The organism is Leclercia sp. J807, from assembly GCF_009734465.1.
In the GTDB taxonomy this organism is placed as follows: Bacteria; Pseudomonadota; Gammaproteobacteria; order Enterobacterales; family Enterobacteriaceae; genus Enterobacter.
In genome coordinates, this window is the sequence record NZ_CP046446.1 from 3,492,742 (window position 1) to 3,608,084 (window position 115,343).

At 57.4% G+C, this 115,343-nt stretch carries 87 protein-coding genes, 1 tRNA gene, 3 rRNA genes, 1 other RNA gene and 1 other annotated feature (1 of these 93 running past the window's edge); of the genes, 36 read left to right on the plus strand and 56 right to left on the minus strand.

The window, feature by feature from the left end; all coding sequences use genetic code 11:
- Positions 1 to 717, plus strand: partial view of a stationary phase inducible protein CsiE gene (csiE, locus tag GNG26_RS16605; RefSeq protein WP_156239582.1) — the 3' portion only. Its footprint begins 561 nt before the window's first position; 717 of the gene's 1,278 nt are visible here — the last part of the coding sequence; its start codon lies off the left edge, out of view; its stop codon occupies positions 715 to 717.
- Here the strand turns inward: csiE and GNG26_RS16610 are convergent.
- From GNG26_RS16610 to GNG26_RS16625, 4 genes are all read right to left on the minus strand, one after another.
- Positions 714 to 1,850, minus strand: coding sequence for a 3-phenylpropionate MFS transporter (locus GNG26_RS16610; RefSeq protein ID WP_156239584.1), 1,137 nt, complete (start codon positions 1,848 to 1,850; stop codon positions 714 to 716). The two genes, csiE and GNG26_RS16610, sit on opposite strands and share 4 nt — an antisense overlap.
- An 81-nt stretch (positions 1,851 to 1,931) precedes the next feature.
- Positions 1,932 to 2,765, minus strand: coding sequence for an aldose 1-epimerase (locus tag GNG26_RS16615; RefSeq protein WP_156239586.1), 834 nt, complete (start codon positions 2,763 to 2,765; stop codon positions 1,932 to 1,934).
- Positions 2,765 to 4,207: a sugar porter family MFS transporter gene (locus tag GNG26_RS16620; RefSeq protein WP_156239588.1), complete on the minus strand. Its 1,443-nt coding sequence runs from the start codon at positions 4,205 to 4,207 to the stop codon at positions 2,765 to 2,767. Before GNG26_RS16620 ends, GNG26_RS16615 begins: the two co-directional genes overlap by 1 nt.
- 70 nt (positions 4,208 to 4,277) lie before the next feature.
- Positions 4,278 to 7,553, minus strand: a complete 3,276-nt coding sequence (locus tag GNG26_RS16625) for a DUF5107 domain-containing protein (RefSeq protein WP_156239590.1) — start codon at positions 7,551 to 7,553, stop codon at positions 4,278 to 4,280.
- A gap of 114 nt (positions 7,554 to 7,667) precedes the next feature.
- On the opposite strand from GNG26_RS16625, the gene GNG26_RS16630 reads away from it, so the two are divergent.
- Entirely contained in the window at positions 7,668 to 8,864 is a 1,197-nt protein-coding gene (locus GNG26_RS16630; RefSeq protein ID WP_156239592.1) for an ROK family protein, read from the plus strand.
- 127 nt (positions 8,865 to 8,991) lie between these two features.
- Positions 8,992 to 9,414: a DoxX family protein gene (locus GNG26_RS16635; RefSeq protein WP_103180736.1), complete on the plus strand. Its 423-nt coding sequence runs from the start codon at positions 8,992 to 8,994 to the stop codon at positions 9,412 to 9,414.
- A gap of 48 nt (positions 9,415 to 9,462) precedes the next feature.
- On the opposite strand, the gene glyA is transcribed toward GNG26_RS16635, so the two are convergent.
- The gene (gene glyA / locus GNG26_RS16640) at positions 9,463 to 10,716 is read right to left on the minus strand and encodes a serine hydroxymethyltransferase (RefSeq protein ID WP_103180737.1); all 1,254 of its coding nucleotides are present in this window, start codon (positions 10,714 to 10,716) and stop codon (positions 9,463 to 9,465) included.
- Between the two features lie 304 nt (positions 10,717 to 11,020).
- Here glyA and hmpA point away from each other — a divergent pair, with 304 nt between their 5' ends.
- On the plus strand, positions 11,021 to 12,211 hold the full coding sequence (gene hmpA, locus GNG26_RS16645) for an NO-inducible flavohemoprotein (protein ID WP_156239594.1): 1,191 nt from the start codon (positions 11,021 to 11,023) through the stop codon (positions 12,209 to 12,211).
- Between the two features lie 85 nt (positions 12,212 to 12,296).
- On the opposite strand, the gene glnB is transcribed toward hmpA, so the two are convergent.
- From glnB to purL, 5 genes are all read right to left on the minus strand, one after another.
- On the minus strand, positions 12,297 to 12,635 hold the full coding sequence (gene glnB, locus GNG26_RS16650) for a nitrogen regulatory protein P-II (protein WP_039029746.1): 339 nt from the start codon (positions 12,633 to 12,635) through the stop codon (positions 12,297 to 12,299).
- Between the two features lie 79 nt (positions 12,636 to 12,714).
- Positions 12,715 to 14,052 carry a two-component system response regulator GlrR gene (gene glrR, locus GNG26_RS16655; RefSeq protein WP_156239596.1) on the minus strand — a complete coding sequence of 446 codons (1,338 nt, stop codon included), beginning with the start codon at positions 14,050 to 14,052 and terminating at the stop codon, positions 12,715 to 12,717.
- On the minus strand, positions 14,049 to 14,825 hold the full coding sequence (gene qseG / locus GNG26_RS16660) for a two-component system QseEF-associated lipoprotein QseG (RefSeq protein ID WP_103180740.1): 777 nt from the start codon (positions 14,823 to 14,825) through the stop codon (positions 14,049 to 14,051). Before qseG ends, glrR begins: the two co-directional genes overlap by 4 nt.
- Complete coding sequence (gene qseE / locus GNG26_RS16665; RefSeq protein WP_197080106.1) at positions 14,822 to 16,255, minus strand: two component system sensor histidine kinase QseE/GlrK; 1,434 nt, start codon at positions 16,253 to 16,255, stop codon at positions 14,822 to 14,824. The genes qseG and qseE overlap by 4 nt, the downstream gene beginning before the upstream one ends.
- A gap of 577 nt (positions 16,256 to 16,832) precedes the next feature.
- Positions 16,833 to 20,720: a phosphoribosylformylglycinamidine synthase gene (gene purL, locus GNG26_RS16670; protein ID WP_156239600.1), complete on the minus strand. Its 3,888-nt coding sequence runs from the start codon at positions 20,718 to 20,720 to the stop codon at positions 16,833 to 16,835.
- A 268-nt stretch (positions 20,721 to 20,988) separates the two neighbouring features.
- On the opposite strand from purL, the gene mltF reads away from it, so the two are divergent.
- Positions 20,989 to 22,539 carry a membrane-bound lytic murein transglycosylase MltF gene (gene mltF / locus GNG26_RS16675; RefSeq protein ID WP_103824602.1) on the plus strand — a complete coding sequence of 517 codons (1,551 nt, stop codon included), beginning with the start codon at positions 20,989 to 20,991 and terminating at the stop codon, positions 22,537 to 22,539.
- On the opposite strand, the gene tadA is transcribed toward mltF, so the two are convergent.
- Genes tadA through murQ form a run of 4 tightly spaced genes read right to left on the minus strand, consistent with a single transcriptional unit; the run spans position 22,427 to position 25,892 of the window.
- Positions 22,427 to 22,966: a tRNA adenosine(34) deaminase TadA gene (gene tadA / locus GNG26_RS16680; RefSeq protein ID WP_114314212.1), complete on the minus strand. Its 540-nt coding sequence runs from the start codon at positions 22,964 to 22,966 to the stop codon at positions 22,427 to 22,429. The two genes, mltF and tadA, sit on opposite strands and share 113 nt — an antisense overlap.
- Positions 22,967 to 22,996: 30 nt before the next feature.
- Positions 22,997 to 23,632: a phosphatidylglycerophosphatase C gene (gene yfhb / locus GNG26_RS16685; protein WP_156239602.1), complete on the minus strand. Its 636-nt coding sequence runs from the start codon at positions 23,630 to 23,632 to the stop codon at positions 22,997 to 22,999.
- 3 nt (positions 23,633 to 23,635) lie between these two features.
- Positions 23,636 to 24,988 (minus strand): PTS transporter subunit EIIC, encoded by a 1,353-nt coding sequence (locus GNG26_RS16690; protein WP_114385948.1) that lies wholly within the window; start codon positions 24,986 to 24,988, stop codon positions 23,636 to 23,638.
- A 10-nt stretch (positions 24,989 to 24,998) separates the two neighbouring features.
- Positions 24,999 to 25,892 (minus strand): N-acetylmuramic acid 6-phosphate etherase, encoded by an 894-nt coding sequence (gene murQ / locus GNG26_RS16695; protein ID WP_114314209.1) that lies wholly within the window; start codon positions 25,890 to 25,892, stop codon positions 24,999 to 25,001.
- Positions 25,893 to 26,010: 118 nt separating this feature from the next.
- Between murQ and GNG26_RS16700 the strand changes: the two genes are divergently transcribed.
- Positions 26,011 to 26,859 carry a MurR/RpiR family transcriptional regulator gene (locus tag GNG26_RS16700; RefSeq protein ID WP_156239604.1) on the plus strand — a complete coding sequence of 283 codons (849 nt, stop codon included), beginning with the start codon at positions 26,011 to 26,013 and terminating at the stop codon, positions 26,857 to 26,859.
- Between the two features lie 56 nt (positions 26,860 to 26,915).
- The gene (locus GNG26_RS16705; RefSeq protein WP_156239606.1) at positions 26,916 to 27,176 is read left to right on the plus strand and encodes a YfhL family 4Fe-4S dicluster ferredoxin; all 261 of its coding nucleotides are present in this window, start codon (positions 26,916 to 26,918) and stop codon (positions 27,174 to 27,176) included.
- On the opposite strand, the gene acpS is transcribed toward GNG26_RS16705, so the two are convergent.
- The 12 genes from acpS to rseD all read right to left on the minus strand — a co-directional run bounded on the left by acpS (position 27,173) and on the right by rseD (position 36,559).
- On the minus strand, positions 27,173 to 27,553 hold the full coding sequence (gene acpS / locus GNG26_RS16710; RefSeq protein WP_103824595.1) for a holo-ACP synthase: 381 nt from the start codon (positions 27,551 to 27,553) through the stop codon (positions 27,173 to 27,175). The genes GNG26_RS16705 and acpS overlap by 4 nt on opposite strands.
- Positions 27,553 to 28,284: a pyridoxine 5'-phosphate synthase gene (gene pdxJ / locus GNG26_RS16715; protein ID WP_103181123.1), complete on the minus strand. Its 732-nt coding sequence runs from the start codon at positions 28,282 to 28,284 to the stop codon at positions 27,553 to 27,555. Before pdxJ ends, acpS begins: the two co-directional genes overlap by 1 nt.
- Positions 28,285 to 28,307: 23 nt before the next feature.
- Positions 28,308 to 29,018 (minus strand): DNA repair protein RecO, encoded by a 711-nt coding sequence (gene recO, locus GNG26_RS16720; RefSeq protein ID WP_114314206.1) that lies wholly within the window; start codon positions 29,016 to 29,018, stop codon positions 28,308 to 28,310.
- A gap of 11 nt (positions 29,019 to 29,029) precedes the next feature.
- Entirely contained in the window at positions 29,030 to 29,935 is a 906-nt protein-coding gene (gene era, locus GNG26_RS16725; RefSeq protein WP_103180752.1) for a GTPase Era, read from the minus strand.
- Positions 29,932 to 30,612 carry a ribonuclease III gene (gene rnc / locus GNG26_RS16730; protein ID WP_103180753.1) on the minus strand — a complete coding sequence of 227 codons (681 nt, stop codon included), beginning with the start codon at positions 30,610 to 30,612 and terminating at the stop codon, positions 29,932 to 29,934. Before rnc ends, era begins: the two co-directional genes overlap by 4 nt.
- A gap of 223 nt (positions 30,613 to 30,835) precedes the next feature.
- Positions 30,836 to 31,810, minus strand: coding sequence for a signal peptidase I (gene lepB / locus GNG26_RS16735; protein ID WP_103824593.1), 975 nt, complete (start codon positions 31,808 to 31,810; stop codon positions 30,836 to 30,838).
- A gap of 16 nt (positions 31,811 to 31,826) precedes the next feature.
- Entirely contained in the window at positions 31,827 to 33,626 is a 1,800-nt protein-coding gene (gene lepA, locus GNG26_RS16740; RefSeq protein ID WP_103180755.1) for a translation elongation factor 4, read from the minus strand.
- A gap of 184 nt (positions 33,627 to 33,810) precedes the next feature.
- Positions 33,811 to 34,287: a SoxR-reducing system protein RseC gene (gene rseC, locus GNG26_RS16745; protein WP_156239608.1), complete on the minus strand. Its 477-nt coding sequence runs from the start codon at positions 34,285 to 34,287 to the stop codon at positions 33,811 to 33,813.
- Entirely contained in the window at positions 34,284 to 35,237 is a 954-nt protein-coding gene (gene rseB / locus GNG26_RS16750; protein WP_103180757.1) for a sigma-E factor regulatory protein RseB, read from the minus strand. The genes rseC and rseB overlap by 4 nt, the downstream gene beginning before the upstream one ends.
- Positions 35,237 to 35,887 carry an anti-sigma-E factor RseA gene (rseA, locus tag GNG26_RS16755; protein WP_039029767.1) on the minus strand — a complete coding sequence of 217 codons (651 nt, stop codon included), beginning with the start codon at positions 35,885 to 35,887 and terminating at the stop codon, positions 35,237 to 35,239. Before rseA ends, rseB begins: the two co-directional genes overlap by 1 nt.
- A gap of 31 nt (positions 35,888 to 35,918) precedes the next feature.
- A complete protein-coding gene (gene rpoE, locus GNG26_RS16760) occupies positions 35,919 to 36,494 on the minus strand; it encodes an RNA polymerase sigma factor RpoE (RefSeq protein ID WP_103824590.1) in 576 nt (191 codons plus the stop codon).
- Entirely contained in the window at positions 36,491 to 36,559 is a 69-nt protein-coding gene (gene rseD, locus GNG26_RS22760; protein ID WP_233212310.1) for a rpoE leader peptide RseD, read from the minus strand. Before rseD ends, rpoE begins: the two co-directional genes overlap by 4 nt.
- 357 nt (positions 36,560 to 36,916) lie before the next feature.
- Here rseD and nadB point away from each other — a divergent pair, with 357 nt between their 5' ends.
- On the plus strand, positions 36,917 to 38,536 hold the full coding sequence (nadB, locus tag GNG26_RS16770; protein ID WP_103824588.1) for an L-aspartate oxidase: 1,620 nt from the start codon (positions 36,917 to 36,919) through the stop codon (positions 38,534 to 38,536).
- On the opposite strand, the gene GNG26_RS16775 is transcribed toward nadB, so the two are convergent.
- Positions 38,521 to 39,258 carry a tRNA1(Val) (adenine(37)-N6)-methyltransferase gene (locus GNG26_RS16775; protein ID WP_156239609.1) on the minus strand — a complete coding sequence of 246 codons (738 nt, stop codon included), beginning with the start codon at positions 39,256 to 39,258 and terminating at the stop codon, positions 38,521 to 38,523. The two genes, nadB and GNG26_RS16775, sit on opposite strands and share 16 nt — an antisense overlap.
- 132 nt (positions 39,259 to 39,390) lie before the next feature.
- Between GNG26_RS16775 and srmB the strand changes: the two genes are divergently transcribed.
- Positions 39,391 to 40,719 (plus strand): ATP-dependent RNA helicase SrmB, encoded by a 1,329-nt coding sequence (srmB, locus tag GNG26_RS16780; RefSeq protein WP_103824586.1) that lies wholly within the window; start codon positions 39,391 to 39,393, stop codon positions 40,717 to 40,719.
- Between the two features lie 51 nt (positions 40,720 to 40,770).
- Here srmB and grcA read toward each other — a convergent pair whose 3' ends face one another.
- A complete protein-coding gene (gene grcA / locus GNG26_RS16785; protein ID WP_103824585.1) occupies positions 40,771 to 41,154 on the minus strand; it encodes an autonomous glycyl radical cofactor GrcA in 384 nt (127 codons plus the stop codon).
- A 313-nt stretch (positions 41,155 to 41,467) separates the two neighbouring features.
- Between grcA and ung the strand changes: the two genes are divergently transcribed.
- A complete protein-coding gene (gene ung / locus GNG26_RS16790; RefSeq protein WP_103180764.1) occupies positions 41,468 to 42,157 on the plus strand; it encodes a uracil-DNA glycosylase in 690 nt (229 codons plus the stop codon).
- A gap of 93 nt (positions 42,158 to 42,250) precedes the next feature.
- Here the strand turns inward: ung and GNG26_RS16795 are convergent, their stop codons facing one another.
- Positions 42,251 to 43,336, minus strand: a complete 1,086-nt coding sequence (locus tag GNG26_RS16795) for a tRNA/rRNA methyltransferase (protein ID WP_103824583.1) — start codon at positions 43,334 to 43,336, stop codon at positions 42,251 to 42,253.
- 206 nt (positions 43,337 to 43,542) lie between these two features.
- Here GNG26_RS16795 and trxC point away from each other — a divergent pair, with 206 nt between their 5' ends.
- From trxC to GNG26_RS16820, 5 genes are all read left to right on the plus strand, one after another.
- Positions 43,543 to 43,962, plus strand: coding sequence for a thioredoxin TrxC (trxC, locus tag GNG26_RS16800; RefSeq protein WP_103180766.1), 420 nt, complete (start codon positions 43,543 to 43,545; stop codon positions 43,960 to 43,962).
- A gap of 71 nt (positions 43,963 to 44,033) precedes the next feature.
- Positions 44,034 to 44,732, plus strand: coding sequence for a tRNA-uridine aminocarboxypropyltransferase (tapT, locus tag GNG26_RS16805; protein WP_156239610.1), 699 nt, complete (start codon positions 44,034 to 44,036; stop codon positions 44,730 to 44,732).
- A 35-nt stretch (positions 44,733 to 44,767) separates the two neighbouring features.
- Positions 44,768 to 47,431, plus strand: a complete 2,664-nt coding sequence (pat, locus tag GNG26_RS16810) for a protein lysine acetyltransferase (protein WP_114385941.1) — start codon at positions 44,768 to 44,770, stop codon at positions 47,429 to 47,431.
- A gap of 110 nt (positions 47,432 to 47,541) precedes the next feature.
- Positions 47,542 to 48,897 (plus strand): CDP-diacylglycerol--serine O-phosphatidyltransferase, encoded by a 1,356-nt coding sequence (gene pssA, locus GNG26_RS16815; RefSeq protein WP_103824580.1) that lies wholly within the window; start codon positions 47,542 to 47,544, stop codon positions 48,895 to 48,897.
- Between the two features lie 31 nt (positions 48,898 to 48,928).
- A complete protein-coding gene (locus tag GNG26_RS16820; RefSeq protein ID WP_370463871.1) occupies positions 48,929 to 49,264 on the plus strand; it encodes a YfiM family lipoprotein in 336 nt (111 codons plus the stop codon).
- On the opposite strand, the gene GNG26_RS16825 is transcribed toward GNG26_RS16820, so the two are convergent.
- From GNG26_RS16825 to rluD, 9 genes are all read right to left on the minus strand, one after another.
- Positions 49,261 to 50,568, minus strand: a complete 1,308-nt coding sequence (locus GNG26_RS16825) for an MFS transporter (RefSeq protein WP_156239612.1) — start codon at positions 50,566 to 50,568, stop codon at positions 49,261 to 49,263. The genes GNG26_RS16820 and GNG26_RS16825 overlap by 4 nt on opposite strands.
- A gap of 151 nt (positions 50,569 to 50,719) precedes the next feature.
- Positions 50,720 to 51,175, minus strand: a complete 456-nt coding sequence (locus GNG26_RS16830) for a DUF4385 domain-containing protein (RefSeq protein WP_156239613.1) — start codon at positions 51,173 to 51,175, stop codon at positions 50,720 to 50,722.
- Positions 51,176 to 51,292: 117 nt separating this feature from the next.
- Positions 51,293 to 51,408 (minus strand): 5S ribosomal RNA (gene rrf / locus GNG26_RS16835).
- 195 nt (positions 51,409 to 51,603) lie between these two features.
- Positions 51,604 to 54,506: ribosomal RNA gene (locus GNG26_RS16840) — 23S ribosomal RNA — on the minus strand.
- Between the two features lie 209 nt (positions 54,507 to 54,715).
- Positions 54,716 to 54,790: transfer RNA gene (locus GNG26_RS16845), tRNA-Glu, on the minus strand.
- 87 nt (positions 54,791 to 54,877) lie between these two features.
- Positions 54,878 to 56,417, minus strand: a 16S ribosomal RNA gene (locus tag GNG26_RS16850).
- The 16S, 23S and 5S rRNA genes sit together here with 1 tRNA gene alongside, the layout of an rRNA operon.
- A gap of 449 nt (positions 56,418 to 56,866) precedes the next feature.
- Complete coding sequence (gene clpB / locus GNG26_RS16855) at positions 56,867 to 59,440, minus strand: ATP-dependent chaperone ClpB (protein ID WP_103822521.1); 2,574 nt, start codon at positions 59,438 to 59,440, stop codon at positions 56,867 to 56,869.
- Between the two features lie 129 nt (positions 59,441 to 59,569).
- Entirely contained in the window at positions 59,570 to 60,301 is a 732-nt protein-coding gene (yfiH, locus tag GNG26_RS16860) for a purine nucleoside phosphorylase YfiH (RefSeq protein ID WP_156239614.1), read from the minus strand.
- Entirely contained in the window at positions 60,298 to 61,278 is a 981-nt protein-coding gene (gene rluD / locus GNG26_RS16865) for a 23S rRNA pseudouridine(1911/1915/1917) synthase RluD (protein WP_103822523.1), read from the minus strand. Before rluD ends, yfiH begins: the two co-directional genes overlap by 4 nt.
- 130 nt (positions 61,279 to 61,408) lie before the next feature.
- On the opposite strand from rluD, the gene bamD reads away from it, so the two are divergent.
- From bamD to pheA, 4 genes are all read left to right on the plus strand, one after another.
- Entirely contained in the window at positions 61,409 to 62,146 is a 738-nt protein-coding gene (bamD, locus tag GNG26_RS16870) for an outer membrane protein assembly factor BamD (protein WP_103822524.1), read from the plus strand.
- A 271-nt stretch (positions 62,147 to 62,417) separates the two neighbouring features.
- A complete protein-coding gene (raiA, locus tag GNG26_RS16875) occupies positions 62,418 to 62,759 on the plus strand; it encodes a ribosome-associated translation inhibitor RaiA (protein WP_032613238.1) in 342 nt (113 codons plus the stop codon).
- Positions 62,760 to 62,862: 103 nt separating this feature from the next.
- Positions 62,863 to 62,988, plus strand: a sequence feature (Phe leader region).
- Positions 62,864 to 62,911 (plus strand): hypothetical protein, encoded by a 48-nt coding sequence (locus GNG26_RS22545; protein ID WP_193767862.1) that lies wholly within the window; start codon positions 62,864 to 62,866, stop codon positions 62,909 to 62,911. It overlaps the preceding feature by 48 nt.
- Before the next feature lie 29 nt (positions 62,989 to 63,017).
- A complete protein-coding gene (gene pheA, locus GNG26_RS16880) occupies positions 63,018 to 64,178 on the plus strand; it encodes a bifunctional chorismate mutase/prephenate dehydratase (protein ID WP_103180776.1) in 1,161 nt (386 codons plus the stop codon).
- On the opposite strand, the gene GNG26_RS16885 is transcribed toward pheA, so the two are convergent.
- Genes GNG26_RS16885 through aroF form a run of 3 tightly spaced genes read right to left on the minus strand, consistent with a single transcriptional unit; the run spans position 64,175 to position 67,310 of the window.
- Positions 64,175 to 65,047, minus strand: a complete 873-nt coding sequence (locus GNG26_RS16885; protein WP_156239615.1) for an SMP-30/gluconolactonase/LRE family protein — start codon at positions 65,045 to 65,047, stop codon at positions 64,175 to 64,177. The two genes, pheA and GNG26_RS16885, sit on opposite strands and share 4 nt — an antisense overlap.
- 60 nt (positions 65,048 to 65,107) lie before the next feature.
- The gene (tyrA, locus tag GNG26_RS16890; protein WP_156239616.1) at positions 65,108 to 66,229 is read right to left on the minus strand and encodes a bifunctional chorismate mutase/prephenate dehydrogenase; all 1,122 of its coding nucleotides are present in this window, start codon (positions 66,227 to 66,229) and stop codon (positions 65,108 to 65,110) included.
- A gap of 10 nt (positions 66,230 to 66,239) precedes the next feature.
- Positions 66,240 to 67,310: a 3-deoxy-7-phosphoheptulonate synthase AroF gene (gene aroF, locus GNG26_RS16895; RefSeq protein WP_156239617.1), complete on the minus strand. Its 1,071-nt coding sequence runs from the start codon at positions 67,308 to 67,310 to the stop codon at positions 66,240 to 66,242.
- Positions 67,311 to 67,524: 214 nt separating this feature from the next.
- On the opposite strand from aroF, the gene GNG26_RS16900 reads away from it, so the two are divergent.
- The 3 genes from GNG26_RS16900 to dgcN all read left to right on the plus strand — a co-directional run bounded on the left by GNG26_RS16900 (position 67,525) and on the right by dgcN (position 69,797).
- Entirely contained in the window at positions 67,525 to 67,899 is a 375-nt protein-coding gene (locus GNG26_RS16900; RefSeq protein ID WP_156239618.1) for a DUF2799 domain-containing protein, read from the plus strand.
- A 199-nt stretch (positions 67,900 to 68,098) separates the two neighbouring features.
- The gene (locus GNG26_RS16905) at positions 68,099 to 68,584 is read left to right on the plus strand and encodes a YfiR family protein (protein WP_114314189.1); all 486 of its coding nucleotides are present in this window, start codon (positions 68,099 to 68,101) and stop codon (positions 68,582 to 68,584) included.
- Positions 68,577 to 69,797, plus strand: a complete 1,221-nt coding sequence (gene dgcN, locus GNG26_RS16910; RefSeq protein WP_103822528.1) for a diguanylate cyclase DgcN — start codon at positions 68,577 to 68,579, stop codon at positions 69,795 to 69,797. Before GNG26_RS16905 ends, dgcN begins: the two co-directional genes overlap by 8 nt.
- Here the strand turns inward: dgcN and GNG26_RS16915 are convergent.
- The 7 genes from GNG26_RS16915 to ffh form a co-directional block, all read right to left on the minus strand.
- Positions 69,781 to 71,148: a PepSY domain-containing protein gene (locus GNG26_RS16915; RefSeq protein ID WP_156239619.1), complete on the minus strand. Its 1,368-nt coding sequence runs from the start codon at positions 71,146 to 71,148 to the stop codon at positions 69,781 to 69,783. The genes dgcN and GNG26_RS16915 overlap by 17 nt on opposite strands.
- Before the next feature lie 52 nt (positions 71,149 to 71,200).
- A complete protein-coding gene (locus tag GNG26_RS16920; RefSeq protein WP_255410157.1) occupies positions 71,201 to 71,596 on the minus strand; it encodes a DUF2946 domain-containing protein in 396 nt (131 codons plus the stop codon).
- Between the two features lie 130 nt (positions 71,597 to 71,726).
- Positions 71,727 to 72,074, minus strand: coding sequence for a 50S ribosomal protein L19 (gene rplS, locus GNG26_RS16925; protein WP_002914145.1), 348 nt, complete (start codon positions 72,072 to 72,074; stop codon positions 71,727 to 71,729).
- Positions 72,075 to 72,115: 41 nt separating this feature from the next.
- The gene (gene trmD, locus GNG26_RS16930) at positions 72,116 to 72,883 is read right to left on the minus strand and encodes a tRNA (guanosine(37)-N1)-methyltransferase TrmD (protein ID WP_103822530.1); all 768 of its coding nucleotides are present in this window, start codon (positions 72,881 to 72,883) and stop codon (positions 72,116 to 72,118) included.
- A gap of 30 nt (positions 72,884 to 72,913) precedes the next feature.
- Positions 72,914 to 73,453 carry a ribosome maturation factor RimM gene (gene rimM, locus GNG26_RS16935; protein ID WP_301564410.1) on the minus strand — a complete coding sequence of 180 codons (540 nt, stop codon included), beginning with the start codon at positions 73,451 to 73,453 and terminating at the stop codon, positions 72,914 to 72,916.
- Positions 73,454 to 73,468: 15 nt separating this feature from the next.
- Positions 73,469 to 73,717: a 30S ribosomal protein S16 gene (gene rpsP / locus GNG26_RS16940; protein ID WP_003863133.1), complete on the minus strand. Its 249-nt coding sequence runs from the start codon at positions 73,715 to 73,717 to the stop codon at positions 73,469 to 73,471.
- Positions 73,718 to 73,963: 246 nt separating this feature from the next.
- Positions 73,964 to 75,325: a signal recognition particle protein gene (ffh, locus tag GNG26_RS16945; RefSeq protein WP_103180786.1), complete on the minus strand. Its 1,362-nt coding sequence runs from the start codon at positions 75,323 to 75,325 to the stop codon at positions 73,964 to 73,966.
- A gap of 166 nt (positions 75,326 to 75,491) precedes the next feature.
- Between ffh and GNG26_RS16950 the strand changes: the two genes are divergently transcribed.
- Both GNG26_RS16950 and GNG26_RS16955 read left to right on the plus strand, forming a co-directional pair.
- Complete coding sequence (locus tag GNG26_RS16950) at positions 75,492 to 76,283, plus strand: inner membrane protein YpjD (RefSeq protein ID WP_103180787.1); 792 nt, start codon at positions 75,492 to 75,494, stop codon at positions 76,281 to 76,283.
- A gap of 18 nt (positions 76,284 to 76,301) precedes the next feature.
- Positions 76,302 to 77,588 (plus strand): HlyC/CorC family transporter, encoded by a 1,287-nt coding sequence (locus GNG26_RS16955; protein ID WP_103822532.1) that lies wholly within the window; start codon positions 76,302 to 76,304, stop codon positions 77,586 to 77,588.
- 53 nt (positions 77,589 to 77,641) lie between these two features.
- Here GNG26_RS16955 and grpE read toward each other — a convergent pair whose 3' ends face one another.
- A complete protein-coding gene (gene grpE, locus GNG26_RS16960) occupies positions 77,642 to 78,235 on the minus strand; it encodes a nucleotide exchange factor GrpE (protein WP_156239620.1) in 594 nt (197 codons plus the stop codon).
- 121 nt (positions 78,236 to 78,356) lie between these two features.
- Between grpE and nadK the strand changes: the two genes are divergently transcribed.
- From nadK to bamE, 3 genes are all read left to right on the plus strand, one after another.
- Complete coding sequence (gene nadK / locus GNG26_RS16965; RefSeq protein ID WP_103822534.1) at positions 78,357 to 79,235, plus strand: NAD(+) kinase; 879 nt, start codon at positions 78,357 to 78,359, stop codon at positions 79,233 to 79,235.
- 85 nt (positions 79,236 to 79,320) lie between these two features.
- Positions 79,321 to 80,982: a DNA repair protein RecN gene (gene recN / locus GNG26_RS16970; protein WP_156239621.1), complete on the plus strand. Its 1,662-nt coding sequence runs from the start codon at positions 79,321 to 79,323 to the stop codon at positions 80,980 to 80,982.
- 151 nt (positions 80,983 to 81,133) lie between these two features.
- Positions 81,134 to 81,475, plus strand: coding sequence for an outer membrane protein assembly factor BamE (bamE, locus tag GNG26_RS16975; RefSeq protein WP_103822536.1), 342 nt, complete (start codon positions 81,134 to 81,136; stop codon positions 81,473 to 81,475).
- A gap of 95 nt (positions 81,476 to 81,570) precedes the next feature.
- Here the strand turns inward: bamE and GNG26_RS16980 are convergent, their stop codons facing one another.
- Together GNG26_RS16980 and GNG26_RS16985 are read right to left on the minus strand one after the other, a co-directional pair.
- Positions 81,571 to 81,858 carry an RnfH family protein gene (locus GNG26_RS16980; RefSeq protein WP_168194457.1) on the minus strand — a complete coding sequence of 96 codons (288 nt, stop codon included), beginning with the start codon at positions 81,856 to 81,858 and terminating at the stop codon, positions 81,571 to 81,573.
- On the minus strand, positions 81,848 to 82,285 hold the full coding sequence (locus tag GNG26_RS16985) for a type II toxin-antitoxin system RatA family toxin (protein WP_197080107.1): 438 nt from the start codon (positions 82,283 to 82,285) through the stop codon (positions 81,848 to 81,850). Before GNG26_RS16985 ends, GNG26_RS16980 begins: the two co-directional genes overlap by 11 nt.
- Positions 82,286 to 82,441: 156 nt before the next feature.
- Here GNG26_RS16985 and smpB point away from each other — a divergent pair, with 156 nt between their 5' ends.
- Together smpB and ssrA are read left to right on the plus strand one after the other, a co-directional pair.
- Positions 82,442 to 82,924, plus strand: coding sequence for an SsrA-binding protein SmpB (smpB, locus tag GNG26_RS16990; protein ID WP_103180795.1), 483 nt, complete (start codon positions 82,442 to 82,444; stop codon positions 82,922 to 82,924).
- Between the two features lie 90 nt (positions 82,925 to 83,014).
- Positions 83,015 to 83,378: a transfer-messenger RNA gene (ssrA, locus tag GNG26_RS16995) on the plus strand.
- Between the two features lie 126 nt (positions 83,379 to 83,504).
- Here the strand turns inward: ssrA and GNG26_RS17000 are convergent.
- The 3 genes from GNG26_RS17000 to GNG26_RS17010 all read right to left on the minus strand — a co-directional run bounded on the left by GNG26_RS17000 (position 83,505) and on the right by GNG26_RS17010 (position 85,718).
- Positions 83,505 to 83,795 carry a putative quinol monooxygenase gene (locus tag GNG26_RS17000; RefSeq protein WP_168194696.1) on the minus strand — a complete coding sequence of 97 codons (291 nt, stop codon included), beginning with the start codon at positions 83,793 to 83,795 and terminating at the stop codon, positions 83,505 to 83,507.
- Between the two features lie 16 nt (positions 83,796 to 83,811).
- Positions 83,812 to 84,813 carry a zinc-binding alcohol dehydrogenase family protein gene (locus GNG26_RS17005; protein ID WP_103822590.1) on the minus strand — a complete coding sequence of 334 codons (1,002 nt, stop codon included), beginning with the start codon at positions 84,811 to 84,813 and terminating at the stop codon, positions 83,812 to 83,814.
- Between the two features lie 215 nt (positions 84,814 to 85,028).
- The gene (locus GNG26_RS17010) at positions 85,029 to 85,718 is read right to left on the minus strand and encodes an N-acetylmannosamine-6-phosphate 2-epimerase (protein WP_156239622.1); all 690 of its coding nucleotides are present in this window, start codon (positions 85,716 to 85,718) and stop codon (positions 85,029 to 85,031) included.
- A gap of 210 nt (positions 85,719 to 85,928) precedes the next feature.
- On the opposite strand from GNG26_RS17010, the gene GNG26_RS17015 reads away from it, so the two are divergent.
- From GNG26_RS17015 to GNG26_RS17040, 6 genes are all read left to right on the plus strand, one after another.
- The gene (locus tag GNG26_RS17015) at positions 85,929 to 86,483 is read left to right on the plus strand and encodes a YceI family protein (protein WP_156239623.1); all 555 of its coding nucleotides are present in this window, start codon (positions 85,929 to 85,931) and stop codon (positions 86,481 to 86,483) included.
- Between the two features lie 688 nt (positions 86,484 to 87,171).
- Positions 87,172 to 89,976 carry an Ig-like domain-containing protein gene (locus tag GNG26_RS17020; RefSeq protein ID WP_156239624.1) on the plus strand — a complete coding sequence of 935 codons (2,805 nt, stop codon included), beginning with the start codon at positions 87,172 to 87,174 and terminating at the stop codon, positions 89,974 to 89,976.
- Between the two features lie 951 nt (positions 89,977 to 90,927).
- Positions 90,928 to 107,115, plus strand: a complete 16,188-nt coding sequence (locus tag GNG26_RS17025; RefSeq protein WP_156239625.1) for a BapA/Bap/LapF family large adhesin — start codon at positions 90,928 to 90,930, stop codon at positions 107,113 to 107,115.
- Between the two features lie 77 nt (positions 107,116 to 107,192).
- Positions 107,193 to 108,593, plus strand: a complete 1,401-nt coding sequence (locus tag GNG26_RS17030; RefSeq protein WP_156239626.1) for a TolC family outer membrane protein — start codon at positions 107,193 to 107,195, stop codon at positions 108,591 to 108,593.
- On the plus strand, positions 108,590 to 110,782 hold the full coding sequence (locus tag GNG26_RS17035) for a type I secretion system permease/ATPase (RefSeq protein WP_114316974.1): 2,193 nt from the start codon (positions 108,590 to 108,592) through the stop codon (positions 110,780 to 110,782). Before GNG26_RS17030 ends, GNG26_RS17035 begins: the two co-directional genes overlap by 4 nt.
- Before the next feature lie 10 nt (positions 110,783 to 110,792).
- On the plus strand, positions 110,793 to 111,962 hold the full coding sequence (locus tag GNG26_RS17040) for an HlyD family efflux transporter periplasmic adaptor subunit (protein ID WP_114317191.1): 1,170 nt from the start codon (positions 110,793 to 110,795) through the stop codon (positions 111,960 to 111,962).
- A gap of 88 nt (positions 111,963 to 112,050) precedes the next feature.
- On the opposite strand, the gene GNG26_RS17045 is transcribed toward GNG26_RS17040, so the two are convergent.
- Together GNG26_RS17045 and GNG26_RS17050 are read right to left on the minus strand one after the other, a co-directional pair.
- Positions 112,051 to 112,839 (minus strand): class II aldolase/adducin family protein, encoded by a 789-nt coding sequence (locus GNG26_RS17045; protein WP_156239627.1) that lies wholly within the window; start codon positions 112,837 to 112,839, stop codon positions 112,051 to 112,053.
- 13 nt (positions 112,840 to 112,852) lie between these two features.
- Complete coding sequence (locus tag GNG26_RS17050) at positions 112,853 to 114,154, minus strand: MFS transporter (protein ID WP_114317190.1); 1,302 nt, start codon at positions 114,152 to 114,154, stop codon at positions 112,853 to 112,855.
- Between the two features lie 213 nt (positions 114,155 to 114,367).
- Between GNG26_RS17050 and GNG26_RS17055 the strand changes: the two genes are divergently transcribed.
- Entirely contained in the window at positions 114,368 to 115,276 is a 909-nt protein-coding gene (locus GNG26_RS17055) for a LysR family transcriptional regulator (RefSeq protein ID WP_114316972.1), read from the plus strand.
- Positions 115,277 to 115,343: the final 67 nt, after the last annotated feature.

Below are 115,343 nucleotides of genomic sequence, written 5' to 3' on the forward strand. Positions count from 1 at the left end.
GCGCAGGAGATTGTACGCCACTGGCAGCGCCGCGTGGTGCAGGTTCCCCACGCGGATGAACAGCTGTTTCTGGCTCTGCTGTTTATGATGTTGCGTACCCCCGATCCGCTGCGCGATGCGCACCAGGAAGATGAGCGCCTGCGCCGCGCCATTACCCGGATGATCGACCGCTTCCGCGGGCAAACGGGAATGCATTTCAGTGACGAGCAGGGACTGACCGCTCAGCTCTATATCCACCTTGCCCAGGCGCTGGACCGCTCACTGTTTGGCATTGGCATCGACAACAGCCTGCCGGAGGAGATCCACCGCCTCTATCCGCGCCTGATGCGTACCACCCGGGAGGTGCTGTTTGAGCTGGAGTCCGAATTCGGCCTGCGTTTCTCCGAGGAGGAGGCGAGCCTGGTGGCGGTGATCTTTGGCGCCTGGCTGATGCAGGAGACCGATCTGCATGAAAAGCAGGTGGTGTTACTGACCGGTGAGGATAAAGCGTGCGAGGAGCTGATTGAACAGCAGCTCCGGGAACTGACCCTGCTGCCACTGAACATTCGCTATGTGACGTTACAGTCTTTTCAAAAGGATGGTGCCCCGCGCGAAGCGGCCCTGGTGGTCACACCTTACACCACCGCCCTGCCGCTGTTCTCGCCGCCGCTCATCCATGCCGTCGAGGCGTTGAATGCGCAGCAGCAGGAACATATTCGCGCCATGCTGGAAACTTAGTGCGCTGCCACGCGCGGACGCAGGAGAACCGCGGGCAGCGCCACCAGCGCCATCACCCAGAAGACCCCGTGACCCAGATGCTGGTAAAGGAAACCGGCAAACACGGTCATGATGGCAATACTGCCCCCCATCGCCACGGCGGAGTAGACCGCCTGCAGGCGGATCACGTCGCTGCCTTCTCGCGCCGCGATATAGCGCATCGCCGCCAGGTGGCACACCGTAAAGGTGCCGCAGTGCAGGATCTGCGCCACAATCAGCCACGGCAGCGCCGTGGTCCAGCCCATCAGACCCCAGCGTACAATCCCGCAGACAGCCGATAACAGCAGCAGGTCCCGGGCGCTAAAGCGGCGAAACAGTTTGTTGCTGAGGGCGAAGATGATCACTTCCGCCACCACGCCCAGCGACCAGAGATAGCCGACAGCGGAGGCCGAATACCCAGCTCCCTGCCAGTAGATAGCGCTGAAGCCATAGTAGGCGGCGTGCGCCCCCTGCAGCAGACAGACGCAGGCCAGAAAACGCCAGCTCTGGGCGACAAGCGATCGCCAGGCGGGCCAGCCTGCGCTCTCCTGCTGACGGCTCTCCCCCTGCGGCATCACCGACGGGCGTAACAGCATGCCGAGCAGCATCGACAGGATCCCCACGCTCAGCAGCGCCAGAATCGCGCGATAGTCGTAAAGGCTCACCAGTTTGCCCACCAGCGCCGAGCCAATCACAAAGGCAATCGAGCCCCACAGCCGCACCCGGCCATAGTCCATAGTGATCTGCTTTTGCCAGGTATTGGCGAGAGCGTCGGTCAGCGGAACCAGCGGCGAGAAGAAGAGGTTAAAGCCCACCATCACCACCATCAGCCAGGCAAACTGCTGGCTGACCCAGAAGCCGGCCATAAACACCAGGGTGAGCAGCGCCAGCACGCGTACGGCTTTGATTAACAGGGAGGGATCGCTGACGCGCGGCGCAATAAGCAGGCTACCGAGAAAACGGGCCACCAGGCCCGAGCCCAGCAGAAGGCCAATCATCTCCGGCGTAAGGCCAATCCCCTTGAGCCAGACGCTCCAGAAAGGCAGAAAAATACCGTAGCTAAAAAAGTAGGTGAAGTAGCTGAGCGCCAGCCAGCGTGTGGAATGCAAAACCATGAATCCCTCCCGTTTTGGAGGCGATAGTCTGGCGGCAAAAACGGGCTGGCGCAAGGGAGTATTAACCGCGGTTTAACAGTTTCAGAGCGCCTTTTCGACGGCAATTTCCATCGCAAAATGGCTGCTTTCTCCCCGGCCTAACGCCACCAGGCCAGGCTGCCCGGCCATATGGTGGGCATTGACCGGATGGCTCTGGGGCTCAAGGCATAAGAACGATTGCCCCGACATTCTGAACAGCATCAGCCACGGAGTTTGCGCTGTAATTGTGATATTCATCACATCATGTTCCAGCGTCGCCACCCCGTTCCAGCCGGAATAGCCGACGTTCAGCCAGCGATCGCCGCCATGGCGCGGCGTGCAGAAATCGATATCCGCCGGGATATCGCTCTGCCAGGCTTGCGGTAAATGGTGTTCACCTTCTGGCCAGTAGCCGCTGGCGGAGAAGCGCAGGCGGCTTTGCGCATCAAAACAGAACCACGGGTGAAAGCCCAGGCCGTACAGCATTGGCGCCTGACCAAGATGGGTGAGCGTCAGCTCCGCCCGCAGAACGTTCCCGCGCAACTGGTAGCGCAACCCGGCCTGATAATCAAAACCGCACTGATGCTGGCTGCGCAAGGTGAGGACGCACGCCGTGTCGGAATGCGAAGCTATCTGCCAGCGCGACTGCCAGCCATCACCGTGCAGGAAGAAGCGCTCATCAACCGGACTTTGCGGCAGCACCACCTCCCGCCCCTGAAACCGGAAGCGATTCCCCGCCACCCGGTTTGCCAGCGGCACCATCGGAAACAGCGCGCTGTCGCCGCCGTCCCATAATACCGGCTGCCCGCAGGTCAGGGAAAAGAGTTCCTGTAACCCGCCGCCCTGCGGGTTGACGCGCATCCGTAGATGCGCATTTTCAATCAACAGCGTTTCCATTAGTGCACGCGCTCAGCATGATTTGCGGAGGCAACCTTGCCGTGCTGTTTTTCCAGCTGTGCCTCCAGCGCCTCCAGCGTCACGCCTTTGGTCTCCGGCACTTTACGCAGAATGTAGAGATAGCCCGCCGCGCAAATCACCCCGTAGAGCAGGAAGCTCCCCGCCGCACCCAGCCCGGCATTGAGCAGTGGGAAGGTGTAGGTTAACAGGAAGCAGGCGATCCACAGCGCCAGCGTGCCCACGGACATCGCCAGGCCGCGCACGCGGTTGGGGAAGATCTCCGACAGCAGCACCCAGGTGACCGGCGCCAGCGTCACGGCGTAGATGGCAATCGCCGCCAGCACCAGCAGCAGCACCGGCCAGCCCATGATGTTCATGGCGTAGGCGCTGGCAATCAGCACGTAGATAATGGTTAAGCCTGAGGCGCCGAGCAGCATCAGCTTGCGGCGGCCAATCTTATCCACCAGCGGCAGCGCGGCGAGGGTAAAGACCAGATTAATGATGCCGGTCGCCACGATCGATTTCAGGGTGTCGTTGATATCAAACCCGGCGGAGGCGAAGATCTCCTGGGCATAGTTGAAGATCACGTTGATCCCGCACCACTGCTGGAACATCGCCAGCACGATGCCGATGATAACAATCGGTTTGACCTGCGGTTGCAGAAGCGTGGAGAACGCTACCTTCTGGGTGTCTTTCTCCAGGGTGTGGGCGATCTCTTTTAAGGTCTGACTGGCGTACGCCGGGGTGCCAATACGCTCCAGCATGGCGCGGGCACGCTCTGGCTTGCCCGCCTTCATTAGCCAGCGCGGCGATTCCGGGACAAAGAACATCAGCACCAGAAATGCCAGGGCCGGCACCAGCTCAGCGCCAAACATCCAGCGCCAGCCGGTCTGCCCGTTCCAGGTCTGAACGATGGCCTCCTGGGTGGCGCCTGGCGCTACCGGCTCGGCAATCATCAGGTTGATCAGCTGCGCCGCCAGCACCCCCACCACAATGGTCAGCTGGTTAATGGCCACGAAGCGACCGCGCTTTTCCGCCGGGCTGACTTCAGCGATATAGAGCGGGCTAAGGGCGGAGGCCAGGCCAATCCCGACCCCGCCGACGATGCGATAGACTACGAACATGTCAAAGCTGCTCGCCACCGCCGTGCCCCACGCCGAGGCGCTGAACAGCACCGCCGAGAGGATAAGCGGACGCTTGCGGCCAAATTTATCGGCACACCAGCCGGAGATCAACGCCCCGAAGATACAGCCCACCAGGGCGGAACTCATCGCCCAGCCGGACTGCGCCGGGTCGGTAATCGAGAACCAGGCTTCATAGAAGGGCTTGGCCCCGCCAATCACCACCCAGTCGTAGCCAAACAGTAATCCACCGCAGGCGGCGACCAGACAGATTGTCCAGACGTAGCCCATTTTCAGTTGTGTCTGCGCACTGTTATTCATGTTGATTCCTCTTTAAGGGAAACGCAGGGTACAGAGGGTTAACAGGTGGGTTTCCCCACCTGCGGGTCAGTTAATGGAAAATACCCGTGGCCTGCGCATGCTGAATCAGATGCGCTTTGTCATGGGCTGGGTTCAGCGCCAGTAAGTTCCCCAACAGGCGTTTGCAGGCCGCGAGATCGCCCAGCCCTGCATAGCCCAGCGCCTCAATGAACAGGCAATGCTGCTGGTGCTGATGACCCGCTGGCGTATCCAGTACCACCAGATCCGGGAGCGAAACCGCAAAGAAATCCGCTTCGGGCAGGTCGTCGCGATGGGCCTGCACCCACGCCAGGAATCCCTGGAAGTGGCGCTCCGCCGCGGCGGGATCGCCCAACTGGCGTAGCGCTATCCCCTGCCAGAACAGATAGTCCGCCGGCTGATCGTTGTAGTAGCGTCCGGCATCGAGAGTGGAGCCGCCCTGTGCCGCCCGGGCAAAACAGCGTTGTGCGTCGGCATGTGCGCCGCTTTGCGCATGGCAGTACCCCAGCAGATACCAGATATCGTTATCGGTTTGCCCCGGCAGACGCCCCTCCCCCAGGTTGTGCGGATAGTGCAATGCCGCCTGCAGCAGAGCCATCGCCTCCTGGAATTCCCCGCGGCTTATGTGCTGCAGGGCACGATGCTGCTGGTTCAGCAGATACTGCCCGGTCACTTTGCCTTCACCCCCTTCCCACGGATGGAACTGCCGCTCCTGAAGTACCTGCGCCGCAGCATCGTAGCGCCCGGAACCGTTCCACAGACTCAGGAGCTCTGCGGTGAGGTCATCGCGCTTCAGCGCCACGCGCTCCCGCTCGGTGAGCATGGCGAGGCGTTTCGCCACCGGCTGCCCGGTGAGCTTATTGAGATAATCAAGCTCAAACAGGAAACGCGGATTTTCCGGCTCCAGGGCCACGGCGCGCTGCAGACACTGCTCCGCCAGCGCCAGGTTGTGCTGTTTATTCCAGGCGTAAATCCCAAGCAGGCGGTGGGCAGGGGCAAACTCCGGCTCTTGTGCCAGCGTGGTCTGCCAGCATTTCACCGCATCGTCATAGCGGCGTTTGCTGTACCAAAAGCACCCCAGCAGATAGCAGGCATACGGGTCGTCGTGCAGGGTTTGCAGCATCTGCACTTCATCAAGAGCATTCGGGAAACGCACCCGGTTGGCCTCGCAGCGCCGCGCCGCGGCAATATAGCGGGCACGGGTAGCAGGATCGTCGCTTAAGGCGGCCCGCCACAGCTGAGGCAACGTCTCCTGGCTATCGAGCAGATCCAGCATCTCCCGGGCGGCGTCGTGCATGCCCATCGAGATCAACCAGCCCGCCAGCAGGCAGGCATTGGCCCCGCGACGACCGGTTACCTGCAGCAGCTGGTCACGGGCAGCATCGTCCCGGCTGATTGCCCAGCGGGCATAGTGCAGGGCATAGCTCAGAGGATGGGTTTGCAGACAGCGCTGAATGTAGTCCAGCGCTGCGCCTTCGCCCTGAACCTCTGCCAGCGCGAGGGCTTTCAGCCCCATCGCCAGGTTGTTGCTGGCGTTGACGCTAAGGCTGATATCAACTTTTTCCAGCGCGTCGGCACAGTTGCCGCGTTTCATCGCCAGCCGCGCCAGGGATAAGAAAGCCGCATCACGGCAGTTTCCGCTCCACGAGGCTTTGTAGTAGTGATCCCATGCGGCGTCGTCCTGCCCCTGCCGCTCCAGCGCCGTCGCCAGCAGCTGGCTGGCTTCGCCGTCGCGGGGGTTTTTATTCAGACGATGGGCGCGAACCAGCGCGGCTTCGGCGCAGCGTTGCGCCAGCGTCCAGTCGGCACGGTTGAGCGCCAGCGTGCCCAGCGCCACGTTATTACGATAGTCGTTAGCATCCAGCGTCAGCGCCCGGCGATAGTAATCTTCCGCATAGCGGCTGGCATGGTTGTACTGCTCCAGATGCTGCCCGATAAAATAGAGCTCGTCGCTGTTGCTGATCTCTTCCGGCATGGCGGGCGCGGTGGCCGGATCCGGCAGCGGCGTCTCTTGCGGGATATGCTCCAGATAGTGGAGCAGCGTGCGGCCCGAGGCCTCTTTCACCCTCAGCGTTAAGCGCTGCGGCCAGGTATCCGGCAGCGCCTGCTGCCAGCTTTCGCCCGGCATCAGGGTCAGCTGCGTCTCCCAGACCGGTTTTTCGTCGGCGGTCAGCTCGAGCCGCACATCATGCAGCGGTGCGATGGCGTAGAGGCCGAGGTGAAGCTGCTGCTCACACCGTTCCAGCTTAAGCGCCAGCTGCGTGTTGGCGTTCTGCACCTGTCCCAGTTCGCTATAGGGCAGGAAGTTCTGCACGAAGATTTTCTCTTCATAGGGTGCAAGCCAGGTGAAATCGGGCTGGTTATCGGTAAACACCCCGGTCATCAGCTCGATATAGGGGCCGTTTTCATCGGTCAGATTGCGATCCCAGGCACGGCCAAAATCGTCATGACCCCAGGTCCACTGCTTTTTCCCCGGCGACACATGGTGGTCGGCCACGTGCAGCAAGCCGCCGCGCTCGCCGTGATGGTATGCCCCGACGAAATCGTAGTCCGATTTTTCCGCCATGTAGGAGGTTGGCACCGGCACGTTTTTGTAGCGGGAGATATCCACGCCCGCCGAGTAATCGACTTTATAGTAGGTGCCGGTGGCAATCGGGAAGGCAGAGACGGCGCGCTTGCCATGGTCAAATACCGCCGTGACGTCCGGCGGGAAGACGCTCTGGTGATCGTCCCCGCCCTTCACCGCCGGATTTGCCCACCACAGGAAGTGGCGCGGCGTGGCGTTGCCGTTGAAGACTTTACCGGTGATCTCAATCAATGCCCGGTGAGGGTAAAGGGTAAACCCGGTCATCACCTGCAGGCCGCGCATCGGCTCGGCCTCGCCCAGCCAGACGGTTTGCGCCCCGTTATCCTGCTCCTGAATGGTGACGTCGACAGGCATAAAGGTGGTTGGGCGATGGTGCTGCGGCCAGTTAAATTCGATGCCACCAGAGATCCACGGCCCCAGCAGCCCCACCAGCGCCGGTTTCACCACTTCGTTGTAGTAGACGAAATCACGCTGCTGGACTTTGTCATACGCGCGATGAATACGTCCCCCCAGCTCCGGCAGCAGCATAATGCGGATGAAGTCGTTTTCCATCCAGACGGCCTGGTAATCGCGGTTTTCGCGAACGCCGGTCAGGGTGTCGGTCACGCCGTAGGGATAGACCGCGCCAGAGGAGCCCTGATAGACGCGCTTTTCCAGGAACATCGGGTTGGTATCTTCTGCGCCGGTGGTCCACGTCGGTAATGCTACGGTCTCCCGCCAGACCTTCACTGCTCCAGACATATTCACTCTCCAGTAAACAAATAACAGTAAAAAGCGATAAGATGGCAGTGTAGAGAGGAATTCAGCGCGCTGATTGCGTAATGCTCACGCAATATAATTAACGGAGTTTAGTGAATGCAGCTATCCGGTCTGAACAATCACAGGGTAAGACAGCATAACCGTCGCACGATCATGTCCCTGGTCTGGCGCTACAAGCGCCTGAGCAAATCCCAACTGGCCCAACACACCGGGCTCTCTATTCCGGCAGTAAGCAAGATCCTGGATGAGCTGGTGGCGGACAAAAAGCTGGGGCATTCCAGTGAAAACCTCAGCACCCGGGGAATGAACAGCGGCCATTATCAGATCCCCGATGAGGGGCCATTAATACTCTGCATGAATGTCAGCCCCACCAGCATTGAGAGCCAGCTGATCGACGCCCGCATGTCGCCGTTAGGCGAGTTTCGCTGGACTGACGTGAACGCACAGACGCCCGAAGCGTTGTTACAGGCCATTGAGAACCTGTGGCAGCAGCAGCGCAAACAGTGGCCGGGGCAGCACATCAATCTGGCGCTGGGGATCCACGGCCAGGTCGATAGGGCCACTGGGGTGTCGCAGATGATGCCCCAGGCGCCGTGGAAAAAACCGGTTGAGATTAAGTATCTGCTGGAAGAAAAACTGGGCATTACGGTGAAGGTGGATAACGACTGCGTGATGCTGGCGCTGGCGGAGAAGTGGCAAAACCCGGCCAACCGCGACGATTTTTGCGTGATTAATGTCGATTACGGTATCGGCTCCTCGTTCGTGATTAACGGCCAGGTCTATCGCGGGACGCTTAACGGCAGCGGGCAGATCGGCCACACCATTTTCGATCGCGACGGCGTGGCCTGCGCCTGCGGACGTTACGGCTGCCTGGAGACGGTCGCCTCCCTGTCGGCCCTGAAAAAACAGGCGCGTTTATGGCTGAAATCCCAGCCCGGCACCCTCGGGCTTGATCCGGACAGCCTCACCAGCCTGCAACTGATTGAGGCCTGGCGTCAGGGGAACGCGCCAATTCAGCGCTGGGCTGACGAGGCCGCCAACGCCATCGGGCTGACGCTCTACAACCTGCTCAACATCCTCAACATCAACCAAATCTGGTTCTATGGCCGCAGCTGCGCCTTTGGCGAACGCTGGCTGCAGACCATCAATCGCCAGATTGGATACACCCCCTTCGATCACGGCGATGCGGTGCGTAACCGGCAAACGGAAATCGCCTTTGGCGGCTTAACCCGGCAGCAGCAGATTATCGGCATTGGCTTTCTGTTCGTTGAGGACGCGCTGGCGGAAGGCTAGTGGAGAACATGCTGAAATGGGGGGAATTTAAATCATCCTGATGGCTGATTTATGGCGAAAAGCGGAATGGCGGGGCGGCAATTTGTGTATTAGCTTTAAGATAAATCCCACCCCAAACGAGCCTGCCATGAACACACTACGGTATTTCGATTTTGGTCAGTCCCGGGCGCTGATCCTGTTGATTGCCCGTCTCGCCCTTATCCTTCTGTTCATTATTTTCGGCGTGCCTAAAATGTTCGGTTTTGACGGCACGGTGCAGTATATGGTGAAGCTGGGCGCCCCGATGCCAATGCTGGCGGCCATTGTGGCGGTGATCATGGAAGTGCCCGCCGCCATTCTTATCGTGCTCGGCTTTTTTACCCGTCCACTGGCGGTGCTGTTTGTCTTTTATACGCTGGGAACGGCGTTGATTGGGCACCACTACTGGGATATGAGTGGCGATGCGGTGATGCCGAACATGATTAACTTCTTCAAGAACATCAGCATCGCTGGCGGATTCCTGCTGCTGGCGGTGGCAGGGCCGGGCGCTATCTCCATCGACCGGCGTTAGCCATAAAAAAAGGCCGCTTGCGCGGCCTTTTTGTTCTGCGAGGTAGACTTATGCGTAAACCGGGAAGCGAGCGCAGATTTCCAGCACTTTCGCTTTCACGCGTTCGATAACCGCTTCGTCGTTGATGTTGTCCAGCACGTCGCACATCCAGCCCGCCAGCTCTTTCACTTCCGCTTCTTTAAAGCCGCGGCGAGTGACAGCCGGAGAACCGATACGGATACCGGAGGTCACAAACGGGCTCTTCGGATCGTTTGGTACGCTGTTTTTGTTCACGGTGATGTTGGCGCGGCCCAGGGCAGCGTCAGCTTCTTTACCGGTCAGGTTTTTATCAACCAGATCCAGCAGGAACAGGTGGTTTTCAGTCCCGCCGGAAACCACTTTGTAACCGCGGTTCAGGAAGACTTCCACCATCGCTTTGGCGTTCTTAGCAACCTGCTGCTGGTAAACCTTGAACTCTGGCTCCATCGCCTCTTTCAGCGCCACGGCTTTTGCCGCGATAACGTGCATCAGCGGGCCGCCCTGCGCGCTTGGGAAGACGGCAGAGTTCAGTTTTTTATACAGCTCTTCGTCGCCACCTTTCGCCAGGATCAGGCCGCCACGTGGACCCGCCAGGGTTTTGTGGGTGGTGGTGGTGACAACGTGAGCGTGTGGAACCGGGTTCGGGTAGACGCCTGCGGCGATCAGACCGGCAACGTGTGCCATATCGACAAACAGGTATGCGCCGATGCTGTCTGCGATTTCACGCATTTTTGCCCAGTCAACGACACCGGAGTAGGCAGAGAAGCCACCGATGATCATCTTCGGTTTGTGCTCTTTGGCCTGCTTCTCCATGTCGGCGTAGTCAATTTTACCGGACTCATCGATACCGTAAGGGATGATGTTGTACAGTTTGCCGGAGAAGTTAACCGGGGAGCCGTGAGTCAGGTGGCCGCCCTGCGCCAGGTTCATACCCAGAACGGTATCGCCCGGCTGCAGCAGTGCGGTATAGACCGCGAAGTTAGCCTGAGAGCCAGAGTGCGGCTGCACGTTAGCGTAATCAGCGCCAAACAGCTCTTTTGCGCGATCGATTGCCAGCTGTTCAACCACATCGACATATTCGCAACCGCCGTAGTAGCGCTTGCCCGGGTAACCTTCAGCGTATTTGTTGGTCAGCTGAGAGCCCTGCGCCTGCATCACGCGCGGGCTGGTGTAGTTTTCGGAGGCGATCAGTTCGATGTGCTCTTCCTGACGTACTTTTTCCTGCTCCATAGCCTGCCACAGTTCGGCATCATAATCGGCAATGTTCATTTCACGCTTTAACATCCGCATCTCCTGACTCAGCTAACAAGTAAATTTTGGCCTGAAAAGGCAGTCCTGATGGACGACGGGCAACAGTATAACTGATTAGCAGAGTGATAACAGGTCTTGACAAAGGATTTTACGCAAACGTTTACCTACCCGCCACGCAAGGGTTTGAGGAATAGCGTCCTCGCCCTGCAAAAGGGAATTCTTTTCAGGTTTGTGATGCAGTTAATTCATGTTGCAAAGAACCATTTACAAAGCAGGGTTATTTTTTATAAGATGCATTCAAAATACACCATTAAAGTAACATTTGAAGGAAGCTGCTATGTTAGATGCCCAAACCATCGCTACCGTAAAAGCCACGATTCCCCTGCTGGTCGAAACGGGTCCTAAACTTACCGCCCATTTTTACGATCGTATGTTCGCGCACAACCCGGAGCTCAAAGAGATTTTTAACATGAGCAACCAGCGTAACGGCGATCAGCGCGAAGCGTTATTCAACGCCATTGCCGCCTACGCCAGCAACATCGAGAACCTGCCGGCCCTGCTGCCAGCAGTGGAAAAAATCGCTCAGAAACATACCAGCTTCCAGATCAAACCTGAGCAGTACAATATTGTTGGCACCCACCTGCTGGCGACCCTGGACGAAATGTTCAGCCCGGGCCAGGAAGTGCTGGACGCCTGGGGCAAAGCCTACGGCGTGCTGGCGAATGTGTTCATCAACCGTGAAGCGCAGATCTACAGCGAAAACGCCAGTAAGACCGGCGGCTGGGAAGGTACCCGCGCCTTCCGTATCGTGGAAAAAACCCCGCGCAGCCAGCTTATCACCAGCTTTGAATTTGAACCCGTCGACGGCCAGCCGGTTGCCGATTACCAGCCGGGCCAGTACCTGGGCGTGTGGCTGAAGCCTGAAGGCTTCCCGCATCAGGAGATCCGCCAGTACTCCCTGACCCGCAAGCCAAACGGCAAAAGCTATCGCATTGCGGTGAAACGCGAGGAAGGCGGTCAGGTTTCGACATGGCTGCATAACGAAGCCCGTGTGGGTGATGTGGTGCATCTGGCCGCGCCTGCGGGCGATTTCTTTATGGCTGTTGAGAGCAATACCCCGGTGACGCTGATCTCCGCCGGTGTCGGCCAGACCCCGATGCTGGCTATGCTGGACACCCTGGCGAAATCGCAGCATCAGGCGCAGGTAAACTGGTTCCACGCCGCAGAGAATGGCGAAGTACATGCGTTTTCTGATGAAGTGAAAAGCCTGGCTGCCGGCCTGCCTCACTTTACTGCCCATACCTGGTATCGCCTGCCGTCGGATGACGACCGTGCCGCTGCCCGCTTCGACAGCGAAGGCCTGATGGCGTTAAGCGAGCATAAAGAGCAGTTCCACGCCCCGGAGATGCAGTTCTACGTCTGTGGCCCGGTCGCCTTTATGCAGTATGCCGCCGCGCAACTCCTGGAGCTGGGGGTGAATAAAGAGAACATTCACTACGAATGCTTCGGCCCGCATAAGGTGCTGTAATGCAAAAAGCCCCTCAGTAGAGGGGCTTTTTTTGCCCGGCGGCGCTCCGCTTGCACGGGCCTACGGGATGTCAAACAACGGGTAATTAAATCGCCGCGTCGTCTTCTTCGCCGGTACGAATACGGATCACGCGCGACACGTCAAAGACGAAGATCTTGCCGTCACCGATTTTGCCGGTCTGGGCGGTACGGATAATGGTATCCACGCAGGTTTCCACGATGTCATCCGACACCACGATTTCAATCTTCACTTTCGGCAGGAAATCGACCATGTATTCCGCGCCACGGTAAAGTTCAGTGTGGCCCTTCTGACGACCAAAGCCTTTCACCTCTGTCACCGTCATGCCGGTAATGCCGACTTCTGCCAGCGCTTCGCGCACATCATCCAGTTTGAAAGGTTTAATAATCGCATCAATCTTTTTCATGGTGGTCCTTAAACTTATGCCTGTCAGCTGCCTCGTAATCGGTTGCTCACAGTATCATATTCAGGCGGAATTTAGCGCATCACTCTTTAAAATCGTTTGCTTCCAGCTCATGGCGCGAGAGCAGCTTATAAAACTCGGTGCGGTTACGCCCCGCCATGCGCGCCGCATGGGTGACGTTGCCTTTGGTGATCTGCAATAACTTACGCAGATAGTTAAGTTCAAACTGGTTGCGGGCTTCAACGAAGGTCGGCAGGGCGGTGTTTTCGCCCTCCAGCGCCTGCTCCACCAGCGCATCGCTGATCACCGGCGAGGAGGTGAGCGCCACACACTGCTCAATCACGTTCACCAGCTGACGCACGTTACCGGGCCAGCTGGCGGTCATCAGCCGCTTCATGGCGTCGGTGGAAAATGCACGGACAAACGGCTTGTGCCGCTCGGCGGCCTGGCGCAGCAGCTGGGTGGCGAGCAGCGGAATATCTTCTGCCCGCTCCGCCAGCGCCGGGATCTTCAGGTTAACGACGTTGAGGCGATAGAAGAGATCTTCACGAAACTCGTTGCGCGCCATCGCCTTGGGCAGATCCCGGTGGGTGGCGGAGATGATGCGCACGTTAATGTCGATATCGCGGTTGCTGCCGAGCGGTCTCACTTTGCGCTCCTGCAATACGCGCAGCAATTTGACCTGCAAAGGCGCAGGCATATCGCCAATTTCATCGAGGAACAGCGTGCCGCCTTCCGCGGCCTGGAAGAGCCCTTCCCGGCTGCTGACCGCGCCGGTGAAGGCGCCGCGCGCATGTCCAAAGAGCTCGGACTCCAGCAGCTGTTCGGGCAGCGCCCCGCAGTTAATGGCGATAAAAGCGTTTTTGCCCCGCGGGCTGGCGTTGTGAATGGCCTGGGCGAGGATCTCTTTCCCGGTGCCGCTCTGGCCGTTAATCAGCACGCTGACATCGGACTGCGCTACCATCCGCGCCTGCTCCAGCAGACGCAGCATAATTGGGCTGCGGGTGACAATCGCCTCCCGCCAGGTGTCGTCGCCCGAAGGGGCGGCGTGCTCAAGCGCATCATCGATGGCTTTGTAGAGCGCGTCTTTGTCCACCGGCTTGGTGAGGAAGCTAAAGACCCCCTGCTGGGTGGCGGCTACCGCATCGGGGATGGAGCCGTGGGCAGTAAGAATAATCACCGGCATGCCGGGCTGGAGCTTCTGGATCTCGGTGAAGAGCTGCATGCCGTCCATTTCGTCCATCCGCAGATCGCTTATCACCAGATCGATCTTCTCGCGGCCCAACACTTTCAGCCCCTCCTGACCACTTTCGGCGGTCACGACGCTGTAACCCTCGCTCACCAGACGCATCCCCAGCAGCTTCAGCAAACCGGGATCGTCATCCACCAGCAAAAGATGCGCAGGTTTTCGGCTTGTCATGGCTTTACGTCCTCCTGTTTCGGGGCATCGCTTTTCGGCTCTGTCGCATCACCCTCGGTGCCGGCGGGCGACGCGGCACTCTTCGGCGCGTCCGGCAGATAGTTACTGACCGGCTTACGGGTGGAGAGCTGCCGTTCAATATCGGTCAGGTTTTCCAGCTTGCGGGTTGTGGTGTCCAACTGCGCGCGCAGGTATTGCTGCTGCTGGCGCAGGGTATCCAGTTCACCGTCGGTCGTCTGCTGCAGCTTACCGTAGCGGAAACGCTCCTCCGCCAGCTGCAGTTGCAGCACCTGACCGTGTCGCCACAGCTGATAGAGCGGGCGTACCTGGGCCGGGATTTGCGGGCTCAGCGCATCCAGACGGGTAGTCAACTGGCGCCGCTCTACCGGGTTAATTTTGGCATTGGCCAGCAGGATCCCGCGTTTAAAACTCTCCTGCCAGGTATCATCGTCCCATCCCCTCGCCTCTGCACGCGCGGCGGCGGGTGAGAGACGATCTGCACAGTCCATGCCGCGCAGCCAGTAAAGCGGGTTGCTGTCGGTCTCCTGACCGTGCAGCTGCCAGATATTATTGCAGTCGGTAGACAGGAAGTCCGCCAGCTGATGCTCAGGCAATTTTTCACCCTGCTTGTCGCTGATGGCACTGGTCGGCGTACTGGTAACGCACCCGGCCAGCAGCAGGCAGGGAAGACTCAGAAAGAGAGAGTGACCGGAAAATACCGCGTTAATGGCGCGGGAAAAGACGTGTGACATACTCACCAGATTTAGATTCATTTTAGTGGTTTTTCCGACTCAAGCGGCAGTTCGATGCGAAAGCACACATCGGTATGGTCGTCAGTGACAAGGTTAAGCTCTCCCTGCATACGACGAATACAGTCGCGGGCGATACTCAGCCCCAGGCCGCTTCCCTTCACCGCCCCTTTTCGTTGATGACTCCCCTGATAAAAGGGTTCAAAGATCATCGCTTTTTCATCGTCGGGGATCGGGCTTCCGGTGTTGGCGACATCGATACAGACTCGCGAGCCGCGCGTAAAACTGCGAACATAAATGGTACCGGATTCAATACCATAGTGCACCGCATTGGAATAAAGATTATCCAGCACGCTCATCAGCAGCATCGGCTCGGCTAAACAGGCGGGTGTCGCCAGCGCCAGTTCAGTATGCATCATTTTAGCGCGTGCAGGCAGGCTGTGAGCAGACAGCACCATATCCACCAGCGGCGCGAGCTCTACGCGCTCAAGCTCCGGGACGCCGTCGGCCAGTTTACGGTTGTAGTCGAGCAGCTGTTCAATCAGCTTTTGCAGGTTGCGGCTGCTGGCATCGAGGATCTCAACAATCTCTCTTTGCTCCGGGGTCAGCGGCCCGGCAACCTCATCGGCCAACAGTTCGGTACCCTCACGCATGCTGGCGAGGGGCGTTTTCAGTTCGTGGGAAATATGGCGTAAAAACTGGTGGCGTTGGGATTCGAGCCACGACAGCCGCTCCGACAGCCAGATGATACGTTGCCCGACCGAACGCAGCTCGCGCGGGCCGGTAAAGGCCACGGTATTGCCCAGCGAGCGCCCCTCCCCCAGCCGGTTGATCATCCGCTCAATGCCCTTAACCGGGCCGATGATCATCCGGGTGAAGAGCAGCACTAACAGCAGGCTGAGCAGAAAAAGGACCAGCGCCTGCCAGCCAAAGAACTGGCCGCGCTCGGCAATCTCCTGCTGGAGCTGTTGCCCGCGGGAGAAGATCACCGACCGGGTCGCCTGAACCATCTCGGTATTGGCATTCGCAAAGGCCTCCAGCCGCATAGCGGCCTGGGCATCAGGCCCGCTGTTAATGCACTGCAGCTGGGACAGAGCGTTAAGATCCTGGCGCAACGTCTGATAGAGCTTATCGTCGGGCAGTACACCGGCATGGGCGTCGAGCATATCGCTGTAGCGCTTACGCTGATCCTGGTATACCCGCGCCAGCGTTCTGTCGTCGAGCACACAATACTGCCGGTAGCTGCGCTCCATCTCCAGGGCAGCATTGGTCATCGCCTCGCTGCGGCGGGCATCAATCAGGGTGGTTCTGTTGGTGAGCGCCGCCTGCGCGCTAAGCGCGTTCAGGCTCTGCCACGCCTGCCAAGCCAGCACCAGCAAAGGCAGCAGGATCAGCAGGAAGGCCATCATGACTAACTGTCGTAAGGAGCGAGGGAAAACGGGCCAGCGTTTCAACGCATTACTCTCTGTCGCGAGGGGGTAAGGGGATGCTAGCCGGACAAGCGTTCAGATACAACAAAGCCGGGTTAAAAACCCGGCTTTGTTGTGGAATGAGGCGGTGCCTAACTCGACGTTTCGCCCTGGGTCTGATAAAGCAACGCTATGATCAGTAGTTGGACGGCAGGCACCTTTTTGTGCGTCATTCGAAGTTTATGTAGCACGTCCCGAAGGGGCTGACATAAGAAGGTGAATGAGCCACTGGTTACTATTATGCAACAGATGTGCCAAAATGCAAATAAAAATATTAATATGTTGAAAAGTATGAACTTATAGGGTTTCAGGGATTCATTTAGCCCGTGATGATTTTCAGGCTATCTGTCGCTAATCGGCAACACCCTGACAGGATTCTTGTTACCCCTATAAAAATCAAAAACTTAAGTGTCGCTTTTTAGCGACACCGCAGAATGTGAGTTGTCGCACATTTGCGACACTGGGGAATTGCCGGGCGGCACTGCGTTTGCCCGGCCTACAAAATTTATCCGGCCTTTGGAGGCCCGGTAAGCGAAGCGCCACCGGGCACAACAACGATCTCTTAACCTAACTGCTTACGCGCGTTGCGGAAGATACGCATCCACGGGCTGTCCTCGCCCCAGTTTTCCGGGTGCCAGGAGTTGCTGACGGTGCGGAACACGCGCTCAGGGTGCGGCATCATCACCGTGACGCGACCGCTTTCGCTGGTCACCGCGGTGATCCCGTTGGCAGAGCCGTTCGGGTTTGCCGGATAGTTTTGCGTTACCTTGCCGAAGTTATCGACAAAGCGCAGCGCCACCAGACCTTTGCTCTCCAGCTCCGCCAGATGCGCGGCATCACGCAGTTCAACCTGCCCTTCACCGTGGGAGACAGCGATCGGCATCTGCGACCCCACCATTCCCTGCAGCAGCAGAGACGGGCTCTGGGTCACTTCCACCAGGCTGAAACGCGCTTCGAAGCGATCGGACTGGTTACGCACAAAGCGCGGCCAGGCTTCGCTGCCCGGAATCAGCTCACGCAGGTTCGACATCATCTGGCAGCCGTTACAGACGCCCAACGCCAGGGTCTGTGGACGATGGAAGAAGGTTTCGAACTCATCGCGGACGCGTTCGTTGAAGAGGATGGATTTTGCCCAGCCCTCGCCCGCGCCCAGCACGTCACCGTAGGAGAAGCCGCCGCAAGCCACCAGCGCCTGGAAATCAGCCAGACCGGTGCGCCCTGCCAGCAGGTCGCTCATGTGAACGTCGATGGCATCGAAGCCTGCACGGTGGAAGGCGGCCGCCATCTCAACGTGGGAGTTGACGCCCTGCTCACGCAGGACAGCCACTTTTGGACGCGCACCCTTCGCAATGTACGGCGCGGCAATATCTTCATTGATGTCGAACGACAGCTTCACGTTCAGGCCCGGATCGTTGTCGTTGGCTTTCGCCTCGTGCTCCTGATCGGCGCACGCCGGGTTATCGCGCAGACGCTGCATCTGCCAGGTGGTTTCCGCCCACCACATACGCAGCGTGGAGCGGCTTTCGGCAAAGACCGTCTGGCCATTCGCGTCGATAACAAAACGATCGCCGCTCACCGCTTTACCCAGATAATGTACGCAGTCGCCGAGACCGTACTGTGCCAGCAGCGCTTCCACTGCCTCGCGATCGGCCGCACGCACCTGAATCACGGCGCCCAGCTCTTCGTTGAACAGCGCAGCCAGATTATCGTTACCCAGAGAGGCAATATTCACTTCCACGCCGCAGTGGCCGGTGAAGGCCATTTCCGCCAGGGTGACCAGCAGGCCGCCGTCGGAACGGTCGTGGTAGGCCAGCAGTTTACGCTGCGCCACCAGCGCCTGAATGGCATCGTAGAAGCCTTTTAGCTGCGCCACATCGCGCACGTCTGCCGCTTTGTCGCCCAACTGGCGATAAACCTGCGCCAGTGCGGTGGCCCCCAGTGCGTTGTGACCTTTACCCAGGTCAATCAGCAGCAGGGCGTTGTCTTCGGTAGAGAGCTGCGGGGTAATGGTGTGACGCACATCTTCCACGCGGGCAAAGGCGGTGATCACCAGCGACAGCGGCGAAGTCATCTCGCGCTGTTCGTTGCCTTCCTGCCAGCGGGTTTTCATCGACATGGAGTCTTTACCCACCGGAATGGTCAGGCCCAGCGCCGGGCAGAGCTCTTCACCCACCGCTTTCACCGCTTCGTACAGCCCGGCGTCTTCACCCGGGTGACCGGCTGCGGCCATCCAGTTGGCGGAGAGCTTGATGCGTTTGATGTCGCCAATCTGGGTGGCGGCGATGTTAGTCAGCGCTTCACCCACCGCCAGGCGGGCAGAAGCGGCAAAGTCCAGCAGCGCCACCGGAGAGCGTTCGCCCAGCGCCATCGCTTCACCGTAGTAGCTGTCGAGGCTGGCGGTGGTGACCGCGCAGTTCGCCACCGGCACCTGCCACGGGCCCACCATCTGATCGCGGGCGACCATGCCGGTCACGGTACGGTCACCGATGGTGACAAGGAAGGTTTTCTCCGCCACCGCCGGCAGATGCAGAACGCGGTTAACCGCCTCGGCAACGGTCACACCCTGCAGGTCGAGGGCTTTACCGCTCGCTTTGCGGGATTCAACGTCGCGGGTCATCTTCGGCGTTTTACCCAGCAGCACGTCCAGCGGCAGATCGATCGGCTGGTTGTCGAAGTGAGTATCGCTTAAGGAGAGGTGCATCTCTTCGGTGGCCTCACCGATCACCGCATACGGGGCGCGCTCGCGGCGGCAGAGCTCGTCAAACAGCGGCAGCTGATCCGGGGCAACGGCCAGCACGTAGCGCTCCTGGGATTCGTTACACCAGATCTCCAGCGGGCTCATGCCGGGTTCATCACTCAGGATGTCGCGCAGGTTGAAGCGGCCCCCGCGGTTGCCGTCGCTCACCAGCTCCGGCATGGCGTTGGAGAGACCACCCGCGCCCACGTCGTGAATAAAGAGGATCGGGTTGGCGTCGCCCAGCTGCCAGCAGCGGTCGATCACCTCCTGGCAACGGCGCTCCATCTCCGGGTTGTCGCGCTGTACGGAAGCGAAGTCGAGATCCGCATCAGACTGGCCGGATGCCATAGAGGAGGCTGCCCCGCCGCCCAGACCGATATTCATCGCCGGGCCGCCCAGCACGATCAGCTTGGCACCCACGACGATCTCGCCCTTCTGCACGTGATCGGCGCGAATGTTGCCGATCCCGCCTGCCAGCATGATCGGCTTATGGTAGCCGCGCAGCTCTTCGCCGTTGTGGCTGTCCACCTTCTCTTCGTAGGTACGGAAGTAACCGTTCAGTGCCGGACGACCAAATTCGTTGTTAAACGCCGCGCCGCCCAGTGGGCCGTCGGTCATGATATCCAGCGCGGTAACAATACGCTCTGGTTTGCCAAAATCGTCTTCCCACGGCTGTTCAAAGCCCGGGATACGCAGGTTGGAGACGGAGAAACCGACCAGACCCGCTTTTGGTTTTGCCCCACGGCCGGTTGCGCCTTCGTCGCGGATTTCACCGCCGGAGCCGGTTGCAGCACCCGGCCACGGCGAGATCGCCGTCGGGTGGTTGTGGGTTTCAACCTTCATCAGGATATGCGCCGGCTCCTGATGGAAGTCATAGCGCCCCGCTTCGCGATCGGCGAAGAAGCGGCCCACCTCGGAACCTTCCATGACTGCGGCGTTGTCTTTATAGGCCGACAGCACGTGATCAGGGGTTTGCTCGAAGGTGTTTTTGATCATTTTGAACAGCGACTTTGGCTGTTGCTCGCCGTCGATAATCCAGTCGGCGTTGAAAATCTTGTGGCGGCAGTGTTCTGAGTTGGCCTGCGCGAACATATAGAGTTCGATGTCGTTCGGGTTGCGGTTCAGCTTAATGAACGCGTCCTGCAGGTAGTCAATCTCATCTTCGGCCAGCGCCAGACCCAGACGCAGGTTGGCGTCGATCAGCGCCTGACGGCCTTCACCCAGCAGGTCCACGCTCTGCACGGGCGCAGGCTGATGGTGAGAGAAAAGCTGCTGCGCGTCGTCGAGAGAGGCGAAGACGCTCTCCATCATGCGGTCGTGCAGTTCTGTTGCCACGCCTGACCACTGTTCGTGAGTCAGGCTTGCGGCTTCAACGTAATAGGCCACGCCCCGCTCCAGACGGTTAATCTGGCTCAGACCACAGTTATGGGCGATGTCGGTTGCTTTAGAAGACCAGGGGGAGATGGTGCCAGGGCGAGGCGTGACCAGCAGAAGTTTACCGTTCGGGGTATGGCTGCTCAGGCTTGGCCCGTACTTCAGCAGGCGTTCCAGTCGGCTCCGTTCGTCTGCCGATAAGGGCGCATTCAGGTCAGCAAAATGGACATACTCAGCGTAAATATTGCTTACCGGAAGGTCGGCCGCCTGAAAACGTGCCAGCAATTTATTGATACGGAAGGCAGACAGTGCAGGCGAACCACGCAGAATTTCCATCATAAGTCTCTCGTCTTCGAAGCGCCGGAGGCGCTTACAGTGTGCGCAAGGGGGGAAAACGGGCGCCATTATAGTGGATCCTGCGCGCCGACGAAACCGTTTGCGTCGTAATAAAATCGTCGTCGTCATTTAACCATTGGTGTTGCCTTTCCCGCTAATAAGTTGCCAAGTGGCGTAACTTTACGCAAAATGCCGCGAAATCTTTGGTAATACTTGTTTTTACTGTGACGACTACAAACCAAAATAATACACAGCTCATAGAATCAACTTATTGAAAAAATTAAAGATTAATTATCTGTTCATCGGCATCGTGACCCTGCTGCTGGCAGCGGCCCTTTGGCCTTCAATCCCCTGGTTCGGTAAAGCCGAAAATCGCATCGCCGCCATTCAGGCGCGGGGGGAGCTGCGCGTCAGTACTGTGGCCTCTCCCCTCACCTACAGTGCGATCAACGATAAAGTCATTGGGCTGGATTACGAGCTGGCGCAGCATTTTGCTGACTATCTGGGCGTAAAGCTCAAGATTACGGTACGCCAGAACATCAGCCAGCTGTTTGACGACCTGGACAATGACAAGGCTGACATGCTGGCTGCTGGCCTGGTCTATAACAGCGAGCGCAGCAAAAACTATCAGCCAGGCCCAACCTACTACTCTGTCTCGCAGCAGCTGGTCTATCGCGTGGGCAGCCTGCGCCCACGCACGCTTGCCGGGCTCACCGCCGAGCAGCTCACCGTTGCCCCGGGCCATGTCGTCATTGACGACCTTCGGGCGCTGAAAGAAAAAAAGTACCCTGAACTTAGCTGGAAGGTTGATAAGAAGCTCGGCACCACGGCGCTGCTGGAGCAAGTGACGGACGGGAAATTGCCCTACACCATCGCCGACTCGGTTGCCATCAGCCTGTTCCAGCGCGTTCACCCGGAGCTGGCCGTGGCGCTGGACGTCACTGACGAGCAGCCTGTCACCTGGTTTAGCCCTCTCGACGCCGACCAGACGCTCTCCGCCGCCATGCTCGATTTCTTTAACAGGATGAATGAAGACGGCACGCTGGCGCGTCTGGAGGAGAAGTACCTCGGTCACGGGGATGGCTTCGACTATGTCGATACCCGCAGCTTCCTGCGGGCGGTGGATAATGTCCTGCCGACGCTGAAGCCGCTGTTTGTGAAGTATGCCCAGGAGATTGACTGGCGACTGCTGGCCGCCATCTCGTACCAGGAGTCTCACTGGGACGCGCTGGCCACCTCGCCAACGGGGGTACGCGGCCTGATGATGCTGACCAAAAACACCGCCCAGAGCCTGGGCCTGACCGACCGTACCGATGCTGAGCAGAGCATCAGCGGCGGCGCGCGCTACCTGCAGGCGATGATGGACAGAGTGCCGGAGAGCGTCCCGGAAGAGGAGCGGATCTGGTTTGCGCTGGCGGCCTATAACATGGGCTATGCCCACATGATCGATGCCCGCGCCCTGACCGCGAAAACCAAAGGCAACCCCGACAGCTGGTCAGACGTAAAACAGCGTCTGCCGCTGCTGAGTCAGAAGCCGTATTACAGCAAGTTGACCTATGGCTACGCGCGCGGCCACGAGGCGTACGCCTACGTGGAAAATATCCGCAAATACCAGATAAGCCTGGTGGGGTATCTGATGGAGAAAGAGAAAGAGGCGCAGGCAGCCCAGCAGCTGGCCCAGGCCTATCCGGTGGTGGCACCGGATGAGCTTACTCACCCGATAACTTCGATTCTGCCTTTTGCTGCTTTTTCTGCTGACGCCGCATTCGAAAGAAGTCACTTAGCATCGCCGAACACGCTGGTGCCAGCACCTCTCCAATAACCTTGACCTGATGGTTCATGCCGGGGTGACTGAGCACGTCCAGCAGCGAACCTGCCGCACCGGTTTTTTCATCCCGCGCGCCATACACCACCGTACCGATCCGGCTGTGGATCATGGCGCCGGAGCACATGACGCAAGGTTCGAGAGTGACATACAGGGTGGTGTCCAGCAGGCGGTAGTTTTGCAGCACCAGCCCGCCCTGGCGCAGGGCCATAATTTCGGCATGGGCGGTGGGGTCGTGGCGACCAATCGGGCGATTCCAGCCTTCGCCGATCACCTGATTATTGTGTACCAGCACGGCACCGACCGGGACTTCGCCTTCATCCCAGGCACGTTGGGCAAGCTGGAGCGCATGGCGCATCCAGTATTCATGATTAAGTTCAGGGTCGGACAACGCAGCATACTCCAGTCTGAAAAGCGGGCGCATTATACACACCCGCTATGCATAATCACAAAATCATTCCAGTTGCTGAAGTTCGCCCAGCGGCGTGACGCGCCAGCGGTGCTGGCAGAAGTAGAGCAGCGGGTTATCCTGTTTGCTGTCGCTGTAGCCGCTGTAGAGCCGCAGCGGGGTGCCAATTTTCTTCTCCAGCTGTGCCACCTTCTCATGCCCAAGACAGCGCATGGTCAGCACCCAGCCGCCGTAGGCGCGGCCAATCTGGGTGGCGATCAGGTTAACGCGCGGCAGCCAGGGGGTATCAAAATAGACCTGTTCCACCAGCGGCTGCGGCGAGCCGGTGATGAGCCAGATGTCGGCATCGTTGGCGTCCAGGTAGTTTGTCAGCCGATCCTGCACCACCGGAAACGCGGTGACATGCGCGCGAAACCAGCTGACAAACTCTTTCTCCAGCTGTTTAAGCCGGGCTTCGCTGTGGCCGAAGGTACACCCCCACAGCAGCAGGCTCATCGGCCAGCGAGCGGCGCGCCCCTTCACCAGCAACACGCCGCCAATGATCGGCAGCAGAGGCAATACGAGCAGGGCATTCAGGGGCTGTCGGCGCAGTAAATAGCGCATAAACGTGCCGAACATATCCTGCTGATGCAGCGTTCCGTCCAGATCAAAAAAGACTACGCGACGCTCGTTATTTGCCAAACCTTACTCCTCTGGATCGTTAAACCCTAACAGCCAGGTAAACAGGAACCCGGCGATCACCGCTACCAAATAGCCTAACAGATAGAGCATGACTTTTCCGGTCACGATGGTTAATGCCAGCGGTAATCCGGAAATACCAAAGGTGATGACGGTCGCCACTTTCCAGTAACCGATCAGCGCCCCACCGACCGCGCCGCCCAGACAGGCCCCGATAAACGGCTTGCCGAGCGGGAGAGTGACACCAAAAATCAGCGGCTCGCCGATGCCCAGCAGCCCGACCGGCAGCGCCCCTTTGATCACCTTTTTCAGGCGTGCATTGCGGGTTTTCATCAGCACCGCGATGGCCGCGCCGATCTGTCCGACCCCGGCCATTGCCAGGATAGGCAGCAGGGCGTTGTAGCCGTGCGCCTGCACCAGCTCAACGTGGATCGGCACCAGCCCCTGATGTAAACCGGTCAGCACCAGCGGCAGGAAGGTGCCCGATAGCACCGCCCCCACCAGGAATCCACCGCGATCGATAGCCCAGGAGGCACCGTGGGCGATGGACTCCGAGATCCAGCCTCCCAGCGGCTGCAGGGCGATGATGGCGATACTGCCGGTGATAAGCGTGGTCAGCAGCGGGTTGAGGATCAGCTCCAGGGAGCCTGGCAGGATATTACGCAGCTTTTTCTCAAGCCAGCACATCAACACCACCACCAGCAGCACGGCGATCACCCCGCCGCGCCCCGGCTGCAGCGCTTCGCCGAACAGGGTGATTTGCGCCAGCTGCGGGCTGGAGAGAATGCCGGCCATCACCCCGCCTAAGGCCTGCGAGCCGCCAAACACTTTGGCGGTATTCACCCCCACCAGAATGTGCATGATGGCAAAGACCGCGCTGCCGAAAATGCCGAGGATCCCGAGCAGGTTTGGATATTGGGTCGCAAAATCCCCGACAATGTCCGGGCGTTTCAGGATATTGATAATGCCGGTGATGAGCCCTGAAGCAATAAAGGCTGGAATGAGCGGAATAAAGACATTTGCCAGCATGCGTAGCGCATCGCTCATCGGGGCTTTATATTTGGCTTTTGCCTGCGCTTTGGTACGCTCGGCATCATCAATCACCGCCCCGCCCATCAGGGAGCGCATGGCATCCACCACCTGTGCGGCCTTACCGGGGCCGACGATGAGCTGGTGCTGCTCCCCCTGCTTCACGTACCCGCTGACGCCGGGCAGTTTTTTCAGGGTGGCCGGATCGAGCTTGTCGTCATCCTGAACTTCCACCCTCACCCGCGTCATACAGTTTTCCAGACGCCGTATATTTTTTTCCCCGCCGATCCCCGCAAGAATACCGCTGGCGAGCGCTACTGTTTTTTCCATTTACGCCTCTTTAGTTTTCTAATGCCGCACGTAAGAATCCCTGATGCGCATCAAGCCTGGCGCGCGCCGCAGCGGCATCCAGCCCGCTTAAAATCATCAGAATGGCCGGTTTGACGTCATACCCGGTCTGCTGCAGTACCTTTTCCGCCTCTTCGCGGGAGGCGCCGGTGGCTTCGACCACCATGCGGCATGCCCGGTCAATGAGCTTCACGTTGGTCGCTTTCATGTCCACCATCAGGTTCTGGTAGACCTTACCGAACTTCACCATTGCCCCGGTGGAGATCATATTCAGCACCAGCTTTTGCGCCGTGCCGGATTTCAGGCGGGTGGAGCCGGTCAGCGCTTCCGGGCCGACAACCGGCGAGATGGCGATCGTCGCCACCTGGGCAATGGGTGAGCCTGGATTGCAGGAGATGGCCACGGTAGTGCAGCCGGTCTGGTTCGCATACTCCAGCCCGCCAATCACGTATGGCGTGCGCCCAGAGGCCGCCAGCCCGACCACCAGATCCTGCGCGGTCAGATTAAGTGCTTTGAGATCGTCTTCACCGAGCTGCTTGCTGTCCTCTGCCCCTTCCACCGCTTTCAGCAGTGCCCCCGGCCCACCGGCGATGAGGCCGATGACCAGGCCATGTGGTACGCCAAAGGTGGGTGGGCACTCTGAAGCATCCAGCACCCCCAGCCGTCCGCTGGTGCCTGCCCCCATATAGATAATGCGTCCCCCCGCTTTCAGCGCGTCTGCCGCGGCATCCACCGCTTTTGCCACCTCGGGCAATGTTTCTTTCACTGCCTGCGCGACCAGCGTATCCTGTTGGTTGAAGCGATGAACAAGGTCAAGCGTGGAGAGTGCATCCAGGTCGAGGGTTTGTGGGTTGCGTGATTCTGATACCAGTGAGCCGAGATTCATTTTTTTGTGCCTCAAGAATTTTTAATTCATAATAAGCGCATTATCATGGAATATAAAATTCATTCAGGCGAGCAGAATTCGCAATTGCTGCAGTCATCACATTTCGCCAGGAGTCCCTATGAACTGTCTAATTCGCATCCGCCAGCGATACGCGGGTTTTGCCCAGAGCGATAAAAAGCTGGCGGATTTTTTACTCTCGCAGCCCGATCGTGCCCGCCATTTAAGCTCCCAGCAGCTTGCCAGTGAGGCGGGCGTGAGCCAGTCAAGCGTGGTGAAATTCGCGCAAAAGATTGGTTTCAAAGGTTTTCCCGCCCTGAAACTGGCGCTCAGCGAGGCGCTGGCCAGCAACCCGAATCCGCAATCCATGCCGGTGCACAATCAGATCCGCGGCGACGATCCGATGCGCCTGGTGGGTGAAAAGCTGATCAAAGAGAACATCGCTGCGATGCACGCCACGCTGGACGTCAATAGCGAAGAGAAGCTGCTGGAGAGCGTGGCCATGCTGCGGGCGGCGCGGCGGGTGATCCTCACCGGGATCGGCGCGTCAGGGCTGGTGGCGCGTAATTTTGGCTGGAAGCTGAATAAGATTGGCCTGATCGCCATTGTTGAGCAGGATATGCACGCCCTGCTCGCTACCGTGCAGGCGATGGCACCAGACGATCTGCTGCTGGCTATCTCCTATACCGGTGAGCGCCGCGAGATTAATCTGGCCGCCGATGAAGTGCTGCGCGTGGGGGGCAAAATTCTGGCGATCACCGGCTTTACCCCCAATGCCCTGCAGCAGCGGGCCACGCGCTGTCTGTATACCATTGCTGAAGAGCAGGCCACCCGCAGCGCGGCGATCTCGTCCACCAGTGCGCAGATGATGCTGACCGATCTGCTGTTTATGGCGCTGGTTCAGCAGGATCTGGAGCATGCCCCGGAACGTATTCGCCATAGCGAGGCATTGGTAAAAAAACTGGTTTGAACAGACAATGAGCGTATAATGCCCGCCCTGTTTGTGTTGTTTCTGAGAATTTCCTGATGGCGCTGTTAATCACCAAAAAATGCATCAATTGCGATATGTGCGAACCCGAATGCCCTAACCAGGCAATTTCAATGGGAAAGAGCATTTACGAGATTAACAGCGACCGCTGCACCGAGTGCGTGGGTCATTATGAGACGCCAACCTGCCAGAAGGTGTGCCCGATCCCCAATACTATCCTGAAAGATCCGGCACATCCTGAATCGGAAGAGCAGCTGTGGGACAAGTTCGTTCTGATGCACCACGCCGATAAGATTTAACTTTCGATAATCACCGTGGCGCAGGCGTAATGGCGCTCATCCGCCAGCGTCACGTGCATGTGCGCCACGCCCAGCTTTTCGGCCAGATTTAGCGCCTCGCCCCACAGCCTGAGGCGCGGTTTGCCCAGCTCATCGTTAAAGACTTCGAACTGATTGAACGCCAGACCGTTGCGGATCCCGGTGCCGAAGGCTTTTGCCGCCGCCTCCTTCACCGCAAAACGTTTGGCAAGAAAACGCACCGGTTGCTGGTGCGCTTCCCAGATGGCCCACTCGTTATCGCTGAGCACCCGGCGGGCAAGGCGATCGCCGCTGCGGGCAATCACCGCCTCGATACGGGCGATCTCAACGATATCCGTGCCTAAGCCGAGGATAGCCATTACTTGCGGGCTTCCAGCATCAGGCGCTTCATCTCTGACACCGCCTCTTTCAGACCGCTCATCACCGCGCGCCCGATAATCGCATGGCCGATGTTCAGCTCGTGCATCTCCGGGATCGCCGCAATGGCCTTAACGTTATGGTAGGTCAGACCGTGACCGGCATTGACCTTCAGGCCCAGACCCGCCGCGTAGGTTGCCGCTTTGGCGATGCGATCGAGCTCTTTCGCCTGGGTCGCTTCGTCTTCGGCATCGGCGTAGCAGCCGGTGTGGATCTCAATGAACGGCGCGCCAACGTCGGCGGCGGCTTTGATCTGCGCTTCATCGGCATCGATAAACAGGGATACTAAAATCCCGGCATCGGCCAGACGTTTGCAGGCGTCACGCATCTTATCCAACTGACCGGCCACATCCAGCCCCCCTTCGGTGGTCACTTCCTGGCGCTTCTCCGGCACCAGGCAGCAGAAGTGCGGTTTGGTCTCAACGGCAATTGCCAGCATCTCTTCGGTGACGGCCATCTCCAGATTCATGCGGGTGTCCAGGGTCTGGCGCAGGATACGCACATCGCGGTCGGTAATATGGCGACGGTCCTCGCGCAGATGTACGGTAATACCGTCGGCACCCGCCTGCTCGGCGATAAAGGCCGCCTGGACCGGGTCAGGATAGGCGGTTCCGCGCGCATTGCGCAGCGTGGCAATATGGTCAATGTTGACGCCTAACAGTAATTCAGCCATGACAATCCTCGGTTTCTCGTTGTTCATTTACGCTTTGGCATAAACTGCCTGAATAATTCGCGGCTCTTTAAGGGCTTGCCACCAAGATACGGCTTGAGCGCAATACGGGTAAAGCGTTTTGCCGCCCGCAGAGTGCTGGCGTCCGGAAATTCGCGTTCCGCCAGCGCCCGCAGATCCCGCCCGGTAAAGGTACTGTTGTCGATGACCACGCTGGCGATAAAGCCCTTCTCCTCACGATAGCGGTAGGTCATGGTGTCCTCTACCGGCTCGCCGCTGCCCGCGCAGTGCAGAAAATCGACCCCATACCCCAGGTGCCCAAGCAACGCCAGCTCAAAGCGGCGCAGCGTCGGTTCCGGCGAACCGGTGGTACCCGCCAGGGCCTGAAGACAGTGCAGATAATCGAAAAAGAGTTCAGAGAAGCGGGTCTCATGTTCAAGCACGCGCGTAATAAGCTCGTTCACATACAGACCGCTGTAGAGCGTAATACCAGAGAGAGGGAGCGCCAGAGAGACGGCTTCAGCACTGCGCAGGGTTTTCACTTCCCCGCGTCCGCCAAAGCGCACCAGCAGCGGTGTGAAGGGCTGCAGAGCGCCTTTCAGGTTAGAACGTTTGGAACGTGCGCCTTTGGCAACAAGGCGCACGCGGCCTGACTCTTCCGTGAAGACGTCCAGCATCAGGCTGGTTTCGCTCCAGGGACGACTATGCAGTACAAAAGCGCGCTGCCAGCCTTCCACGTTTTAGTGGCTTATACGTCGTCGCCGTAACCAAGACTGCGCAGCGCGCGCTCGTCATCGGCCCAGCCAGATTTCACTTTCACCCACAGCTCCAGGTGAACCGGCGCTTCGAACATCTCCTGCATGTCCTTACGGGCTTCAATACCGATGGTTTTAATTTTGGCGCCTTTGTTGCCAATCACCATCTTCTTCTGCCCTTCGCGTTCAACGAGGATCAGCCCGTTGATGTCGTATCCGCCGCGCTCGTTAGTCTGGAAACGTTCGATTTCAACGGTGACAGAGTACGGCAGTTCCGCGCCGAGGAAACGCATCAGCTTCTCACGGATGATTTCAGACGCCATAAAACGCTGAGAACGGTCAGTGATGTACTCTTCCGGGAAGTGGTGAATCGCTTCCGGCAGGTGCTTACGCACGATGCCCGCGATGGTGTCGACGTTCAGACCGGTCTCGGCAGAGAGCGGGACAATATCGAGGAAGTTCATCTGGCTACCCAGCCACTGCAGATGCGGCAGCAGATCGGCTTTTTCCTGCACGTTGTCCACTTTGTTGACCGCGAGGATCACCGGCGTTTTACCGTCACGCAGTTTGTTCAGCACCATCTCGTCGTCCGGCGTCCAGCGGGTGCCTTCAACAACGAAAATCACCAGCTCAACGTCGCCGATAGAGCTGCTCGCCGCCTTGTTCATCAGACGGTTAATGGCACGCTTCTCTTCCATATGCAGACCGGGGGTATCGACATAAATCGCCTGATACGCCCCTTCGGTATGGATACCGACAATGCGGTGACGGGTGGTCTGCGCCTTGCGGGAGGTAATAGAGATCTTTTGCCCCAGCAGATTATTCAGCAGGGTTGATTTGCCTACGTTCGGACGTCCAACGATGGCAATAAATCCACAATAACTTTTTTCTTCGCTCATTCCAGCTCCAGCATTTTCAGCGCCTGTTCGGCGGCAGCCTGTTCCGCCTTACGACGGCTTGAACCTGTGCCAACCACCGGTTCACTCAGGCCACTGACTTGGCAATGGATGGTAAACTCCTGATCGTGTGCTTCGCCACGAACCTGCACCACCAGATAAGATGGCAGCGGCAGATGGCGACCCTGCAAATACTCCTGCAAACGGGTTTTTGGATCTTTCTGTTTATCACCCGGGCTGATCTCATCCAGACGCGTCTGATACCAGTTCAGGATCAGCTGCTCCACCGTCTGGATATCGCTGTCGAGGAAAACACCACCGATTAACGCTTCGACCGTATCCGCGAGAATAGATTCACGACGGAAGCCGCCGCTTTTCAGTTCGCCAGGCCCGAGTCGCAGGCATTCACCCAGTTCAAATTCACGGGCAATTTCGGCAAGCGTATTGCCACGTACCAGCGTTGCACGCATGCGGCTCATATCCCCTTCATCCACACGCGGGAAACGGTGATAAAGCGCATTCGCAATAACAAAACTTAAAATGGAGTCGCCCAGAAATTCGAGTCGCTCATTGTGTTTGCTGCTGGCACTGCGATGGGTTAATGCCTGTTGCAACAACTCCTGATGCTGAAAAGTGTAGCCCAGCTTCCGTTGAAGCCGATTAATTACGATGGGGTTCATGCGATACCAATAGAATAAATGCGTCAAAAATGCAGCACACGAAACCGTCCTGAGAAAGCCAACGCGGTTTCGTGTGCCGTGGCACTGAATCAGCGCCAACCTTAAACTTCGGGGGAATATTCTATACGCAACGACAGGGGTTGTCGTTAGTCAGAAGAGATTTATCAGTGAAATAATTCACGTAGCCTCTGGTTAAAGAGGCTACGCACTCATTTATCAGGAATTAATGGATACCGCCAATACGATTTAACCGTACGCCGGTTGGCCATTCCCCTTCCTGTTTCTCGAAGCTCATCCAGATGGTAGTGGCTTTACCCACCAGGTTCGCTTCCGGCACAAAGCCCCAGTAACGGCTGTCCGCGCTGTTGTCGCGGTTATCACCCATCATGAAGTAGTGTCCCGGTGGCACGATCCAGGTCGCCAGCTGCTGCCCCTTCTGCTGATAGTACATGCCCAGCTGATCCTGCGCGATGGAGACGGTCAGGATACGGTGCGTCACATCTCCCAGGGTCTCTTTACGCTCGTTCAGACGAATACCGTTCTCTTTGGTCTCGCCTTTCGGTAGCTGGAAGAAACCGCTGGTCGCTTCACCGCCGTTGCGACGGGCAAACGTCTGCACAAAGTCGCTTGGCTCAACGCCGGAATAGGTCACCGGTAATGCGCTACCGCAAGCGGTGCCGGAACTGCAGCCAGGCTGAACCGTCACCTCTTTGGAAACCGGATTATAGGTCACCTTATCACCCGGTACGCCAACGGTACGTTTGATGTAATCCAGACGCGGATCGTCCGGATATTTGAACACCACGATATCGCCGCGTTTTGGATGGCCGGTTTCGATCAGCGTCTTCTGGTAGATCGGATCTTTAATGCCATAAGCAAACTTCTCGACCAGAATAAAATCACCGATCAGCAGCGTTGGCATCATCGAACCGGATGGGATCTGGAAAGGTTCATAGATAAACGAACGTACCACCAGCACAATGGCCAGCACCGGAAAGACCGAAGCGCCTGTTTCCAGCCAGCCCGGCTTAGGGCTGACTTTCTTCAGGGTATTCGGATCCAACTGGTCGCCCGTGGCAGCCTGCGCGGCGGCCTGACGTTCGCGACGTTTCGGAGCAAAGATAAACTTATCCAGACACCACAACAGCCCCGTCACCAGTGTGGCAATCACCAGGATCAGGGCAAACATGTTCGCCATGCCAACTCCTTAAGGGTTATTTTCCGTCTTTACCAACGTGCAGAATGGCGAGGAACGCTTCCTGCGGCAGCTCAACGTTACCGACCTGCTTCATACGCTTCTTACCTTCTTTCTGCTTCTGGAGCAGCTTCTTCTTACGGCTGACGTCACCGCCATAGCATTTTGCCAGAACGTTTTTACGCAGCTGTTTCACCGTAGAACGGGCGATAATGTGGTTGCCAATGGCCGCCTGAATCGCAATGTCGAACTGCTGGCGTGGGATGAGATCTTTCATCTTCTCGACCAGTTCGCGACCGCGATACGGGGCGTTGTCGTTGTGGGTGATCAGCGCCAGCGCATCGACGCGCTCGCCGTTGATCAGCACGTCCACACGCACCATGTTGGAAGCCTGGAAGCGTTTGAAGTTGTAATCCAGCGACGCATAACCGCGTGAAGTTGACTTCAGACGATCGAAGAAGTCGAGCACCACTTCCGCCATCGGGATTTCATAGGTCAGCGCCACCTGGTTACCGTGGTAAACCATGTTGGTCTGCACACCACGTTTTTCGATACACAGCGTGATGACGTTACCGAGGAACTCCTGCGGCAGCAGCATGTGACACTCGGCGATCGGCTCGCGCAATTCATGAATATTATTTAGCGGCGGCAGCTTGGATGGACTGTCGACGTAGATAACCTCTTTCGAGGTGGTCTCGACTTCGTATACTACCGTTGGTGCGGTGGTGATCAGATCCAGATCGTATTCACGCTCCAGACGCTCCTGAATGATCTCCATGTGCAGCAGGCCGAGGAAGCCGCAGCGGAAGCCGAAGCCCAGCGCCGTCGAGCTTTCTGGCTCATAGAACAAGGAAGCATCGTTCAGGCTCAGCTTGCCGAGCGCGTCACGGAAGTTCTCATAATCGTCAGAGCTGACCGGGAACAGACCCGCATAAACCTGCGGCTTCACCTTTTTAAAGCCTGGCAGCGCTTTTTCTGCCGGGTTACGGGCGCCCGTCAGGGTATCGCCCACTGGCGCGCCGAGGATGTCTTTGATCGCACAAACCAGCCAGCCTACTTCGCCGCACTTCAGCTCGGTACGGTCGACCTGTTTTGGCGTGAAGATACCCAGACGGTCAGCGTTGTAAACCTGTCCGGTGCTCATCACTTTGATCTTGTCGCCTTTACGCATGGTGCCGTTTTTAATACGCACCAGCGAGACAACGCCGAGATAGTTATCGAACCAGGAGTCGATGATCAGCGCCTGCAGTGGCCCCTCCGGATCGCCTTCCGGCGCCGGGATGTCACGCACCAGACGTTCCAGCACGTCGGTGACACCCACGCCGGTTTTCGCCGAGCAGCGCACGGCGTCGGTCGCGTCGATGCCGACGATATCTTCGATCTCTTCCGCCACGCGCTCAGGGTCAGCGGCTGGCAGGTCGATTTTGTTCAGAACCGGCACCACTTCGAGATCCATTTCCATCGCGGTGTAGCAGTTAGCCAGGGTCTGGGCTTCTACGCCCTGCCCGGCATCAACTACCAGCAGCGCGCCTTCACAGGCCGCCAGCGAACGGGAAACTTCATAAGAGAAGTCAACGTGGCCTGGGGTGTCGATAAAGTTAAGTTGGTAGGTTTCACCGTCAGACGCTTTATAGTCGAGCGTAACGCTCTGCGCTTTAATGGTAATACCGCGTTCGCGTTCCAGGTCCATGGAGTCCAGTACCTGGGCTGCCATTTCACGATCAGACAGGCCACCGCAAATCTGGATAATACGGTCAGACAGCGTCGACTTACCGTGGTCAATGTGAGCAATGATCGAAAAGTTACGTATGTTCTTCATATAGTTAAATAATTATGCCTTACGAATTCCTGGAGGCCGCTGTTCTTAGCCTGACGTTTTTCAGTGCGAAAACGCAGCATTCTACACTACATCTCCGTCACCAGGAAATGCTCTTCCAGCAAGCTTAGCGCGAAGATCTGGCGTTTTCTTTTATGAGATGTAAATAAAACAAAGCCCGGTAACATCACCGGGCTTCTGAAGAGAGCGTGTCGACACGCAGCTGATCGGGTGGCAATCCGACGCTGAGAATAACGGGCTGCAACGCTTCACGCTCCGCAAGACGGGAGGAAAAGCCGCGTGCCAGTAAAAAGCCGCCCACGCCGCCCAGCGCTGCACCGCACATCGCGGCGAGATCGGTCCCAAACAGCACCTGGAACAGCCCGCCAAGGGCAAACAGCCCCACCAGCGGGGAGAGATAGACCAGCATCGCCGAGCCAAGCAGGCTACCTTCAGCGATCCCTAACTCGACTTTTTGACCTTCCACCAGCGGCTCTGCGCTGGGCACGCTGATCGTGTGTGAGGTCTGCGGTCCAAGTTTGTTCAGCACCCGGCTGCCGCAACCGGCGCGGGAGGCGCAGCTGTTGCAGGATGCTTTGACGTCGCAGCTGACCAGCGCGACGCCCTTATGCCATGAAACGACCGTTGCCCACTCTTTGATCATTGTGCAGCCCTGAATTTAATGCTGTCGGCGATACGTTTAGCGGTTTGCGGCGGCAGTTCACCGACAACGGTGATCTCTGCGTTATCCCGTATTGTGGTGCTGACGGTGCGACGCCCGGTACGCAGCATCTGATCGGCACTGACCGGTGTTGCCCGGTTAATGTTCACCGAGAAGCTGAACAAGCCGTCGGAGTAAAGACGGGATTCAACCGGGGTATCGATGGTGGGCAGCTGGCGTCGACTGCTGGAGACTTCACTGAAGCCCTGCGGGATCCAGTTGGGCGCCCAGTTAAAGTTAACGTTATCCCCCGCCGGGACGGAGAGCAGCGGCGGCAGGTTCGCTTTTGCCAGATTCTGCATGCTGTTACCGACCTGATCGTCGATAGTAAAGGAGATCACCCGGAACTGCTCCAGCGTCTCACCATCCCGATCCAGCAGATCGACCCGCATTGGCAGCTTGGTCTCTGCATCCATCCAGACGATATAGCTGTAACGTGTTCCGTCTCTGGCGACCACCCGCAGCACCTCGCAGAGCCGATCGGCGATACGGGTACGTCCTACGGAAATGAAGTCGTAGTAAGGGGACAACCGTTTAAAATCGGTATAGATAAGCGAAGGCAGCGAATCAACAATGTAGTCGCCATTCAGCGTAAAGGGTTCGAGACCCGGCTCGAAATAGCTGATTTCATTGCCACGCTGCACAACTTCACGGCGCGGACCATCCATCTGCAAAAGCTGGGCAAGAGGCTGTTTATCAAGACGGGCATGGCGATAGCGTAACGACTCTACACCTTGCTTATTGATACTGATAAAAGACAGCTCGTAGTTGAGTGACTGGCTGGCCTGGTTCATTTGCTGCAACAACGCCCCGGACGATACATCAGCCGAGGCGTTGACAGTGAACAACAGGCTACCCGCCATCAGAGACATGGCGCACCAAAGTTGCTTCATTACTGCGATTGCGTTCCTAAAGTTTGGTTTCCTGGCACTTGCACAGCAGCCTGCTGCGTTTGCGCCTGTTCAAACTGAAGCTGTTCAGAATGCAGACGACGCTGCAATTCATAATCCTGCAACATCGCATTGATACGACGGCGCTGCTCTTGAACCTGCTGCTGCTGACCGGCACCGGCCGAGGCATCAGAAGGAATGCCCAGGCTTACCGGGCTGGCTTTGCCCATCATCGGCAGCGTATTGAACACTGGCGCTTCTGGTTGCTGGCTCACTTCAGATTGAGTGTTATAGTGCTGGACGCCCACAATAACTGCAAGCGATACGCAAGCAGCCACACCCATTTGAGTCAGTTGACTCGCCCAGGGGCGCACTTTGTTCCAGAAAGGCATCTTCTGCCACAGGTGCGGTGCAGGTTGAGCTTCGGGGATGAGCGGGGTGGCCTGAGAAACAGGTTCGTTCTCTATGGCCGCCATTACGCGAGCTGAGATATCAAAATGGAGGACATCGCTGGTATCGCCGCGCAGAGTATCGCGAATGAGATGATAACTCTCCCAGGTTTTTTGCATCTCAGGAGAGCGAGAGAGCTCGTTGAGCATCTCACTGTCCAGCGTTTCACCATCCATCAAAGCGGAAAGTTGTTCTTTCTGCATGCCTAATACCTTTTCCAGTATCCCGCTATCGTCAACGCCTGATTAGCGGTTGAACTTTATTATCAATAGCTTCTCGCGCACGAAAGATCCGTGAGCGAACCGTACCGACCGGGCAATCCATGATAGCGGCTATCTCTTCATAGCTCAGGCCATCTAACTCCCGCAACGTAATTGCCATGCGTAAATCTTCCGGGAGCGACTCGATGGTGCGAAAAACTATTTGTCTCAGTTCTTCTGACAACATTAAGTTCTCAGGGTTCGAAATTTCTTTCAACGCACCGCCGCTTTCATAATTTTCAGCGTCGATAGCATCGACATCGCTTGAAGGCGGACGTCGGCCCTGAGCGACGAGGTAGTTCTTAGCCGTATTGACGGCAATACGATACAGCCAGGTATAAAAAGCACTATCTCCCCGGAAAGATTCCAGCGCACGATAGGCCTTAATGAAAGACTCTTGTACCACATCAGGAACATCCCCTGACGGTACATAGCGGGACACCAGACTCGCCACCTTATGCTGGTAGCGCACCACCAGTAGGTTAAAGGCTTTCTGATCTCCCTTCTGGACCCGTTCAACCAGAATCTGGTCCGTTAACTGCTCGCTCATCCGAGGTAAAGTCTCCCCAAACCTAAATTCCACGCGTTATCGAAACGCCACTCCAAACACTGCACTGTGAGCAAGCAGTTGCTTTGAGGGTCTTTATTTCAATTAGTTCCGTCACGCCTTTGTTTTTGTTAATCACGTCGCAGACTGTTCATTTTCTATCATTATAAGTCTGATACCGATACGTACCCAGTTTCTGCTAAGAAATGGTCTTTTACCGTTTGCAGGGTAACGCAAGACGGGCTTTATTTCACCACAAAATCTGTAGCTAACAATCTGCTACGCAAAATAATTTCGCCCTTTTTGTTCCTTATCGCTGTCCAGCCTCTGTTTAGTCATTGCAACTATTCTTAAAAAAAACGTGCGATTCATCGCATTCAGGTGCTATGCTGGCCAAACACTGTTTAGTAAATTAAACACACATCATGAACGCAATTTCCGAACTCACCTGTGACGTACTGATTATCGGCAGCGGCGCCGCCGGCCTTTCACTGGCGCTGCGACTCGCCCCACACCAGAAAGTGATTGTCCTCAGCAAAGGTCCTGTTAGCGAAGGTTCTACCTTCTATGCCCAGGGCGGAATTGCCGCGGTGTTTGATGAAACTGACAGTATCGACTCCCATGTCGAAGATACCTTGATTGCCGGTGGCGGCATCGTGGACCGACACGCGGCTGAATTTGTCGCCAGTAATGCCCGCCACTGCGTGCAATGGCTGATCGATCAGGGCGTGCTGTTTGATACCCAGGTGCAGGCCAACGGAGAAGAGAGTTACCACCTGACGCGTGAAGGAGGACACAGCCATCGCCGGATCCTGCATGCCGCAGATGCCACCGGTAAAGCAGTCGAAACGACGCTGGTCAGCCAGGCGTTAAGCCATCCCAACATCCGGGTGCTGGAACGCAGCAACGCGGTGGATTTGATCATCTCCGATAAAATTGGTCTGCCGGGCACGCGGCGCGTTGTGGGAGCCTGGGTCTGGAACCGTAATAAAGAGAAGGTGGAAACCTGTCGGGCAAAATCGGTTGTACTGGCAACCGGCGGTGCCTCTAAGGTGTATCAGTACACCACCAACCCGGATATTTCCTCAGGGGACGGTATTGCCATGGCCTGGCGAGCGGGTTGTCGCGTGGCCAATCTGGAATTTAACCAGTTCCACCCCACTGCGCTATTCCATCCGCAGGCACGCAACTTCCTGCTGACAGAAGCGCTACGCGGTGAAGGCGCGCATTTAAAACGCCCGGATGGCACTCGCTTTATGCAGGACTTTGACGAGCGGGGCGAGCTGGCGCCGCGTGATGTTGTGGCCCGCGCAATCGATCATGAGATGAAACGCCTGGGCGTGGACTGCATGTATCTGGATATCAGCCACAAACCCGAAGCCTTTATTCGCCAGCACTTCCCGACCATCTATGAAAAACTGTTGGGGCTCGGCATCGACATCACCAAAGAGCCAATGCCGGTGGTGCCCGCGGCGCACTATACCTGCGGCGGCGTGATGGTTGACGATCATGGCCGTACCGACGTTGACGGTTTGTACGCTATCGGCGAGGTGAGCTACACCGGCCTGCATGGCGCGAACCGAATGGCATCAAACTCGCTTCTGGAGTGCCTTGTGTACGGCTGGTCAGCGGCGGAAGATATCACGAAGCGCATGCCTTACGCCCGCCAGGTGGAAAACCTGCCGGACTGGGACGAAAGCCGCGTCGAGAACCCGGACGAACTGGTTGTGATCCAGCATAACTGGCACGAGCTGCGCCTCTTTATGTGGGATTACGTCGGCATTGTGCGCACCACCAAACGTCTGGAACGCGCCCTGCGCCGTATTACCATGTTGCAGCAGGAAATTGATGAGTATTACGCCCACTTCCGCGTATCCAATAATTTGCTGGAACTGCGTAATCTGGTTCAGGTGGCGGAGCTGATTGTGCGCTGCGCTATGATGCGCAAAGAGAGCCGCGGTTTGCACTACACGCTCGACTATCCGGAGCAGCTTGAGCATTCCGGCCCGTCGGTGCTCTCACCGCTGGCTCACATAAATAAATAGAAGGGGTGGGTCAGCGCCGTGTAGTCATCGGAATAACGCTGATCTGGCCCACGTATCACCAGCCTGTCGCTGAAGCACTCTCCCTCTTTCGGCGACAGCGCCAGCAGCACCCGGTGCGGCAGCCTGCCGTCGGTTTCCGCGATATCAGTGCGCAGGCGTAAAAACCAGCCCATCTCCAGCGCGCTGGCAATAAATGCACTGCCTGCGCTCTCCGGTAACACCACGCAGAAAAATCCCTCTTCGGAGATCAACCCGGCGGCGCAGGCTAACAGCGCGCTATGATCGAGCGTGTCGGTATACCGGGCCTGCTCTCGCTGGGGTGTAGCACAGGCTACGCCCGGTTCAAAATAGGGAGGGTTGCTGACAATCAGGTCATAGCGAGCCGTTTGCTCTGGCGCCCAGGCAAGAACATCCGCACAATGGAGAGATACGCGCGAAGCCCAGGGGGATTCCGCTACGTTTTCCGCTGCCTGCTCAGCCGCCTGGGGATCCAGTTCAACCGCGTCAAGCGTGACGGAGTGTTCGGTACGCTGCGCCAGCATCAGGGCTAATAATCCGCTGCCGCTGCCAATGTCGAGGATACGTTTAACGCCTGCTACCGGTGCCCATGCCCCCAGTAAAATGCCATCAGTGCCGACTTTCATTGCACAGCGATCGTGGGCGACAAAGAACTGCTTAAAAGTAAAACCATCGCGGCGCAGCTGCGCTTTGAGTTGAGACATGTCAGAGCAACCTTCAAAGTGAAACGGGAGTAGCATAGGTGAAAGCGTAACGACGGAAAAGGGATATCCACACAAACAGATGAAGATTGCAGCCGTAACGTCTATAATCAGCGCCCCACACAGAGGTAGAACATGACTGTAACGACTTTTTCCGAACTTGAACTCGATGAAAGCCTTCTGGACGCGCTCCAGGAAAAAGGCTTCACACGCCCGACCGCTATTCAGGAAGCGGCAATTCCGCCTGCACTGGAGGGCCGTGACGTGCTCGGTTCTGCGCCAACCGGCACGGGTAAAACGGCAGCCTATTTGCTGCCTGCGTTGCAGCATCTGCTGGATTTTCCGCGTAAGAAATCAGGTCCGCCGCGTATTCTGATCCTCACCCCGACCCGTGAACTGGCGATGCAGGTTGCCGATCATGCCCGTGAGCTGGCGAAGAATACCCACCTGGATATCGCAACCATTACCGGCGGTGTGGCCTATATGAACCACGCCGAAGTATTCAGTGAGAACCAGGATATCGTCGTTGCGACGACCGGGCGTCTGCTGCAATACATCAAAGAAGAGAACTTCGACTGCCGTGCGGTTGAAACCTTAATTCTTGACGAAGCTGACCGTATGCTGGATATGGGCTTTGCGCAGGATATCGAACACATTGCCGGTGAGACCCGCTGGCGTAAGCAGACCATGCTCTTCTCCGCGACGCTGGAAGGCGATGCGATTAAAGATTTTGCCGAGCGTCTGCTGGAAGATCCGGTCGAGGTGTCAGCCAATCCATCCACGCGTGAACGCAAGAAGATCCATCAGTGGTACTACCGCGCCGATGATATTCAGCATAAAACCGCGCTGCTGATCCACCTGCTGAAACAGCCTGAAGCCACCCGCTCTATCGTCTTTGTACGGAAACGTGAGCGTGTACACGAGCTGGCGACCTGGCTGCGTGAAGCGGGTATCAATAACTGCTATCTCGAAGGCGAGATGGTGCAGATTAAACGTAACGAAGCGATCAAACGTCTGACCGATGGCCGCGTGAACGTGCTGGTGGCGACCGACGTTGCAGCGCGCGGTATTGATATTCCTGATGTCAGCCACGTGTTTAACTTCGATCTGCCGCGCACTGCGGATACCTATCTGCACCGCATTGGCCGTACCGGCCGTGCCGGGCGTAAAGGGACAGCCATTTCGCTGGTCGAAGCGCATGACCATCTGCTGCTGCAAAAAATTGGTCGTTACGTTGAAGAGCCGCTGAAGGCCCGCGTGATCGACGAACTGCGTCCGAGCACCCGTGCGCCGAGCGAAAAAATGACGGGCAAACCGTCCAAGAAAGTGCTCGCTAAACGTGCCGAGAAAAAGGCGAAAGAGAAAGAGAAACCGCGCGTGAAGCAACGCCACCGTGATACCAAAAACGTGGGCAAGCGTCGTAAGCCTAGCGGCAGCGCGCCGGTGACACAGAAAGAAGAGTAATAAAAAAGCCGGGTTAAAACCCGGCTTTTTTTATCTGTACGCGGGTAACGATTACAGGCTGGCAGTAAAGGTACGGGCAATAACGTCGCGCTGCTGTTCTGCAGTCAGTGAGTTAAAACGTACCGCGTAGCCAGAAACACGGATGGTCAGCTGCGGATATTTTTCCGGATGCTTAACGGCATCTTCCAGCGTTTCACGACGCAGCACGTTAACGTTCAGATGCTGACCGCCTTCAACACGGACTTCAGGTTTGATTTCCATTGGGATTTCGCGGTATTCGAACTCGCCCAGCGCATTAACCTGAACAACTTCATCTTCAGCAAAGCCTGCTTTAGCGCATACGCAGCGCGCTTCGCCTTTCTCGTTGTCCAGCAGCCAGAAAGAGTTCAGCAGGTCGTCGTTTGCAGCTTTAGTAATCTGGATACCAGTAATCATGTGATGTCTCCCTTACACTACAATATTGGGTGTCGCCCGTTCGTTCGGGCAATTGGTAAAACCATTGTTGCTTGAGTGTATATATATCAGTCAAACCCTCGTCATTCCTTGACTTAAATCAACAAAAACCACACCAGCAAAAGGGTGATAACTGAAGATTATTGTTTTATATCAATTTTACCCTCGCACCACCTTCAAAATTCTGTGTAAATTTTCAATATTTTTCAATGTAATGACATTTTTGGCTCACCAGTTTTGTTCCCTCGTCATATGCAGTTAAGCTAAAGACAGTGAAAATTCGCAGGAGAGCGAGATGACAGCACCTTTGACCTGGCACGACGTACTGGCCGATGAAAAAAAACAGCCTTACTTCGTTAATACTCTGAATACCGTTGCCGCGGAACGTCAGGACGGCATCACCATCTATCCGCCCCAGAAAGATGTGTTCAACGCCTTTCGTTTTACCGAGCTGGCAGATGTCAAAGTGGTGATCCTGGGACAGGATCCCTACCACGGACCGGGTCAGGCGCACGGCCTGGCGTTTTCTGTGCGTCCGGGCGTTGCCATCCCCCCTTCCCTGCTGAATATGTACAAGGAGCTGGAAGCCTCGGTGCCGGGGTTTACCCGCCCTTCACATGGCTACCTGGAAAGCTGGGCGCGTCAGGGTGTTCTGTTGCTCAACACTGTGCTGACGGTTCGTGCCGGGCAGGCCCATTCTCATGCCAGCCTCGGGTGGGAGACATTTACCGACAAGGTCATCAGCCTGATTAACCAGCATCGGGAAGGGGTGGTCTTTTTGCTCTGGGGATCGCATGCGCAGAAGAAAGGGTCGATCATTGATACTCAGCGCCATCATGTGCTGAAAGCGCCGCACCCGTCACCGCTGTCAGCCCATCGCGGCTTTTTTGGCTGCAATCATTTTGTGCTGGCGAATGAGTGGCTGGAGAAACAGGGCGAAACGCCAATTGACTGGATGCCGGAGTTACCGGCTGAAAGCGAGTAAGTTGTTGTAGGCCGGGTAAGGCGAAGCCGCCACCCGGCACATTGCCCGGCGGCGCTACGCTTGCCGGGCCTACGAACGACGAACAAAGCGGAATTACGCTTTGTTCTGACGCCACCACTCCGCCAGCAGAACGCCAGTCGCAACGGATACGTTGAGGCTTTCTACATTGCCGGTGCCATCGATAGAGACGCTCAGATCGGCGCTGGAGAGTGCCGCATCGGAGAGACCATCGCGCTCCTGACCCAACACCAGCACCATCTTACGTGGCAATGTCGCTTTAAACAGCGGCGTGGTGCCTTTGTGGCTGGAGGTGGTCACGATGGCATAGCCCGCCTGACGGAACTGCTCAATCGCTTCCAGCACGCTGTCGCCGGTGATCGGCTGAACGTGCTCCGCGCCACCTTCCGCCGTACGGATTGCTGCGCCGGATTCCAGCAGTGCCGCATCCTGTAACAGAACGCCTTTTACGCCGAAGTGGGCGCAGCTGCGCATCATCGCGCCGAGGTTGTGCGGGTTACCCACGTCTTCCAGGGCCAGCACGCAGTCATCTTCGCCAGCCTGGCTAACCCACTGCTTAACGGTGGTACCGTTACGTTTCTTAATCAGGAAGCAGACGCCACCATGGTGTTCGGTGCCAGACGCTTTGGTGATCTCAGCATCGTCTACCACATGGTAGGCTTTGCGGTTGGCCGCCATCCAGCGCAGCGCTTCTTTGAAACGCGGCGTGACGCTCTGGATGAACCAGGCGCGCACGATGCAATCAGGACGGCTCTGGAACAGAGCCTGACAAGCGTTTTCGCCATAGACGCGCGTCTCTTCCGCACGCTGACGGCGGATCACTTCCGGATCGATAACCGTTTTACCGGCCATGCTGCCGTGATCGACGGGCGCAGTGGACTCGTCGCCCGGCGCGCGGGAGACGGTACGCCACGGTGAGGCGTCGCGGCTAAAGTCGTCGCGTTTGAAATCATCACGCTTACGGTCGTCACGTTTGCGGTCATCACCGCGGCTATTTCTCTCATCGCGGGCGGGGCGACGGCCACCGTCTGCACGAGATGGCCCTGGACGCCCGCCACCTTTTCCGGTACGCGGATTTTGGGTGCGTTTATCAGAGTCATCGTCACTGCGGACATACATCACTTTGACCTTGCCGCTTTTGTTTTTCAGTTCGTCGTTCATGCTTTTCTCCACCAGCGCTGCGCGAAGCGCGCAGATTACCCGATGTCCCGGCGCATAGCCATTACTTCGTATAAAAGCCTGTGACTATTGTTCTCATTGAACAAAACGCATTGTTGTTTCAAACAGGGTCGTTGATAATATGTAACATATTGGAAACATAACCGGCATGTTGCCGATTTGTCCCCCTGCTCTACCTGAGGTTAGTTATGAATACCGTATGTGCCAACTGCCAGGCTCTTAACCGCATTCCGGAAGATCGCATTGATGACGGAGCAAAATGCGGACGCTGCGGTCATGAATTGTTCGATGGTGACGTGATTAATGCTACCGGCGAAACTCTGGATAAACTGCTGAAGGATGATCTGCCGGTTGTTGTCGACTTCTGGGCACCGTGGTGCGGCCCGTGCCGTAACTTTGCGCCGATCTTTGAAGATGTCGCCGAAGAGCGTAGCGGTAAAATGCGTTTTGTGAAAGTGAACACCGAAGCTGAGCGCGAACTGAGCTCCCGCTTCCGCATTCGTAGTATCCCGACCATTATGATTTTCAAAAATGGTGAAGTCGTCGATATGCTCAATGGTGCCGTTCCGAAAGCACCTTTTGATAGCTGGCTGAACGAATCCCTCTGACATTCCGGGGCACGTAACTTGTGCCCCGCCCTCGCCTCTGCGAGAATGGCGTTTTTTCTGCGCTCCTTCCCATGACTGATAACGCCGTACTGCAACTGCGCGCCGAACGCCTGGCGCGTGCGACTCGCCCTTTTCTTGCCCGTGGTAACCGCATTCGTCGCTGTCAGCGCTGCCTGCTGCCGCTCAGGCAGTGTCTCTGCGCGACGCTGGCGCCCAGCCATGCTCAAAGCCGTTTCTGTCTGGTGATGTTCGATACCGAACCGATGAAGCCCAGCAATACCGGACGGCTGATCGCCGATATTCTACCGGATACCGCGGCCTTCCAGTGGTCACGCACTGAGCCACCTCAGGCGCTGCTCGATCTGGTCGCCAGCCCCAACTATCAACCGATGGTAGTGTTTCCGGCCTCCTACGCCGGTGAAACGCGTCAGGTGATTACCGCGCCCCCCGCCGGTAAACCGCCGCTGTTTATCATGCTGGATGGCACCTGGACTGAAGCGCGTAAAATGTTTCGCAAAAGCCCCTATCTGGATACGCTGCCGGTGATCTCCGTCGATTTGTCGCGCGTCTCGGCTTACCGGCTGCGTGAAGCCCACGCAGAAGGCCAGTATTGTACTGCCGAAGTGGCCATTGCCCTGCTGGATCTGGCGGGGGATGTTCAGGCGGCAGGCGCCCTGGGCGACCATTTCACGCGTTTTCGCGAACGTTATCTGGCCGGAAAAACCATTCATAAGGGAAGCATCACAGCGGCGGAGCCGGAAAGCGTTTAAAATCATCAGGTCACTCGCCTTTTCAGGAGATCTGTATGAGCCAGCGCGGGCTAGAAGCCTTACTCCGCCCTAAATCCATTGCCGTGATTGGCGCGTCGATGAAGCCCGAACGCGCTGGTTATCTGATGATGCGTAACCTGCTTGCTGGCGGCTTTAATGGCCCGATACTGCCGGTCACCCCTGCGTATAAAGCGGTGCTGGGCGTTCTGGCCTGGCCAGAGGTGGAGAGCCTGCCCTTCATTCCCGATCTCGCGGTGCTCTGTACCCACGCCCGACGTAACATCGCCCTGCTCGACGCGCTGGGGAAGAAGGGCTGCAAAACCTGCATTATTCTCTCTTCGCCCCCTGAACAGCAGGCGGAGCTGCTGGCCTGTGCGACGCGCTACCAGATGCGACTGCTGGGGCCAAACAGCCTGGGTCTTCTGGCACCGTGGCAGGGGCTGAATGCCAGCTTTTCTCCCGTTCCGATACGTAAAGGCAAGCTGGCCTTTATCTCCCAGTCGGCGGCGGTATCCAACACGATCCTCGACTGGGCCCAGCAGCGCGAAATGGGCTTTTCCTATTTCATCGCGCTGGGCGACGGTCTGGACATTGACGTTGACGAGCTGCTGGATTTTCTGGCGCGCGATAGCAAAACCAGCGCCATCCTGCTCTATCTTGAGCATCTCAGCGACGCGCGTCGCTTCGTCTCGGCAGCCCGTAGCGCTTCACGCAACAAACCAATTCTGGTGATCAAAAGCGGGCGTAGCCCGGCCGCCCAGCGTCTTTTGCATTCACATTCAGGCATGGATCCGGCATGGGATGCCGCTATCCAGCGTGCCGGCTTGCTGCGTGTTCAGGACACCCACGAACTCTTTTCCGCTGTCGAAACGCTCAGCCATATGCGCCCGCTAAGGGGGGAACGGCTGATGATCATCAGTAACGGCGCCGCACCGGCCGCGCTGGCGCTGGACGAACTCTGGCTGCGTAACGGTAAGCTGGCCACCCTCAGCGAAGAGACAATACAGCGCCTGCGTGAAGCGTTACCGCCCGGCGTGGAGCCGGGTAACCCCCTCGACTTACGCGACGATGCCAGCAGCGAGCACTATCTCAGCGCACTCAATATCCTGCTGGACAGCCAGGACTTTGATGCCCTGATGGTCATTCACTCCCCTAGTGCCGTAGCCCCGGGCAGCGAAAGCGCTCGTGCGCTGATTGATATTGTGAAGAAGCATCCGCGTGGAAAGTATGTGTCGCTTCTGACTAACTGGTGCGGTGAATTTTCATCTCAGGAGGCGCGACGTCTCTTCAGCGAGGCTGGCCTCCCCACTTACCGTACCCCGGAAGGCACCATCACCGCTTTTATGCATATGGTGGAGTATCGGCGCAATCAGAAACAGCTGCGGGAGACGCCTGCCCTGCCGGGAAACCTGACCGCCAATACGGGTCATGCTCACGACCTGTTGCAGCGTGCCATTGATGACGGCGCGCGTTCGCTGGATACGCACGAGGTACAGCCGATCCTCACCGCTTATGGCCTGCATACGCTGCCCACCTGGATCGCCAGCGACAGCGCGGAAGCGGTGCATATCGCCGAGCAGATCGGTTATCCGGTGGCACTGAAACTGCGTTCGCCAGATATCCCGCATAAATCTGAAGTTCAGGGGGTGATGTTGTATCTGCGTACCGCGGCGGAAGTCCAGCAGGCGGCGGATGCTATTATCGATCGCGTTAAAATGGCCTGGCCCCAGGCGCGGATCCACGGCCTGCTGGTGCAGAGCATGGCTAATCGTGCCGGCGCGCAGGAGCTACGGGTGGTGGTGGAACACGATCCGGTCTTCGGTCCGCTAATTATGTTGGGCGAAGGGGGCGTGGAGTGGCGCCCTGAAGAGCAGGCGGTGGTGGCCCTGCCGCCTCTGAACATGAACCTGGCGCGTTATCTGGTGATCCAGGCGATCAAGAGCAAAAAGATCCGCGGACGCAGTGCCTTAAGACCGCTGGATATCGCCGCCCTGAGCCAGTTCCTGGTGCAGGTATCGAACTTGATTGTTGATAGCCCGGAAATCCAGCGTCTGGATATTCATCCTTTACTGGTATCCGGCAGCGAACTGACGGCGCTGGATGTGACGATGGATGTGGCGGCCTATACCGGCGATCGCGAAAGCCGGCTTGCTATCCGCCCTTACCCCCATCAGCTTGAAGAGTGGGTGGAGATGAAAAATGGCGAACTCTCGCTGTTCCGCCCTATCCTTCCTGAAGATGAACCCCAGCTTCAGCGCTTTATCGCTCAGGTCACAAAAGAAGATTTGTACTACCGCTACTTTAGCGAAATCAACGAATTTACCCACGAAGATTTAGCCAATATGACGCAGATCGACTACGATCGGGAAATGGCTTTTGTTGCCGTCCGACGCACTGAAGAGGGCGATGAAATCCTTGGCGTCACACGTGCCATCTCCGATCCTGATAACGTCGATGCGGAGTTTGCGGTGCTTGTCCGCTCCGATCTGAAAGGTCTGGGGCTGGGAAGACGATTACTCGAAAAGCTAATCAGTTATACGCGCGATCACGGACTGATCCGCCTCAATGGCATTACTATGCCTAACAACCGTGGCATGGTCGCCCTGGCGCGAAAGCTAGGCTTTACCGTTGATATCCAGCTTGAAGATGGGATCGTCGGATTGACTCTGCAGCTGATGCCATCAGGTAAACAAGAGTAAGGTACTGGAAATGTTGACCACTTTAAACGGCACTGGTGGTATGATTGCCCGCTTCTGTTGGCTGCATAGTCCATATAATCCTTCAATGAACAGAGAAGAAACGCACTGTGATGTTGTCCAAATTTAAGCGTAATAAACATCAACAACACCTTGCTCAACTACCGAAGCTTTCTCAGTCAGTTGATGATGTAGAGTTTTTTTATGCTCCCGCCGATTTTCGGGAGACGCTACTGGAAAAAATTGCCAGCGCAACGCATCGTATCTGCATTATCGCGCTTTATCTTGAACAGGATGAAGGCGGCAGCGCCATTTTACGCGCCGTGTACGAAGCCAAACGCCAGCGCCCTGAGCTGGATGTCCGTATCCTGGTCGACTGGCATCGCGCCCAGCGCGGTCGTATTGGCGCGGCTGCGTCCAACACCAATGCCGACTGGTATTGCCGCATGGCGCAGGAAAACCCCGGCGTAGATGTCCCCGTTTATGGTGTTCCGGTTAACACTCGCGAAGCTCTGGGCGTCCTCCATTTCAAAGGCTTTATCATTGATGACAGCGTGCTCTATAGCGGCGCGAGTCTGAACGACGTCTATCTGCATCAGCTGGATAAGTACCGTTACGATCGTTATCACCTGGTGCGTAATGCCCGCATGGCTGACGTCATGTTTGAGTGGGTGGACCAACATCTGGTGCATGGCCGCGGCGTAAATCGCCTTGACGATCCACAGCGACCAAAAAGCCCGGAGATCAAAAATGACATCCGCCTTTTCCGTCAGGAACTGCGCGATGCCATGTTCCATTTCCAGGGCGACGCCGATAATGAACAGCTTGCAGTGACCCCACTGGTCGGGCTGGGTAAATCCAGCCTGCTCAACAAGACCATCTTCCATCTGATGCCGTGTACAGAGCATAAGCTGACCATCTGTACACCGTACTTCAACCTGCCGGCGGTGCTGGTGCGTAACATCATTCAGCTGTTGCGCGACGGTAAAAAGGTGGAAATTATCGTTGGCGATAAAACCGCGAACGATTTCTTCATTCCTGAAGATCAGCCGTTTAAGATCATCGGCGCCCTGCCTTATCTCTATGAGATCAACCTGCGCCGCTTCCTGAGCCGCCTGCAGTACTATGTGAATACCGATCAGCTGGTTGTGCGTCTGTGGAAAGATGAAGATAACAGCTATCATCTGAAAGGCATGTGGGTTGATGATGAATGGATGCTGCTGACGGGCAATAACCTCAATCCACGCGCGTGGCGACTGGATCTTGAAAATGCGATTTTGATCCACGATCCCCGCCAGGAGCTGGCTGCTCCGCGCGACCGTGAACTGGATCTGATCCGCACGCACACCACTGTGGTTAACCATTATCGCGATCTGCAAAGTATCGCTGACTATCCGGTGAAAGTGCGTAAGCTAATTCGCCGTTTACGTCGCATCCGAATCGACCGGTTGATTAGCCGCATCCTGTAATCTTCAGCCCTGTCATTGACGGGGCTTTTTTATGGAGGTCGTTGTGCGTTATTTGCTGTTAATGGGCTGTCTGGTTTTGAGCGGATGCAGCCATATGGCTCAGGATAGCTGGTCTGGTCAGGATAAGGCGCAACACTTTTTAGCCTCGGCGATGCTCTCGGCTGCGGGTAATGAATATGCCCAGCGCCAGGACTACAGTCGCGACCGCAGCGCTGCATACGGCCTGATGTTTTCAGTCAGTCTGGGGGCATCGAAAGAGCTTTGGGACAGCCGCCCGGCAGGGAGCGGCTGGAGCTGGAAAGATTTTGCCTGGGACATAGCCGGTGCGACTACCGGCTATGCCGTCTGGCAGATGGCGGATCATTAAAGACGCACGCCTTTCCCTTTGCGGTGCAGCATTAAAGAGACAATGAATGCCAGCGCCCCCATCAGCGTGACGTACCAGAAAAAGATTGTCTCACTCCCCACCGATTTTAATGACAGGGCGACATATTCAGCTGAGCCGCCAAACAGGGCGTTAGCCACCGCATAAGACAACCCAACGCCCAGTGCACGCACCTGAGCCGGGAACATCTCTGCCTTAAGAATGCCGCTGATCGAGGTGTAAAAACTGGCAATGACCAACGCGACCATCACCAGCGCAAAAGCGGCATAAGGGGATGTGACATGCTGGAGTGCAGTGAGAATGGGCACAGTACATATTGCCGACAACCCGCCGAAAATCAGCATCGAGCTACGACGTCCGATTCTATCCGACAGCGCACCGATAATGGGCTGGATGAGCATAAAGACAAAGAGCGCCACCGTCATGACCATGCTCGCCACGTTAGCGTGCATACCCGTGGTGTTAACCAGATACTTCTGCATATAGGTGGTGAAGGTATAGAAGGTGAGCGAACCGCCAGCCGTAAAGCCGAGCACCATTAAAAAGGCCTTCCGGTTACGCCATAAGCCTTTAAATGAACCTGCCTCTTTTAACGTTCTCACCTCTTTACGCGACGTTTCGTCCAGCTGACGGCGCAGCCACAGCGCCACAATGGCAAGGAGGGCGCCAAGCGCAAAAGGAATACGCCATCCCCAGGCACGGAGATCTTCATCACTCAGAACCTGTTGCAGGATCACGACGGCCAGAATAGCCAGGAGCTGTCCCCCTATCAGGGTGACGTACTGAAATGAGGCATAAAAGCCTTTACGCCCTTCCACGGCAACTTCACTCATATATGTCGCGCTTGTGCCATATTCCCCCCCAACGGAAAGTCCCTGGAACAAACGCGCCAACAGCAGTAAGGCTGGTGCCCAAGTACCGATAGTGTCATAACCCGGCAGACAGGCGATAACCAGGGAGCCGAAACACATCATGCAGACGGAGATCAGCATGGACGTTTTTCGCCCCTTTCGATCGGCAATACGCCCAAAGAGCCAGCCGCCGATTGGACGCATCAAAAAGCCTGCGGCGAAAACGCCTGCAGTTTGCAGAAGCTGGGTAGTGGTGTTGCCGGATGGGAAGAAGATATGGGCAAAATAGAGCGAGCAAAACGAGTAAACGTAAAAGTCGAACCATTCAACCAGATTGCCTGAAGATGCACCGACGATTGCCCAAATCCTGCGGCGAGTATCGTCCTCTGCCAGTTTTTTACTATCCGTATCTGTACTTGCTACGGTTTCTGTCATTTTAAATCCCCTGTCTTACAATGCGGGCCAAAGCACCCACTCCAGTAAAACCAGATTTAAAATTTAACGTTAGGTAAAATAATTGTTTCTATTATGTTTCATTTGGTTTTGTAATCTTGATCACAAAATGAATCCTGTCTGGATAACATTATCACCCCCACTTTTTTTTATGCGCTTGTTTTCGTTGTAAATAATCCTCATCGGCGCGAATTTTGTCCCACCATCCTTTGAATACTTTTGCGGCTTCGGCTTTGACGGGATCGTGATCCAGCGGGCGCACGTTACGTTCATCATCGTACTTTTTTCCGCCTTTGTGGTTGGCGTAGCGTCTGGCGCGGGTATATCCCATCTGGATAAATTTTCTGGCCATATCCATGCCCACAAAATCGTCTTGCTGACGGTATTGCTCAAAGAGTGCGTATATTTCCTGCGCAGATTTTGTCGCAACCTCAGCATTTTTGTATCGCCAGTAGGGCAGAATTTCGCTTTTGTAAGGTTCAACCAGCAGAACGCCTTGCTCTCCCCGCCCTACCTGATAAAGCTCAGGATGGTCGCGAAAATTTATGTTGGCGAAATCTTGTTGGTAGTTAAAAGGGGGATTCGGCAAAATAACCTCGTTGACGATGCGTATCTTGTTATTTTAGCCAGAGATTGTTGATTGTGCCCGCCAGGGTGGAAAAGCAAAAAACCCCGTACCTTGCGGTACGGGGTTTCTTTAATTGATGCCTGGCAGTTCCCTACTCTCGCATGGGGAGACCCCACACTACCATCGGCGCTACGGCGTTTCACTTCTGAGTTCGGCATGGGGTCAGGTGGGACCACCGCGCTACAGCCGCCAGGCAAATTCTTGGTGCTCTGTACGCAATACTTTATCGCATCAGCCGCGTTGGCCGCGCTCGTAAAGTCAGTCACATACTTCAGTATGCTCCTTCCTTTCCTTCGCTTGCCGCCTTGCTGCTGCGCAAACTATTGTGTACTTAACTCTGAATCAATGCTGAAAATCTCTCAAATCCACCGAAACAGCTTCGGCGTTGTAAGGTTAAGCCTCACGGTTCATTAGTACCGGTTAGCTCAACGCATCGCTGCGCTTACACACCCGGCCTATCAACGTCGTCGTCTTCAACGTTCCTTCAGGACCCTTAAAGGGTCAGGGAGAACTCATCTCGGGGCAAGTTTCGTGCTTAGATGCTTTCAGCACTTATCTCTTCCGCATTTAGCTACCGGGCAGTGCCATTGGCATGACAACCCGAACACCAGTGATGCGTCCACTCCGGTCCTCTCGTACTAGGAGCAGCCCCCCTCAATTCTCCAGCGCCCACGGCAGATAGGGACCGAACTGTCTCACGACGTTCTAAACCCAGCTCGCGTACCACTTTAAATGGCGAACAGCCATACCCTTGGGACCTACTTCAGCCCCAGGATGTGATGAGCCGACATCGAGGTGCCAAACACCGCCGTCGATATGAACTCTTGGGCGGTATCAGCCTGTTATCCCCGGAGTACCTTTTATCCGTTGAGCGATGGCCCTTCCATACAGAACCACCGGATCACTATGACCTGCTTTCGCACCTGCTCGAGCCGTCACTCTCGCAGTCAAGCCAGCTTATGCCATTGCACTAACCTCCTGATGTCCGACCAGGATTAGCTGACCTTCGTGCTCCTCCGTTACTCTTTAGGAGGAGACCGCCCCAGTCAAACTACCCACCAGACACTGTCCGCAACCCGGGTAACGGGTCCACGTTAGAACACCAGCCATTAAAGGGTGGTATTTCAAGGACGGCTCCATGCAGACTGGCGTCCACACTTCAAAGCCTCCCACCTATCCTACACATCAAGGACCAGTGTTCAGTGTCAAGCTATAGTAAAGGTTCACGGGGTCTTTCCGTCTTGCCGCGGGTACACTGCATCTTCACAGCGATTTCAATTTCACTGAGTCTCGGGTGGAGACAGCCTGGCCATCATTACGCCATTCGTGCAGGTCGGAACTTACCCGACAAGGAATTTCGCTACCTTAGGACCGTTATAGTTACGGCCGCCGTTTACCGGGGCTTCGATCAAGAGCTTCGCCTTACAGCTAACCCCATCAATTAACCTTCCGGCACCGGGCAGGCGTCACACCGTATACGTCCACTTTCGTGTTTGCACAGTGCTGTGTTTTTAATAAACAGTTGCAGCCAGCTGGTATCTTCGACTGATTTCAGCTCCACCCGCAGGGGCTTCACCTACATATCAGCGTGCCTTCTCCCGAAGTTACGGCACCATTTTGCCTAGTTCCTTCACCCGAGTTCTCTCAAGCGCCTTGGTATTCTCTACCTGACCACCTGTGTCGGTTTGGGGTACGATTTGATGTTACCTGATGCTTAGAGGCTTTTCCTGGAAGCAGGGCATTTGTTGCTTCAGCACCGTAGTGCCTCGTCATCACACCTCAGCGTTAAAAGGTACCGGATTTACCTGGAACCTCCGCCTACATGCTTAAACCGGGACAACCGTCGCCCGGCCAACATAGCCTTCTCCGTCCCCCCTTCGCAGTAACACCGAGTACAGGAATATTAACCTGTTTCCCATCGACTACGCCTTTCGGCCTCGCCTTAGGGGTCGACTCACCCTGCCCCGATTAACGTTGGACAGGAACCCTTGGTCTTCCGGCGAGCGGGCTTTTCACCCGCTTTATCGTTACTTATGTCAGCATTCGCACTTCTGATACCTCCAGCATGCCTCACAGCACACCTTCGCAGGCTTACAGAACGCTCCCCTACCCAACAACACATAGTGTCGCTGCCGCAGCTTCGGTGCATGGTTTAGCCCCGTTACATCTTCCGCGCAGGCCGACTCGACCAGTGAGCTATTACGCTTTCTTTAAATGATGGCTGCTTCTAAGCCAACATCCTGGCTGTCTGTGCCTTCCCACATCGTTTCCCACTTAACCATGACTTTGGGACCTTAGCTGGCGGTCTGGGTTGTTTCCCTCTTCACGACGGACGTTAGCACCCGCCGTGTGTCTCCCGTGATAACATTCCTCGGTATTCGCAGTTTGCATCGGGTTGGTAAGCCGGGATGGCCCCCTAGCCGAAACAGTGCTCTACCCCCGAGGATGAATTCACGAGGCGCTACCTAAATAGCTTTCGGGGAGAACCAGCTATCTCCCGGTTTGATTGGCCTTTCACCCCCAGCCACAGGTCATCCGCTAATTTTTCAACATTAGTCGGTTCGGTCCTCCAGTTAGTGTTACCCAACCTTCAACCTGCCCATGGCTAGATCACCGGGTTTCGGGTCTATACCCTGCAACTTAACGCCCAGTTAAGACTCGGTTTCCCTCCGGCTCCCCTATACGGTTAACCTTGCTACAGAATATAAGTCGCTGACCCATTATACAAAAGGTACGCAGTCACACCCGAAGGTGCTCCCACTGCTTGTACGTACACGGTTTCAGGTTCTTTTTCACTCCCCTCGCCGGGGTTCTTTTCGCCTTTCCCTCACGGTACTGGTTCACTATCGGTCAGTCAGGAGTATTTAGCCTTGGAGGATGGTCCCCCCATATTCAGACAGGATACCACGTGTCCCGCCCTACTCTTCGAGTTCACAGCATGTGTGCTTTCGTGTACGGGAGTATCACCCTGTACCCTGCGACTTTCCAGACGCTTCCACTAACACACAAGCTGATTCAGACTCCGGGCTGCTCCCCGTTCGCTCGCCGCTACTGGGGGAATCTCGGTTGATTTCTTTTCCTCGGGGTACTTAGATGTTTCAGTTCCCCCGGTTCGCCTCGTTAGCCTATGTATTCAGCTAACGATAGTGTGACGAATCACACTGGGTTTCCCCATTCGGACATCGCCGGGTCAAGGGTTCATATCACCTCGCCGGCGCTTTTCGCAGATTAGCACGTCCTTCATCGCCTCTGACTGCCAGGGCATCCACCGTGTACGCTTAGTCGCTTAACCTCACAACCCGAAGCTGTTTCACTTCGTGTTGTGAAAATTTGAGAGACTCGAACACACGTTCATCTGTTCTTATTACGGAGAACAGACACAGTGTGTCGTTTCAATTTTCAGCTTGATCCAGATTTTTAAAGAGCAAATATCTCAAACGTAACTCACTGAGTTAGTTTTGAGATACTGATTGGTTGTGCCTTTCACTCACACCCAGCAAGTGGCGTCCCCTAGGGGATTCGAACCCCTGTTGCCGCCGTGAAAGGGCGGAGTCCTAACCGCTAGACGAAGGGGACACGAGGTGTCACGACTTCGCAGCCGTCTTGCTTCTCTACATTCATCAGACAATCTGTGTGGACACTACAAAGGCAGGTTCTTTAAGGTAAGGAGGTGATCCAACCGCAGGTTCCCCTACGGTTACCTTGTTACGACTTCACCCCAGTCATGAATCACAAAGTGGTAAGCGCCCTCCCGAAGGTTAAGCTACCTACTTCTTTTGCAACCCACTCCCATGGTGTGACGGGCGGTGTGTACAAGGCCCGGGAACGTATTCACCGTAGCATTCTGATCTACGATTACTAGCGATTCCGACTTCATGGAGTCGAGTTGCAGACTCCAATCCGGACTACGACGCACTTTATGAGGTCCGCTTGCTCTCGCGAGGTCGCTTCTCTTTGTATGCGCCATTGTAGCACGTGTGTAGCCCTACTCGTAAGGGCCATGATGACTTGACGTCATCCCCACCTTCCTCCAGTTTATCACTGGCAGTCTCCTTTGAGTTCCCGGCCTAGCCGCTGGCAACAAAGGATAAGGGTTGCGCTCGTTGCGGGACTTAACCCAACATTTCACAACACGAGCTGACGACAGCCATGCAGCACCTGTCTCAGAGTTCCCGAAGGCACCAAGCCATCTCTGGCAAGTTCTCTGGATGTCAAGAGTAGGTAAGGTTCTTCGCGTTGCATCGAATTAAACCACATGCTCCACCGCTTGTGCGGGCCCCCGTCAATTCATTTGAGTTTTAACCTTGCGGCCGTACTCCCCAGGCGGTCGACTTAACGCGTTAGCTCCGGAAGCCACGCCTCAAGGGCACAACCTCCAAGTCGACATCGTTTACGGCGTGGACTACCAGGGTATCTAATCCTGTTTGCTCCCCACGCTTTCGCACCTGAGCGTCAGTCTTTGTCCAGGGGGCCGCCTTCGCCACCGGTATTCCTCCAGATCTCTACGCATTTCACCGCTACACCTGGAATTCTACCCCCCTCTACAAGACTCAAGCCTGCCAGTTTCAAATGCAGTTCCCAGGTTGAGCCCGGGGATTTCACATCTGACTTAACAGACCGCCTGCGTGCGCTTTACGCCCAGTAATTCCGATTAACGCTTGCACCCTCCGTATTACCGCGGCTGCTGGCACGGAGTTAGCCGGTGCTTCTTCTGCGAGTAACGTCAATCACTGTGGTTATTAACCACAATGCCTTCCTCCTCGCTGAAAGTACTTTACAACCCGAAGGCCTTCTTCATACACGCGGCATGGCTGCATCAGGCTTGCGCCCATTGTGCAATATTCCCCACTGCTGCCTCCCGTAGGAGTCTGGACCGTGTCTCAGTTCCAGTGTGGCTGGTCATCCTCTCAGACCAGCTAGGGATCGTCGCCTAGGTGAGCCATTACCCCACCTACTAGCTAATCCCATCTGGGCACATCCGATGGCAAGAGGCCCGAAGGTCCCCCTCTTTGGTCTTGCGACGTTATGCGGTATTAGCTACCGTTTCCAGTAGTTATCCCCCTCCATCAGGCAGTTTCCCAGACATTACTCACCCGTCCGCCACTCGTCACCCGAGAGCAAGCTCTCTGTGCTACCGTTCGACTTGCATGTGTTAGGCCTGCCGCCAGCGTTCAATCTGAGCCATGATCAAACTCTTCAATTTAAGTTTGATGCTCGTGAATTAAACTTCGTAATGAATTACGTGTTCACTCAGAGACTTGGTATTCATTTATTGTCCGAGGACGTTAAGAATCCATGTCACTTTGAGTGCCCACACAGATTGTCTGATAAATTGTTAAAGAGCAGTGCCGCTTCGCTTTTTCGCTGCGGCGCGGGGTGTGCATATTACGCTTCCCCGCCTCAGAGTCAAGCGATTATTTTCGCTTTTCTCCGTGAGGTTCTTACCGAACCTCGCTGACCCGGCGGCGTGTTTGCCGTTGTTCCGTGTCAGTGGTGGCGCATTATAGGCGCTTATTCCGGGCTGGCAAGTATAAAGTGAAAATTATTTATCAACCGCTCACTTTCCAGGCAACCCCGCTTCAGAAAGCCCATTCTTGCCTGGTTTTTAAACAAAAACGAGCCCCTGAGGGCTCGTTTTCATCATTTTGTGACTTACTGCACTGCCACAATCTGATCGTCTTTCTTCACCAGCTGGATGGTTTTACCCGGGAGCAGCTTCCCGGAAAGGATTTGCTGCGCCAGCGGGTTTTCTATCTGCTGCTGGATGGCACGTTTGAGAGGACGTGCACCGTACACCGGATCGTACCCATTTGCGCTCAGCAGTTGCAGCGCGTCATCCGCAATCTGCAGTTCATATCCACGCTCTTCCAGACGTTTATACAAACGCTGCAGCTGAATACGGGCAATAGAAGCAATGTGTTTTTCACCCAGTGGATGGAAGACCACGACTTCATCGATACGGTTGATGAACTCAGGACGGAAGCTGTGGCTAACCACGCCCATAACCAGATCCTTCATATGGCTGTAATCCAGTTCACCAAAACGCTCCTGAATCAGATCGGAACCCAGGTTCGAAGTCATTATGACCACCGTATTACGGAAATCGACCGTTCTTCCCTGCCCGTCGGTCAGGCGTCCGTCATCCAGAACCTGCAGCAGAATGTTGAACACATCCGGGTGCGCCTTTTCCACTTCATCCAGCAGGATGACGGAGTACGGACGACGGCGAACCGCTTCTGTCAGATAGCCACCCTCTTCATAACCGACATATCCCGGAGGTGCACCCACCAGACGTGAAACGGAGTGTTTCTCCATAAACTCGGACATGTCGATACGTACCATCGCATCGTCACTGTCGAACATGAAGTTTGCCAGCGCCTTACACAGTTCCGTTTTACCGACACCGGTCGGCCCCAGGAACAGGAAGGAGCCAATCGGACGGTTAGGATCGGACAAACCGGCACGGCTACGACGGATCGCGTTCGATACCGCCTCAACCGCTTCATCCTGACCGATGACGCGATGATGAAGATCTTCCTCCATGCGCAATAATTTGTCGCGCTCGCTCTCCATCATTCTGGCTACCGGGATCCCGGTCCAGCGCGCCAGTACCTCGGCAATTTCTGCATCCGTCACTTTATTACGTAACAGACGCATGGTTTTGCCTTCAGCCTGGGTTGCCGCCGCCAGCTGTTTTTCCAGTTCCGGAATTTTGCCGTACTGCAGCTCAGACATTTGCGCCAGATCGCCCACGCGACGTGCCTGCTCGATGGCGATCTTCGCCTGTTCCAGCTCGGCTTTAATCGTCTGGGTGCCGGAAAGGGATGCTTTTTCCGCTTTCCACTCCTCTTCTAAGCCAGAGTATTGACGCTCTTTATCCTGGAGCTCTTCATTAAGCATATCCAGACGCTTTTTACTCGCTTCATCAGACTCTTTTTTCAGCGCCTGCTGCTCGAGCTTGAGCTGAATGATCCGGCGATCGAGTCGGTCCAGTTCTTCTGGCTTGGAGTCAATCTGCATACGAATACTGGAGGCCGCTTCGTCGATAAGGTCGATCGCTTTGTCAGGCAGCTGTCGGTCGGCAATATAACGATGCGACAAGGTTGCAGCCGCCACGATGGCCGGGTCCGTAATCTGCACATGGTGGTGCAGCTCATAACGCTCTTTCAGGCCACGCAGGATCGCGATGGTATCTTCCACTGACGGTTCAGCCACAAACACTTTCTGGAATCGACGTTCCAGGGCAGCATCTTTTTCAATGTACTGACGATATTCATCAAGCGTGGTGGCGCCCACGCAGTGCAGCTCGCCGCGAGCAAGGGCCGGTTTGAGCATGTTCCCGGCATCCATGGCACCATCGGCTTTACCTGCCCCCACCATCGTGTGCAGTTCGTCGATAAACAGAATGACGTTGCCTTCCTGTTTTGCCAGATCGTTAAGCACCCCTTTCAGGCGCTCTTCAAATTCACCGCGGTATTTGGCCCCCGCCACCAGCGCGCCCATATCCAGCGCGAGTACACGACGGCCTTTCAGACCTTCCGGCACTTCACCATTGACGATACGCTGGGCCAGCCCTTCTACAATGGCCGTTTTACCAACACCAGGCTCACCGATCAGTACCGGGTTATTTTTGGTGCGGCGTTGCAGAACCTGAATCGTACGGCGGATCTCTTCGTCACGGCCAATGACCGGGTCAAGCTTGCCCTGTTCTGCACGCTCAGTCAGGTCGACCGTATATTTTTTCAATGCCTGACGCTGATCTTCAGCACCCTGATCGTTCACGCTCTCACCTCCGCGCATTTGTGCAATTGCCTGCGTCACGTTGGCGGTGGTTGCGCCGGCCGTTTTCAGCAGGTCGGTCAAGGTGCCACGTGATTCAAGCGCCGCCAGAACAAAGAGTTCTGACGAAATAAAGTTGTCGCCGCGTTTCTGCGCCAGTTTGTCGCACAGGTTTAATACGCGAACCAGATCCTGAGACGGCTGAACATCTCCGCCTGTGCCCTCTACCTGCGGTAAACGGCTCAGCGCCTGATCGATGGCTGTACGTAACTGGCCCGCATTAATGCCGGCAGATGTCAATAAAGGACGTACCGATCCCCCTTCCTGATTCAGTAAGGCGCTCATTAAATGAAGAGGTTCGATAAACTGATTGTCGTGCCCCAGTGCGAGAGACTGGGCATCGGCGAGAGCAAGCTGGAATTTATTAGTAAGACGATCCAGACGCATAACTCCTCCCATAACAGGTCAAAATTGCTACTGGAGATTAAATGAGGTCATCCCTCAATTATTCAAGGTGAATGACCTGAATTATGCGAAAAGAAAACAACGCGTGCCGGATCGTCTTGATTCTATAGGTTATATCAGCCAAATGAAACTTGCCATACGTCCTGTCGTCTTGTCGCGGCGATAGGAAAAGAAATCACCGTTTTCGGTGAAGGTGCAGCGATCGCCGCCGTAGATCTGGCTGATACCGACGCGGGTCAGGCGCTGGCGGGCAAGCTGATAAATGTCCGCCATGTACTTATCTCCTGCCGGAAGAAAAGCGCTCTGCGCCTGCGCATCGTGCGCCATAAAAGCGTCGCGCACCTCCGGCCCCACTTCAAAAGCCTGTGGGCCAATGGCCGGGCCAAGCCAGGCGATGATGTTATCCGCGCTGTCGGCAAAACAGGCGACGGTCTCTTCCAGAACGCCAGCGCACAATCCGCGCCAACCGGCATGGGCGGCGGCCACTTCCGTGCCCGCACGGTTGCAGAAAAGCACCGGCAGACAGTCAGCGGTCATGACGGCACAAACCGTGCCCGGAGTATTGCTGTAAGACGCATCGGCACGTTTCGAGGCATACGGCTCACCGGTGAGACGAAGCACAGCGGTACCATTTACCTGCTCAAGCCAGACCGGCTTCGACGGCAACTGGCCTGCCGCAAACAACCGCTTACGATTCTCTTCAACGTGATCGAGGTTATCGCCACAGTGAGCGCCCAGGTTTAATGATTCCCAGGCCCCCTCACTCACGCCGCCGATACGGGTTGAACTGCAGGCCGCTACGCCTTCAGGCGCAGGCCACTCCGGGACAATCAGTTTGGTCATAACCAGTCCACGTCATCCTTATGTTCTTCAAAATCGGCACGCATCGCGTCGATAAGATCCACCATATCCTGTGGAATTGGCGCATGCCATTCCATCTCAATGCCGGTGATCGGATGGTAGAGACGCAGCATGGTTGCGTGCAGGGCCTGGCGGTCGAATTTACGCAGCATTGCGATAAATTCGTCAGACGCCCCTTTCGGCGGACGCGGACGACCACCGTACAGCTGATCGCCCACCAGCGGATGAGTGATATGGGACATATGCACACGGATCTGGTGCGTACGGCCCGTTTCCAGACGCAGACGCAGACGCGTATGGATGCGGAAATGCTCCATGATGCGGTAGTGCGTGACGGCCGGTTTACCCATCGGGTGAACGGACATATGGGTACGCTTGGTCGGATGGCGACTGATAGGTTGCTCTACCGTACCGCCGGAGGTCATATGCCCGATGGCAACCGCTTCGTATTCACGGGTGATTTCACGCAGCTGCAGGGACTCCACCAGACGCGTCTGCGCCGGAATGGTCTTGGCAACGACCATCAGGCCGGTGGTGTCTTTATCCAGACGGTGAACGATCCCCGCACGCGGTACGTCCACAATAGGAGGATAGTAGTGCAGCAGGGCGTTCAGTACGGTGCCGTCAGGGTTACCTGCGCCAGGGTGTACAACCAGATCGCGCGGCTTGTTAATGACCAGGATGTCGTCATCTTCATAGACGATATTCAGCGGGATATCCTGAGGCTCAAAACGGACTTCTTCTTCGATGTCAGCATTGATGGCGACCACTTCCCCACCCAACACTTTCTCTTTTGGCTTGTCCCAGATCTTGCCATTTACCAGCACGCGCTGGTCAAGGATCCATTCTTTTATGCGTGAACGCGAATAATCAGGGAACATTTCGGCCAAAGCCTGATCTAAGCGTTGTCCGAGCTGATTTTCGGAGACTGTCGCGGTGAGTTCTACTCGTTGTGCCATAGACTGCTTCTTCGTTTAACGTTGGGTTTTACGGCTTTGCCGTTTAATATAGTGTGCTATTGTAGCTGGTCTTAATCGGGAGCAGGAAAGAGATTCTCCCGGACAAACATTTGAGGAAAGTCAAAACGTCATGACGCGCATGAAATATCTGGTGGCAGCGGCCACGTTGAGCCTGGCTTTGGTAGGCTGCTCCGGTTCGAATGAACAGGTCCCTGACAATCCGCCGAATGAAATCTATGCGACTGCTCAGCAAAAGCTGCAGGACGGTAACTGGAAACAGGCGATAACGCAACTGGAAGCGCTGGATAATCGCTATCCATTTGGCCCGTACTCCCAGCAGGTACAGTTGGATCTGATCTACGCCTACTATAAAAATGCCGATCTGCCACTGGCCCAGGCGACGATCGATCGCTTCATGCGTCTGAATCCGACCCATCCGAATATTGACTACGTGATGTATATGCGCGGCCTGACCAATATGGCGCTGGATGACAGCGCGCTGCAGGGCTTCTTTGGTGTGGATCGCTCCGACCGCGACCCGCAGCACGCCCGCGATGCGTTTAATGACTTCTCTAAACTGGTTCGCGGCTACCCGAACAGCCAGTACGTAACGGATGCCAGCAAACGTCTGGTGTTCCTGAAAGACCGTCTGGCGAAATACGAATACTCTGTGGCGGAATATTATACCCGTCGTGGTGCATACGTTGCCGTCGTGAACCGCGTCGAAGGCATGCTGCGCGATTATCCGGATACCCAGGCAACGCGTGATGGCCTGAAGCTGATGGAAAACGCCTATCGCCAGCTGCAGATGACTTCCCAGGCTGACAAAGTGGCGAAGATCATCGCCGCGAACAGCAGCAACTCCTGATTGTACAGTAGAATGCAAAACGGCAGCCTCAGGGCTGCCGTTTTTTTATCCATTTTCGCATCAAGCTGAAGCGGTTTAGCCTGCACGAATCCTATCAACTATGGCCGCAATTTGTCGCTTCGACAAGGTAAATGTTACGTGTTCCTGTCCTGCCTCACAAAAAGAATCCGTTGACAAAAAGTGACATAAAAATGTGATTTACATCACACATTTTGACATTAGGAACGGTATGCTGGACTTACCAAGACGGGAAAGACAAGAGGTAAAATTTATGACAATGAACATTACCAGTAAACAAATGGAAATTACTCCGGCAATCCGCCAGCACGTCGCAGACCGTCTCGCCAAACTGGATAAATGGCAAACACACTTGATTAACCCACATATCATTCTCTCTAAGGAGCCACAGGGTTTCATCGCTGACGCAACTATCAATACTCCAAACGGCCATCTGGTCGCCAGCGCGAAACATGAGGATATGTACACCGCCATCAACGATTTGATTAACAAGCTGGAACGGCAGCTCAATAAAGTGCAACACAAAGGTGAAGCCCGTCGCGCCACTACATCGGTGAAAGACGCCAGCTTCGCAGAAGAAGTTGAAGATGAGTAATCCCTTACATTGAGTCTATCGCCAACGCGCCTTCGGGCGCGTTTTTTATTGACAGGGTGAAAACAGTACGGGTACTTTAAGTCTGTCTTCTGAAGGAATCATCCATGACCGTTAAGCCGTTTTTCTTCGCATTCTTTTTTACCTTCCCCTGATTGGGAGGCGTTTCGTCGTGTGATAAAGAATGCGAAGACGAACAATAAGGCCTCCCACACCGGGGGGCCTTTTTTATTAATAACGATAAATGACAAAGGCAACGCTATGACACCGGAAAACCCGTTACTGGATCTGCGAGATAAGATCAGCGCTCTGGATGAAAAATTGCTTTCACTGTTGGCCGAACGCCGTGCGCTGGCCGTTGAGGTTGGAAAAGCAAAGCTGGCGTCACACCGTCCGGTACGTGATATCGATCGGGAGCGCGACCTGCTGGAACGCCTGATTAATCTTGGTAAAACGCACCATCTCGACGCGCACTACATCACCCGCCTGTTCCAGCTGATTATTGAAGATTCCGTCCTCACCCAGCAGGCATTACTGCAACAGCATCTGAACAAGACCAACCCGCACTCGGCGCGTATTGCCTTCCTTGGACCAAAAGGCTCCTATTCCCACCTCGCTGCACGTCAGTATGCTGCCCGTCACTTCGAAGAGTTTATTGAGAGCGGCTGCGCGAAGTTCGCCGATATTTTCAATCAGGTAGAAACCGGTCAGGCAGATTACGCTGTCGTGCCGATTGAGAACACCAGTTCCGGTGCAATCAACGACGTTTACGATCTGCTCCAGCACACCACCCTGTCGCTGGTCGGGGAGATGACAATCCCGATTGATCACTGCGTACTGGTTTCCGGAACGACTGACCTCGACAAAATCGAGACGGTCTATAGCCATCCACAACCTTTCCAGCAGTGCAGCCAGTTCCTGAACCGCTATCCGGGCTGGAAAATTGAATATACCGAAAGCACGTCAGCCGCGATGGAGAAGGTCGCACAGGCCAACTCCCCCACCGTTGCCGCACTCGGCAGCGAAGCGGGCGGTGCGCTGTATGGCTTACAGGTGCTGGAGCGCAACCTGGCCAACCAGACGCAAAACATCACCCGTTTCATCGTGCTGGCGCGTAAAGCGATCAACGTCTCCGATCAGGTGCCGGCCAAAACCACCCTGCTGATGGCGACGGGCCAGCAGGCTGGTGCGCTGGTAGAAGCCCTGCTGGTGCTGCGCAATCACAATCTGATTATGACCAAACTGGAATCGCGCCCGATTCATGGCAACCCGTGGGAAGAGATGTTCTATCTCGATATCCAGGCCAACCTGGAATCTGCATCCCTGCAGAAAGCCCTGCGTGAACTGGGTGAGATCACCCGGTCCATGAAGGTGCTGGGATGCTATCCGAGCGAAAACGTGGTCCCGGTCGATCCGGCTTAACGCGTAATAAATGGTCCTTTTTTTACCCCTGCCACGCTGACGGGCAGGGTGAAAATGGCGCCGGACAGAGGATATGCCGCCACCTCCTGCGCGTCCATGTTCTCGCGGGTGGTGGTGATAAACAGCGTCTGCATATCATCGCCACCGAAACAGACCATCGTCGGGCAGCGCACCGGCAACCGGTACTCTTCCAGCTGTTCGCCCTGCGGTGAAAAACGGGCGATCCGCCAGCCGTCAAACAGCGCGCTCCAGTAACACCCTTCCACATCCACCGCCGCGCCGTCCGGGATCCCCTCCCCCGGCTGGAACCGGCGAAAGACCTCCCGTTTACCCGGCTCACCCTGCTCATCCAGCGGCGTACGGTAGATCACCGCATTGGGCGTGTCTGAGGTGTACATCCAGCGCCGGTCATCGCTAAAGGCCAGCCCGTTATGACCGTGGATATCACACTGGATCACCTCCGGCGTCAGGTCGTTATCGATTCGCATCAGCAAGGCGCCGTTATAGTCCCCTGGCGCCCAGAATGTGCCCGCATAAAAACGGCCAAAATGATCGGTTCCCCCGTCATTAAAGCGTGCCAGCTGCGGGTTCGACGGGTTATCACAAACTTTTCGTTGTAGCAGCCCATGCTTATCCGCCAGCCAGATGCCCGTGCGCATGGCGACAATAAAACCCCCATCCTGACGCAGCGCGAAGCACCCCACCTCTTCATGGAAGGATAAAACGCTGTGTTCACCCGTCGGCAGATGGTAGCGGTGGATCTCGCCTTCCAGAATATCCGCCCAGTAGAGCGCGCTTTCTGCTGCGCTCCAGGTGGGACACTCTGGTAAGTGCCCCGTATAGTCAAACAAAACGCGTGGTTCAGCCATGACAGTTCCCCAAAATAAAAAAAGCCAGCAGTGCTGGCTTTCAGTATATACATCATCAGATTACTGGCGACTGTCATTCGCCTGTCTGAGCAAGATGCGGCTCTCGCTCTGGAAACGCTGGGCGTAATCGCCAAACCAGTGCTCGACCTTACGGAAGCTGTCGATAAACGCCTGCTTATTGCCCTGCTCCAGCAGCGTAATCGCCTCACCAAAACGCTGGTAGTAACGCTTGATCAGCGCCAGGTTATTGCCCGAGGACATAATGATATCCGCATAGAGCTGCGGATCCTGGGCAAATAGCCGTCCGACCATCGCCAGTTCAAGGCGATAGATAGGAGACGACAGCGACAGCAGCTGCTCAAGCTGAACGTTCTCTTCCGCCAGATGCAGGCCATACGCGAAGGTTGCGAAGTGGCGCAACGCCTGGATAAAGGCCATGTTCTGGTCATGCTCGACGGCACTGATCCGGTGCAGCCGCGCGCCCCATACCTGAATCTGCTCCAGGAACCACTGGTACGCTTCTGGCTGTCGGCCATCACAATAGACGACTACCTGCTTTGCCAGGCTGCCGCTGTCCGGGCCGAACATCGGGTGCAGCCCCAGCACCGGGCCACGGTGCGCGGCAAGCATCGCCTGCAATGGACCATTTTTTACCGAAGCCAGATCGACCAGAATACAGTCATCCGGCAGCGGTGGCAGTTGGGCAATAATCTCTTCGGTGATGTGGATCGGTACGCTGACAATGACCATGCCCGCATCGGCCACCATCGCCTGCGCCCGGGCCCAGTCCTCTTTTTCAAGGATACGTACCTGGTAGCCAGAAAGCGTGAGCATCTTTTCGAACAGACGCCCCATCTGCCCGCCACCACCGACAATGATCACCGGGCGCAGCGTCGGACAAAGGGTTTTAAACCCTTTGTCGTTTTCGCTGGAGTAAGACTCCCGCATCACCCGGCGCAGTACATCTTCAATCAGATCCGGCGAGACGCCCAGCGCCTGCGCCTCTTTGCGCCGGGAGGCCAGCATGGAGGCTTCGCGCTCCGGCACGTAAATCGGCAAACCGTATTTACTTTTTACTTCGCCAACTTCGGCGACCAGCGCCATACGGCGCGCCAGCAAATCCAGCAGCGCCTTATCTACCTCATCAATTTGATCGCGCAGGGCGGTCAATTCAGCAACCATAACAAACCTCTTAAGCCAGACGCGTCGCCAGCTGGCCGTTCAAATCTTTGTGGATCTCACGCAGCAGCGCATCGGTGGTTTCCCAGCTGATGCAGGCATCCGTAACAGATACCCCGTATTTCATGGCGCTGCGCGGCTGCTCAGATGACTGATTGCCTTCATGGATGTGGCTTTCAATCATCAGGCCAATAATCGAACGGTTGCCATCTTTGATCTGCGCGACGACGGATTCCGCCACCGCAGGCTGACGACGGTAATCTTTATTGGAATTACCATGACTGCAATCTACCATCAGCGCCGGGCGCAGTCCTGCCTGTTCCATCTCTTTTTCACACTGCGCCACATCTGCCGGGCTGTAGTTAGGCGCTTTGCCGCCGCGCAGGATGACGTGTCCGTCCGGGTTGCCCTGGGTCTGCAGCAGGCAAACCTGGCCCGCCTGGTTGATGCCGACAAAGCGGTGCGGCATGGCAGCGGCACGCATGGCGTTGATGGCTGTCGCCAGGCTGCCGTCGGTACCATTTTTGAAACCGACCGGCATGGAGAGGCCAGAGGCCATTTCACGGTGCGTCTGAGACTCGGTCGTACGCGCCCCGATTGCCGACCAGCTAAAGAGATCGCCCAGGTATTGCGGGCTGTTCGGATCCAGCGCTTCTGTCGCCAGCGGCAGCCCCATGTTTACCAGCTCCACCAGAAGATTACGCGCAATCTTCAGACCGGCTTCCACATCAAACGAGCCATCCATGTGCGGATCGTTAATCAACCCTTTCCAGCCGACGGTGGTACGAGGTTTTTCAAAATAGACGCGCATGACCAGGTAGAGGCTATCGCTGACCTCCTCGGCCAGGGCTTTAAAACGATGGGCATATTCGACGGCAGCTTCAGGATCATGAATAGAGCACGGACCACATACCACCAGCAGACGCGGATCGCGCCCGGCAATGATGTCGGAAATGGTCTTGCGAGAGTGCGCGATTTGCGCCTCTTGCTCAACGCTCAGCGGGAATTCCGCTTTCAGTTGATCCGGAGTAATCAAAACATGTTCATCAGTAATATGTACGTTATTCAGCGCGTCTTTTTGCATGATTGCGGTCCTGGAAGCTCGTTTGCGATAGTTGTTTCCTCACTGAGGAAGCCCAACGATATCACATCAAGTAAAGATTTCAATCCAAAATACGTAAATAATAGTTTACAACACCCCTTTTGAAGCAAAAAACATCTGATTAAGGTGTAACGTAAAAATTACAGAATAGATTCTTAACGCCAGGCTATGCTCAATGGAAAAAGGAGAATGCCTTATGCGCCTGACCGTGATCCCGCTTTTGGGTCTGCTATTAACCGCTTGTCAGATTGATCCTTACACCCATCAGCCTCACTGGACCGGCACCGACTGGTATGATGCGGGGAAAGAAGACGCGATGGACGGCGTGGCCGTAAAATCCCGTGAAACGCTTGCCGCTAATTTTAATGACCCTAAGGTGGACCGCCCGGCCTATCTCAAAGGATATAAAGAGGGACAGAAGAAAATATGCCAGGAAAATTTTGTTTACGCCTGGGGATTAGCCGGTCGAATATTCCCCGCCAGCTGTGATACCGCTGAAAACGCCACTCAGCTCCGCACCGCCTGGCAGCAGGGTATGGATGAAGGTACAAAAGCCAGCCGTTTGCATTAATAACCTCGATAGTTTCTTTTTAAATTAAGGAGCCAGGATTTTACTTAAGTCCCTTAATATCAGCGCGACGTAATGACGATCCGGGTAAAAAATGGTATTATTGCGGCAAAACTAAAGGGCTAATATTTCCAGAGTGGTATGGCGGATTCTGGTGGGTAACTATTTTCTCATATCCGGATGTCGGGTAGCGCTGCTGCTGATGCTGTTAATATCCTGCGGACACGCCATTGGCGGATCATTATCCAGAACGGATAAATCGGTACGTTCAATAGTCTCCGGGATCGTCAGTTATACCCGCTGGCCTACCCTCTCTGGCCAGCCAACCCTGTGCATTTTCGCCTCTTCCCGCTACGTTGAGGCGCTCAGTACCGATGGCCCGGACACGCTGCCCTATATCCCCGTCATTATCCATAGCGATCAAGAGGCACTGAGTGCAGGATGCCATGCGCTCTATTTTGGCAGTGAGCCTCCCCACGCCCAACTTGAATTAAGCACAGCATTTAATGCCAGACCGTTACTCCTCATTGCGGAGCAAAATTCGCAGTGTCTTACAGGCAGCGCTTTTTGCCTGATAATAGACGATAGACAGGTCAGATTTTCCGTCAATATGAATGTGCTGTCGCGCAGCGGAGTCCGGGTTAGTCCTGATGTGTTAATGCTTGCATGGAATACAAAGCATGAATAAGGAATTTACTTCAGCGCCGCGTCCAACTTTCAAAAGAACCCTCAGGCGCATCAGTATAATTAGTGTTCTCATTACCATGACGCTGGTCTGGTTATTATTGTCTATTGCTTCGGTATTCACGCTGAAACAGTACGCGCAACGAAACCTTGAATTAACCAGCGCCACGGTGAGTCGCAGCCTGGAGGCGACGCTGGTCTTTAATGATACCGCCGCCGCTCACGAAGCGCTGGCCACACTCGGCAAACAGGGGCAATTCTCGTCAGCAATATTGCTGGACCGCCACGATAACCCTTTTGCGGCGTGGTCAATGGAGCCAGACGTGCAGGCGGATCCCCTGAGTCAACTGGTCAGCCAGTGGTTATTCCCCCAGCCCATCAGACAGCGCGTCTGGCACAACAACCTGCCGATTGGTGAGTTACGCCTTACCGCACGTGACAGCCTGATTAGTCACTTTCTCTGGACGTCTCTGGCCGTGTTAACCGGCTGCATCCTGTTTGCCTCCCTTGTGGCGTTAGCGATCACCCGCACCCTGCACAATGGCGTGGTCACCGCCCTGCAAAACATTACCGAGGTAGTGCATGATGTCCGTACGAACCGGAATTTCTCCCGCCGGGTGCCAGAGGAACGTATTGATGAATTTCATCGTTTCGGTCAGGATTTCAACAGCCTGCTGGATGAAATGGAGGAGTGGCAGCGCAAGTTACAGGCGAAAAATGCCCAGCTGCTGCGCACTGCCATGCACGACCCGCTCACCGGGCTGGCGAATCGGGCCGCTTTTCGTACCCGCATCTCGGCCCTGATGAGTGACCCCTCCTCGCGGGCTAACACCGCCCTGCTCTTCCTGGATTGCGATGACTTCAAGCTGATTAACGATACCTGGGGGCACGCCGCGGGCGACGATGTGCTGATTGAAGTGGCCCGCCGCATGGTCGAATTCAGCGGCGGGCGTCATCAGCCCTATCGTCTGGGCGGGGATGAATTTGCCATCATTCTTTATGGCGTCCACTCGGAGTACGAGGTTCTGCGCCTTTGCGCTGCACTGACGCAGCAGTTCAGCCCGTCATATGACCTACAAAACGGACTCAGCACCAGAATGTCGCTCAGCATTGGCTTCGCGCTGAGCTGGCAACACCATTCCGTTGAAGCGTTGCTCGATCAAGCCGACCGGAATATGTATCTGGTGAAGCATCAGCGTCCTAGAAATTCTGCGTAGAAGACAACGCCGCTGATGCCGCGCGCCAGCGCAGCCAGTCAATGACGACGAACAGCGCCAGGCTGCATCCCATTACTGGCATCGCCAGCCCCAGTAAAAAGGCGATAGCGAAAGAGAGCACGCGGCCCCACAGCGGCAACGCCAGCCAGCTCTGACACAGCGTCTGCGCCGGATTGGTTGCCGTCTGACGGGGTCTTCGCACCCACCACATCCGGTATCCCCAGACAATCATCACACACAGCGCGAGGCCAAAAGCGATCAGCACCAGCTGGTTTGGCAGGCCAAACAGCACCCCCATATGGAAATCCACACCCCAGCGGGTCAGTTTGGCCATCAGCGGGAAATCCGCAAAGCGGGTCCGATCGATTACCGTCAGGGTCGCCGGGTCAACGGCCACCGCGTCCACCTGCGTCGGCCAGCCGCGATCGATCTCCGTTACCGTCCACGCCGTGGTAGCGCTCTTCGCCGGGCGGATCTCCAGCTTCGTGGCATCAATACCTGCTGCATTAGCCGCTTTCATTACGCCGTCATACAATGCCAGGTCGGGCTTCATCTGCGGCATGGGCATCGACATGTGGTGGCCATGATGATCGGCATGCGGATCGGCGACCTCCGCCGGACCGTGCAGCTGCGTATTCACCTGCGGCGTGAGCCAGTTCAGCTGCGCACGCAGTTTATCCACGTTGCCGCCCGCCCACTGTGACCAGGTCAGTCCGGTAGCCGAGAACAACAGCATCCCCAGCAGCAGACACCAGCCGAGGGAGACGTGCAGCCGACGGTGGTTCTGGAAGCGGTTATTGATGCGCCGTTTTGGGCGGGTATAGAACCACAGCGCGATCCCTCCCAGCGCAGCAATCCACATCCATGACGCGGCCAGCTCGCTGTAAATACGCCCCACATCGCCCAGCAGTAAGGATCGATGCAGATAATCAATCTTCTGGCGTAACGGCAGGATACCGCTGGTGCCATAGACGGTCATGTCGCCGCGCACCGCCAGGCTGACCGGGTCGATAAAGATGGCCCGGTTCTCCGAGGCGTTCAGCGCCGGGTCGGCATACATCACCCGGGTGGTCTCACCTGCGGCCAGGCCCGGCCGAACCGCATGCAGAGGTAGCTCTCCGCCGGTGACCTTTTCTGCGACCGCGATCTGTTCAGCAAGGGGACGCGCTTCTCCCTCGGTCTCGCTGAACAGGGCATGATGATAAAGCGCATTTTCCAGCTGCGGCGTAGCGACATAGAGCGTACCCGAGAGCGCAGCGATAAAGATAAACGGCCCGACAAACAGACCAATATAGAAGTGAAGACGACGCAGCAGGTTGCCCCAGGCTGCGCGCGATGTGCAGGTAGTCATGCTTCCCCTTTATCAGGCAATAGATTATCGGTACACCGGGGTGTACGTTTTTTTACATGGAATAAGCAGACAGGTGCGGCGGTGCGCGGGTATCGGGGCAGAGCCAGGGGAAGAAGTGCCAGTGGCGAACAGAGGGGCGCGGCGGCGTCAGGCGCTGCCTGAGTAATACCGCGCACAGCAGCATCACCAGCGCCAGAATCACACCCGGCACGTGGGCCAGCAGCACGCAGTAACCGCAGGCTTCGGCATGGTCGACAGGCATGCTTTCAGGCGGGGCATGGTGCTCCGCCATCATGCTCATGTCATGGTGCATGCCGGGCATCGCGCTCATGGGATCTTTTTGCAACGAGACAGAAACCAGCGGCGCAAAGACGATCATCAGGATCGCAAATAACGCGAGACCTGCCGCGATACGTTGCCATTTTGTCTGATGCTGTTGAGTCGTCACTTACCCTCCGTTAGAGCAGGGGCATTGTAAACGATTTATGACGAAGAAGTTAATGCACAAGGCACAGAGAGATAAAAAAAGGGCCGGCCATTCGGCCAGCCCTTTTTACAGGATGTCGCTTAAGCGAATCTTAGTTCAGACGCTCTTTAATACGAGCAGACTTACCAGTACGCTCACGCAGGTAGTACAGTTTAGCTTTACGTACAGCACCACGACGTTTAACAGCAATGCTGTCAACTACCGGAGAGTGAGTCTGGAAGACACGCTCAACGCCTTCGCCGTTGGAAATTTTACGAACAGTGAATGCAGAGTGCAGACCGCGGTTACGGATAGCGATAACCACGCCCTCAAATGCCTGCAGACGTTTTTTGGAACCTTCAACAACCCATACTTTCACTTCCACGGTATCACCCGGACGGAAGGAAGGTACGTCCTGCTTCATCTGCTCTTGTTCAAGTTGCTTAATAATGTTGCTCATAATTTAATCTCTTATCCTGGGTAAACTGATATTTGGGGGCCTCAGGCCATCCCATCATGTTTCTGCTGCTGGTGCGCATGTTCAGTTTTGAACTCGCCCAGCAACTTTGCTTGCTCTTCAGTCAGAGCCAGGTTTTCCAGAAGTTCAGGTCTTCTAAGCCAGGTACGGCCCAGCGACTGCTTCAGGCGCCAGCGACGAATCTCGGCATGGTTTCCCGACAGTAATACTGGCGGTACCTCCATTCCTTCTAACACTTCAGGACGGGTATAGTGTGGACAGTCCAGCAATCCATCAGCAAAAGAGTCTTCTGTTGCTGAAGCTTCATGGCCCAGAACCCCCGGAATAAACCGGGAAACCGAGTCAATCAGCGTCATTGCCGGTAACTCACCACCGCTGAGAACGTAATCGCCGATAGACCATTCTTCGTCAATCTCGGTTTGAATTACGCGCTCATCTATCCCTTCGTAGCGACCACACACCAGAATCAGTTTCTGATTCGTTGCCAGTTCGCTGACGCCCGCTTGATCAAGCTTGCGTCCCTGAGGTGACAGATAAATCACCTTTGCGCCTTCACCTGCCGCGGCTTTTGCTGCTGCGATGGCATCCCGCAAGGGTTGAACCATCATGAGCATCCCCGGTCCGCCGCCGTAAGGACGATCGTCCACGGTACGGTGCCGGTCATGCGTGAAGTCACGTGGACTCCAGCTCTCGATACTCAGCAGGCCATTTTTTACTGCCCGGCCAGTTACCCCGTAATCAGTAATCGCGCGGAACATTTCAGGAAACAGGCTAATAATGCCAATCCACATAGCGCCGTCTTTTACCGTTTTCAGGAGAATTTAAAAACCAGGATCCCAATCTACTTCGATAGTACGAGTAGCGAGATCGACTTTCTTGATAACCTGCCCATCGAGGAACGGAACCAGCCGCTCCTTGATACCAAACGCATCTTTCAGGTTTGCCTTAATGACGAGAACGTCATTGGATCCGGTTTCCATCATATCGATGACTTTCCCCAGACCGTAACCTTCAGTCGTGACTACCTGGCAACCCATAAGGTCTTTCCAGTAGTAGTCACCCTCTTCCAGCTGTGGCAACTGCGACGAATCGACGACAATTTCACAATTAGTCAGCGCATTCGCGGCATCACGATCGTCAACGCCTTTCAGCTTGATGATGATGTCCTGATTGTGGTGACGCCAGCTTTCCAGCTCGACCTCTTCCCACTTACCGGCCTTCTGGATAAACCAGGGCTGATAGTCAAAAATGCTTTCGGCGTCTTCGGTGGAGGAAAACACTCTGAGCCAACCACGGATACCGTAGCAAGAACCCATTTTGCCCAATACAATCGGTTCAACAGGTGCTTTTTTGCTCATCATGACCACCGTGACAGATTAAGCTGCTTTGTTTGCTGCTTTGATCAGCGTAGCAACGCGATCGGAAACAGTAGCGCCCTGGCCAACCCAGTGAGCGATACGATCCAGATCCAGACGGGTTTCTTCTTCTGCGCCAGCGGCCAGTGGGTTGAAGAAACCAACGCGCTCGATGAAGCGACCGTTGCGTGCATTACGGCTGTCGGTGACAACAACCTGGTAGAACGGACGCTTTTTCGCGCCGTGACGTGCTAAACGAATAGTTACCATAACATCCTCTTGTGTGAATAAAACACCGGGCCCCATCGAGGGAAGGAGCCCGGTGTCATATTAAAAGCCCGAAAATTTTACTGATTTCTGGGGAAAATGCAATCAACAGTTGATAATCCGCCGTAAAAGGCCGTCGGCGGTGCAGTCAGTTCGGTGCCGGCGTGCGCACAGCCACCGGAGCGTACACGCAGTACGTGAGGATGGCGAGCACACCCCGGTGCCGAAATGGCAAACAAGCCAGGCCTTTTAGCGGCCAGGGAATCCTGGGGGCATCATGCCCTTCATCCCGCGCATCATCTTGGCCATACCGCCCTTCTTCATCTTCTTCATCATGCGCTGCATGTCGTCGAACTGCTTCAGAAGACGGTTAACGTCCTGAACCTGCATCCCACAACCCGCCGCGATACGGCGTTTACGGGAGCCTTTGATGATTTCCGGCTTCGCGCGCTCTTTCAGCGTCATGGAGTTGATAATCGCCTCCATACGCACCAGGACCTTGTCGTCCATCTGCGCTTTTACGTTATCCGGAATTTGTCCCATGCCCGGCAGCTTGCCCATCAGGCTCGCCATACCGCCCATGTTTTTCATCTGGCGCAGCTGCTCCAGGAAGTCGGTCAGATCGAAGCCGTCGCCTTTTTTCAGCTTGGAGGCCAGCTTCTCGGCCTGGGCACGGTCAACCTTGCTCTCGATATCTTCGATCAGCGACAGCACGTCGCCCATGCCGAGGATACGGGAAGCAATACGGTCCGGGTGGAACGGCTCCAGCGCTTCGGTCTTTTCGCCGACGCCGAGGAACTTGATTGGCTTGCCGGTGATATGACGAATAGAGAGCGCCGCACCGCCGCGGGCGTCGCCGTCCACTTTGGTCAGCACCACGCCGGTTAACGGCAGCGCTTCGTTGAAGGCTTTTGCGGTATTGGCCGCATCCTGACCGGTCATGGCGTCAACGACAAACAGGGTTTCTACCGGATTGATCGCGGCATGCACCTGTTTGATTTCGTCCATCATCGCTTCGTCAACGTGCAGACGACCGGCGGTATCCACCAGCAGCACGTCAAAGAACTTCAGCTTCGCCTCTTTCAGCGCCGCGTTAACGATGTCGATCGGTTTCTGTCCGACATCGGACGGGAAGAACTCCACGCCAACCTGTTCGGCCAGGGTTTCCAGCTGTTTGATCGCCGCCGGGCGATAAACGTCGGCAGAGACGACCAGCACTTTCTTCTTGTGCTTCTCGCGCAGGAACTTACCCAGCTTACCGACGCTGGTGGTTTTACCCGCCCCCTGCAGACCTGCCATCAGCACCACTGCGGGGGGTTGCGCCGCCAGGTTCAGGCTCTGGTTCTCTTCGCCCATCGCCGCAACCAGTTCGTTACGCACGATTTTGACGAACTCCTGACCCGGGGTCAGGCTCTTATTCACTTCATGACCAACCGCTTTTTCTTTTACACGGTTGATGAAATCACGGACGACAGGCAGCGCGACGTCTGCTTCGAGCAGCGCCATACGCACTTCGCGCAGCGTCTCTTTAATATTGTCTTCGGTAAGGCGTCCACGGCCGCTGATGTTGCGCAGCGTGCGCGACAAACGATCGGTTAAATTATCAAACATTGTCTCTCGCCTGGGGTAGAAACGTTAGGTCGCTGGCGCGACACGTACACAGAATTTTGCCGGAGTATAACATGAAGCCGCCTTTGTTGTTATGCAACGGTTGGAGCACGCCTCACGTAACGTTATACTGCATCTCTTTCTTATCAGGACAACTGTCGACACCTATATGCCTGTTTTCGCTTTGATCGCCCTCGTCGCGTACTCTGTCAGCCTTGCGCTGATCATTCCTGGCCTGTTACAAAAAAACAGTGGCTGGCGGCGAATGGCTATTTTGTCGGCGGTCATCGCGTTGATAAGCCACGCTTTTGCGCTCGAAGCGCGCATTTTGCCGGGCGACGGTAGCGGGCAGAACCTGAGCCTGCTTAATGTCGGCTCGCTGGTCAGCCTGATGATCTGTACGGTGATGACTATCGTGGCGTCGAAAAACCGCGGCTGGCTGCTGCTGCCCATTGTCTACGCCTTTGCGCTGATCAATCTGGCCTTTGCCACCTTCATGCCGAACGAGTTTATTACTCACCTTGAGACCACCCCGGGCATGATGGTGCATATTGGCCTGTCGCTGTTCTCTTATGCCACGCTGATTATTGCCGCGCTGTACGCGCTGCAGCTGGCCTGGATTGACTACCAGCTCAAAAATAAAAAGCTGGTCTTCAGCAACGAGATGCCGCCGCTGATGACCATTGAGCGTAAGATGTTCCACATCACTCAGGTTGGCGTAGTATTGCTGACGCTCACCCTGAGCACTGGCCTGTTTTATATGCACAATCTCTTCAGCATGGAGAATATCGACAAGGCCGTGCTCTCCATCATCGCGTGGTTTGTCTATATTGTCCTGTTATGGGGCCATTATCATGAAGGCTGGCGCGGTCGCCGCGTGGTCTGGTTCAACGTGGCGGGTGCAGGCCTCCTGACCCTTGCCTATTTTGGTAGCCGCGTCATCCAGCAATTTGCCGGCTAAGTAACAAAGGAGTTCCCCCTGGAACACATCTCCACTACCACGCTGATCGTTACCCTGATCGTCATGGTGGTTATCTCCGCCTATTTCTCCGGCTCGGAGACCGGCATGATGACGCTCAACCGCTACCGGTTACGTCATCGCGCCAAACAGGGTAACCGTGCCGCTCGCCGTGTAGAAAAACTGCTGCGTAAGCCAGATCGCCTGATAAGCCTGGTGCTTATCGGCAATAACCTGGTCAACATTCTCGCCTCCGCACTGGGCACCATTGTCGGCATGCGTCTCTACGGCAACGCCGGGGTCGCTATCGCCACCGGGGTGCTGACCTTTGTGGTGCTGGTCTTTGCTGAAGTGTTACCGAAGACCATCGCAGCCCTCTATCCCGAGAAGGTCGCCTATCCCAGCAGCTTCCTGCTGGCGCCGTTACTAATTCTGATGATGCCGCTGGTCTGGCTGTTGAACGGCGTGACGCGCGTGCTGATGCGGATGGTGGGCATTAAAGCGGATGTGGCAATCAGCAGTGCGCTGAGCAAAGATGAATTGCGCACCATCGTGCATGAATCGCGCTCGCAAATTTCCCGCCGTAATCAGGATATGCTGCTGTCGGTGCTGGATCTGGAGAAGGTGAGCGTGGACGACATCATGGTGCCGCGCAATGAGATCGTCGGTATCGACATTAACGACGACTGGAAAGCGATTGTCCGCCAGCTGACCCACTCCCCGCACGGCCGCATCGTGCTGTACCGTGATTCGCTGGACGATACCATCAGCATGCTGCGCGTGCGTGAAGCATATCGTCTGATGACCGAGAAAAAAGAGTTCACTAAAGAGGTGATGCTGCGCGCGGCAGATGAGATTTACTACATCCCGGAAGGCACACCGCTCAGCACCCAGCTGATTAAATTCCAGCGCAATAAAAAGAAAGTGGGTCTGGTGGTCGATGAATATGGCGACATTCAGGGCCTGGTGACGGTAGAAGATATTCTGGAGGAGATTGTCGGCGACTTCACCACCTCCATGTCCCCTACTCTTGCCGAAGAGGTTACGCCGCAAAACGATGGCTCGGTGCTGATTGACGGCAGCGCGAACGTCCGTGAACTCAATAAAGCCTTTAACTGGCAGATGCCGGAAGAGGAAGCCCGAACCATCAACGGTATGATTCTGGAAGCGCTGGAGGAGATCCCGGCAGCGGGCACGCGGGTGCGGATTGGTCAGTACGATATTGATATCCTGGATGTGCAGGACAATATGATTAAGCAGGTCAAAGTCGTGCCGGTCAAACCGCTGAGGGAGAGCGTCGCGGAGTAACATGTTGTAGGCCGGGTGAGGCGACGCCACCACCCGGCACTACGGGAGGCGTATTACGCCTTTGCTTTCGCCACGGAGACCATCGCCGCGCGAATGGTACGACCGTTCAGGGTATAGCCTTTCTGCATCACCATCAGCACGTTGCCGGCAGCCACGTCCTCAGATTCCACCATCGCAATGGCCTGATGCACGTTCGGATCCATCGGTACGTTGGTATCGGCAACCACTTCCACACCGAACTTCTTCACCACGTCGAGCATGGATTTCAGCGTCAGCTCAATCCCTTCAACCATCGGTGCCATATCCGGGTTCGCTTTATCCGCTACTTCCAGCGCGCGATCCAGGCTGTCGATAACCGGCAGCAGTTCGTTGACAAATTCTTCCAGCGCAAATTTATGCGCTTTTTCAACGTCCAGCTCGGTACGGCGACGCAGGTTTTCCATTTCTGCTTTGATACGCAGGATGCCATCGCGCTCGCGGTTCTGGGCTTCAGCTAACTGCGCTTCCAGATTCGCAATTTTTTCATCGCGCGGATCCACCTGCTCAGCACCAGCCTCAGCCTCTACAGCCTCAACCTCTTCGTGCTGCTCCGTGATAATTTCTTCCGGGGCTTGCCCCTCAGGCGTTTTCTGTTCTTTACTACTCATGAATTTCTCCGCGTTTTTCTGCATTCAACTCGCTAACTTCGCTTATTATGGGGATCAGTTTCCGGGATTCAAGGGAACAAGCCACATTGTCATCATTCATTCGCACAAGGACCTTCAGAAAATGAGCAACCATTTCAAGTGTATTGGAATTGTCGGTCATCCACGTCACCCTACTGCGTTGACGACACATGAAATGCTCTATCGCTGGCTGTGCGCCAAAAATTATGACGTGATTGTGGAACAGCAAATTGCTCAGGAGCTGCAGTTAACAAACGTTAAAACCGGCACGCTGGCGGAAATCGGACAGCAGGCCGACCTGGCCGTGGTGGTCGGTGGCGACGGCAATATGCTGGGCGCCGCCCGTACCCTCGCCCGTTACGATATTAAAGTCATTGGCATCAACCGTGGCAACCTGGGCTTTTTGACCGACCTCGACCCGGATAATGCCCAGCAGCAGCTCGCCGACGTGCTGGAAGGCCACTACATCACTGAAAAACGCTTTTTACTGGAGGCGCAGGTCTGCCAGCAGGATTGCCAGAAGCGGATCAGTACCGCTATCAACGAAGTGGTGCTGCACCCAGGCAAAGTGGCGCATATGATTGAGTTTGAAGTCTATATCGACGAAATATTTGCCTTCTCGCAGCGCTCCGATGGGCTGATCATATCGACGCCGACCGGCTCGACAGCCTACTCACTCTCGGCGGGCGGCCCGATCCTGACGCCTTCGCTGGATGCCATCACCCTGGTACCGATGTTCCCGCATACCCTTTCAGCCCGCCCGCTGGTGATTAACAGCAGCAGCACCATCCGTCTGCGCTTTTCCCACCGCCGCAACGACCTGGAGATCAGCTGCGACAGCCAAATCGCACTGCCTATTCAGGAAGGTGAAGATGTGCTGATCCGCCGCTGCGATTATCACCTGAATCTTATTCACCCTAAAGATTACAGCTATTTCAACACATTAAGCTCCAAGCTCGGCTGGTCGAAAAAATTGTTCTGAAATAGCATCCAGCACTTTACTGTATAAAAAACCAGATTATACTGTACACAAACACAGTTATGGTTTTTCATACAGGAAAACGTTTATGCTGGCACAACTGACCATCAGCAACTTCGCCATCGTTCGTGAGCTCGAAATTGATTTCAACAGCGGTATGACGGCTATCACCGGGGAGACCGGGGCCGGTAAATCTATTGCGATTGACGCGCTGGGGCTCTGCCTTGGCGGTCGTGCTGATGGCAGCATGGTACGCGCCGGTGCCAGCCGCGCCGATCTGTGCGCCCGTTTTTCCCTCAAGGACACTCCCGCCGCGCTGCGCTGGCTTGAAGAAAACCAGCTTGAAGACGGACGTGAGTGCTTACTTCGCCGTGTTCTCAACAGTGATGGCCGCTCCCGTGGCTTTATCAACGGTACCGCGGTGCCGCTCTCCCAACTACGCGAGTTGGGCCAGCTGTTAATCCAGATCCACGGCCAGCATGCCCATCAGCAGCTTATCAAACCTGAACAGCAGAAATCGCTGCTCGACGGCTACGCCGGTGAGTCTGCGCTGATGCAGCTGATGGCTGCTCACTATCGTCAGTGGCATCAAAGCTGCCGCGAACTGGCGCTGCACCAACAGCAGAGCCAGGAACGCGCGGCCCGCGCCGAACTGCTGGCCTATCAGCTGAAAGAGTTAAACGAATTCAGCCCGCAGGCGGGAGAGTTTGAGCAGATTGACGAAGAGTACAAGCGCCTGGCCAACAGCGGCCAGCTGCTCTCCACCAGCCAGCAGGCGCTGAATTTGCTGGCCGATGGCGAAGATGTGAATCTGCAAAGCCAGCTGTATGCCGTACGCCAGCTCGTGACGGAACTGGCCGGTATGGACAGCAAAGTCTCTGGCATGCTCGATATGCTGGAAGAGGCGGCGATTCAGATCTCCGAAGCCAGCGACGAGCTGCGCCACTACTGCGAGCGACTGGATCTGGACCCTAACCGCCTGTTCGAGCTGGAACAGCGTATTTCGCGTCAGATCTCCCTTGCGCGCAAGCACCACATTTCACCTGAAGAGTTGCCCAATTTTCACCAGTCCCTGCTTGATGAGCAGAATCAGCTCGACGATCAGGCCGACTCGCTGGAGACCCTCTCTCTGGCCGTCAGCGTCCATCATAAGCAGGCTCTGGAAACGGCGACGCAGCTGCACAATGTCCGTCAGCGCTATGCTCAGGAGCTGAGCCAGCACATCACCGAGAGCATGCATCTGTTGTCGATGCCTCACGGCGTCTTCACCATTGATGTCAAGTTCGAAGCCAACCACCTGACGGCTGAAGGCGCAGACCGCATTGAATTCCGGGTCACCACCAACCCGGGGCAACCGCTGCAGCCTATCTCACGGGTCGCGTCGGGCGGTGAGCTGTCGCGTATTGCCCTGGCGATTCAGGTGATCACCGCGAAGAAAATGGAAACCCCGGCGCTGATCTTCGATGAAGTGGACGTTGGTATCAGCGGCCCGACCGCGGCGGTGGTCGGTAAACTGCTGCGTCAGCTTGGCGAGTCCACCCAGGTCATGTGTGTGACCCACCTGCCGCAGGTTGCCGGTTGCGGCCACCATCACTTCTTTGTCAGCAAAGAGACCGATGGCGAGATGACCGAAACGCACATGCAGCCGCTGGACAAGCGCGCCCGTCTGCAGGAGCTGGCCCGTCTGCTGGGCGGCAGCGAAGTCACCCGCAATACGCTGGCGAATGCGAAAGAACTGCTGGCTGCGTAAACTTTTTCGGTATCTCAGGGTCATACAGAACAATAAAAACGCCGACAGACCGGCCGCCAGAGGTTTTAATGTGGTGAAAGGTCTATTATCATCGGCATATTACATATGAGCCGTCGCGTATTGCCCGGGCCCGAAAAGGAATCAAATCACTATGCGCTGTAAAACGCTGACCGCTGCCGCAGCGGTTCTTCTGATGATGACCGCAGGCTGCTCCACGCTGGAAAAAGTGGTTTACCGCCCTGACATCAACCAGGGGAACTATCTCGCACCAAACGATGTGTCTAAAATTCGCGTCGGTATGACGCAACAGCAGGTCGCTTATGCCCTGGGCACACCGATGATGTCCGATCCATTCGGCACCAACACTTGGTTCTACGTCTTCCGCCAGCAACCGGGCCATGAAAACGTGTCGCAGCAGACCCTGACGCTGACTTTCAACAGCAGCGGCGTTCTGACCAATATCGACAACAAACCAGCACTCACCAACGAGTAAGGTTTCAGAAATCCAAAAGGTGCTCAATGAGCACCTTTTTTGTTTCTCTCGCTGCCTGTAGCCCCGGTAAGCGTAGCGCCGCCGGGTAAACCCGCTTATTTAGCCGCTTTCTCCGCACGCTGACGACGCAGCTCTTTTGGATCGGCAATCAGCGGACGGTAAATCTCGACCCGATCGCCATCTTTCAGGGTATCGGTTAGCTTCACCGGACGGCTGTAAATGCCAACTTTGTTTTTCGCCAGATCGATATCGCTTCGCAAGGTCAGCAGGCCAGAAGCATGGATCGCCTCTTCAACGGTCGCCCCCTCTTCCAGCGTAACGCGCTGCAGATACTGCTTTTCCGGCAACGCGTAAGCCACTTCCACCACGATCTCAGGCTGCACTGTAGACCTCTTTGGCGCGCACGGTGAACGCCTGAACCATATTGGCCGCCAGCTCTTTGAATATGCGGCCAAACGCCAGCTCAATCAGGGCGTTGGTAAACTCGAAGTCGAGATGGAATTCGATCCGGCAGGCATCGGCACTCAGCGGAACGAACTTCCATCCACCCATCAGTTTTTTGAAAGGACCATCCACCAGATGCATCAGAATACTCTGGTTATTGGTCAGCGTGTTACGGGTAGTGAACGTTTTGCTGATCCCGGCCTTGGAGACATCCACTGCCGCCGTCATTTGCGTCGGGCCTGACTCCAGCACGCGGCTCCCGGTGCACCCCGGGATAAACTGCGGATATGACTGTACGTCATTCACTAACTGGTACATCTGTTCCACACTGTAAGGGACAAGCGCAGTACGACTAATCTGAGGCATAACATTTTTCCTGATCAAACAACCAACAAATAATAACATTTATCACCTGTTAAAAAAACGCTGAGCCTTATCTCATGCTAATATAGCGCGTTAGACCTCACAGGACGCAATGAGGTGACTTTTTGACATCAGATTACCTACGGCTTTACGACACTTATGACGAAGAAAAAAGCACATAAACCTGGCTCGGCAACCATTGCGCTCAACAAGCGTGCCCGCCACGAGTATTTCATCGAAGAAGAATTCGAAGCTGGCCTTGCGCTGCAGGGCTGGGAAGTTAAATCGCTGCGCGCGGGTAAAGCCAACATCGGTGACAGCTACGTGATCTTTAAAGATGGCGAAGCCTTTCTGTTTGGCGCGAACTTTCAGCCGCTGACGGTCGCCTCTTCTCACTACGTTTGCGATCCGACCCGCACCCGTAAGCTGCTGCTGAACAAACGTGAGCTGGATTCGCTCTTCGGGCGTATCAACCGCGAAGGTTACACCGTGCTCGCCCTGTCGCTGTACTGGAAGAACGCCTGGTGCAAAGTGAAAATCGGCGTAGCAAAAGGTAAGAAGCAGCACGACAAGCGTAACGATGTGAAAGATCGCGAGTGGCAGGTCGATAAAGCGCGCATCATGAAGCACGCAGGCCGTTAATTTCCGGATACTTATTGAGCGATTCAATAAGTTAGCGTTCCGGGGTGGTAACCGGTCTGCAAATTCTGGTATACTTGCTGTAACACTATTGGGGCTGATTCTGGATTCGACGGGATTTGCGAAACCCAAGGTGCATGCCGAGGGGCGGTTTGCCTCGTAAAAAGCCGCAAAAAAATAGTCGCAAACGACGAAAACTACGCTTTAGCAGCTTAATAACCTGCTAAGAGCCCTCTCTCCCTAGCTTCCGCTCTTAAGACGGGGATCAAAGAGAGGTCAAACCCAAAAGAGATCGCGTGGAGGCCCTGCCTGGGGTTGAAGCGTTAAAACTAATCAGGCTAGTTTGTCAGTGGCGTGTCCGTCCGCAGCTGGCCAGCGAATGTAAAGACTGACTAAGCATGTAGTACCGAGGATGTAGAAATTTCGGACGCGGGTTCAACTCCCGCCAGCTCCACCAAAATTCTTTGTTGATGGTCACCAGAGCCTGATACAAAGTCCTGAAAGCCCGCAATGCGGGCTTTTTTGTTACTACTGTCCCTCTATTCCAGTACTCCAACCTTCCCTGCGTCCCTCAACAGAATCCTTAAGGCTCTACCGCCGTCAGGTAATCCAGCCGCAGCGGCTCCGCCAGCAATTCATCCATCTGCAGGATAAAAGCCTGGAAATGGGGCAGCGCAATGTGAGCCTCTAATGCCTCCTGGCCTCGCCAGGCTTCCCGGACGTAAAAACAGTCCGGCGTGTCGCGCAGCTGAAACAGCTGATACTCAACGTTGCCTGGCTCCTGACGGGTCGGCAGCAGCAGCGCCTGTAAGGCCGTCTTCAGCGCGTCACGTTTGCCGGGCTTCGCCTTCAGAACCGCTATAAGCGAGATGATGTCAGAGGAGGCCATCTCAGAACCCCTCCAGTACAATCTTCCCGACCGCACGCCCGGTCTCGAGCTGCGCATGGGCCTTCTGCACATTCGCCGCCGTAATCGCCCCGTAATGCTCACCCAGCGTCGTGGTAAGCACCTGCTCGTCAATGAGATTTGCCACGCGGGTCAGCAGCTGGTGCTGGGCAATCATATCGGCGGTTTCAAACATGGACCGTGTGAACATAAACTCCCAGTGCAGGGAGATGCTTTTTGCTTTCAGCGGACGGGCGTCCAGCGTATCGGGATCGTCGATCAGCGCCAGTTTGCCCTGCGGTGCTAGCGCCTTAATAATCTCATCATAGTGCGCTGCGGTATGGGTCAGGCTGGCGACATGAGTGACCTCTTTGATGCCCGCGGCGGCCAGTTCTTCCGACAGCGGTTTGCTATGATCGATAACGTGATGCGCCCCCGCTTCCCGCACCCACTGCTGGCTTTCCGGGCGTGACGCCGTACCTACTACAGTCATTTTTGTCAGCTTGCGCGCCAGCTGCACCAGAATCGACCCCACCCCGCCCGCCGCGCCGACAACCAGCAGCGTATCGCCTTCATTACCCTGCTCCTGAATGCCCAGGCGATCGAACAACATCTCCCACGCGGTGATGGCGGTTAACGGCATCGCGGCAGCGGAGGCGTTATCCAGGGTTTTGGGCTTCAGGGCGACAATGCGCTCGTCCACCAGCTGAAACTCGCTGTTGCTGCCAGGCCGTCCCAGCGCACCGGCATACCAGACTTCATCCCCGGGCGCGAAAAGTGTTACCGCCTCGCCCACCGCTGCCACCACGCCTACAGCATCCCAGCCGAGAACGCGCGGCGTATCGCCGGTAAAACCGGCGCGGACCTTGGTATCTACCGGGTTTACGGAGATAGCTTTCACTTCAATCAGCAGATCGTGTCCTGTCGCTTGCGGCTGCGGCAATTCGATATCCTGCAGGAACGCGATGTTGTCAGGGGCAGAACGGGTAATGGCAATGGCTTTCATAATCTCTCCGTCGTTTATCGTGTGTGTCGCAATAATGTGATGGTAAAGCGTAGCTATGGCGGGAAAAATAGCCTCGCGACGATAAGACTTGTACTCGGGAGATGAAAATGACCCGGCTTGAAGATGGGATACTGTCCGCGCGGGGCACGCCTGACAAGTCATGAAGATGACGCGTGATGTGAAGATCAGTCAGCGCGCAATAATGCCGTTTGGGCTCATTCTGACGCCCTCTGTAATGCGTCCCGATACCACTGACAGATATGCTCCAGCCGGGTGATGGCGGAACCGACCGTCACGGCCCATGCCCCATGTTCAATGGCCTGCGCCGCCAGTTCCGGTGAATTGTAACGCCCCTCGGCCACCACCCGGCACCCGGCCTGACTCAGGCTCGATACCAGCGCCAGATCCGGGGCCGTGGGCGTCACCTCTGAGGTGTAGCCCGACAGCGTGGTGCCGATCAGCTCAACCCCAAGCTGGTAGCAATACAGCCCGTCCTCCTGCGAGGAGCAGTCTGCCATTGCCGTCAGCTGATGGTGACGGATGCGGGCAAGCAGAGCGTCAATCGGTACCGGGCGCGGGCGCTGCGTACCGTCAAAAGCAATAATGCTGGCCCCTACTTCTGCCAGAACATCCACATCCTCCAGCCAGGGCGTAATGCGTACCGGAGAGTCGGGCAGATCGCGTTTCACAATGCCAATTATCGGCACGCTCACCACGGCACGCACCGCCCGCAGGTTTTTAATACCTTCAATGCGCAGCGCTACGGCTCCCGCCTGCTCCGCCGCCAGCGCCATGGCCGCGACAATCTCCGGCTTATCCAGCGGGCTGTGCGGCACCGGCTGACACGAGACGATAAGCCCACTCTGGGCTTTGACTTTTGCATCCAGTTCTTCAAGGAACGACATAACCCCTCCGTTAAGATATTCAGATTGCCCCGGGTATCTGGCAAGCCGGTTCGCTCTTTTACCCGCGATGCGGGGAAGGATCCTGCTACCCCTTGCCGACGCGCTTCCCTGTTTCTACGCTTATTCTCACGCAGGGCAACACCCCTCTTACACCAAACAAGCCTGCGCGCTGATGCGTTAACTTGCAACCTGTGAAAGGGAGAGCCCCCAATGCTGCGCCGCATTCTTCTGCTGGTCTTCACGCTCGTTTGTCCGTCGCTTTACGCCGCCCCCGTCGTCTATGCCATCGACACGCAGAAGACCGCCATCAAGCTGTCGTGGCGCGCCTTCGGCGGCATACCCTCCTGGGCGCATCTTCAGGGGGTGACGGGGACGGTCACGCTGAACCCGGACAATGAATTTGACGATCGCATCCGGGTGTCGGTGCCGGTCGCTACGCTTCAGGCCTCCAACAATCTGCTCACCTGGCAGTTGAAAAGCGATATGTTCTTTGACGCCGCCCGCTACCCGACGATCACCTTTACCAGCACCCGGGTGGTGAAGGTTAAGGACGATCATTACCGCGCGTTCGGCACTCTCACCGTCCGGGATCTCAGCCGCCCGGTGATCCTCGAAGCCACGCTCGATCGTCTGCCGGACGAGGCGATCGCGCTGCATGCTACCACCGCCATCTCCCGTTCCGCATATAAGATGGATCGCTTTGCGCTGGTGGTGGACGATCGCATCGCCATTGCCATTGAGATCCAGGCGATGCGGCGTCAGTAAATTTTTGACCTCATGCAATAATATTTATTAATAATTGCCCCGGTAAAAAATCCCGCCTGTTCTATACTGCCTTTCTGAAAATAATAAACACGTAAAAAAAATAGTACGAATGTCGTAGGGCATTTCCTGAAAGGCGTTATCCAATAGAGAAAAAATCATGCTTTTGTATTATTCAAAAATTCAGCAACGCTTCTATTACCCAGTTGCGAAAATAGCATGAACAGAGTGTTATCGCGCCCTCACATTTAATAAATAAAAAAGCTAATCCAGCGCTGAAATTTGTGATCTCTCGCATTCTCCGCTTCATTACCTGCACTAATAAAAGTCAACAAATCACAATAAAAACTCAATAAAACAATAATTTAATCAACAAACTTAGCAATTGCTTACTTGCTAATTGGGTTTCAGCGAAGTTTAGCAATCGGCTATGCTTTATTTCACCGCTTCGTCATTTGCGCTTTTGGTTCTTTCTGACTATATCCTTTAATGCACTTATAAAAAGCCAGCAATATAAATAACAGGGATGGCAATCATCACGCCTGCGCAAAAACAACAAAGTCGCAGAAAAACTATTACAGCAGGACATTATTTCTGACAAATAGTGTCTCCTTCGGGACGCTTAAAATCTGCTGAAAGAAAAACGATTTTTACACACAGCATTCATTACACTCTGTTGGGAGTCATACAAATGAGTAAATTCACTGTTATCTCCAGACTGACGCATCAACAAACAGTCGCAGAAGGTAACCAGATCATTCTGGGCGAGGATTCCGTTGTTGAGCTCGATGCAGGCAGGGGCGATATTGCCAGTTATTCCCGCAGCAATAACGATTTGCTGGTCAGGATGACCAACGGCGAAACCGTGACGCTGAAGAACTACTACGTCAACGATCATCAGCTGGTACTGAATGAAAACGGCGCGCTGTGGTGGATTGAAGATCCGCTGGCGGTTGAGCGTTACCAGTCGATCCCGTCAACCGACGCCTTGATTGCCGGTAACGTCAGCAGCTCATCGGGCGATACCCCTATCTGGCCGTGGGTGCTGGGTGGCGTGGCCGCAGCGGGGGGCATTGCGCTGGCAGCAGGCGGTGGTGGCGGCGGCGGTGGGGGCGGTGACGATCGCATCGATCCGGGTCCGGTAGCGCAGGATACCACGCCGCCCGACGCGCCCACTAACCTGCATTTCGCCAACGGTAACACCCAACTGCTCGGCAGCGCCGAAGCCAACAGCATGGTAACCATCACCGATGCCAGCGGTAACGTGGTGGGCAAAGCCAAAGCTAACGGCAATGGTGAATTTACCGTCGAGCTGGGGGTGCCCTACACCAACGGCGAAACGCTGACGGCCACAGCCGCCGACAGCTCCGGCAACGTCAGCCCGCCCACCAGCCTTACCGCTGCGGATACCACCCCGCCAGATGCGCCCATGATTATTATCGCTGACGACAACGCTGGCAGCCTGACCGGGGCGCTGAACAGCGATCAGACCACCGACGATCCGCGCCCGGTCTTTAGCGGCAGCGGCGAGGCCGGTTCGACCATCACAGTGTATGATAACGGAAAGAACATCGGCAGCACGGTAGTGAACAGCGACGGTAGCTGGACGTTTACCCCAACCGCCGATCTCGCTAACGGCTTGCATCAGATCACCGCCAGCGCCACCGACCCGGCAGGCAATACCAGCCCGGACTCTCCCGCATTTAACCTCACCATCGATACCGTCGCTCCGAATGCGCCGGTGCTGCAGGTGATGGATGAGGTGGGCAACCTCCAGGGGTTCATCACCTCCGGGGGTTTTACCGATGACAACCAGCCGGTGCTGAGCGGCACGGGCGATCCCGGCAGCACCATTACCCTCTACCACAACGATCTGCTGGTGGCGGAGATCATCGTTCCGGACAACGGCTCCTGGAGCTACCAGCTTGCCGAGCCGCTGACGGAAGGGCTACAGACCTTTACCCTGACGGAGACGGATGTTGCGGGCAATCTGAGCCCCTCTTCCACGCCGTTTGAATTTACCGTCGACCTCACACCGCCCGCCGCGCCAAGTGGTCTCGCCATCAATGCCACTGGCACCATCGTCACCGGTAGCGCCGAGCCCAACTCGACGGTTACGGTCACCAACGACGTGGGTGATAGCCTGGGTGAGGCCACCGCGGACGTCAACGGGGCATTTTCGCTGACCCTGACCACCCCACAGACTAATGGCGAAACCCTGAGCGCCGTGGCTACTGACCGGGCGGGTAACGAAGGTCCGGCCTCTTCGCTGCCTGTGCCGGACATCACCCCGCCAGCGGCACCGACAGCCCTCACCGTCGCCGCGACGGGTGACAGCGTGAGCGGTGAAGCGGAAGTGGACGCCCGCATCTCGGTACGCGATGCCACGGGCCAGGAGATAGGTACCGGCACCGTGGGTGCCGACGGCAAATTCACCGTCAATATCGCCCCGAACCAGCTCAACGGCGAAGTGCTGACGGTCTACGCCTTCGATACCGCCCAAAACCCGAGCCAGCCGGCGCAGGCCACCGCCCTTGACTCCACGCCACCGGCACCGCCTGCAGGGCTGGATGTCTCCGACAATGGCCTGGCGCTCACCGGCACCGCGGAAGTGGGCAGCACCGTGGTCATCATGGAAGGGACCACTAAACTCGGCGAGCTGACTGTCGGCGAATCGGGTAGCTTCTCCTTCACGCTGCCCACCGCCAAGCTGAACGGGGAGATCATGAGTCTTACCGCCACCGATAAGGCGGGCAACACCAGCGCCCCCAGTACGGTAGAAGCCGACGACACGACCCCACCGGCCACACCGCTCATTACCAACGTGGTGGATAACGTACCGGATGCCATCGGCACCATCGAGAGCGGATCGTTAAGCGACGACCGCACACCGCTCATCTCGGGCACCGGTGAGATCGGCACCAAAATTTATGTCTACAGCGAGCAGATGCAGATCGGCTTTACGGAGGTCGATTCAGCGGGTAACTGGTCGTTCCAGGTGCCCGCCAGTCTGACCGATGGGCTCCACTCCCTGACCGCCGATGCGGTTGATCGCCGCGGCAATCACAGCCTGATCTCTGAAACCTGGACGATTAACGTCGACCCGCTGGCCCCGAACCCACCGACGACATCAGTGGCAACCACGGCGTTTGCCCAGAGCGAGGAGCCGATGGTGAGCACCCTGAGCGCCAGCACCACCGGCGAGACGCTGATTTACAACGTGCTCAGCGATCATGGCGGAGAACACGTCAGCAACTTCTCGCTGGCGCAGGGCGATAAAATCGACATCAGCCAGCTGCTGGTGGGCTGGAATGGCGATGGCAACACGCTGGGGGATTATCTCCATGTCGCCAGCAACAGCGATGGCAGCACGACAATCACGCTCGACCGGGATGGTGCAGGCACCAGCTTTGCCCCGGCCACGCTGGTGACGCTCGATAACGTGCAGACCACTTACGAGGAGCTGGTGAACCAGAATCATATTATCACCGGTTAACTTAATCCCGCCGGGTGGCGGCTACGCCTAACCCGGCCTACAAAACCCGGCACAAAAATGTTAACGCAATGAAATAATTCCAGAATAATAACAGAATTAAAGCGGCCCCCTGGTCCGGCTGAAAATCGCCGTCTTGCCGGGAGCCCGGGTCGCCAGGGTGGTGGCGATTGAGCCACCCTGGCACGTTCACCGATTCAGGGGTAACAGAGAAGCAGAAAACGTGAGGTGAACGGAACCTTTACTTCGCCACATATACTCCCCCACCTCCCCCCAAAAAGAAAATAATGTGACCTCCCCCACCCTAATAACATTTCTACCAAATAACCTGGTTGCCTTAACTTATACGCTCATCTAAATAGCACAACTCTTTATTAATTCAACCCACATCCGGCAATATTAAAAATACCTTCAAATATATCATATTCAATATCACCTTTACTCCTGCTTAATTATTTACACAGCCACGCTAAAATACCCCCATAAAAAAACACCCCCTTACCAAATATCCCTATCTTATTAAATTAAAAACAAAAACCCGCACTTGCGCCTCGTTTAACCACCGCCCGCAAGCCGCGCCACGCCTGATCCCGATATTTTCACCCCGCAGAAAGCGATATTTTAAATAAGGCTAATCAACTATTAACTCACGCTTAATTTGCACTTCTGGTACTTTCTGGCTATATCAAATTCAGTCAATCACAAATTCTTACCATTATTAAAGACAAGGATTTTACCACCCAAAATATATTCCCAACCGCATTATCTCTTGAGTAACAAAGGCTAAATGTCGCTGCCACCATCGCTATATCGGCAGCTTTTAATCACTTTTAAATAATTACCCAGGGTCATTGTTTGAAATAAACAATTCCCCTTTGGGTGGCGCTTAATCTGCTGAAAAGAAATGGTAAAAACTGCACGCCATTTCTCTGCACTCTGCCGGGAGTAATACACATGAGTAAAATCACTGTCATCTCCAAACTGACGCACGTTGAATCAGTAACAGACGGGTCTCAGGTGACGCTGAAGGATTCCTCCATTGTAAAAATCAACGCTGATCGGGCCGACATTCTCGAGTACAACCGCAGCGGAAATGACCTGATCGTTAAGCTGACCGACGGCGAAACCATTACCGTTAAAAACTTCTTCGTCAGCGGCGATAACGGTATCAGCCAACTGGTGCTGGAAGAGGACAACGGTGCGCTGTGGTGGATTGCTGACCCAATGGCAGCAGAGCAATACCAGTCGATAGCCTCCATTGATGCCCTGCTGGCAGGAACCACAACCGCCTCCGCGGGCGAAGCGGCGATCTGGCCGTGGGCACTGGGCGGAGTGGCGGTCGCAGGGGGCATTGCACTGGCCGCTGGTGGCGGTGGCGGCGGCGGTGGTGGCGGAAGTAATGGCGACGGTGACGGCGGCATTGATAACGGCGGGGGCAGCGATAACGGCGGTGGCAGCAACAATGGCGGTGGCAGCGATAACGGCGGCAACCCCACCCTGCCGGGCAGCCCGAACGACACCACCCCGCCGGGCGCACCCGCCAACCTCCGATTCTCAGCAGATGGCACCCAGCTTAGCGGGAGCGCCGAACCCAACAGCACCCTCACCGTTACCGATGCCAACGGCAACGTCATCGGTCGGGGCCAGGCCAACGGCAACGGTGAGTTCACCGTCGATCTCGGCAAGCCTTACACCAACGGGGAAACCCTGACCGTCACGCCAACCGACGGCGCAGGCAACGTCGGCCCGGGCACTCCGGTGACCGCCGCAGATACCACCCCACCCGCTGCGCCAGTTGTCGCCAGCGTGGTCGATGACGTGGGCAACGTAACGGGGTCACTCACCAGCGGCCAGACCACCGATGACGCCCGCCCTACCTTTAACGGCAGCGGTGAACCCGGCACCACCATCACGATTTACGACAACGGCAACGCCATCGGCACCGCGCCGGTCAACAGCGACGGTAGCTGGACCTTCACCCCGGCCAGCGCGCTGGGCGAAGGGGCGCATCCGATCACCACCCGGGCCACCGACGGCGCGGGCAACACCGGACCGGCCTCCCCGGCCTTCAGCTTTACCGTGGATACCGTCGCGCCGAATGCGCCATCCGGCGTGACGGTGAATGACACCACCGGCACGATACAGGGGGTCATTGCCGCCGGGCAGACCACCGACGCCAACCGCCCTTCCCTGAACGGTAGCGGTGAAGCGGGCAGCACCATCCGGATTTATGATAACGGCCAGCTCGTGGGCGAGACCGTTGTCGGCGCAGACGGCACCTGGAGCTTTACTCCGGAGACGCCCCTTGCCGACGGGCCACACTCCCTCACCCTGACGGAAACGGATCTCACCGGCAACACCAGCGCCCCCTCAGAGCCGTTTGCTTTTACTGTCGATAGTACGCCTCCGGACCAGCCGACCATCGACCAGATCCCTTACGGCACCCAGGTCATAGGCACCGCCGAGCCAGGCAGCACCGTCACCATCTACAACGCGTCCGGGGAGCCGATTGGCAGCGCCACAGCCAACGCTCGCGGCCAGTTCAGCATTACCCTCACTGAAGGGCAGGCCGTGGGGGATGGCATCCGCGCGGTAGCTTCCGATGCCGCCGGAAACCAGAGCCAGCCAGCGACCGCCGTAATCAGCGATATCACCCCGCCTGACGCGCCAACCGATCTTCAAATCTCCCTGGACGGAGCCACCGTTACCGGTAAGGCGGAAGCGGGCAGCACCGTGACCATCCGCGATGGCGACGACGTGATCGGCGCAGGCCCGGCGGACGCTGACGGCAACTTCACCATTATTCTCACCACCCCGCGGCTGAACGGTGAGAACCTGGCGGTTACCGCTACCGATGCCGCGGGCAATACCGGGCCGGAAAGCAGCGTTACCGCCCCGGACGTCACCCCGCCCGAGGCGCCGGTTATCGTAAGCGTGGTGGATGGCATGGACGACATCACCGGCGTGGTCAATGACGGGCAGGTCACCAATGACCGCCAACCGCTCATCACTGGCACCGGTGAGCCGGGCGCCACCATTTACATCTATAACGGCGACGAGGAGGTCGGTTCTGCCAACGTCAACGCAGACGGCACCTGGTCTACCAACGTCACGCTGGGCGCAGACGGCGGCTACGTCCTGCGGGCGGAAGCGGTGGACAGTGAAGGCAACCGCAGCGTCCCGTCCAACACCTGGAGCATTATTCTCGATGCCACCGCGCCGGGTACGCCTGCCATCGTCCAGGTGATCAACGATCTGCCTGACTCTGCTGGCGTGATTAATAACAACAGCGCCACCAACGACAACCGCCCTACCCTCTACGGCACCGGTGAAGCCGGGTCGACTATCACTATTCTGGTGGATGGCGTGGAGGTGGGCACCGCGCTGGTGGGCAGCGGCGGCGAGTGGAACTTCACCCCGGCGACAGCGCTTGAAGATGGGGAGCACGCCATCACGGTGGTGGCGAAAGATGCCGCCGGGAATAACAGCGCCGCCTCCGACGCCTTTACGCTGACCGTTGATACCACCGCGCCCGCCGCCCCGGTCATTACCCGGGTGGCAGATAACACCGGCAGCGTGCAGGGTGATGTGGGCAATAACGTGCCCACCGACGAAACCCGTCCGGTGTTCTACGGCACCGGCCCGGCGAACGCGCAGATCGCCCTCTATGAAGGCACCACGCTGCTGGGCACTGCCATCACCAATGCGCAGGGCGAATGGAGCTTGCAAGTGACCGCCCCGCTGGGGAATGGCACTCACACCATTACCGCCACCGTCAGCGATGCGCTGGGCAACACCGCCACCTCTGAGAGCTTTAACCTGGTGGTGGATACCCTCGCGCCGGACACCCCGGCGCTACCGGAGATCACCGTCAATCCTGAAGGCGGCGAGGAAGCGATCCTCACCTCCGGCGGCAGCACCCGCGACACCACCCCAACCCTGAGCGGTACCGGTACGGAAGGCGACATCGTCACCATCTACGACGGCACTACCAAAATCGGCGAAACCACCGTCCAGCCAGACGGAAGCTGGAGCTGGACCCCGCCAGAAGGACTGCCTAACGGCACCTACGATCTCAGCCTGACCGTGACCAACAAAGATGGCGCGGGCAACGAGAGCGCCCCGTCGCAGCCGGTGAGCATTACCATCGATACCGACGCGCCGGATCAACCTGCCGCCCCGGTTATTACCGATAACGTCAGTGAAATTACCGGCCCGGTTGGCAACAACGGCGCCACTAACGATACCCGTCCGGTACTGAGCGGTACGGGCACCCCGGATGACACCATCAGCATCTACGACCAGACCGCCACGGGCAACGTCAAGGTGGGCGAAGCGGTGGTCGACATCAACGGCAACTGGAGCTGGCGACCTGATGACGAGCTGGCCCAGGGGCAGCACAACTTCACCGTGACCGCCACCGACGAAGCGGGTAACGTCTCGGCGATCTCAAACACCATCTCCGTGACCGTCGACAGCGTGGTACCGGCGATCCCGGTTATCAGCAGCGTGGATGATAACCTCCCGGCGGGCGGCAGCAGCAACGACAATACCCCGACCGTCACCGGCACCGGCGAAAACGGCACCACCGTGATCCTTTACAGCAACGGCGTGGAGGTGGGACGCAGCCTGGTCACTGACGGCAGCTGGAGCATCACCACTCCGGAACTGCGAGATGGCCCGACTACCCTGACCGTGGCGGCGGTGGATGCTGCCGGGAACGTCAGCGGCGCGGGCAACGATTTTGCCTTCACCATCGACACCCAGCCGCCAGGTAACCCACAGCTGCTTGACATCTCTGACAGCACCCTGGCGGGTGGCCAGCTTTACGCCAACAGCAGCACCCCGACCCTGCGCGGCAGCGGGGAACCGCTCAGCACCATCACCGTCGTTATCGACGGCAACGCCGTGGGCGAGGTGCAGACCGATGCCGAAGGCCAGTGGACGCTGCCGCTGCCGGAAGGCACCACGCTGAGCGATGCCAGCCATACCATCACCGTGGTGGCGCGCGACGCGGCGGGTAACACCAGCGAAAGCACGCCGGTTAACCTGATCGTTGATACCCAGGCACCGGGTGTGCCGGTGGTGACCGGAATTGTCTCCGGCGGTACGCCGCTGACCGGTACCGCCGAGGCGGGCGCTACCGTGACGGTACGTGGCCCGGATGAAGTGGTGCTGGGCACCGGCGTCGCCAACGCCCAGGGGCAGTTCTCCATCGCCCTGACCCCGCCGCAAAGCGACGCGGTTACCCTGAGCCTGACCGCCAGCGACGTGGCGGGCAACACCAGCCTGCAGGGATCATATGACGTTCCGGCTACGCCAGCGCTGCCAGACGTGCCGGCCATCAACGAGATTGTTGATGACAACGGCACCGGCGGCAACGTTAAAGGCGGCAGCTCTAACGACACCACGCCAACCCTCACCGGCACCGCCATCCCGGGCAGCGAGGTGACAATCTATCTCGACGGCAGCACCACGCCGCTGGGCACCGTCACCGCCGACGTCACCACCGGCGCCTGGTCGTTCCCGATCGAAACCGCCCTGGATGAGGGCAGCCATAGCTTCAGCGTCACCGCCACCGTTGACGGCCAGACCAGTGGCCTGTCGCCGGAGGCGACGGTCAATATCGATATCACCCCGCCGTCCGTCCCGGCGTTCGGTAGCGTGGTGGACGACGTGGGCCCGGTTTCGGGCGCCATCGTCAGCGGCAGACCGACCAACGATGACCTGCCGACTTTTAACGGCACGGCGACGCCGGGCGACGTCATTACCCTCTATGCAGGCGACACCGTGCTCGGTACGGCAACGGTGGGCAACACCGGGGCCTGGAGCATTACCCTTGCCCAGCCGCTGGATGATGACACCTACAGCCTGACCCTTACTGCCACCGATCCGGCAGGCAACGAAAGTCCGCGCTCGGCACCGTTCACGCTGGTGGTGGATACCAGCGCAGGCGAAGTGCTTATCACCGGCGCTAACGACAATGTCGATCCGGTCAGCGGCAACGTGGCTAACGGCGGCAGCACCAACGACAACACCCCTACCCTCTCGGGCACAGCACAGGCGGGCAGCAGCGTGGCGATCTACGATGGCATTACGCTGCTGGGTACCGTCACCGCCAGCGCCACGGGCGCCTGGAGCTTCACCCCCACCCGCGTGCTGGCGGAAGGTCAGCACAGCTTTACCGCAGTCGCTACCGACAGCGCGGGTAACGTCAGCCCGGTATCTGGTACTTACACGCTGTTCGTGGACATGACCCCACCGGCCACCCCGGTCATTGTCAGCGTCAACGATAATGTGGAGGGTAGCACCGGCCCGCTGACCAACGGCCAGGTCACCAACGACACCCGCCCGGAACTGACCGGGACCGGCGTGGCGGGCAGCACCGTGCATATTCTCGATAACGGCGTGGAGATCGGCACCGCCTTCGTTAGCGAAAGCGGCAACTGGAGCTTTATCCCTGAGACCGATCTGACGCAGGGCTCGCACGATCTGCGCGTCAGCGCCACCGATGCCGCAGGCAACCTCTCGGGCACCTCGCCAGCCTTTACGCTGAACGTGGATACCACCGCCCCGCTGGCGCCGGTGGTGATCACCGTGGCGGATGCTGTCGGCGCGGAGATCACCACGCTGGAAAGCGGCGATACCACCAACGACACTCGTCCAACCTTTACCGGCAGCGGCGAAGTGGGTGCCACGATCCGTATCCTTGTTGACGATCAGGAGATCGGCACCGCGGTGGTTAACGCCGCAGGCAGCTGGACCTTCTCGCCCGATCAGCCCCTGGAAGAGGGCACCCGCAGCATTCGCTTTACCGCCACTGACGTCGCCGGAAATACCGGGGATGCCAGCGAGCCGTTTGTTCTGACGGTGGATACCCAGGCCCCAACGGCACCGACCCTCACTGCCATCAGCGATAACGTCGGAACGATCCAGAACCCGATCACCACCTCCGGCCAGACCACCGACGACACCACCCCGACCCTGAGCGGCAGGGCTGAAGCCAATGCCACGGTGGATATTTATGACAACGGCGCTCTGATCGATACCGTGCAGGCTAACGAAGCGGGTGACTGGACATACACTCCAGACCAGGCGCTCAACAACGGCAGCCACACCTTTACCACCCGCGCCACCGACGCGGCGGGCAACGTCAGCGAGCTCTCGCCGGGCTTCACACTGATTGTCGATACCCTTAAACCGGTTGCGCCGGTGATCGCCCTGGCCCAGGATGACGTCGCACCGGGCACCGGTGCGCTCGCCAGCGGAAGCAGCACCAACGACACTCTCCCGGTGCTCACCGGCACCAGCGAGCCGAATGCCCGGGTGCAGATCTTTGAAGGCGAAACCCTGGTGGGTGAAGGCGTGGCGGATGCGCAAGGAAACTGGACGGCCACGCTCACCGAGCCGCTCAGCGACGCTGAGCACAGCTTTACAGCGGTAGCCATTGATGCCGCGGGCAACGCCAGCGATCCGTCCGCCGCCTTCACCCTGACCGTCGATACCCAGCCGCCAGCAGCGCCGGTGCTGGTTTCGGTCACTGATGATGTCGGCGCCGGAGGCATCCTCGACAACGCCCAGCTGACCAACGATGCGAACCCGACGTTACGCGGCACGGCAGAGGCGGGTGCCACGGTGAACATTTACGACGGCGCCACCCTGCTGGGCACTGCGCTCGTCGGGGCCGACAACGCCTGGATCTTTACCCCGCAGAGCCCACTGGGCGACGGCCTGCACACCCTGACGGTGACCGCCACCGACGCGGCGGGCAACGTCAGCCCGCCGACCAGCGGATTTGTGATCAACGTGGATACCATCGCGCCGCCAGCACCTGCCATCGTCTCGGTTGTGGATGACATCGGTTCGGTACAGGGGCCTGTCCTCAACGGCAACCCGACCAACGATACCCGTCCGACCCTCAACGGCACCGCCGAAGCGGGGGCCATCGTGCGTATTTACGACGGCGACACCCTGGTGGGCGAGACGATCGCTAACGCCGAGGGCCAGTGGACCCTGGCGCAGACCACCACCACTCTCATCGACGGGGTGCATAACTTCACCGCCACTGCCACCGACACTGCGGGCAACCTCAGCGCGAGGTCACCGGTTACGTCAATCACCGTTGACACTATCGCCCCGGGCGCGCCGGGCAGCTTCACCGTGCTCAACAACGGCAACACCCTCACCGGCCAGGGCGAAGCGGGCAGCACCATCACCGTGCGCGATGGCGACACGGTGATTGGCACCGGGGTCGTTGACGAGACCGGCAACTTCTCCCTCACCCTCACCACGCCAAAACAGAACGGGGAACTGCTGACGGTAACGGCAACCGACCGGGCCGGGAACACCGGCGCGGAAGGCCAGATCGTCGCTCCGGACACCACGCCGCCTGCCGTTCCGGCGATCACCGACGTGGTGGACAACGTGAGTGCGTATACCGGCACCGTCAACGACGGGCAGACCACCAATGACAACACGCCTCTGGTGCGCGGCACCGGCGTTGCCAACACCACCATCCTGCTCTACAGCGGCACGGATCTGGTTGGCACCACCCAGGTCAGCGCAGAGGGAACCTGGGAGATCCAGCTGACGGCACCGCTGCCTGATGGCGGCCATGTCCTGACCGCGCAGTCGGCGGACGCCGCGGGCAATAACAGCGCGCCGTCCAACAGCTGGAGCATCGTAGTGGATGCCACCGCCCCGGACGCGCCGGTTATCACCCAGGCGATCAACGATCTCTCCGGTAGCCCGGTTGCCATCAACAATAACGGCGCCACTAACGACAACCAGCCAACCCTGAGCGGTACCGGGGAGGCGGGCACCACCCTCAGCATTCGGGTGGATGGCGAGGAAGTGGGCACTGTTCAGGTAGGCGCGGGGGGTGAATGGACCTTCACACCGCCGGAGGCGCTCGGCGAAGGACTGCGCGTTATCACCGTGGTGGCGACCGATGCCGCCGGAAACACCGGTGAGCCGTCCGCAGCCTTTAACATCACTATCGATACCGTACCGCCAGCCGCCCCGGTCATCACCCTGGCCGTGGACAACACTGGCAGCGTCACCGGCGACGTGCTCAGCGACCAGCCGACCGATGAGAATCTGCCGCTGATCCGCGGAACGGGTCCGGCGAACGCGCAGATTAACCTCTATGACGGCACCACCCTGCTGGGCACCGCCACCACCAGCGCGACGGGGGCATGGAGCGTACAGCTCACCACGCCGCTGGGGAACGGCACCCACGCCCTGACCGCCACGGTGATCGATGCAGCAGGCAACACCGCCACCTCCGACACCTTTAACCTGGTGGTGGATAACGTGCCGCCTGCCACGCCGGAGATTCCGGCTATCACCGTCAACCCGGACGGCAGCGGCGAGACCCCGCTTACCGGCGGGGGCAGTACCCGTGATACCACCCCAACCCTGAGCGGGACCGGGAATGAGGGGGATCTCGTCACCATCTATAACGGTACCACCCCTATCGGTGAAACCACCGTGCAGCCGGACGGGACCTGGACCTGGACGCCGCCTGCGGATCTGCCTAACGGCACCTACGATCTGAGCCTGACCGTGACCAACAGTGACGGCGCGGGTAACGAGAGTGCGCCATCCCAGCCGGTAAGCATTACCATCGATACCGAAGCGCCAGAGACGCCAGCGCTGCCGGTGGTGACGGATAACGTCAGCGATATTACCGGCCCGGTAGCCAACAACGGCGCCACCAACGATACCCGTCCGGTGCTGAGCGGCACAGGCACGCCGGACGACATCATCACCATCTATGACGAGACCCTCAACGGAAACAATCCGGTGGGCGAAGTGGTGGTCGACATCAACGGCAACTGGACGTGGCGTCCGGACCTGCCGCTGACGGAGGGCAGCCATAGCTTCACCCTGACCGCCACCGACCCGGCGGGCAACGCATCGCCGGTATCTGGCAGCATGACCGTCACCGTTGACAGCGTCGTGCCAGCGATCCCAACTATCGGCATCGTGGATGACAACGTCGGTCCGGTCATCGGCAACATTGCGGCGGGGGGCAGCAGCAACGACAATACCCCAACCGTCACCGGTACCGGAGAGAACGGCACCACGGTGATTCTCTACAGCAACGGCATTGAGGTGGGACGCGGCCAGGTCACTGACGGCATCTGGACCATCACCACTCCGGAACTGCGAGATGGCCCAACCACCCTGACCGTGGCGGCGGTGGATGTTGCCGGGAACGTCAGCGCGGCGGGGAGCGACTTCGCCTTCACCATTGACACCCTCCCGCCTGCCATCCCGCAGCTGCTGGCGATCTCCGACAGCACCCTGGCGGGCGGCCAGCTCTACGCCAACAGCAGCACCCCGACCCTGAGCGGGACCGGGGAGCCGCTCAGCACCATCACCGTCTCTGTCGACGGACAACCGCTGGGCGAGGTGCAGACCGACGCCCAGGGCCAGTGGACGCTGCCGATCCCCGACGGCACCCCGCTCTCCGATGCCCCGCACACCTTTACCGTGGTGGCACGGGATGCGGCGGGCAACATCAGCGAAAGCACGCCGGTTAACTTGATCGTTGATACCCAGGCGCCGGGTGCGCCGGTGGTCACCGGGATTGTCTCCGGCGGTACGCCGCTGACCGGTACCGCCGAAGCGGGTTCCATCATTACGGTGACCGGCCCGGGCAACGTGGTGCTGGGCACCGGGGTCACCAACGCCCAGGGGCAGTTCTCCGTCGCCCTGACCCCGCCGCAAAGCGACGCGGTCACCCTGAGCCTGACCGCCAGCGACGTGGCGGGCAACACCAGCCTGCCGGGATCGTATGACGTTCCGGCCACGCCAGCGCTGCCGGACGTGCCGGTTATCGACGCCATCGTGGATGACAACGGCACCGGCGGCAGCATCAACGTCAAGGGCCTCAGCTCCAACGACGCTACGCCAACCCTTACCGGCACGGCGATCCCGGGCAGCGTGGTGACCGTTTATCTCGACGGCAGCACCACGCCGCTGGGCACCGTCACCGCCGACGCCACCACCGGGGCCTGGTCGTTGCCGGTTGCCACCGCCTTGAGTGAAGGCAGCCACAGCTTCAGCGTCACCGCTACCGTCGACGGCCAGACCAGCGGCCAGTCGCCGGAAGCGACGGTGAATATCGACCTCACCCCGCCTGCGGCACCTGCTCTGGGCACGCTGGTGGATAACGTCGGCACTGTCACCGGTTCAGTAGTTAGCGGTAACCCGACCAACGACAACCAGCCAACCCTGAACGGTACGGCGACGCCGGGGGATGTGATCACCATTTATGCCGGTGATACCGTGCTCGGCACCGTACCGGTGAGCGCAACCGGAGCCTGGAGCTTCACGCCCGCCGAGCCGCTGGCGGATGGCACCTATACCCTGCTCCTCACCGCCACCGATCCGGCGGGCAACCAGAGCCTGCCGTCGGCACCGTTCTCGCTGGTGGTAGATACTGTGGTAGCACCACCGGTTATTACCGGAGCGAACGATGATGTCGGGCCGGTGACCGGCAACGTGGTCAGCGGCGGCAGCACCAACGACAACACCCCAACCCTGACGGGCACAGCGGAAGCGGGCAGCAGCGTCGCCCTCTATGAAGGCACCCGCCTGCTCGGCACCGTGGTTGCCAACGCCAGCGGGATCTGGAGCTTCACTCCGACGGTGGTGCTGGCGGAGGGCCAACACAGCTTTACCGCCATCGCCACCGACCTGGCGGGCAACGTCAGCGCGGCGTCCGGGGCCTATACCCTGACCGTGGACATCACGCCGCCAGCGACGCCAGTCCTGGTGAGCGTTAACGACGACGTAGCGGGCAACACCGGCGTGCTGGTAAGCGGCCAGATCACCAACGACGCGCGTCCGGAACTGACCGGAACCGGCGTGGCGGGCAGCACCGTGCGCATTCTGGATAACGGCCAGCAGATCGGCACCGCGCTGGTGGACGACAGCGGCAACTGGCGCTTTACCCCGGACACCGATCTGGCTCAGGGGCCGCACGAGCTGCGCGTCAGCGCCACCGATGCCGCAGGCAACGTCTCGGGCACCTCTCCAGCCTTCTCCCTGAACGTCGACACCGTCGCGCCGCTGGCGCCGGTGCTGGCAAACGTGGTGGATGACGTCGGGACCCTTACCGGCACGGTGAACAACGGCGGCATCACCAACGATACCCGCCCAACCTTTAACGGCACCGGCGAAGCGGGCTCGATTGTCAGTATCCTTGTGGATGGAGAAGCGGTCGGCACTGCGGTGGTTAACGCCGCGGGGAACTGGACCTTTACCCCTGACACCGCCCTCGCCGAGGGGCTGCGCAGCGTCACCTTCACCGCCACCGATCCGGCGGGGAACACCGGTCCTGCAAGCGCAGCCTTTACCCTGACGGTAGACACCACCGCTCCGGCAGCACCGACCATCCTGGCCGCCGCCGATAACGTGGGCAGCATCCAGACGACGCTTACCGTCTCGGGCCAGGTGACCGACGATCCGACCCCAACCCTGTCCGGCCAGGCGGCCGCCAGCGCCACGGTGACGATCTATGACAATGGCGTGGCCCTTGGCACCGTACAGGCCAGCGCCGCCGGGGAGTGGAGCTTTACCCCGGCCACGGCGCTCGGTAACGGCAGCCACACCTTCACCGCCAGCGCCACCGACGCGGCAGGCAACCTCAGCGAAGCCTCGGCGGGCTTTACGGTGATTGTCGATACCGTCAAACCGCTCGCGCCGGTGATCGCCCTGGCCCAGGATGATGTCGGCAGCATAACCGGGGCACTCCCCAGCGGGCAGCGCACCGATGACACCCTGCCGGTGCTCACCGGGACCAGCGAAGCGAACGCCCGGGTGCAGGTGTTTGAAGGCGATATCCTGCTGGGCACCGCCACCGCGGATGCCAGCGGCAACTGGTCGATTGCCCTGACCACGCCGCTCACCAACGACACGCACAACTTCACGGCGGTGGCAACGGATGCGGCGGGTAACGTCAGCGATCCGTCCAACACCTTCAGCCTGACGGTAGATACCCTGCCGCCAGCGGTGCCGGTGCTGGTCTCAGTGGTGGATGATGTCGGCACGGTGACGACCCTCACCAGCGGCCAGCTGACCAACGACGCGAGACCAACCCTCAGCGGCACCGCGGAAGCGGGCGCGACGGTGAGCATCTACGACGGCACCCTGCTGCTCGGCAGCGTGGTGGCCGATGCCAACAGCGCCTGGAGCTTTACTCCGACTAACCCGCTGGCGGATGGCCTGCACACCCTGACGGTGACCGCCACCGACGCGGTGGGCAACGTCAGCCTGCCGACCACGGGCTTTACCGTGAATGTCGATGCCACCGCCCCGGCTGCGCCTGTCATCACCTCGGTGGTGGATGACGTCGGCTCGATCCAGGGCCCGGTGATCAACGGCAATCCGACCAACGACAACCGTCCAACCCTCAACGGCACCGCCGAAGCGGACGCAATAGTGCGCATCTACGACGGCACCACGCTGGTAGGCGAGGTAACGGCCAACGCCCAGGGCCAGTGGACGCTGGCGCAAACCACCACCGCCCTCACCAACGGGGTGCATAACTTAACCGCCACCGCCACCGATGCGGCGGGCAACCTCAGCGCAGCGTCGCCGGTCACCGCCATCACCGTCGACACCATCGCTCCGGGGGCACCGGGCGGCTTGACTGTACTGGAGAGCGGGGGCCGGATTAACGGCACCGCCGAGGCGGGCAGCACCGTCACCATTCTCGGCACCGACAACGTGACCGTGCTGGGCACCGGCGTCGCCGACGCGTCCGGGCGCTTCAGCATCGCGCTCTCCACGCCGCAGGTGAATGCCGAACTGCTGCACCTCTTCGCCACTGACCGGGCCGGTAACGTGGGGCAGACGGTGGATCTGCGGGTGCCGTACTCGGTGATCCCGAATCCGCCGGTCATCACCAGCGTCAACGACAACGTGGGCAGCATCATTGGCAATCTGATCAACGGACAGAGCACCGACGATACCACCCCAACGCTGACCGGGACCGCGCAGCCGCTCTCCACCATCACCCTGTATGACAATAATGTGTTGTTAGCCACGGTGACCACCAACAGCGCCGGGGTCTGGACATACACCCCAACCGTGCCGCTGGGTAATGGCCCTCACGCCTTTACCGCCACCGCAGGCAATGCGGCTGGCACCAGCGCGGTAACGCCGCTGAGCTCGATTGTCGTGGATACCGTCGCCCCGGGCACGCCGCAGGGGACCTTTAACGCCGACGGCAGCGTTCTGAGCGGAACCGCCGAAGCGGGGAGCACCATCACCCTGCTGCTGAGCGATAACAGCGTGGTGACCACCACCGCTAACGCCCAGGGCAACTGGAGCTACACCTTCCTCGACAGACAGTCCGAAGGGGAGCGGATCACGCTTTCCGCCACCGATGCGGCGGGCAACACCTCCGCTACCGGCACGGTGATTGCGCCAAACCTGCCGCTGTCGGCGAGTGACAACGTGGTGGGGCTGGCCCTGACCACCAACGCCACCACCAGCACCGCCCAGTACAGCGACTACGGCGTGCAACTGGTGGGCGGCGTCGGCAACGTGCTGTCGCTGCTGGGAGAGAACTCCGCCCAGGTGACCTTCACCGTACCGACCGGCGGTAGCGCAGATATGGAGATCAACGCCAGCGCCACGGGCATCGTGCTCTCCCTGCTCAACACCCTGGAGATCATTGTGCAGCGCTGGAACGGCAGCTCCTGGACCACCGAAGTGGATACTGGCCTGCCGCAGTTCGCCAACCTGCTGACCCTGGGCGCCAGCGGCGTGACCCTGAACCTGGCCGGTCTGCCGGGCGGGCAGTATCGCGTGGTGAGCTACAACACCAACCTGCTGGCGACCGGGTCGTACACCAGCCTGGACGTGGACGTCACCCAGACCACGGCAGGTACCCTGTCCGGCACGCTGGTGCAAAACGGTAACGTCATCACCGATATCGATCCGGTGAGCGGCAGCGACAGCGCGCCAAACGGCACGGTGGTGACCAGCGTGACCAACGCCAACGGCGTCACCGTCAACGTGGCGGCGGGTGCGGCGGGCACCACCATCAACGGGCTGTACGGCACCCTGACCCTACATACCGACGGGAGCTACACCTACACCCTGACCAATACCAGCGCCTCGGTGCTGGGCCGGACCGACACCTTCACCTATAACATCGCCGGAAAAGGGGCCACGGACGACGCCCGCCTGGTGATCACCCTGGGTGAGAACACGGTGCGCAACAGCGTGACGGCGGTGGACGACACCGCCTCCCTGACCTTCGGCACGCAGGTACAGGCCATCGACTACGGCCCGTCAAGCCAGGGCGGCTTTACCGTAGTGGGGGTTAACCTCGGCAACGTGCTGAACCTTAACCTGCTGGACGATCGTAGCGAGACCATGAAGTACAGCGTGGCGGAGGGCACCACCCGCACCATGACCATCCAGAGTAGCGTCGGCGGGGTGGCCCTGGCCTCGGTGTTTGACCTCTATATCTACAAGTTCAACCCGGCAACCCAGAGCTACGAGCGGGTACGCACCGAAGCAGGCTGGCTGCGCGCGCCGCTGCTGGGCGGCACCTCGGCACCGCTGACCCTGACCCTGCCGGCAGGGGATTACATCTTCCTGATGAACACCGTCTCGGGGATCACCGCCCTGACCGGCTACCGTCTGAACGTGCTTGAGGACCACGTTTATGCCGTCACCAGCACCACCGCCAGCACCACCGGCGACGTGCTGCAAAGTGACATCGCGCCTGCGGGCACGCTCGTCACCCAGGTGAACGGCGTTAACGTGAACGCCACCGGCACCACCCGCATCGAGGGAGAGTACGGCACGCTGCTGATCGACGCTCAGGGCAAATATACCTATACCCTGCGCGCCGGGGTGGGCGCCGACCAAATCAGCACCCCGGACAGCTTCATCTACACCGTGACGGCACCGAATGGCGATAAGGACACCGCCTCGCTGAACATCACCCCGACACCGGTGGCGCTGGATGCGGTGAGCGACGTCAGCCGCGAGCTGGTGGTGGATACTACCCCGCAGGTGGCCGCCTACCGCGATGACACGGTGGGTAACGCGACGTGGAACGCCGCCCTGCTGGCATCCACCACCGGCCGTGGCAGCGGCACGTTTGTGGTGGACGCCAACACCGCCCTGCATGACATCGTGCTCCACTTTAACGTCGCCTCCCTGCTTTCGCTGGGCGGACTGAACGTAAACTGGACCATTACCGGGGGAGGGGTTACCCGAAGCGGTTCCTTCAATGGCGGCCTGCTGCTGGGTGGCGTGGCGACCATTAACGTCACCGATCTGGATCTGGACGCCGGAACCTACACCCTGAGCTATACCGGCTCCATGGGGCCGCTGGGGTTAGGCCAGATCTCCATCACGCCTTATGTCACCGGTACCACCGTCTACCTGAACAATGAGCTCACCACTGCGGGCCACACCGTCACAGGCAATATCTTCGACGGGACGGATTCCGGCGGCGTGCTGGATCAGCTGCACTCGGTGGACAGCCGTCTGAGCATTACCGGCTATAACGGCACCACCACTATCCTTGATCCGTACACCACGGCCAACGCCACCGCCACCATTCAGGGGCATTACGGCGTGCTGAACATCGGAGTAGATGGTCACTACACCTACACCCTGAACAGCGGCGTCTCGCTGGCCTCAATGACCACGAAGGAGACCTTTACCTACAAACTGACCGGCGATAACGGCACGACCGACACCGCCACCCTCACCATCAACATGGCACCGAAGTTCGTCAGCACGGAGCATAACGATACCTTCACCGGTAGCGCCTATGGCGACACGCTGATTTACGAAGTGCTGAACAACACGGCGGGGAACGGGACGGCAGGCAACGGCGGTAACGACCACTGGACCAACTTCTCACTGGCGCAGGGAGACAAGATCGATATCAGCGATCTGCTGGTGGGCTGGAACGGAAGTAGCGCGACGCTCGGTAACTATTTGCACGTCACAAATAGCAATGGCAATACCGTGATCTCCGTCGACCGAGACGGAGCGGCAAATATTTACACGAATACTACACTGGTAACACTAGATAACGTTCAGACAACTTATGAGGAGCTGGTTAACCAGAATCACATCATCACCGGTTAGCGCTAATAACAAGACCCGGGCGCTCGTCGCCCGGGCTTAACATTATAAAGTTGTTCAGTTTTTTTAGGGATAATGCCATGAACAAAGTACCTTGCTGGTGGCTTGGGTGCTGCCTGTTGTCTGCACAGGTCCTTGCCGCCGATTCGCCTGCGGTAATCAGTTTTGGACAATTAAATGAAAATCAGGCGCTGCCCGCTCTGGATGGACGGGTCGCCCTGCCCACCAGTCAGGCTGCCCCCGGTACCTTAACCCTCGGCGATGCGGTGACCCGCGCCGTCAACTGGCATCCCACCATTCGCGAAGCGGTGGGCAAACTTTACGAACAGATCCAGCAGGTCGATGTCGCTAAATCGAAATACTATCCGCAGATCAGCGCCGGGATAGACAACGGCTACAGCAATAACTCCAGCGATACCGGCTTCACCCCCTCGGTGGTGGTCTCCCTCTCCCAGATGCTCTATGACTTTGGCAAGGTGGCAAGCCAGGTGCGCGCCGAAGACGCGGGCGTGGTGCAACAGCAGGCCAACGTGCTGTTGAGCATCGACACTATCGCCCGGGATACCGCCATTGCGCTGGTGCAGGTGCAGATGTGGCAGCAGATGGTGGAGACCGCCGAAGAGCAGCTTGAGGCGCTCGGCGCCATCGGCAAGCTGACGCGCCAGCGTAACGACGAAGGGGCCACCTCGCTCTCGGACGTGGTGCAGACCGACGCCCGTATCGAAGGGGCGCGTTCGCAGCTGATGCAGTATCAGGCCAACCTCGACAGCGCCCGCGCCACGCTGATGAGCAACCTCGGCTGGAGCAACCTGAATGCGGTCAGCAACGCCTTCCCGGAAAAACTCGCCCGCAGCTGCGACATCAACGAGCCGGATGACCGGCTGGTGCCCGCGGTGCTGGCGTCCTGGGCGCAGGCTAACGTGGCGCAGGCGAACCTCGATTACGCCAATGCGCAGATGACCCCTACCGTCTCGCTGGAGCCGCAGGTGCGTCACTACATGAATAACCGCTACCCCGGCCACGATACGCTGGACAAGACCCAGTACAACGTCTCGGTGAACGTCGAGATGCCCATCTACCAGGGCGGCGGGCTGAGCGCCCGGCGCAACGCCGCCAGCCACGCGGTGGAAGCGGCGCAGTCCAATATTCAGCGCACCCGGCTGGACGTGCGGCAAAAGCTGCTGGAGTCCAAAAGCCAGGTGATGAGCCTGATGAGCACTCTGCAGATCCAGTCCCGCCAGGAGACGCTCAGCCAGCGTACCCGCGAACTCTATCAGCAGCAGTATCTCGATCTGGGCTCCCGCCCCCTGCTGGACGTGCTGAACGCCGAGCAGGAGGTCTTCCAGACCCGCTTTACCCAGTGGCAAACCGCCGGGCAGCTCCGCCAGTTACAGATCAACTGCCTCTATAACACCGGGCGGATGCGCAATGCCTTCGGCCTTGAAAACCACACCATTCAGTCAGTGGAGATCCAACCATGATCCGAGACGATATCCTTTATGAGGAGACACTGACGCAAGAGGCGCTGGAGCACTGGGCGCAGGCGTTTGGCTACGTCGCCACCCGCTACCGGGTGGCCTGCTCCCCCGGCGCGCTGGTGGCGGGCGCGCCCTGGCTACAGGGCAAAAGCAAAATCCCGGCGCTGACCGGGCTTGCCCGCGAAGCGGGCCTCTCCTTTCAGCTGCTCACCAACGGCCAGGAGTCCATCAACAGCTGGCGCCTGCCGGTGGTGGTGGAGCTTAATGACGGCAAGATTGGGGTGATTGAGCACTTTGACGGCGAGGATCTGCTGGATGTCTGCTTCTTTGACGGCAAGGCGCAGACCAACCGCATCTCGCTGGCGAAGATGCTCCCGGCCATTCGCCAGGTGGTGGCCCTGCGCCCGCTGGCAGCGCTGAAAGACAGCCGGGTGGATGCCTATATCTCCAAATACCGCCCGGACTGGCTCTACCGGCTGGTGATGCGCGACCTGCGGCCTTATACCTACGTGATGCTGGCGGCGCTGTTCATCAACCTGCTGTCGCTGGCGGGCATTCTCTTTTCAATGCAGGTCTATGACCGGGTGATCCCCGCCCAGTCCTACCCCACCCTCTATGTGCTGACCATCGGGGTGCTGATTGCCACCCTGTTCGGCTTTATCCTGCGTATCGCCCGGTCTCACATTATGGATCTGCTGGGCAAACGCGCCGACATGCGCGTCTCGGACCGGGTGTTTGGCCACGCCCTGCGCCTGCGCAACAGCGCGGTGCCCCGCTCCACCGGCAGCTTTATCTCCCAGCTGCGCGAGCTGGAGCAGATCCGCGAGATGGTCACCTCCTCCACCATCTCTACCATCGTCGATCTGCCCTTCTTCTTCCTGTTTGTGGTGGTGCTGGCGATTATTGCCCCGTCACTCGCCTGGATCGCCCCGGTCGCGGCGGTGGTGATGGTGCTGCCGGGCCTGCTGCTGCAGAAAAAGCTGGCGGCGCTGGCGAAGCAGTCGGCCCACGAGGCGACCCTGCGTAACGCTGTGCTGGTGGAGAGTGTGCAGGGGCTGGAAGACATCAAGCTGATGCAGGCGGAGAACCGCTTCCTGCAACAGTGGAACAGCTACATTCAGATCACCGCCGAGTCGGGCCTTAAGACCCGGGAGCTGACCCAGGGCCTGATCAGCTGGGGGATGACCATTCAGAGCCTGGTCTACACCGCGGTGATTGTGGTGGGTGCCCCGATGGTGATCGAAGGCGAAATGACCACCGGTGCGGTGGTGGCCGCCTCGATGCTGGCCTCGCGGATGATCGCCCCGATGGCGACCCTGTGCGGCGTGCTGGCCCGCTGGCAGCAGGTGAAGGCCGCCAAAGAGGGGCTGGACAACATTATGCAGCTGCCCACCGAGAATCAGCGTGAAGAGACGCCGATCCGCCAGGATGTGCTGCGTGGACACTACCTCTTCGAGCAGGCGCAGTTCGCCTACGGCGGCGACGCGCAGAACCCGGCGCTGCGCATCAACCGGCTGGAGATTAAACCCGGCGAGCATGTGGCGGTGCTGGGGCGTAACGGCGCGGGCAAATCGACCCTGCTGCAGGCGATGGTAGGCAGCATGGATCTGGTGGGCGGCGAGCTGCGGCTCGACAACCTCAGCCTGCCCCATCTCGACATGGCGGATGTGCGCCGCAACGTCGGCCTGATGAGCCAGAACGCGCGGCTGTTTTACGGCACCCTGCGGGAGAACATCACCCTCGGGATGCCGCGGGCTACCGACGAGGAGATCTTTGCCGTGCTGGAGATGTGCGGCGCGGCCAGCTTTGTGCAGAAGCTGGCGAAGGGGCTGGATCACCCGATTATGGAGAACGGCGTCGGGCTCTCCGGCGGCCAGCGCCAGTCGATTTTGCTGGCGCGGATGTTCCTGCGCGATCCCAACGTCGTCCTGCTGGATGAACCCACCGCCTCGCTGGATGAGCACACCGAGCGCGAATTTATCCAACGTCTGGGCCAGTGGCTCGGCCACCGCACGCTGATTGTCGCCACCCACCGTGTACCGATGCTGGAGCTGGTGGAGCGCGTGGTGGTGCTGAAAGAGGGCATGCTGGTGATGGACGCGCCGAAAGCGCAGGCGCTGAGCAACAGCCGGATGCAGCAACCGCAGCAGGCAAATGGCCGGGAGTGGAAAAATGAAAATCAATCAGCGTGATGTTGCGGCGATGGATGACCTGGATAACGCCCTCGGCTCCGAGAGCGGCTATACCGGGGCGAGAAGCATTGTGTTATTCAGCTTGCTGCTGTTTGTCGCTGCCGGGGTGTGGGCGTGGTTCAGCATTCTCGATGAGGTCTCCACCGGCACCGGGAAAGTGATCCCCAGCTCCCGGGAGCAGGTGTTGCAGTCTCTCGACGGCGGGATCCTCGCCGAGCTGAAGGTTCACGAAGGGGATCAGGTGCAGGCCGGCCAGGTGCTGGCGCGCCTCGACCCGACCCGTTCTGAATCCAACGTCGGTGAAAGTGCCGCCCGCTACCGCGCGTCGCTGGCCTCCAGCGCCCGTCTGCGTGCAGAGGTGAACGATCTGCCCCTCACCTTCCCGCCGGAGCTGGCGAAATGGACCGATCTGATCGCCGCCGAAACCCGGCTCTACAACTCCCGCCGCGAGCAGCTGGAAGACTCCCGGCGCGAGCTGCGCCAGGCGCTGGATCTGGTGAATAAAGAGCTGGCGATCACCCAGCGGCTGGTGAAAACCGGCGCCGCCAGCCACGTCGAGGCGCTGCGCCTGCAACGCCAGAAGAGCGATCTTGAGCTGAAGCTCACCGACCTGCGCTCGCAGTACTATGTTCAGGCCCGGGAGGCGCTCTCTAAATCGAACGCCGAAGTGGATATGCTCTCGGCGGTGCTGAAAGGACGTGAAGACTCGGTGACCCGCCTGACGATGACCTCGCCGGTGCGCGGCATTGTGAAGAACATCAAGGTGACCACCATCGGCGGCGTTATTCCCCCGAACGGCGAAGTGATGGAGATTGTGCCGGTGGACGATCACCTGCTGATTGAAACCCGCCTGTCACCACGGGATATCGCCTTTATCCACCCCGGCCAGAAGGCGCTGGTGAAGATCACCGCCTACGATTACGCCATCTACGGCGGGCTGGATGGCGTGGTGGAGACCATCTCCCCGGACACCATTCAGGATGAAGCCAAACCGGAGGTCTTCTACTACCGGGTGTTTATCCGCACCAGCCAGGATTACCTGGTGAACAAAGCGGGCAGGCACTTCTCGATTGTGCCGGGGATGATTGCCACGGTGGATATCAAAACCGGCGAGAAATCGGTGATGGATTATATGATCAAGCCGTTTAACCGGGCGAAAGAGGCGCTAAGGGAGCGATAGCAAGAGCGCCGGGTGGCGGCTGCGCCTTACCCGGCTTAAAACGGCTCTCCAGCAGAGGTTCGGCGAGCCGCTGTAAATTACGGTTCGGCTATGTTCGCCAGGATGGATCTGTCTGCTCGATCAGTCGCGTAAGCGCTTTGAAAACATCTTGTCCTGCGCCAAATCGAGGATCGAACTGTAGCGAATCCTGGGTGCATTTGCGTTGGATATCTTCAGGTATCTCCAGTACCGGCCCCATCGACATTGAGGCGACCTGGATTTCACATGCCCGATTCAGGAGCCATAAATTCGCGAAAGCCTGAGGTAAATTGTGTCCCCAGGCCAGCAGACCGTGGTTTCGCAGGATAATACAGGGACGGTCGCCAATACTTTTGAGCAAGCGGGGCCCTTCGTCAGCATGTACCGTAATGCCTTCAAAATCATGATATGCCACTTTTTCATAAAGCTGTGCCGAGTAAAAGTTGCTCATTGAAAGACCTCCTGCGGAACATGCCACTGCCATGCCTGCGGTGGTATGGGTGTGCATAACGCAGTGAGCTTCCGGGATACTGTCATGTATGGCGCCATGAATGGTAAAGCCGGCTGGATTGATGGGCCAGTCGCTGTGTCCGATGATGTTGCCTTTATTATCAATTTTCACCAACGACGAAGCCGTCACCTCTGAATACATCAGACCAAAGGGGTTAATAAGAAAATGTTTTTCAGGCCCTGGCAAGCGTAAGGTGATGTGGTTGTAAATCAGCTCGTTCCAGCCAAGGTGAGCAAAGATACGATAACAGGCTGCAAGATCGACCCTTGCCGCCCACTCTTCCGGACTGTAGCCAGCGGGAATGTCATTACGGGAATTAGGATAAGAATGGGTTAATGTTATGGTCATGATGACTCTCCTTTTAAGATGAACAGGCAGGGTTTTTGTCTGCAGCGGGCTTCATTGGAATGGCAGCGATAAACAGCGTCCCTAATAACAGAACGACCACCGCGTAAAGCAGGCCAGAGGAAAAGCTGTTGGTCGCATCTCTCAGATAACCCACGACAAAAGCGCTCAGGGCCGATCCGATATTGCCAACCGCATTTATCAGGGCTATACCCACAGGTTTACTACGACTTGAAAGGACTTTATCTGGCGCGGTCCAGAATATCGCCATGGCGCAGAAACCACCGGTAGAGGCCATTGCGATGCCAGCAAGACGAATAATGGGGTTTTCAGCGTAGGCCGTTAGCAACCAGCCGACCGCTGCGAACAGCATGGGGATCGCAATATGCCATTTTCGTTCACGACGGCGATCGGAGCGTGCGCTCCACCAAATCATGCCGATGATGGTGCATATCTGAGGAATAGCAGCGAGTAAACCAATAGTGATGTTGCTGCTGGCAGCATTAAAGCTTTTTACAATCTGAGGGATCCATATCCCAATCAGGCTAAGCGTATTAACAAGGCACAAATAGGCCAGGGCAAATTTTATTATGACCGGCTGACAAAGTTCGCTTATCAGACTTCCCTTTCGCTCTTTCGGTACGTCCGCCTGGCTTTGTTCAGCAGCCAGCATTGCTGTCAGTCGTGCTTTTTCCTCACGGGTCAGCCAGTTTGCTTTCATCGGGTTATCATCGAGATAAAACAGGACGGCGATGCCCAGGACGACCGAAGGGAGGCCTTCAAGGAGAAACAACCATTGCCACCCTTTCAGGCCTAAAAAACCATTCATTTCAAGGATGTAACCGGACACCACTGACCCCAGGGCTGTGGTAACGGGTGTGGCTATCATAAATAAAGCGTTGGTTCGTCCGCGGCAGGCCTGAGGGAACCAGAATGTCAGATAAAGCAATATTCCCGGAATAAAGCCCGCTTCAGCGATCCCCACAAGCGTGCGCAATATATACAGACTTTGCGCGTCGTGGGCAAAAAGCGTCGCCGTAGAAGCAACCCCCCAGACGATCATAATAATCGACAGCCAGCGTCGGGCGCCGAAGCGTCCGAGGGCAATATTGCTGGGAATACTGAAGGCAATATAAGCGATATAAAAGAAGGTTGTTGCGAGGCCAAACATTGTCGCAGTCAATCCAAGATCCTGCGACATGGTAAGGCCCGCAAAACCAATATTAATGCGATCGAGGAAAGCAAACACGTAAAGCAGAAACAGAAACCAGACTAGTCTGCCGGACACTTTTTTAATAAGTTCATTATCCGTTTGCATAGAGCCCACAGAACTGAACTCTGTTTCGCCGCGGGCGGGGCTCACAAAAGAACCAGATTTTTCCAAAGTCATTGCAGGGTAGCTCCTCTGCTGTAGGGTGTGGGTAGAGGTTTTATATTTATTTGAAACCATTAATATGTTAATGACTTGTTGTGTACAATTTAATTAATCTGGTTTATTTGTTAGAAAACATCGTTAATCGGAACTGCCACCATGCCGTTTTTACGCTTTACCCTGCGTCAGCTGGAAACCTTTCTTACGGTCGCTGAAACCCATAGTTTCACGGATGCCGGTGAGCGTCTGGGGCTGACACCCTCTGCGGTCAGCCAGCTTGTACAAGAACTTGAGTCCGTGCTGGGTTTCCGCCTTTTTGATCGCAGTACCCGTCGCGTTTCGTTGTCTGTCACTGGCAAGGAGTTTCTCAATTCTGCGGGGGCGGTACTTAAACGTGCCAGGCAAGCTGAAACCATTGCCACAGCGATTAATGCCCGGGCGACAGGTGTGGTTCGTATTGCGGCACCGATGATTATTGCCAGCGCGATGCTGCCAAAAATCATCAAAGAATACAGAGTGCTTCAGCCAGAGGTAGCTGTTCGGATTATTGATTGCCCGGTGGAACGCCTTATCGATATCGTTATTGACGGTGATGCCGATATGTCGGTAGGTCCTAATGCGTTCTGTGGCGAAGAGATTATTTCCACCGTGTTATTTGAAAGTCCGTGGGTATTGTGGTGCACGCCGGATCACGCGCTGGCGCAGTTTGAGGAGGTAAGCTGGGAAAACCTGAAAATGTATCCGCTGGTCGCGGCAGGACGAGATCATGAACAGAATGTCGCTAAAATGGGAAGAGCTTTACCCAGTGCCGAAAGGATAAGTCCTGTCGATGTGGTAGATAATATTTCTACCGCTCTGGGTATAGCCTCTTCTGGCCTGGCCGTAACCCTGTCCCCTGCTTACGTTAAGCTACTGGCTAAACCTTTCGGTTTGGTTATGCGCCGTATTGTTGCGCCGGACGTGGTTCGCCAGGTTTGTTTATACCAGTCTTCAAAATTTTTTAACTCACCGGCCGCTGAAGGTTTTGCAGAACATCTTATTGAATGGATTGCTGAAAATGTTGAGTAATAACTTGCCGGTTTTGCGAAGTCGCTCTATTTCACTGTACACCAGGCATTTCTGTAAAGGGGACTTG

Coding starts and splice junctions, on each gene's coding strand:
- smpB (WP_103180795.1), top strand. CDS start 82,442: ATGACGAAGAAAAAAGCACATAAACCTGGCTCGGCAACCATTGCGCTC.
- ung (WP_103180764.1), top strand. CDS start 41,468: ATGACAGCACCTTTGACCTGGCACGACGTACTGGCCGATGAAAAAAAA.
- GNG26_RS17025 (WP_156239625.1), top strand. CDS start 90,928: ATGAGTAAAATCACTGTCATCTCCAAACTGACGCACGTTGAATCAGTA.
- tadA (WP_114314212.1), bottom strand. CDS start 22,966: ATGCGCCCGCTTTTCAGACTGGAGTATGCTGCGTTGTCCGACCCTGAA.
- GNG26_RS16615 (WP_156239586.1), bottom strand. CDS start 2,765: ATGGAAACGCTGTTGATTGAAAATGCGCATCTACGGATGCGCGTCAAC.
- lepA (WP_103180755.1), bottom strand. CDS start 33,626: ATGAAGAACATACGTAACTTTTCGATCATTGCTCACATTGACCACGGT.
- glnB (WP_039029746.1), bottom strand. CDS start 12,635: ATGAAAAAGATTGATGCGATTATTAAACCTTTCAAACTGGATGATGTG.
- rseB (WP_103180757.1), bottom strand. CDS start 35,237: ATGAAGCAACTTTGGTGCGCCATGTCTCTGATGGCGGGTAGCCTGTTG.
- GNG26_RS17005 (WP_103822590.1), bottom strand. CDS start 84,813: ATGAAAGCCATTGCCATTACCCGTTCTGCCCCTGACAACATCGCGTTC.
- era (WP_103180752.1), bottom strand. CDS start 29,935: ATGAGCGAAGAAAAAAGTTATTGTGGATTTATTGCCATCGTTGGACGT.
- GNG26_RS16625 (WP_156239590.1), bottom strand. CDS start 7,553: ATGTCTGGAGCAGTGAAGGTCTGGCGGGAGACCGTAGCATTACCGACG.
- grpE (WP_156239620.1), bottom strand. CDS start 78,235: ATGAGTAGTAAAGAACAGAAAACGCCTGAGGGGCAAGCCCCGGAAGAA.
- GNG26_RS16630 (WP_156239592.1), top strand. CDS start 7,668: ATGCAGCTATCCGGTCTGAACAATCACAGGGTAAGACAGCATAACCGT.
- GNG26_RS16950 (WP_103180787.1), top strand. CDS start 75,492: ATGCCTGTTTTCGCTTTGATCGCCCTCGTCGCGTACTCTGTCAGCCTT.
- GNG26_RS17015 (WP_156239623.1), top strand. CDS start 85,929: ATGCTGCGCCGCATTCTTCTGCTGGTCTTCACGCTCGTTTGTCCGTCG.
- GNG26_RS17035 (WP_114316974.1), top strand. CDS start 108,590: ATGATCCGAGACGATATCCTTTATGAGGAGACACTGACGCAAGAGGCG.
- GNG26_RS16610 (WP_156239584.1), bottom strand. CDS start 1,850: ATGGTTTTGCATTCCACACGCTGGCTGGCGCTCAGCTACTTCACCTAC.
- tyrA (WP_156239616.1), bottom strand. CDS start 66,229: ATGGTTGCTGAATTGACCGCCCTGCGCGATCAAATTGATGAGGTAGAT.
- nadK (WP_103822534.1), top strand. CDS start 78,357: ATGAGCAACCATTTCAAGTGTATTGGAATTGTCGGTCATCCACGTCAC.
- pdxJ (WP_103181123.1), bottom strand. CDS start 28,284: ATGGCTGAATTACTGTTAGGCGTCAACATTGACCATATTGCCACGCTG.
- bamD (WP_103822524.1), top strand. CDS start 61,409: ATGACGCGCATGAAATATCTGGTGGCAGCGGCCACGTTGAGCCTGGCT.
- raiA (WP_032613238.1), top strand. CDS start 62,418: ATGACAATGAACATTACCAGTAAACAAATGGAAATTACTCCGGCAATC.
- GNG26_RS16795 (WP_103824583.1), bottom strand. CDS start 43,336: ATGAACGACGAACTGAAAAACAAAAGCGGCAAGGTCAAAGTGATGTAT.
- grcA (WP_103824585.1), bottom strand. CDS start 41,154: ATGATTACTGGTATCCAGATTACTAAAGCTGCAAACGACGACCTGCTG.
- lepB (WP_103824593.1), bottom strand. CDS start 31,810: ATGGCGAACATGTTTGCCCTGATCCTGGTGATTGCCACACTGGTGACG.
- GNG26_RS17020 (WP_156239624.1), top strand. CDS start 87,172: ATGAGTAAATTCACTGTTATCTCCAGACTGACGCATCAACAAACAGTC.
- nadB (WP_103824588.1), top strand. CDS start 36,917: ATGAACGCAATTTCCGAACTCACCTGTGACGTACTGATTATCGGCAGC.
- GNG26_RS16705 (WP_156239606.1), top strand. CDS start 26,916: ATGGCGCTGTTAATCACCAAAAAATGCATCAATTGCGATATGTGCGAA.
- bamE (WP_103822536.1), top strand. CDS start 81,134: ATGCGCTGTAAAACGCTGACCGCTGCCGCAGCGGTTCTTCTGATGATG.
- pheA (WP_103180776.1), top strand. CDS start 63,018: ATGACACCGGAAAACCCGTTACTGGATCTGCGAGATAAGATCAGCGCT.
- purL (WP_156239600.1), bottom strand. CDS start 20,720: ATGATGGAAATTCTGCGTGGTTCGCCTGCACTGTCTGCCTTCCGTATC.
- trmD (WP_103822530.1), bottom strand. CDS start 72,883: ATGTGGATTGGCATTATTAGCCTGTTTCCTGAAATGTTCCGCGCGATT.
- GNG26_RS16775 (WP_156239609.1), bottom strand. CDS start 39,258: ATGTCTCAACTCAAAGCGCAGCTGCGCCGCGATGGTTTTACTTTTAAG.
- rplS (WP_002914145.1), bottom strand. CDS start 72,074: ATGAGCAACATTATTAAGCAACTTGAACAAGAGCAGATGAAGCAGGAC.
- hmpA (WP_156239594.1), top strand. CDS start 11,021: ATGTTAGATGCCCAAACCATCGCTACCGTAAAAGCCACGATTCCCCTG.
- pssA (WP_103824580.1), top strand. CDS start 47,542: ATGTTGTCCAAATTTAAGCGTAATAAACATCAACAACACCTTGCTCAA.
- ffh (WP_103180786.1), bottom strand. CDS start 75,325: ATGTTTGATAATTTAACCGATCGTTTGTCGCGCACGCTGCGCAACATC.
- rseA (WP_039029767.1), bottom strand. CDS start 35,887: ATGCAGAAAGAACAACTTTCCGCTTTGATGGATGGTGAAACGCTGGAC.
- GNG26_RS16700 (WP_156239604.1), top strand. CDS start 26,011: ATGAACTGTCTAATTCGCATCCGCCAGCGATACGCGGGTTTTGCCCAG.
- qseG (WP_103180740.1), bottom strand. CDS start 14,825: ATGAATCTAAATCTGGTGAGTATGTCACACGTCTTTTCCCGCGCCATT.
- GNG26_RS17030 (WP_156239626.1), top strand. CDS start 107,193: ATGAACAAAGTACCTTGCTGGTGGCTTGGGTGCTGCCTGTTGTCTGCA.
- rseC (WP_156239608.1), bottom strand. CDS start 34,287: ATGATCAAAGAGTGGGCAACGGTCGTTTCATGGCATAAGGGCGTCGCG.
- murQ (WP_114314209.1), bottom strand. CDS start 25,892: ATGAATCTCGGCTCACTGGTATCAGAATCACGCAACCCACAAACCCTC.
- GNG26_RS17050 (WP_114317190.1), bottom strand. CDS start 114,154: ATGCAAACGGATAATGAACTTATTAAAAAAGTGTCCGGCAGACTAGTC.
- GNG26_RS16825 (WP_156239612.1), bottom strand. CDS start 50,568: ATGACAGAAACCGTAGCAAGTACAGATACGGATAGTAAAAAACTGGCA.
- aroF (WP_156239617.1), bottom strand. CDS start 67,310: ATGCAAAAAGACGCGCTGAATAACGTACATATTACTGATGAACATGTT.
- recN (WP_156239621.1), top strand. CDS start 79,321: ATGCTGGCACAACTGACCATCAGCAACTTCGCCATCGTTCGTGAGCTC.
- acpS (WP_103824595.1), bottom strand. CDS start 27,553: ATGGCTATCCTCGGCTTAGGCACGGATATCGTTGAGATCGCCCGTATC.
- rnc (WP_103180753.1), bottom strand. CDS start 30,612: ATGAACCCCATCGTAATTAATCGGCTTCAACGGAAGCTGGGCTACACT.
- pat (WP_114385941.1), top strand. CDS start 44,768: ATGAGCCAGCGCGGGCTAGAAGCCTTACTCCGCCCTAAATCCATTGCC.
- clpB (WP_103822521.1), bottom strand. CDS start 59,440: ATGCGTCTGGATCGTCTTACTAATAAATTCCAGCTTGCTCTCGCCGAT.
- srmB (WP_103824586.1), top strand. CDS start 39,391: ATGACTGTAACGACTTTTTCCGAACTTGAACTCGATGAAAGCCTTCTG.
- trxC (WP_103180766.1), top strand. CDS start 43,543: ATGAATACCGTATGTGCCAACTGCCAGGCTCTTAACCGCATTCCGGAA.
- GNG26_RS17010 (WP_156239622.1), bottom strand. CDS start 85,718: ATGTCGTTCCTTGAAGAACTGGATGCAAAAGTCAAAGCCCAGAGTGGG.
- GNG26_RS16915 (WP_156239619.1), bottom strand. CDS start 71,148: ATGACTACCTGCACATCGCGCGCAGCCTGGGGCAACCTGCTGCGTCGT.
- rluD (WP_103822523.1), bottom strand. CDS start 61,278: ATGGCACAACGAGTAGAACTCACCGCGACAGTCTCCGAAAATCAGCTC.
- dgcN (WP_103822528.1), top strand. CDS start 68,577: ATGAATAAGGAATTTACTTCAGCGCCGCGTCCAACTTTCAAAAGAACC.
- glrR (WP_156239596.1), bottom strand. CDS start 14,052: ATGACAAGCCGAAAACCTGCGCATCTTTTGCTGGTGGATGACGATCCC.
- GNG26_RS16885 (WP_156239615.1), bottom strand. CDS start 65,047: ATGGCTGAACCACGCGTTTTGTTTGACTATACGGGGCACTTACCAGAG.
- GNG26_RS16905 (WP_114314189.1), top strand. CDS start 68,099: ATGCTGTTAATATCCTGCGGACACGCCATTGGCGGATCATTATCCAGA.
- rimM (WP_301564410.1), bottom strand. CDS start 73,453: ATGATGAGCAAAAAAGCACCTGTTGAACCGATTGTATTGGGCAAAATG.
- GNG26_RS16900 (WP_156239618.1), top strand. CDS start 67,525: ATGCGCCTGACCGTGATCCCGCTTTTGGGTCTGCTATTAACCGCTTGT.
- rpsP (WP_003863133.1), bottom strand. CDS start 73,717: ATGGTAACTATTCGTTTAGCACGTCACGGCGCGAAAAAGCGTCCGTTC.
- GNG26_RS17045 (WP_156239627.1), bottom strand. CDS start 112,839: ATGACCATAACATTAACCCATTCTTATCCTAATTCCCGTAATGACATT.
- rpoE (WP_103824590.1), bottom strand. CDS start 36,494: ATGAGCGAGCAGTTAACGGACCAGATTCTGGTTGAACGGGTCCAGAAG.
- tapT (WP_156239610.1), top strand. CDS start 44,034: ATGACTGATAACGCCGTACTGCAACTGCGCGCCGAACGCCTGGCGCGT.
- yfiH (WP_156239614.1), bottom strand. CDS start 60,301: ATGACCAAACTGATTGTCCCGGAGTGGCCTGCGCCTGAAGGCGTAGCG.
- GNG26_RS16820 (WP_370463871.1), top strand. CDS start 48,929: ATGGAGGTCGTTGTGCGTTATTTGCTGTTAATGGGCTGTCTGGTTTTG.
- GNG26_RS17055 (WP_114316972.1), top strand. CDS start 114,368: ATGCCGTTTTTACGCTTTACCCTGCGTCAGCTGGAAACCTTTCTTACG.
- glyA (WP_103180737.1), bottom strand. CDS start 10,716: ATGTTAAAGCGTGAAATGAACATTGCCGATTATGATGCCGAACTGTGG.
- GNG26_RS17040 (WP_114317191.1), top strand. CDS start 110,793: ATGGATGACCTGGATAACGCCCTCGGCTCCGAGAGCGGCTATACCGGG.
- GNG26_RS16635 (WP_103180736.1), top strand. CDS start 8,992: ATGAACACACTACGGTATTTCGATTTTGGTCAGTCCCGGGCGCTGATC.
- GNG26_RS16690 (WP_114385948.1), bottom strand. CDS start 24,988: ATGGAAAAAACAGTAGCGCTCGCCAGCGGTATTCTTGCGGGGATCGGC.
- GNG26_RS16620 (WP_156239588.1), bottom strand. CDS start 4,207: ATGAATAACAGTGCGCAGACACAACTGAAAATGGGCTACGTCTGGACA.
- GNG26_RS16985 (WP_197080107.1), bottom strand. CDS start 82,285: ATGCCTCAGATTAGTCGTACTGCGCTTGTCCCTTACAGTGTGGAACAG.